This is a genomic window from Amycolatopsis thermalba (genome assembly GCF_023376025.1).
In the GTDB taxonomy this organism is placed as follows: Bacteria; Actinomycetota; Actinomycetes; order Mycobacteriales; family Pseudonocardiaceae; genus Amycolatopsis_E; species Amycolatopsis_E thermalba.
Map to the genome: position 1 here is coordinate 7129710 of NZ_CP091196.1, position 115343 is coordinate 7245052.

General features: G+C 71.1%; 104 protein-coding genes, 2 tRNA genes, 3 pseudogenes and 1 riboswitch (2 of these 110 cut by a window edge). Of the genes and pseudogenes, 41 read left to right on the forward strand and 68 right to left on the reverse strand.

The annotated features are described in order from the left end of the window. The 4 genes from L1857_RS34550 to L1857_RS34565 form a co-directional block, all read right to left on the reverse strand. Positions 1–22: the beginning of a hypothetical protein gene (locus tag L1857_RS34550; RefSeq protein ID WP_162831062.1), read on the reverse strand. It extends 338 nt beyond the left edge of the window; 22 of the gene's 360 nt are visible here — the first part of the coding sequence; its start codon is at positions 20–22; its stop codon lies beyond the left edge, outside the window. A 441-nt stretch (positions 23–463) separates the two neighbouring features. Next, positions 464–1090 carry a hypothetical protein gene (locus tag L1857_RS34555; protein WP_162831063.1) on the reverse strand — a complete coding sequence of 209 codons (627 nt, stop codon included), beginning with the start codon at positions 1088–1090 and terminating at the stop codon, positions 464–466. Positions 1091–1704: 614 nt separating this feature from the next. Next, positions 1705–2949 (reverse strand): AAA family ATPase, encoded by a 1245-nt coding sequence (locus L1857_RS34560; protein WP_116110905.1) that lies wholly within the window; start codon positions 2947–2949, stop codon positions 1705–1707. Then, positions 2946–3356 (reverse strand): hypothetical protein, encoded by a 411-nt coding sequence (locus L1857_RS34565; RefSeq protein ID WP_162831064.1) that lies wholly within the window; start codon positions 3354–3356, stop codon positions 2946–2948. The genes L1857_RS34560 and L1857_RS34565 overlap by 4 nt, the downstream gene beginning before the upstream one ends. A 132-nt stretch (positions 3357–3488) precedes the next feature. Between L1857_RS34565 and L1857_RS34570 the strand changes: the two genes are divergently transcribed. Together L1857_RS34570 and L1857_RS34575 are read left to right on the forward strand one after the other, a co-directional pair. Next, a complete protein-coding gene (locus L1857_RS34570) occupies positions 3489–3935 on the forward strand; it encodes a helix-turn-helix domain-containing protein (RefSeq protein WP_162831065.1) in 447 nt (148 codons plus the stop codon). A 258-nt stretch (positions 3936–4193) separates the two neighbouring features. Next, on the forward strand, positions 4194–5522 hold the full coding sequence (locus tag L1857_RS34575) for a site-specific integrase (RefSeq protein WP_162831066.1): 1329 nt from the start codon (positions 4194–4196) through the stop codon (positions 5520–5522). 99 nt (positions 5523–5621) lie between these two features. On the opposite strand, the gene L1857_RS34580 is transcribed toward L1857_RS34575, so the two are convergent. Next, positions 5622–5697: transfer RNA gene (locus tag L1857_RS34580), tRNA-Thr, on the reverse strand. Positions 5698–5849: 152 nt separating this feature from the next. Between L1857_RS34580 and L1857_RS34585 the strand changes: the two genes are divergently transcribed. The 3 genes from L1857_RS34585 (at position 5850) to otsB (ending at position 11474) form a co-directional block, all read left to right on the forward strand. Beyond that, a complete protein-coding gene (locus tag L1857_RS34585) occupies positions 5850–7370 on the forward strand; it encodes a threonine/serine exporter family protein (RefSeq protein WP_094005687.1) in 1521 nt (506 codons plus the stop codon). A gap of 82 nt (positions 7371–7452) precedes the next feature. Beyond that, positions 7453–8895, forward strand: coding sequence for an alpha,alpha-trehalose-phosphate synthase (UDP-forming) (locus L1857_RS34590; protein WP_017985373.1), 1443 nt, complete (start codon positions 7453–7455; stop codon positions 8893–8895). A 47-nt stretch (positions 8896–8942) separates the two neighbouring features. Then, positions 8943–11474: a trehalose-phosphatase gene (gene otsB, locus L1857_RS34595; protein ID WP_162831067.1), complete on the forward strand. Its 2532-nt coding sequence runs from the start codon at positions 8943–8945 to the stop codon at positions 11472–11474. Positions 11475–12197: 723 nt separating this feature from the next. Here the strand turns inward: otsB and radA are convergent. Next, complete coding sequence (gene radA, locus L1857_RS34600) at positions 12198–13556, reverse strand: DNA repair protein RadA (protein ID WP_249467306.1); 1359 nt, start codon at positions 13554–13556, stop codon at positions 12198–12200. Positions 13557–13589: 33 nt separating this feature from the next. Next, positions 13590–14246 carry a copper chaperone PCu(A)C domain-containing protein gene (locus L1857_RS34605; RefSeq protein WP_240323206.1) on the reverse strand — a complete coding sequence of 219 codons (657 nt, stop codon included), beginning with the start codon at positions 14244–14246 and terminating at the stop codon, positions 13590–13592. Between the two features lie 325 nt (positions 14247–14571). Here L1857_RS34605 and L1857_RS34610 point away from each other — a divergent pair, with 325 nt between their 5' ends. The 8 genes from L1857_RS34610 to L1857_RS34645 all read left to right on the forward strand — a co-directional run bounded on the left by L1857_RS34610 (position 14572) and on the right by L1857_RS34645 (position 22153). Then, on the forward strand, positions 14572–15063 hold the full coding sequence (locus L1857_RS34610) for a CarD family transcriptional regulator (protein ID WP_020417039.1): 492 nt from the start codon (positions 14572–14574) through the stop codon (positions 15061–15063). A gap of 99 nt (positions 15064–15162) precedes the next feature. Continuing rightward, positions 15163–15798: an IspD/TarI family cytidylyltransferase gene (locus L1857_RS34615; RefSeq protein WP_116110910.1), complete on the forward strand. Its 636-nt coding sequence runs from the start codon at positions 15163–15165 to the stop codon at positions 15796–15798. After that, positions 15795–16262: a 2-C-methyl-D-erythritol 2,4-cyclodiphosphate synthase gene (ispF, locus tag L1857_RS34620; RefSeq protein ID WP_249467308.1), complete on the forward strand. Its 468-nt coding sequence runs from the start codon at positions 15795–15797 to the stop codon at positions 16260–16262. The genes L1857_RS34615 and ispF overlap by 4 nt, the downstream gene beginning before the upstream one ends. 41 nt (positions 16263–16303) lie before the next feature. Beyond that, positions 16304–16990, forward strand: coding sequence for an HAD family hydrolase (locus L1857_RS34625; protein WP_116110912.1), 687 nt, complete (start codon positions 16304–16306; stop codon positions 16988–16990). A 31-nt stretch (positions 16991–17021) separates the two neighbouring features. Then, the gene (gene cysS / locus L1857_RS34630; protein WP_116110913.1) at positions 17022–18413 is read left to right on the forward strand and encodes a cysteine--tRNA ligase; all 1392 of its coding nucleotides are present in this window, start codon (positions 17022–17024) and stop codon (positions 18411–18413) included. After that, complete coding sequence (gene rlmB, locus L1857_RS34635; protein ID WP_094005679.1) at positions 18414–19370, forward strand: 23S rRNA (guanosine(2251)-2'-O)-methyltransferase RlmB; 957 nt, start codon at positions 18414–18416, stop codon at positions 19368–19370. It abuts the gene before it with no gap. A gap of 395 nt (positions 19371–19765) precedes the next feature. After that, positions 19766–21199, forward strand: a complete 1434-nt coding sequence (locus L1857_RS34640) for an MBOAT family O-acyltransferase (RefSeq protein ID WP_094005678.1) — start codon at positions 19766–19768, stop codon at positions 21197–21199. 174 nt (positions 21200–21373) lie between these two features. Further along, positions 21374–22153 carry a transposase family protein gene (locus tag L1857_RS34645; protein ID WP_249467543.1) on the forward strand — a complete coding sequence of 260 codons (780 nt, stop codon included), beginning with the start codon at positions 21374–21376 and terminating at the stop codon, positions 22151–22153. A gap of 128 nt (positions 22154–22281) precedes the next feature. Here L1857_RS34645 and L1857_RS34650 read toward each other — a convergent pair whose 3' ends face one another. From L1857_RS34650 to L1857_RS34680, 7 genes are read right to left on the reverse strand one after another with little or no spacing between them, the layout of a single operon-like run. Further along, positions 22282–22773 carry a GNAT family N-acetyltransferase gene (locus L1857_RS34650; RefSeq protein WP_162831011.1) on the reverse strand — a complete coding sequence of 164 codons (492 nt, stop codon included), beginning with the start codon at positions 22771–22773 and terminating at the stop codon, positions 22282–22284. 36 nt (positions 22774–22809) lie between these two features. Next, positions 22810–23460, reverse strand: a complete 651-nt coding sequence (locus L1857_RS34655) for a class II aldolase/adducin family protein (RefSeq protein WP_094005668.1) — start codon at positions 23458–23460, stop codon at positions 22810–22812. Continuing rightward, on the reverse strand, positions 23457–24905 hold the full coding sequence (locus L1857_RS34660) for an FGGY-family carbohydrate kinase (RefSeq protein WP_116110238.1): 1449 nt from the start codon (positions 24903–24905) through the stop codon (positions 23457–23459). Before L1857_RS34660 ends, L1857_RS34655 begins: the two co-directional genes overlap by 4 nt. Continuing rightward, the gene (locus tag L1857_RS34665; RefSeq protein WP_116110237.1) at positions 24902–25933 is read right to left on the reverse strand and encodes a 2-hydroxyacid dehydrogenase; all 1032 of its coding nucleotides are present in this window, start codon (positions 25931–25933) and stop codon (positions 24902–24904) included. Before L1857_RS34665 ends, L1857_RS34660 begins: the two co-directional genes overlap by 4 nt. Before the next feature lie 29 nt (positions 25934–25962). After that, positions 25963–26427: a ribose-5-phosphate isomerase gene (locus L1857_RS34670; protein WP_116110236.1), complete on the reverse strand. Its 465-nt coding sequence runs from the start codon at positions 26425–26427 to the stop codon at positions 25963–25965. Then, complete coding sequence (gene dhaL / locus L1857_RS34675) at positions 26427–28115, reverse strand: dihydroxyacetone kinase subunit DhaL (RefSeq protein ID WP_094005664.1); 1689 nt, start codon at positions 28113–28115, stop codon at positions 26427–26429. Before dhaL ends, L1857_RS34670 begins: the two co-directional genes overlap by 1 nt. Continuing rightward, a complete protein-coding gene (locus L1857_RS34680; RefSeq protein WP_094005663.1) occupies positions 28112–28789 on the reverse strand; it encodes an HAD family hydrolase in 678 nt (225 codons plus the stop codon). Before L1857_RS34680 ends, dhaL begins: the two co-directional genes overlap by 4 nt. A gap of 68 nt (positions 28790–28857) precedes the next feature. Here L1857_RS34680 and L1857_RS34685 point away from each other — a divergent pair, with 68 nt between their 5' ends. From L1857_RS34685 to L1857_RS34700, 4 genes are all read left to right on the forward strand, one after another. Continuing rightward, positions 28858–29463 (forward strand): histidine phosphatase family protein, encoded by a 606-nt coding sequence (locus tag L1857_RS34685; RefSeq protein WP_094005662.1) that lies wholly within the window; start codon positions 28858–28860, stop codon positions 29461–29463. Positions 29464–29472: 9 nt separating this feature from the next. Beyond that, on the forward strand, positions 29473–30261 hold the full coding sequence (locus L1857_RS34690; protein ID WP_094005661.1) for a DeoR/GlpR family DNA-binding transcription regulator: 789 nt from the start codon (positions 29473–29475) through the stop codon (positions 30259–30261). 72 nt (positions 30262–30333) lie between these two features. Then, positions 30334–31665: an MFS transporter gene (locus L1857_RS34695; RefSeq protein WP_198958234.1), complete on the forward strand. Its 1332-nt coding sequence runs from the start codon at positions 30334–30336 to the stop codon at positions 31663–31665. Next, on the forward strand, positions 31662–33050 hold the full coding sequence (locus L1857_RS34700; protein WP_116110233.1) for an FGGY-family carbohydrate kinase: 1389 nt from the start codon (positions 31662–31664) through the stop codon (positions 33048–33050). The genes L1857_RS34695 and L1857_RS34700 overlap by 4 nt, the downstream gene beginning before the upstream one ends. Positions 33051–33737: 687 nt before the next feature. On the opposite strand, the gene L1857_RS34705 is transcribed toward L1857_RS34700, so the two are convergent. Next, positions 33738–34796, reverse strand: a complete 1059-nt coding sequence (locus tag L1857_RS34705) for a coiled-coil domain-containing protein (RefSeq protein WP_233157281.1) — start codon at positions 34794–34796, stop codon at positions 33738–33740. A 135-nt stretch (positions 34797–34931) separates the two neighbouring features. Here L1857_RS34705 and L1857_RS34710 point away from each other — a divergent pair, with 135 nt between their 5' ends. From L1857_RS34710 to L1857_RS34720, 3 genes are read left to right on the forward strand one after another with little or no spacing between them, the layout of a single operon-like run. Then, positions 34932–36164, forward strand: coding sequence for a DUF445 domain-containing protein (locus L1857_RS34710; RefSeq protein ID WP_094005658.1), 1233 nt, complete (start codon positions 34932–34934; stop codon positions 36162–36164). Between the two features lie 33 nt (positions 36165–36197). Next, entirely contained in the window at positions 36198–37421 is a 1224-nt protein-coding gene (locus L1857_RS34715) for a DUF445 family protein (protein WP_094005657.1), read from the forward strand. Positions 37422–37442: 21 nt separating this feature from the next. Then, entirely contained in the window at positions 37443–38756 is a 1314-nt protein-coding gene (locus L1857_RS34720; protein WP_205413205.1) for an alginate O-acetyltransferase AlgX-related protein, read from the forward strand. Here L1857_RS34720 and L1857_RS34725 read toward each other — a convergent pair. From L1857_RS34725 to L1857_RS34735, 3 genes are read right to left on the reverse strand one after another with little or no spacing between them, the layout of a single operon-like run. Beyond that, positions 38713–39594, reverse strand: a complete 882-nt coding sequence (locus L1857_RS34725) for a metal ABC transporter permease (protein WP_094005655.1) — start codon at positions 39592–39594, stop codon at positions 38713–38715. The genes L1857_RS34720 and L1857_RS34725 overlap by 44 nt on opposite strands. Positions 39595–39616: 22 nt before the next feature. Next, positions 39617–40411, reverse strand: coding sequence for a metal ABC transporter ATP-binding protein (locus L1857_RS34730; RefSeq protein WP_094005654.1), 795 nt, complete (start codon positions 40409–40411; stop codon positions 39617–39619). Beyond that, positions 40408–41313 (reverse strand): metal ABC transporter solute-binding protein, Zn/Mn family, encoded by a 906-nt coding sequence (locus L1857_RS34735; RefSeq protein WP_116110229.1) that lies wholly within the window; start codon positions 41311–41313, stop codon positions 40408–40410. Before L1857_RS34735 ends, L1857_RS34730 begins: the two co-directional genes overlap by 4 nt. A gap of 196 nt (positions 41314–41509) precedes the next feature. On the opposite strand from L1857_RS34735, the gene L1857_RS34740 reads away from it, so the two are divergent. The 3 genes from L1857_RS34740 to L1857_RS34750 all read left to right on the forward strand — a co-directional run bounded on the left by L1857_RS34740 (position 41510) and on the right by L1857_RS34750 (position 44062). Next, on the forward strand, positions 41510–42610 hold the full coding sequence (locus L1857_RS34740; protein WP_094005652.1) for a LacI family DNA-binding transcriptional regulator: 1101 nt from the start codon (positions 41510–41512) through the stop codon (positions 42608–42610). 68 nt (positions 42611–42678) lie between these two features. Then, positions 42679–43167 carry a beta-class carbonic anhydrase gene (locus tag L1857_RS34745; protein ID WP_094005651.1) on the forward strand — a complete coding sequence of 163 codons (489 nt, stop codon included), beginning with the start codon at positions 42679–42681 and terminating at the stop codon, positions 43165–43167. A 16-nt stretch (positions 43168–43183) separates the two neighbouring features. After that, positions 43184–44062 (forward strand): HhH-GPD family protein, encoded by an 879-nt coding sequence (locus L1857_RS34750; protein WP_116110227.1) that lies wholly within the window; start codon positions 43184–43186, stop codon positions 44060–44062. Position 44063: 1 nt separating this feature from the next. Here the strand turns inward: L1857_RS34750 and L1857_RS34755 are convergent, their stop codons facing one another. Further along, positions 44064–45110: an aldo/keto reductase gene (locus tag L1857_RS34755; protein ID WP_116110226.1), complete on the reverse strand. Its 1047-nt coding sequence runs from the start codon at positions 45108–45110 to the stop codon at positions 44064–44066. 117 nt (positions 45111–45227) lie between these two features. On the opposite strand from L1857_RS34755, the gene L1857_RS34760 reads away from it, so the two are divergent. Beyond that, on the forward strand, positions 45228–46061 hold the full coding sequence (locus L1857_RS34760; RefSeq protein ID WP_116110225.1) for a helix-turn-helix transcriptional regulator: 834 nt from the start codon (positions 45228–45230) through the stop codon (positions 46059–46061). A 7-nt stretch (positions 46062–46068) separates the two neighbouring features. On the opposite strand, the gene L1857_RS34765 is transcribed toward L1857_RS34760, so the two are convergent. After that, the gene (locus L1857_RS34765; RefSeq protein WP_116110224.1) at positions 46069–46827 is read right to left on the reverse strand and encodes an alpha/beta fold hydrolase; all 759 of its coding nucleotides are present in this window, start codon (positions 46825–46827) and stop codon (positions 46069–46071) included. A 4-nt stretch (positions 46828–46831) separates the two neighbouring features. After that, a complete protein-coding gene (locus tag L1857_RS34770) occupies positions 46832–48235 on the reverse strand; it encodes an AAA family ATPase (RefSeq protein ID WP_249467311.1) in 1404 nt (467 codons plus the stop codon). Between the two features lie 41 nt (positions 48236–48276). Between L1857_RS34770 and L1857_RS34775 the strand changes: the two genes are divergently transcribed. From L1857_RS34775 to L1857_RS34785, 3 genes are read left to right on the forward strand one after another with little or no spacing between them, the layout of a single operon-like run. Beyond that, a complete protein-coding gene (locus L1857_RS34775) occupies positions 48277–48573 on the forward strand; it encodes an antibiotic biosynthesis monooxygenase family protein (RefSeq protein ID WP_020417072.1) in 297 nt (98 codons plus the stop codon). Then, positions 48573–49382 (forward strand): SIR2 family NAD-dependent protein deacylase, encoded by an 810-nt coding sequence (locus tag L1857_RS34780; RefSeq protein WP_094005646.1) that lies wholly within the window; start codon positions 48573–48575, stop codon positions 49380–49382. The genes L1857_RS34775 and L1857_RS34780 overlap by 1 nt, the downstream gene beginning before the upstream one ends. A gap of 47 nt (positions 49383–49429) precedes the next feature. Beyond that, on the forward strand, positions 49430–50617 hold the full coding sequence (locus L1857_RS34785) for an FAD-dependent monooxygenase (RefSeq protein WP_116110222.1): 1188 nt from the start codon (positions 49430–49432) through the stop codon (positions 50615–50617). A 170-nt stretch (positions 50618–50787) separates the two neighbouring features. Here L1857_RS34785 and L1857_RS34790 read toward each other — a convergent pair whose 3' ends face one another. Continuing rightward, complete coding sequence (locus tag L1857_RS34790) at positions 50788–51621, reverse strand: SDR family NAD(P)-dependent oxidoreductase (protein ID WP_116110221.1); 834 nt, start codon at positions 51619–51621, stop codon at positions 50788–50790. Between the two features lie 86 nt (positions 51622–51707). On the opposite strand from L1857_RS34790, the gene L1857_RS34795 reads away from it, so the two are divergent. Continuing rightward, positions 51708–52574, forward strand: a complete 867-nt coding sequence (locus L1857_RS34795; protein ID WP_094005643.1) for a LysR family transcriptional regulator — start codon at positions 51708–51710, stop codon at positions 52572–52574. On the opposite strand, the gene L1857_RS34800 is transcribed toward L1857_RS34795, so the two are convergent. Beyond that, a complete protein-coding gene (locus L1857_RS34800) occupies positions 52561–53478 on the reverse strand; it encodes an endonuclease/exonuclease/phosphatase family protein (protein ID WP_249467313.1) in 918 nt (305 codons plus the stop codon). The two genes, L1857_RS34795 and L1857_RS34800, sit on opposite strands and share 14 nt — an antisense overlap. 104 nt (positions 53479–53582) lie before the next feature. On the opposite strand from L1857_RS34800, the gene L1857_RS34805 reads away from it, so the two are divergent. Continuing rightward, a complete protein-coding gene (locus L1857_RS34805) occupies positions 53583–54548 on the forward strand; it encodes an ATP-binding cassette domain-containing protein (protein WP_249467315.1) in 966 nt (321 codons plus the stop codon). Then, positions 54545–55339 carry an ABC transporter permease gene (locus L1857_RS34810; RefSeq protein WP_094005640.1) on the forward strand — a complete coding sequence of 265 codons (795 nt, stop codon included), beginning with the start codon at positions 54545–54547 and terminating at the stop codon, positions 55337–55339. The genes L1857_RS34805 and L1857_RS34810 overlap by 4 nt, the downstream gene beginning before the upstream one ends. 40 nt (positions 55340–55379) lie before the next feature. Here the strand turns inward: L1857_RS34810 and L1857_RS35870 are convergent. The 3 genes and pseudogenes from L1857_RS35870 to L1857_RS34825 form a co-directional block, all read right to left on the reverse strand. Next, positions 55380–58486, reverse strand: a pseudogene (locus L1857_RS35870) (AfsR/SARP family transcriptional regulator). Positions 58487–58504: 18 nt separating this feature from the next. Beyond that, a complete protein-coding gene (locus L1857_RS34820) occupies positions 58505–60289 on the reverse strand; it encodes an Hsp70 family protein (RefSeq protein ID WP_116110218.1) in 1785 nt (594 codons plus the stop codon). 100 nt (positions 60290–60389) lie between these two features. Beyond that, positions 60390–62942, reverse strand: a complete 2553-nt coding sequence (locus L1857_RS34825) for an ATP-dependent Clp protease ATP-binding subunit (protein ID WP_094005637.1) — start codon at positions 62940–62942, stop codon at positions 60390–60392. Between the two features lie 377 nt (positions 62943–63319). Here L1857_RS34825 and L1857_RS34830 point away from each other — a divergent pair, with 377 nt between their 5' ends. Next, entirely contained in the window at positions 63320–64057 is a 738-nt protein-coding gene (locus L1857_RS34830) for a (2Fe-2S)-binding protein (protein ID WP_094005636.1), read from the forward strand. A gap of 26 nt (positions 64058–64083) precedes the next feature. Here L1857_RS34830 and L1857_RS34835 read toward each other — a convergent pair whose 3' ends face one another. The 3 genes from L1857_RS34835 to lysS all read right to left on the reverse strand — a co-directional run bounded on the left by L1857_RS34835 (position 64084) and on the right by lysS (position 66844). Next, positions 64084–64674 (reverse strand): TIGR03086 family metal-binding protein, encoded by a 591-nt coding sequence (locus L1857_RS34835; protein WP_240323128.1) that lies wholly within the window; start codon positions 64672–64674, stop codon positions 64084–64086. Between the two features lie 161 nt (positions 64675–64835). Further along, positions 64836–65189 (reverse strand): histone-like nucleoid-structuring protein Lsr2, encoded by a 354-nt coding sequence (locus tag L1857_RS34840; protein WP_017985420.1) that lies wholly within the window; start codon positions 65187–65189, stop codon positions 64836–64838. Positions 65190–65332: 143 nt separating this feature from the next. Next, entirely contained in the window at positions 65333–66844 is a 1512-nt protein-coding gene (gene lysS, locus L1857_RS34845; RefSeq protein WP_094005634.1) for a lysine--tRNA ligase, read from the reverse strand. A 250-nt stretch (positions 66845–67094) separates the two neighbouring features. Between lysS and L1857_RS35635 the strand changes: the two are divergent. Both L1857_RS35635 and L1857_RS34855 read left to right on the forward strand, forming a co-directional pair. Next, a pseudogene (locus L1857_RS35635) lies at positions 67095–67160 on the forward strand (hypothetical protein); the annotation flags it as partial. A 71-nt stretch (positions 67161–67231) separates the two neighbouring features. Next, positions 67232–67534: a hypothetical protein gene (locus L1857_RS34855; RefSeq protein ID WP_240323127.1), complete on the forward strand. Its 303-nt coding sequence runs from the start codon at positions 67232–67234 to the stop codon at positions 67532–67534. Here the strand turns inward: L1857_RS34855 and L1857_RS34860 are convergent. The 7 genes from L1857_RS34860 to L1857_RS34890 all read right to left on the reverse strand — a co-directional run bounded on the left by L1857_RS34860 (position 67531) and on the right by L1857_RS34890 (position 74359). Further along, on the reverse strand, positions 67531–68316 hold the full coding sequence (locus L1857_RS34860; RefSeq protein ID WP_094005633.1) for a type III pantothenate kinase: 786 nt from the start codon (positions 68314–68316) through the stop codon (positions 67531–67533). The two genes, L1857_RS34855 and L1857_RS34860, sit on opposite strands and share 4 nt — an antisense overlap. A gap of 5 nt (positions 68317–68321) precedes the next feature. Further along, entirely contained in the window at positions 68322–68819 is a 498-nt protein-coding gene (gene panD / locus L1857_RS34865) for an aspartate 1-decarboxylase (protein ID WP_094005632.1), read from the reverse strand. Positions 68820–68821: 2 nt separating this feature from the next. Next, complete coding sequence (gene panC / locus L1857_RS34870) at positions 68822–69706, reverse strand: pantoate--beta-alanine ligase (protein ID WP_094005631.1); 885 nt, start codon at positions 69704–69706, stop codon at positions 68822–68824. After that, complete coding sequence (locus L1857_RS34875; RefSeq protein WP_429728466.1) at positions 69703–70647, reverse strand: Rossmann-like and DUF2520 domain-containing protein; 945 nt, start codon at positions 70645–70647, stop codon at positions 69703–69705. The genes panC and L1857_RS34875 overlap by 4 nt, the downstream gene beginning before the upstream one ends. Positions 70648–70742: 95 nt before the next feature. Next, complete coding sequence (locus L1857_RS34880) at positions 70743–71849, reverse strand: PrsW family intramembrane metalloprotease (protein ID WP_094005629.1); 1107 nt, start codon at positions 71847–71849, stop codon at positions 70743–70745. A gap of 386 nt (positions 71850–72235) precedes the next feature. After that, positions 72236–73828 carry a DUF6779 domain-containing protein gene (locus L1857_RS34885; protein ID WP_116110215.1) on the reverse strand — a complete coding sequence of 531 codons (1593 nt, stop codon included), beginning with the start codon at positions 73826–73828 and terminating at the stop codon, positions 72236–72238. 69 nt (positions 73829–73897) lie between these two features. Next, on the reverse strand, positions 73898–74359 hold the full coding sequence (locus L1857_RS34890) for a DUF3180 domain-containing protein (RefSeq protein ID WP_094005627.1): 462 nt from the start codon (positions 74357–74359) through the stop codon (positions 73898–73900). Between the two features lie 61 nt (positions 74360–74420). Between L1857_RS34890 and L1857_RS34895 the strand changes: the two genes are divergently transcribed. Beyond that, the gene (locus L1857_RS34895) at positions 74421–75350 is read left to right on the forward strand and encodes a helix-turn-helix domain-containing protein (protein WP_116110214.1); all 930 of its coding nucleotides are present in this window, start codon (positions 74421–74423) and stop codon (positions 75348–75350) included. Positions 75351–75357: 7 nt separating this feature from the next. Here L1857_RS34895 and folK read toward each other — a convergent pair whose 3' ends face one another. The 13 genes from folK to dacB form a co-directional block, all read right to left on the reverse strand. Next, positions 75358–75846 carry a 2-amino-4-hydroxy-6-hydroxymethyldihydropteridine diphosphokinase gene (folK, locus tag L1857_RS34900; protein WP_094005625.1) on the reverse strand — a complete coding sequence of 163 codons (489 nt, stop codon included), beginning with the start codon at positions 75844–75846 and terminating at the stop codon, positions 75358–75360. Beyond that, positions 75843–76205 carry a dihydroneopterin aldolase gene (gene folB, locus L1857_RS34905; RefSeq protein ID WP_116110243.1) on the reverse strand — a complete coding sequence of 121 codons (363 nt, stop codon included), beginning with the start codon at positions 76203–76205 and terminating at the stop codon, positions 75843–75845. The genes folK and folB overlap by 4 nt, the downstream gene beginning before the upstream one ends. Further along, positions 76198–77031, reverse strand: coding sequence for a dihydropteroate synthase (gene folP, locus L1857_RS34910; RefSeq protein ID WP_116110213.1), 834 nt, complete (start codon positions 77029–77031; stop codon positions 76198–76200). The genes folB and folP overlap by 8 nt, the downstream gene beginning before the upstream one ends. Beyond that, positions 77028–77630 (reverse strand): GTP cyclohydrolase I FolE, encoded by a 603-nt coding sequence (folE, locus tag L1857_RS34915; RefSeq protein ID WP_198958236.1) that lies wholly within the window; start codon positions 77628–77630, stop codon positions 77028–77030. Before folE ends, folP begins: the two co-directional genes overlap by 4 nt. Then, positions 77620–79974 carry an ATP-dependent zinc metalloprotease FtsH gene (ftsH, locus tag L1857_RS34920; RefSeq protein ID WP_094005623.1) on the reverse strand — a complete coding sequence of 785 codons (2355 nt, stop codon included), beginning with the start codon at positions 79972–79974 and terminating at the stop codon, positions 77620–77622. Before ftsH ends, folE begins: the two co-directional genes overlap by 11 nt. Before the next feature lie 199 nt (positions 79975–80173). Continuing rightward, positions 80174–80977 (reverse strand): ESX secretion-associated protein EspG, encoded by an 804-nt coding sequence (locus L1857_RS34925; RefSeq protein ID WP_094005622.1) that lies wholly within the window; start codon positions 80975–80977, stop codon positions 80174–80176. 79 nt (positions 80978–81056) lie between these two features. After that, the gene (locus tag L1857_RS34930; RefSeq protein ID WP_094005621.1) at positions 81057–81857 is read right to left on the reverse strand and encodes an ESX secretion-associated protein EspG; all 801 of its coding nucleotides are present in this window, start codon (positions 81855–81857) and stop codon (positions 81057–81059) included. A gap of 37 nt (positions 81858–81894) precedes the next feature. Further along, positions 81895–83220: a hypothetical protein gene (locus L1857_RS34935; protein WP_094005620.1), complete on the reverse strand. Its 1326-nt coding sequence runs from the start codon at positions 83218–83220 to the stop codon at positions 81895–81897. Between the two features lie 19 nt (positions 83221–83239). Next, entirely contained in the window at positions 83240–83608 is a 369-nt protein-coding gene (locus L1857_RS34940; RefSeq protein ID WP_020422650.1) for a hypothetical protein, read from the reverse strand. A gap of 136 nt (positions 83609–83744) precedes the next feature. After that, positions 83745–84299: a hypoxanthine phosphoribosyltransferase gene (gene hpt, locus L1857_RS34945; protein WP_094005619.1), complete on the reverse strand. Its 555-nt coding sequence runs from the start codon at positions 84297–84299 to the stop codon at positions 83745–83747. Between the two features lie 3 nt (positions 84300–84302). Next, positions 84303–85262: a tRNA lysidine(34) synthetase TilS gene (gene tilS / locus L1857_RS34950; RefSeq protein ID WP_094005618.1), complete on the reverse strand. Its 960-nt coding sequence runs from the start codon at positions 85260–85262 to the stop codon at positions 84303–84305. Beyond that, on the reverse strand, positions 85259–86311 hold the full coding sequence (locus L1857_RS34955) for a zinc-dependent metalloprotease (RefSeq protein ID WP_094005673.1): 1053 nt from the start codon (positions 86309–86311) through the stop codon (positions 85259–85261). Before L1857_RS34955 ends, tilS begins: the two co-directional genes overlap by 4 nt. Positions 86312–86333: 22 nt before the next feature. Continuing rightward, entirely contained in the window at positions 86334–88304 is a 1971-nt protein-coding gene (gene dacB / locus L1857_RS34960; RefSeq protein ID WP_116110210.1) for a D-alanyl-D-alanine carboxypeptidase/D-alanyl-D-alanine endopeptidase, read from the reverse strand. Positions 88305–88470: 166 nt separating this feature from the next. Here dacB and L1857_RS34965 point away from each other — a divergent pair, with 166 nt between their 5' ends. Then, positions 88471–88989, forward strand: coding sequence for an inorganic diphosphatase (locus L1857_RS34965; RefSeq protein ID WP_094005616.1), 519 nt, complete (start codon positions 88471–88473; stop codon positions 88987–88989). Positions 88990–89050: 61 nt separating this feature from the next. On the opposite strand, the gene L1857_RS34970 is transcribed toward L1857_RS34965, so the two are convergent. Then, entirely contained in the window at positions 89051–90319 is a 1269-nt protein-coding gene (locus tag L1857_RS34970; protein WP_094005615.1) for a serine hydroxymethyltransferase, read from the reverse strand. Between the two features lie 17 nt (positions 90320–90336). Next, positions 90337–90422, reverse strand: a riboswitch (ZMP/ZTP riboswitch). A 362-nt stretch (positions 90423–90784) separates the two neighbouring features. Further along, a pseudogene (locus tag L1857_RS35875) lies at positions 90785–91027 on the reverse strand (SDR family NAD(P)-dependent oxidoreductase); the annotation flags it as partial. Between the two features lie 330 nt (positions 91028–91357). On the opposite strand from L1857_RS35875, the gene L1857_RS34980 reads away from it, so the two are divergent. After that, positions 91358–91558, forward strand: coding sequence for a hypothetical protein (locus L1857_RS34980; protein ID WP_205413204.1), 201 nt, complete (start codon positions 91358–91360; stop codon positions 91556–91558). A 41-nt stretch (positions 91559–91599) separates the two neighbouring features. Here L1857_RS34980 and L1857_RS34985 read toward each other — a convergent pair whose 3' ends face one another. Together L1857_RS34985 and L1857_RS34990 are read right to left on the reverse strand one after the other, a co-directional pair. Then, a complete protein-coding gene (locus tag L1857_RS34985) occupies positions 91600–92121 on the reverse strand; it encodes a gamma carbonic anhydrase family protein (RefSeq protein ID WP_094005614.1) in 522 nt (173 codons plus the stop codon). A gap of 10 nt (positions 92122–92131) precedes the next feature. Then, positions 92132–92713 (reverse strand): TetR/AcrR family transcriptional regulator, encoded by a 582-nt coding sequence (locus tag L1857_RS34990; RefSeq protein WP_116110208.1) that lies wholly within the window; start codon positions 92711–92713, stop codon positions 92132–92134. A gap of 117 nt (positions 92714–92830) precedes the next feature. Between L1857_RS34990 and L1857_RS34995 the strand changes: the two genes are divergently transcribed. After that, positions 92831–93520 (forward strand): Pr6Pr family membrane protein, encoded by a 690-nt coding sequence (locus L1857_RS34995; protein WP_094005612.1) that lies wholly within the window; start codon positions 92831–92833, stop codon positions 93518–93520. Here L1857_RS34995 and L1857_RS35000 read toward each other — a convergent pair. After that, positions 93437–94222: a class I SAM-dependent methyltransferase gene (locus L1857_RS35000; protein WP_116110207.1), complete on the reverse strand. Its 786-nt coding sequence runs from the start codon at positions 94220–94222 to the stop codon at positions 93437–93439. The genes L1857_RS34995 and L1857_RS35000 overlap by 84 nt on opposite strands. 68 nt (positions 94223–94290) lie before the next feature. Continuing rightward, positions 94291–94364, reverse strand: a tRNA-Thr gene (locus L1857_RS35005). A gap of 113 nt (positions 94365–94477) precedes the next feature. Here L1857_RS35005 and L1857_RS35010 point away from each other — a divergent pair. Then, complete coding sequence (locus L1857_RS35010; RefSeq protein ID WP_249467323.1) at positions 94478–96121, forward strand: hypothetical protein; 1644 nt, start codon at positions 94478–94480, stop codon at positions 96119–96121. A gap of 51 nt (positions 96122–96172) precedes the next feature. Here L1857_RS35010 and L1857_RS35015 read toward each other — a convergent pair whose 3' ends face one another. The 5 genes from L1857_RS35015 to topA all read right to left on the reverse strand — a co-directional run bounded on the left by L1857_RS35015 (position 96173) and on the right by topA (position 103846). Beyond that, entirely contained in the window at positions 96173–97381 is a 1209-nt protein-coding gene (locus L1857_RS35015; RefSeq protein ID WP_094005609.1) for a DNA polymerase III subunit delta', read from the reverse strand. Continuing rightward, a complete protein-coding gene (locus tag L1857_RS35020) occupies positions 97378–99477 on the reverse strand; it encodes a bifunctional MFS transporter/dTMP kinase (protein WP_116110205.1) in 2100 nt (699 codons plus the stop codon). Before L1857_RS35020 ends, L1857_RS35015 begins: the two co-directional genes overlap by 4 nt. A gap of 146 nt (positions 99478–99623) precedes the next feature. After that, on the reverse strand, positions 99624–100127 hold the full coding sequence (locus L1857_RS35025) for a hypothetical protein (RefSeq protein WP_249467326.1): 504 nt from the start codon (positions 100125–100127) through the stop codon (positions 99624–99626). Positions 100128–100234: 107 nt separating this feature from the next. Further along, the gene (locus L1857_RS35030) at positions 100235–101029 is read right to left on the reverse strand and encodes a hypothetical protein (protein ID WP_094005606.1); all 795 of its coding nucleotides are present in this window, start codon (positions 101027–101029) and stop codon (positions 100235–100237) included. 54 nt (positions 101030–101083) lie between these two features. Next, on the reverse strand, positions 101084–103846 hold the full coding sequence (topA, locus tag L1857_RS35035; RefSeq protein WP_094005605.1) for a type I DNA topoisomerase: 2763 nt from the start codon (positions 103844–103846) through the stop codon (positions 101084–101086). A gap of 230 nt (positions 103847–104076) precedes the next feature. Here topA and L1857_RS35040 point away from each other — a divergent pair, with 230 nt between their 5' ends. Beyond that, on the forward strand, positions 104077–104925 hold the full coding sequence (locus tag L1857_RS35040) for a trypsin-like serine peptidase (RefSeq protein ID WP_094005604.1): 849 nt from the start codon (positions 104077–104079) through the stop codon (positions 104923–104925). On the opposite strand, the gene L1857_RS35045 is transcribed toward L1857_RS35040, so the two are convergent. Continuing rightward, positions 104926–105513, reverse strand: a complete 588-nt coding sequence (locus L1857_RS35045; protein ID WP_116110201.1) for a hypothetical protein — start codon at positions 105511–105513, stop codon at positions 104926–104928. A gap of 126 nt (positions 105514–105639) precedes the next feature. On the opposite strand from L1857_RS35045, the gene L1857_RS35050 reads away from it, so the two are divergent. Then, a complete protein-coding gene (locus L1857_RS35050; protein WP_094005602.1) occupies positions 105640–106401 on the forward strand; it encodes a MerR family transcriptional regulator in 762 nt (253 codons plus the stop codon). A gap of 90 nt (positions 106402–106491) precedes the next feature. On the opposite strand, the gene L1857_RS35055 is transcribed toward L1857_RS35050, so the two are convergent. Both L1857_RS35055 and L1857_RS35060 read right to left on the reverse strand, forming a co-directional pair. Beyond that, the gene (locus L1857_RS35055; RefSeq protein WP_240323123.1) at positions 106492–107010 is read right to left on the reverse strand and encodes a hypothetical protein; all 519 of its coding nucleotides are present in this window, start codon (positions 107008–107010) and stop codon (positions 106492–106494) included. A 211-nt stretch (positions 107011–107221) separates the two neighbouring features. Continuing rightward, a complete protein-coding gene (locus L1857_RS35060; RefSeq protein ID WP_116110199.1) occupies positions 107222–109516 on the reverse strand; it encodes a sodium-translocating pyrophosphatase in 2295 nt (764 codons plus the stop codon). Between the two features lie 244 nt (positions 109517–109760). On the opposite strand from L1857_RS35060, the gene L1857_RS35065 reads away from it, so the two are divergent. Next, positions 109761–112508: a DEAD/DEAH box helicase gene (locus L1857_RS35065; protein WP_429728469.1), complete on the forward strand. Its 2748-nt coding sequence runs from the start codon at positions 109761–109763 to the stop codon at positions 112506–112508. On the opposite strand, the gene L1857_RS35070 is transcribed toward L1857_RS35065, so the two are convergent. From L1857_RS35070 to L1857_RS35090, 5 genes are all read right to left on the reverse strand, one after another. Further along, positions 112490–113116, reverse strand: coding sequence for a bifunctional DNA primase/polymerase (locus tag L1857_RS35070; RefSeq protein WP_094005598.1), 627 nt, complete (start codon positions 113114–113116; stop codon positions 112490–112492). The genes L1857_RS35065 and L1857_RS35070 overlap by 19 nt on opposite strands. Positions 113117–113695: 579 nt before the next feature. Continuing rightward, positions 113696–114058, reverse strand: coding sequence for an Rv3654c family TadE-like protein (locus tag L1857_RS35075; RefSeq protein WP_240323122.1), 363 nt, complete (start codon positions 114056–114058; stop codon positions 113696–113698). Positions 114059–114167: 109 nt separating this feature from the next. Next, on the reverse strand, positions 114168–114539 hold the full coding sequence (locus tag L1857_RS35080) for a TadE family type IV pilus minor pilin (RefSeq protein ID WP_116110198.1): 372 nt from the start codon (positions 114537–114539) through the stop codon (positions 114168–114170). Further along, positions 114539–114862, reverse strand: a complete 324-nt coding sequence (locus L1857_RS35880; protein ID WP_420836360.1) for a DUF4244 domain-containing protein — start codon at positions 114860–114862, stop codon at positions 114539–114541. The genes L1857_RS35080 and L1857_RS35880 overlap by 1 nt, the downstream gene beginning before the upstream one ends. Continuing rightward, positions 114805–115343: the 3' portion of a type II secretion system F family protein gene (locus L1857_RS35090; RefSeq protein WP_116110197.1), read on the reverse strand. The gene runs 43 nt beyond the window's last position; only the last 539 of its 582 coding nucleotides appear in the window; its start codon lies off the right edge, out of view; it ends in the stop codon at positions 114805–114807. Before L1857_RS35090 ends, L1857_RS35880 begins: the two co-directional genes overlap by 58 nt.

Consider the following 115343-nt stretch of genomic DNA (forward strand, 5'->3'; position numbering starts at 1 on the left):
GCACCTTGCCGCGAGCGCCCATTGCCACACCTCCACAATGTCGATATCGGAATATTGACATCAAGGCACCGACATTGGCAAATTCTTGATCGAAATTGAGGGGTTTTGCGAGGACGTGGGCGCTTAATGCAGTGTCGCCATTGTTGAAGGTAACTCCCCTCCCGAAAGGGAACGAGTACCATTAGAACTTCGGGGACCTACTGGTGCCGGGTGGTTCGTCAGCATCATCGCGCGGGCGCTGAGCGTCGCTGTGACGTGCCTCAACGGTGTGGCGAGCATGAATACTCGTTGGGACGACGTTCAGGCCGCGGCGAGTATCTGAGGGCCGGATGCGCCGCCTTGCACCGTCACGATGTCGGCGACGTGAACGCGGTCGACGCTGCGTGGGTACACAGCCTGATCACACACCGCGTGACCTGCGAAAAGAAGTGCGTCATCTGTTGTGCAATCAGCCGATGTGCAACTAGCCGACTTCTTGCATCGGTCCTCCACACCGCGCGCAGTACAGCCAATCCGGTTCCCCGAACTGATGGCACTTGCCTGCACACTGGCGCTTGACGGGGCGTGCGCCGTCTGAGCCGTCGATCTCGGCCAGGAGGTTATGCAGGTCGGTCACGATGCGCTTGAGCTTGCGGTCGAGGCGATAACGGCCCCACAGGGCTCGCTCCGACCGGATGATGGCTTTCGACGAGCTGGCGCTGTGGGTTCGCGTCACGCTGCGACTCTCGGTCTTGCTGGTCGACAGACGCGGCCCTGATCCTCGGCCCACACCCACCAGCTCGTTGGGGTTACCGGGTCGTGCAGATCCGAGGTTGTGAGCGCCGAACTCGATCTCAAGGACTCGCGAGTACAGATCAACGAATCCGGACGGCAGAAAGCGGGCGACGATCTCAAGGTCCGAGGCGTCCGTGTCGGCCGCGAACAGTCTGGCTTGGTTGCGCGAACGCCCCGCGGCTTTGCCCCTCTGCCCGGGTGTGGATCGATCGGCCACGCTCATGAGGATGAGATCTCGCTCGTCTGGATCGGCCGGCCTGCAATGCGCGCAGTCTCTGACCAGCAGCTCAGTGCGCTCACAACGCTCGTCCGTCATTTCTTGATTTGTTCCGTCCGAGGCGCAGGCTCATCCTTCTTCGCCGGGTCCGTACGATAGATGTCCCGCAACGGGTTGGGCTCTGGGCTTGTCATCGCGAGGCTTCCTTCCGAGACGCGACCTGCGGACAGGTCTTATCGTGGATGACGCGCGTAACCTTCAACTCGGAATCCACGTCAAGCGCGGTCGTCCAGCAGTCGAGACATAGTTGCGAGGTTGGGACTTCGAATTTCTGGCCGGTTTTTGGGTCTTGGAACTTTTCCATGTCCCATAGGTCGAGTGACCCGACGTGGTAGATTCGCATGTGTCCTCCCAATTTGTCAGTCCGACGTTATCACTAATTTCCCACACCCCCGAAACCGAAGATGAGCGATGATCTGCGTCAGCAGCATTAGGAGCGACCAGACCACAACAGCGATTCCCATTATCTTCTCTCTTTGCTTTGGCGATACCCTGTCACATCGGCGATAGGTGATACCAGTACCAACGCGTGATACCCCTCCTAAAGGAGGGGGGTATCGTCGCGGTACTGGTACCACTCTTATCACCTGGACGATTCGATGCACCGGTACCAATACCAGTACCGATACCAGTACCAACATTTTGGTACCACCCTAGGTTTCAGTGGTACGCGCAGCTCGTAGTTCGTCCACCTTGGCAAGCACGGCCTTACGATTCCCTTTTACCTGATCATAAATCTTGTTCTTGCTCATGGCCGGGTCGCGGTCCAAGCACGCCTTAATGCCTTCAACATTCACGCCGCCCGTGGAGCCTCGTCGACGCGCACCGGGGTGACGACGCCCGGAGGGTGTGGAAGATGCGCCAGACGACGGCTGGGGCATGTCTAGGTACACGTCGAGGTCAGCGACCTGTCGTGTTTCGCCATCTGCACGCAGGATGCCGACAAGTTCGAGGTTTCCCTCGATATCGGGATAGCCTGCGTTCTGCATAGACTTCTTCTGAATCTGTCCTTCTTTGTCCCGCGCCAACCACACCAGGGATTTGCCCCGCCCACCAGGCGAGATTGGCACTTCCCGCTGAATCATGTACATGGCACCATTGGTCATGGCCCTTTTATGCTTGGCTCCCATCGGGTAACGGGTGATCGGACCAGGCGCGGTGTGGTCGATCACGAGAACTGCCGCGCCGAAGTCGATAATGGGTTGAAGTAGACGACGCTTGAAGGCGATCACGTCATTGGGATTCATGATGAGGTCAAGACCTTCGTTCACTGCAGCCTCAGTCGCCGTATCGACGATCACGAGAGCAGGGTCAATGCGCCCGATCACTTCTTCGAATCGGCTCCGCGACTCTTTATCACTAACCGACGTACCGGGCTTGACATAGTGGAAATACTTCAGGAGGGTTTCTTTATCAGCGCCCATATCGAGTAGGCGTCGAAGGATCGCCATCCGGGTGTGGTCGAAGTCGATATAAACGACCGGCCACCCATCTTCCATCGTCTGCAACGCGACCATCAGGGCGAACCATCCCTTGCCCGCCTCAGGTTCGCCAGCGACCCAGTTGATCCGACCTCGGTAAATCAGGCATTGCCCATCCTCACGGTAACCCATATCTGGCATGAGAGTGAGGTCATAACCTGCCTCGATATCAAGGAAGTCTTCCCACAGGCTTTGTGGGTACCATGAATTCGGTCCCTCATCTTTGTGGTCGAACCACTCGAAATCCTCGCCTTCGACAACGAGCTCGGATCGATTGTCGCGACCATCGTCGGTGCGTGCGATGGCGATTAGGTGCTCCTCAGGTCGCCGCTGCGCGAGTGCTGGGCGCTCGTCGCGTGATTCGTCGTCGGTGTCATATTCAGGCCCTAGAACGTCGCTCAGAGGCTGGATCGTCATGCCTGACGCTCCGCGATGATGTCGGCGCCGAGAACCCGACGACCACCACGCCTGTACATCTTGTCGGGGTCGATCTTGATCCGCTTGCCGCTCTTGGTCTTCACGTACACAGCGGGCGAGAAGTCGAGCGATCGCCTGACAGCAGGTGAGAAAGACGCCTCCCCGTTCAAGGTAGAAGCGTGTGTGTCGTGAGTGTGATCACGCTCGATACCGAGGAATCGGAGGATCGGTGCCGTCGGCACGCGATAGTGAGCGCCAATCTTACGCACTGGAACCGGGAATGTTCCCTCACGAGCCCACTGATAACCCTTGGTCGGGTCGATGTTCAGAGCGTTGCACGCCTGGCGAAAGTGGATCATCGCTGGCAACGCCAGCAGTTCTTCTTGCGTCATAGGCTTCTTAGCCATGTTTCCTCCTGTTTCCGCAGGTAGCCGCCCTGTCGAGCGTCGTTTTCATACGTTGTCATGCAGACATGACGTTGTCAATACGTAGCGTACGTGGTAAGTTGTGACGAGACACAACAGGTGAACGGGAGGCTCATGGAGATCGAAGCCGTGATAGGCGCGAACATCGCCGAGACACGAGAACAGCGCGGGGTCACCCAGGGTGAGCTGGGCAAACAGCTCGGGCACTACCTTGAGAAAGACTGGTCGCGACAGATGGTGTGGGCGGCCGAGCGAGGTAAGCGCGCCTTCACGGCCGTAGAACTCGTCGCGTTCGCGCACGTGCTCGGTGTTGGTGTGGATCAGCTACTTACACCCGGCGTCGAGGTCCGAGGCATCGACATGCCAAGTGGGGCAACGATTTCTCGGTCTGAGTTGTTCGAGGCGACGTTGCCGAGCGAGCCTGTGCGCGAGGTATTCCACGACATGCAACAGGCGTTAGCCGACCTGGTGGAAGGTCTCAGCAACGCCCAGGAACGCGCCGGATCCCTGAGTGTCCAGATCGACCAAGCACGACGACTAACAGGAAAGGAAGAGAAATGAAGAAGAAGCAATGCGCATGCTGCACAAGGCTTACCCCCGTCCACATGCTCAAAGAAGGGTTTTGCGGTTGGTGCCGATGCCGATCGATGTTCCCTCGCGTCAATGACGACACCGTGAAGAAGATCGTTGACTTGCTGGAGAAGCAAGCCGCATAAGCAGAAACCCAAGGCGATCGGCCCCGGAAACGGGGCCATTGCTATGTCTGGAGGAAGAATGGCTCAGGGAACGGTTTTCAAGCGATGCGGGTGCACCGAGGTCGTGAACGGCAAGCGCCGACAGCTCGGGCGATCGTGTCCGAAGCTCAAGCGGCCGGACGGCGCGTGGAACCCCCGTCACGGCACGTGGTACTTCGCGCTTCCGGTCGTGGGTGTGGGCGGCAAGCGTAGTCAGATGTTGCGCGGTGGGTTCGAGAGCCGCGACGACGCCCAGGACGCGATGGACGACGTCAAGGCGAAAGCGTCAAAGGGGATCATCGTCAACGACCGCCTGACTGTCGGCGAGTACCTGGACGGCTGGATCAAGGGCAAGACCGACATCAAGCGCAAGACGCGTGCTCTCTACCAAGGTCACATCGACCGCTACTGGACGCCACACCTCGGGCACCTCCGCCTCGGCGATCTTCGGGTGGCACACGTGTCCGCCGTGTTCGACGCGATCAACGAGCGCAACGAGCAGGTGCGAAAAGGACGCCTCAGGAACGTCAAGCACGTCTCTGCGGCGACGATGCAACGCATACGCGCGACGTTGCGCGTGGCGCTCTCAGACGCGCTCAGGGAGGGCCTCGTGTCGGTCAACGTCGCGTCGCTCGTCAAGCTGCCCAGCGGCAAGTCACCCAAGCCGATGGTGTGGACGGTCGAGCGTGAGAAGCGCTGGCGCGACGAGGTGGCCAAGCTGGTCGAGCAGGGCAAGTCGTACAAGCGCGCTCGTGACCTCGTGCCCCCGCCTCAGTCGGTAATGGTGTGGCGTCCTGATCAGCTCGGGGTGTTCCTCGACCACGTGCAGGACCACCGTCTCTTTGCGCTGTGGTTCCTCCTGTCGCATCGCGGTCTGCGTCGTGGGGAAGCCTGCGGGCTGGAATGGCTCGACTGCGCGATGGACGCCACACCCCCATCGGCCACCATCGAACGACAGCGCGTGGTCGTCGAAGGACGAGTAATAGAGGACACGCCGAAGTCCGAGGCCGGCGGCCGCGTCGTCCCGCTGGGCACTGACGGTGTGGAGGTGTTTCGTGCACACCGAGTCGCCCAAAAGAAAGAACGACTCGCGTGGGGTGAGGCATGGGTCGACTCGGGCAAGGTGTTCACGCAAGAGGACGGCTCACCCCTGCACCCGGACTGGGTGTCTGACGAGTTCGAACGACTGATCGAGGAATGCGACCTCCCGCCTGTACGCCTGCACGACCTCAGGCACGGGGCAGCGTCGATCATGCTCGCTGCCAAGGTCGAGATGAAAGTCGTTCAGGAGATCTTGGGTCACGCGAACCTGTCCACGACGGCCAACACGTACACGTCGGTCTATCCCGAGGTGGCCGCCGCAGCAGCCGACGCAGTGGCCGCGTTCGTCCCGCGCGCGAAGAAGACATCATGACAGGCACGCCGGTTATCACACCGTTGTCACACGCCTCTGCGGCGATCGTCCGCGTCGAGGGTGTGGAACGCATCACTGCACGTCGGCACGTGAACTTCGTGGAGCCGACTAGGGGGCTCGAACCCCTGACCTGCTGTTTACAAGACAGCTGCTCTACCAGCTGAGCTAAGTCGGCCTGATCGGGGTCATCCTAGCAACCGCTGCCGGGCCCTCCGGTTTCGTGGATGATCGGCGGAGTGGTGCACGCCACGGTTGCCCCTTTGCAACGACCGGCTTGATCCAGGCGATGGGCCTGCCGGGAGGCCAAATCAAGGAGGTGACGGCCGTATGAACAGCACCCAGCGCGTCCGGGGCCCGGTGACCCGCAGGCGCGGCTGGCACATCCTCGAAGCGCCGGAGGACCCCGGCGTCGAAAAGGCGAACCGGCGGCGCCGGGCGACCGAGCCTCGGCGCCGGGCCTGGCACATCCTGGAAGCGCCCACCGGAGAGCAGCCGGCGCCGGACGCGACCACCGAACTCGGTCCCGCCCTGCCGGACGAGGCGACGGTCAACTTCGTCCTCGACCTGGTCCTGCGCGTCGGCGAGGTGCAGATGGCCAGCGGCGCCGGCGCGTCCGACGTGACCGCGACCATCCTGTCCCTCACCTCCGCCTTCGGTCTCCCGCATTGCGAGGTGGACGTCATCTTCACGTCCATCACCGTCACCTGCCACCGCGGCACCGACGCGAACCCGATCACGGCCCTGCGCGTGGTCCGCTCGCGCAGCCTGGACTACACCCGCCTGTCCCAGACGGAGATGCTGGTCCAGCAGATCCTGCGCGGCCACCTCAGCGCGGAAGAGGCCTACACCGAGCTGCACAAGATCACCACCGCCCCGCACCCGTACCCGCGCTGGTTCGCCACGCTGGCCTGGGGCGGCATGGCCTTCTTCATCACCCTGCTGCTCAGCGGCACCCTCGACGTCGCGGTCGGCGCGCTGATCATCTCGGCCCTCATCGACCGGCTCGGCCGCCTCCTCAACCGCGTCGCGCTGCCGTTCTTCTTCCAGCAGGCCGTCGGCGGGCTGGTCGCGACCGGGCTGGCCACGGTCGCCGTGAACACCGATCTCGTGCCGTCGAGGTTCTCCACGCTGGTCGCCGCCGCGGCGATCACCGTGTTGCTGTCCGGTCTGTCCACGGTGTCCGCGGTGCAGGACGCCATCACCGGTTACAACGTGACCGCCGCGGGCCGCACGATGGAAACCGTCCTGATGTCCGCCGGCCTGATCACCGGTGTCGCGCTCGCGCTGAACATCGCCAAGGCGCTCGGCTTCACCCCGGCCGAACCGGTGCTGCCCGCCCAGACCGCGAACAGCCTGCTGGTCATCGTGCCCGCGGGCGCGGCCGCGGCGGCCTGCTTCGCGATCGCCAGCTACTCGACGCTGCGCTCGATGCTCGTCGCCGCCGCGGCGGGCGCGATCGGCGCGGGCGTGTACGGCGCGCTGGTGATCGTGGGCCAGTTCGACGTCATCACCTCCTCGGCCGTCGCGGCGGTCGTGATCGGCTTCTCGGGTGGCGTGCTGGCCCGCCGTCTGAAGGTGACGCCGCTGGTCGTGGCGGTGTCGGGAATCACCCCCCTGTTGCCGGGTCTGTCCACGTACCGTGGCCTTTATGAACTGGCCACCCAGAGCAACGGCAACCTCTCCACGCTGATCAAAGCCGCGGCGATCGGGCTTGCGCTGGCCGCCGGCGTGGTACTCGGCGAGTACCTCGCGCAGCCGGTCCGCACCGGTCTCGGCCGCCTCGAACGGAAGCTCGCGGGCCCCCGGATGGCGGGTCCGCTGCGGACGACCGAGCGCCGACTGGAGTAGCCGTCCATGAGCCACCGCGCGGTGGATCTTGGCTCGCCGTCGCGAGATAGTGTTCGAGGGGACGACAAGGGAGCATGGCCACGTGAGCGAACCAGGGATCGGCACGGCTTCGGCGGATTTCGTCGTGGTCGCCAACCGGCTGCCCGTCGACCTCGAACGGACGGCCGATGGCAACCAGCGCTGGACCGCGAGCCCGGGTGGCTTGGTGTCGGCGCTGGAGCCGTTCCTGCGTTCGCGCAAGGGCGCCTGGGTCGGCTGGCCGGGCGTGCCCGGTGTGGACGTCGACCCGTTCAGTGACGAGGGCATGGTCCTCTACCCCGTTTCGCTGTCCACCGAAGAGGTCCGCGACTACTACGAGGGCTTCTCCAACGCCACGCTGTGGCCGCTCTACCACGACGTCGTCGCGCCGCCGGTGTTCGACCGCGGCTGGTGGGAGAGCTACGTCCAGGTCAACCGCCGCTTCGCCGAGGCCAGCGCGCAGGTCTCCGCCGAGGGCGCCACGGTGTGGGTGCAGGACTACCAGCTGCAGCTGGTGCCGAGCATGCTCCGCGAGCTGCGCCCCGACCTGCGCATCGGCTTCTTCCTGCACATCCCGTTCCCGCCGGTCGAGTTGTTCATGCAGCTCCCGTGGCGCGCGGAGATCGTGCGCGGCCTGATCGGCGCCGACCTGGTCGGCTTCCACCGGCCGGGTGGCGCGCAGAACTTCCTGTGGCTGGCCCGCACGCTGCTCGGCCTCGAACCGAGCCGCGGCGCGGTCGGCGTGCGGTCCCGGCCGGGCATGATGCAGGTCGGCAACCGCACGGTCCGGGTCGGGGCGTTCCCGATCTCGATCGACGCCGCCGGCCTGGACACGCTCGCCCGTACCAAGGAGGTCGCGGAGCGGGCCGCCCAGATCCGCCGTGACCTGGGCAATCCGAAGACCGTCCTGCTCGGGGTCGACCGCCTGGACTACACCAAGGGCATCGACCTGCGCCTGCAGGCACTGCACGAACTGCTCCAGGAGGGCCGTGTCCAGCCCGAGGACGTCACCTTCGTCCAGCTGGCGACCCCGAGCCGGGAACGCGTCGAGCACTACCAGCGGATGCGCACCGAGATCGAGCAGATGGTGGGCCGGATCAACGGTGAGTTCGCCCGCGTCGGTCATCCGGTGGTGCACTACCTGCACCAGTCGGTGGACCGCAAGGAACTGGCCGCGTTCTACAGTGCGGCCGACGTCATGGTCGTCACCCCACTACGCGATGGGATGAATCTCGTCTGCAAGGAGTACGTCGCGTGCCGCCACGACCTCGGCGGCTCGCTCGTGCTGTCCGAGTTCGCTGGTGCCGCCGCCGAGCTGACCAGCGCGTTTCTCGTCAATCCACACGATCTTGACGGGGTGAAGAACGCGTTGGAGGCGGCCATTACGCTCGACCCTGCCGAGGGCAGACGCCGGATGCGCGCGTTGCGGCGTCAGGTCCTCACCCACGACGTCGACAGGTGGGCACGGTCGTTCCTCGAGGCACTCGGGTCCGAACCGGCCGCCTGAGTGTCCCACCTGCAGCAATACGCTTCTGAGCTCCTTAAGGAGGAGTGGTGACCGCCGAGTCCCTGCCCGCTGAGCTGCGCCGTGCGATCGTGCAGATCGCTCGCACGCCGCGTTTGCTGGTCGCTTGCGACTACGACGGGACCTTGGCTCCGATCGTGACCAACCCGGACGAGGCGCGCCCGCTGCCCGAGTCGGTGGGCGCGCTGCGCTCGCTGGCCGGGCTGCACGAGACGACCACCGCGGTCATCTCCGGCCGCGCGCTGCGCGACCTCGCCATCCTGTCGCGACTGCCGCACGAGGTGCACCTGGTCGGCAGCCACGGTTCCGAATTCGACATCGGCTTCGTGCACGAGCTCGACGCGCAGGCCCGTGACCTGCACCGGCGGGTCGAGCAGGAGCTGGAGCGCATCGCCGGTGGCGTGCCGGGCGTGTCGCTGGAGGTCAAGCCGGCCAGCATCGCCGTGCACGTCCGCCGCGCCGACCGCGAAGCCGCCCGCCGCGTCCTCGACGAGGTCCACAGTGGACCGTGCACGTGGGAGGGTGTGACGACCACCGACGGCAAGGAGGTCGTCGAACTGGCCGTCGTGCAGACCGACAAGGGCCGCGCGCTGGACACCCTGCGCCACCAGGTCGGCGCCACCGCGGCGATCTTCCTCGGTGACGACGTGACCGACGAGAAGGCGTTCGCGCGGCTGTCCGGTCCCGACGTGGGCGTCAAGGTCGGCGACGGTGAGACGCTGGCGGGCTACCGGGTGGCCAGCACCGACGACGTCGCCACGGTTCTCGCGTTCATGCTGGAGGAGCGCCGCAACTGGCTCTACGGCGAGCAGGCGCCGCCGATCGAGCGGCTGTCGATGCTGTCCAACGAGCGCGCGGTCGCCCTGGTGACCCCGGACGCCCGGCTGACCTGGATGTGCCACCCCGGCCCGGACGCGCCCGCGGTGTTCGCCGACCTGCTCGGCGGCGCCAGCGCCGGCCACTTCTCGATCAAGCCGCACCACAACGGCCTGCCGCTGGGCCAGCGGTACCTGCCGAACACGATGACGGTCGAGACCCGCTGGTCGCGGCTGCTGGTGACGGACTACCTGGAGCCGGAGGGCCCGCCGCACCGCACCGACCTGGTGCGCGTGATCTCCGGGACGGCCGCGGCGTCCGTGGTGTTCGCGCCGCGGCCGGAGTTCGGCGGCGTGCCGGTGCGACTGGTGCCGGACGCCGAGGGCCTGCGCGTGCTGGGCACGTCGGAGCCGTTCGTGCTCCGCTCGCCGGGCGTGGCGTGGGAGATCACCTCCGACGGCCTGCACGACACCGCCACGGCACTGGTCCAGCCCACCCAGGACGAGCCGGTCGTGCTCGAACTGCGTTGCGGCACCACGGATCTGTCCGCGCACGAGTTGTCCGAAGTGGAGCGGCGGGCGCGCGCCGGGGCGTACTGGAGCGACTGGGCGACCACGCTGAAGCTGCCGAACGTGGAGTCGGAGCTGGTCGCGCGTTCGGCGCTGACGCTGCGCGGGCTGTGCAACGCCGACACCGGCGCGGTGCTGGCGGCCGCCACGACGTCGCTGCCGGAGGAGATCGGCGGCGTGCGGAACTGGGACTACCGCTACTGCTGGATCCGGGACGCCGCGTTCACCGTGCGGGAGCTGGTCGGGCTGGGCTCGATGGCCGAGGCCGAGGGCTACCTGCGGTGGCTGCACGGCGTGCTGGCGACGCTGGCCGGCCCGGAGCGGCTGCACCCGCTGTACACGATCAACGGCACCCAGCTGGGCGCCGAGGCCGTGATCGACTCGCTGCCCGGGTACGCGGGTTCGCGCCCGGTGCGCGTCGGCAACCTGGCGAACCACCAGGTGCAGCTGGACGTGTTCGGACCGGTCGTCGAGCTGGTGGCCGAGCTGGCGCAGGTGCGTGGCGAGCTGCGGGACGAGGACTGGCAGCTGGTGCGCGCGATGGCCGAGGCCGTGACGCGGCGCTGGTCGGAGCCGGACCACGGCATCTGGGAAGAGCGGCACGTGCCGCGGCACCGGGTGTACTCGCGGGTCATGTGCTGGGTGACGGTGGACCGGGCCATCAAGCTCGGCGAGGTGTACGGGCGTGAGATCCCGGCCGGGTGGCACGACCTGCGCGAGGAGATCGCGAACGACGTGCTGACCCACGGCTGGAACGACGAGGTGCAGGCGTTCACCACGGCCTACGACGGGACGGACCTGGACGCGGCTTCGCTGTTCGTCGGGCTGGCCGGGCTGATCGACCCCTCCGACGAGCGGTTCCAGCACACGGTGACCGCGATCGAGGCCGAGCTGCGCAGCGGTTCCACGGTGTACCGCTACCGCCGCGACGACGGCCTGCCCGGCGGCGAGGGCGGGTTCCACCTGTGCGCCGCGTGGCTGATCGAGGCGTACCTGCTGACCGGCCGCCGCACCGAGGCGGAGGAGCTGTTCGAGCAGCTGGTCGACGCGGCCGGCCCGACGGGGCTGCTGCCGGAGCAGTACGACCCGGTGGCGGAGCGCTCGCTGGGCAACCACCCGCAGGCGTACTCGCACCTGGGCCTGATCCGCTGCGCGAAGCTGCTGTCGGGCGCGTAAGCACGGTTGGACGAAGGCCCCCTCCGGCTGCCGGAGGGGGCCTTCTCTCTTGCCAGGCGGAGCCGGACAGGCTCGGACTGGATGATTCATCCCGCCGCCCTGGCACGGCCCCGCGCCGGGTGCGACGAGCGGATTGCTCGCACGGCGGTCGCCAGCAGCCTGACTGCGACCGAGCCACGCACGATCCCGGCGCCGCCGCCCCGGTCCCCACCCCAGGCGCGGTCCACCGCGCGCCGGGCCACCACCACCGCAGCCTGAGTGCGACGGGACACGGGCGGCCCCGGCACCGCCGCTCCGATTCCCGCCCCAGGCGCACTGGGCCACCGCCACCGATTCGACCTGGCGGATGGTGCGGTCGCAGCTGCCGCGGAACAGGGCTTCAAGCCGGCCGGCTGGTGTATGCGGTGCCGGTGGTGGCCTGCTCCCGCGGTCCCAAGCAGGTCTGCAGCGCCTTCCGGTCGCCATTGTTGCGAGGAGTGCTGGCCATCGAGAGCCGCACCGCCTTGGCACGGCCCCGCGGCGTGAGCGACGAGCGGATTGCTCGCACGGCGGTCGCCAGCAGCCTGACCACGGCCGGGACACGGGCGATTCCGGGGCCGCCGCCAGGCTCCCGCCTCAGGCACGGTTCACCGCATGCATGGCCGCCGCTACAGCAGCCTCACTGCGACCGAGCCACGCGCGATTCCGGCGCCGCCGCCCCGTCGCCGCCGCCCGGCTCCCGCCTCAGGCGTGGTTCGCCGCGTGGAGGGCCGCCGCTACCGAGTCCACCTCCAGCACGCGGATGCCGTCCGGCAGCTTCCCCGGGTCGGGCGGCACCAGGGCGTGCGTGAACCCCAGCCGCGCGGCCTCCGCCAGCCGGCGGCCGGCTCCGGAGACCCGCCGGATCTCCCCCGCCAGCCCGACCTCGCCGACGACCACCAGCCGCGGCGACAGCGCCACATCACGCACCGAGGACCACAACGCCAGGATCACCGCGAGGTCCACCGCCGGCTCGGTCACCTTCATGCCGCCGACCGTCGCCGAGTAGACGTCCCGGTCGCCCAGCCGGATCCCGCCGCGCTTCTCCAGCACGGCGAGGATCATCGCCACCCGCGCCGAGTCCAGCCCGCTCACGGCCCGCCTGGGCTGCGGCGCCCCCGCACTCGACACGAGCGCCTGCACCTCGCACAGCAGCGGCCGCTTGCCCTCGACCGTGACCGTCACCGCGGTGCCCGGCACCGCGTCCTCCCGCCGGTTCAGGAACAGCCCCGACGGGTCCGGCACCCCGGCGATGCCGTCCTCACGCAGCTCGAAGCAGCCGATCTCGTCCGCGGGCCCGAACCGGTTCTTCACCCCGCGCACCATCCGCAGCGTCGAATGCCGGTCGCCCTCGAAGTGCAGCACCACGTCGACCAGGTGCTCCAGCACGCGCGGCCCGGCCACCGAGCCGTCCTTCGTGACGTGCCCCACGAGCACGACCGGCAGCCCGCGCTCCTTCGCCAGCGCCACCAGACCGGCGGTGACCGCACGGACCTGCGTCACACCGCCCGGCGCGCCCTCCACCTGCGGCGAGGCCATCGTCTGCACCGAGTCGACGATCAGCACACCCGGTTTGACGGCGTCGACGTGCCCGAGGATGGCCGAGAGATCGCTTTCCGCGGCCAGGAACACGCGCTCGTGCAGGTTCTTCGTCCGCTCGGCCCGCAGTCGGACCTGCCCCGCGGACTCCTCACCGGTGACGTACAGCGCGGGACCGGACCCGCCGCGGGCCCACTGGTAGGCCACCTCGAGCAGCAGGGTCGACTTGCCGACACCGGGTTCACCCGCCAGCAGCACGACCGCCCCCGGCACGAGCCCACCACCGAGCACGCGATCCAGCTCACCCACACCCGTGGTGCGGGCGCGGGCGGCCTCGATGTCGACCTGGCCGATCGGCCGGGCCGGGGCACTGGGCGCACCGGCGGCCACGCGGGCGATGGCCGGGCGCGCGTCCCCGCGCTCCTCGATCGTGCCCCAGGCCTGGCATTCCGGGCAGCGGCCGACCCACTTGGCGGCCTCGTACCCGCACTCACCGCAGCGGTAGCTCGTGCCCTTCTTGACCATGGTCGGTCACGCTAGCGGGCACCACCGACAGTTCTAGTGACCGCCGGCCTCGTGCGAGGCGCTGGGCTGGCAGCTCAGCTCGACCGTGGGCGCGTGGATCGGCAGCTGCACGGTCACCGGGCCGGCGTCGCGGAAGGTGAAGGTCACCGGGACGGTCTGCCCGGGCCACACGACCTGCTTGATGCCCTGCAGCACGATCTCGGCGTGACCGACGCGGGTCGGCTGGCCGGTGGGGCCCGCCGACGGCGAGGCCGAGGCCGGCGACGTGGGCGAACCCGACGTCGGCGAAGTCGGCGAGGCGGAGCTGGGCTGCTGCACGGACTCGCCCTCGGTGGCCGGGCCGACCAGCAGCTTGCTGCCCGCCACGACGGCCTTCTGGCCCTCGATGGTGGCGCTCGCGGCGTTCGCGCTGCTCACGCTGACCAGCTCGTCGTCGGCGGTGCCGTCGTTGGCGATCACCAGCGTCAGCGGGGCGCTCGACCCGCTCGCGTACGCCTGCTGGCAGTCGTTGCGGTTGACCAGGCCGGCGTCGCGCAGGACGAGCTTGCCCGCCTGCGCCATGGCGCCGTTGACCGCGGGCAGCATGGTGTTGGTCTGGGTGATCTGCCCGGCCCCGCACCCGGCGAGAGCCAGGGCGGCACCCACGGCGACCACGCTCGCGCCGACCACACGACGTTTCTGCAGCCTCACGGTCTCAGTCCCTCCTAGAAGCTATACCGGCCCGATCCTATCTGCGCCGCGAAGCGGCTCCGTTGAGGGTGGTGGTGGGCTGGCGGGAGGGACCTGGCCATGGCCGGAATGCTCGCCACCGAGGGCGCGCGGAGGGGACCATAAACCGTCCACAGTGGATCAATTCGGCAATGTCGACAGGGTTCCCCACCACCTGCATGAGCATGCACTTTATCGGTTTGTCAACCCCCCGGATGGCCCCTGACCTGCGACGACGATCTCGGCCCGCTAGGTGACCCCCCTCGCCGCGTGCTAAGATGGACCCAGCGAAAGGGGCAGAGGACACATGGTTTTCAAGGTCGGAGAGACCGTCGTCTACCCGCACCACGGTGCCGCACTCATCGAAGCGATCGAGACCCGCGTGATCAAGGGCGAGGAGAAGCAGTACCTCGTCCTCAAAGTCGCGCAAGGGGACCTCACGGTTCGCGTGCCCGCTGACAACGCCGAGATCGTCGGTGTGCGGGACGTCGTGGGCCAGGATGGCCTGAACCGGGTCTTCGACGTGCTGCGAGCGCCGCACACCGAGGAGCCCACGAACTGGTCTCGTCGGTACAAGGCCAACCTGGAGAAGCTCGCCTCGGGCGATGTGAACAAGGTGGCCGAAGTGGTGCGCGACCTCTGGCGGCGCGAGAAGGACCGCGGCCTGTCCGCCGGCGAGAAGCGGATGCTGGCCAAGGCCCGGCAGATACTGGTCAGCGAGCTGGCCCTGGCCGAGGGCACCGACGAGGGCAAGGCGGAGACGCTGCTCGACGAGGTCCTGGAAACAGCGGCCGTCTAGAACGCACAGGCTGACCTCGCGAGATGAGCAGGCAAGCGTGCTCATCCGTTACGTGTGCCTGATGAGACACAGCTCGTCCCGCGAAGTGAGACCCCGGCGATGAAGGTCGCGACAGTCCTCATCGCCGACCCCGAGGGGCCGGATCCGTGCGCCCTCGTGCGCGGTGCGCCGGTGTTGCGGCACGCCGTGCGCGGCCTGCTGGAGTCCGGATGTGCGGACCGCCTGGTCGTGGCGGTCCCCGAACCCGTGCTCGGGGAATGTGAAGTGATCATACGGGCCGTACCCGGCGCCGGTTCCCGGTGCCGGGTACTGGTCTGTGGTCCTGATCGCGCCGAAACCGTCCGGGCGGCTCTCGAGGCCGCCGGGGATTCCGACGTCGTCCTGGTGCACGACGTCGCGCGTCCGTTCGTGCCGCCCGCCACCGTCCGCGCGGTGGCCGAGGCCGTGTTCGCCGGGGCAGAGGCGATCATCCCGGTCCTACCCGTCACCGACACCGTCAAACACGTCTCCGGTGACCTCGTCGACGGCACCTCGGACCGGGACCGGCTGCGCGTCGTGCAGACCCCCGTCGGCTACCGGCCCGACGTGCTCGGCAAGCTCTGCGCGCGCGGCGCGGACCCGCTGTCGGACCTGCCCGGTAGCGTGCGGACGGTGGCCGGGCACCCCACCGCGCTCCGGCTCACCACGGCCTTCGACGTGGCCGTCGCGGAAGCACTACTCGAGGAGCAGGGTTGAGGGTCGGGACCGGGGTCGACGTCCATCCGATCGAAGCGGGCCGCGAGTGCTGGATCGCCGGGCTGCGCTGGGACGGCGTCGACGGCTGCGCCGGGCACTCCGACGGCGACGTGGCCGCCCACGCGCTGTGTGACGCGATGCTGTCCGCGGCCGGGCTCGGCGATCTGGGCGCGGTGTTCGGCACCAGCGACCCGCGCTGGGCGGGCGCGCACGGCGCCGAGTTCGTGGCCGAGGCGCGGCGGCTGGTCGAGGCCAGGGGCTGGCGGCTGGGCAACGCGTCGGTGCAGGTCATCGGCAACGCGCCGCGCATCGGCACCCGCCGCGAGGAGGCCCAGGAGGTGCTGAGCAAGGCCGCGGGCGGCGCGGTCAGTGTCAGCGGCACCACCACCGACGGGCTCGGGCTGACCGGCCGCGGCGAGGGCATCGCGGCGGTCGCCACCGCGCTGCTGCTGCCGGCCGACTAAGTCACACGGATCGGGGCGCCCGCGCCGGTAGCCTGTGGTCTGTGACGATTCAGGCGGTGATGTTCGACTTCTCCGGCACCCTCTTCCGGCTCGAGCAGAACTCCAGCTGGCTCTCCGACCTCACCACCCCCGACGGCGCCCCGCTCGACGTCGAGGCGCAGACCGAGCTGATGCGCCGCATGACCGCCCCGACCGGGCAGGTCGTCGAGCTGTCCGAGGAGTACCAGTACGCGTGGGAGAACCGGGACCTCGACCCTGCCCTGCACCGCAAGATCTACCTCGAGGTGCTGCGCAAGTCCGGCGTCGGGAAGGCCGACCAGGCGGAGGCGCTGTACAACCGCCTGATCGATCCCGCGGAGTGGACGCCGTACCCGGACACCGAGGCGGCGCTGAAGGACACCGCGGCCAAGGGCGTCAAGGTCGGCGTGCTGAGCAACATCGCCTTCGACATCCGGCCCGCGTTCGCCATGCGCGGCTACGAGGACTTCGTCGACGAGTTCGTCCTCTCCTTCGAGGAGGGGTTCATCAAGCCGCAGCCCGAGATCTTCCGGCTGCTCGTCGACCGGCTCGGGGTCGCGCCGGAGCACACGCTGATGGTCGGCGACAGCGAGGAGGCCGACGGCGGGGCGAAGGTGCTCGGCTGCGCGTTCGCCCTCGTGGACCCGCTGCCGACCGCCGAGCGCCCGGACGGCCTGCTCACGGCCCTGCGCACGCACGGGGTGCTCTGAGCGACGCCGAGGTGACCCGTACCATTTCAGGGTGGCCCTACACCTATACGACACCGCGACCAGGAGCGTGCGGGAGTTCCACCCCGCCCGTAGCGGAACGGCGTCCATGTACGTGTGTGGGGCGACCGTGCAGGGCATCCCGCACATCGGGCACGTCCGCGGCGCCCTGAACTACGACGTCCTGCGCCGCTGGCTGATCCACAGTGGACTGGACGTGCTGTTCGTGCGCAACGTCACGGACATCGACGACAAGATCCTCACCAAGGCCGCCGACGCCGGACGGCCGTGGTGGGAGTGGGCCGCGACGCACGAACGGGCGTTCGAGGAGGCCTACACGGTCCTGGGCTGCCTGCCGCCGTCCATCGCACCGCGCGCCACCGGGCACGTCACGCAGATGGTGGAGCTGATGCAGCGCCTCATCGACGCCGGGCACGCCTACGCGGCCGGTGGCGACGTGTACTTCGCCGTGTCCACGTTCCCCGAGTACGGCGCGCTGTCCCGGCAGAAGCTGGACGAGGTGCAACAGGGCGAGACGCTGGCCGAGGGCAAGCGCGACCCGCGGGACTTCACGCTGTGGAAGAGCGCGAAGCCGGGTGAGCCGTCGTGGCCGACGCCGTGGGGCGACGGGCGGCCGGGCTGGCACCTGGAGTGCTCGGCGATGGCGACCACCTACCTCGGGTCCGAGTTCGACATCCACGGCGGCGGCGTCGACCTGGTGTTCCCGCACCACGAGAACGAGCGCGCCCAGTCGCAGGCGGCCGGTGACCCGTTCGCGCGGTTCTGGCTGCACAACGCGTGGGTGACGCTGTCCGGCGAGAAGATGTCGAAGTCGCTGGGCAACGTGGTCTCGATCGAGGCGATGCTGCAGAACTACCGGGCCGCCGAGCTGCGGTACTACCTGGTGCAGCCGCACTACCGGTCGACGATCGAGTACTCCGACGGCGCGCTGTCCGAGGCCGCGCAGGGCTACCGGCGGATCGAAGGGTTCCTGCGCCGCGCGGCGCAGCGGACGGGGCCGGTCGAGCCGGGTGAGCTGGCGCCCGAGTTCGTCACCGCGATGGACGACGATCTGTCCACGCCCGCGGCGGTCGCGGCCGTGCACAACCTGGTGCGCGAGGGTAACGCGGCGCTGGACTCGGGCGATGACGCCAAGGCGCGCGCGGCCGCCGGCTCGGTGCGCGCGATGATGGGTGTGCTCGGGCTGGACCCGCTGGCACCGGAATGGGCGGAGAGCTCGGCGGCGGAGACGCCGGCGAGGGCCGCACTGGCCGAGTTGGTCGAGGCGATGCTCGTGGAGCGCCAGGAGGCGCGCGCCACGCGTGACTTCGCCCGGGCCGACGCCGTGCGCGACCGCCTGCTCCAGGCGGGGATCACGGTCGAAGATACTCCCGATGGTCCGGTGTGGACCGTGAAAGAAGCTTAAATGGCAGGCAATTCCAAGCGCCGGGGTGCGGTTCGCAAGTCCGGCACCAAGAAGGGCGCGGTCGTCGGCTCCGGCGGTCAGCGTCGCCGTGGGCTCGAGGGCAAGGGCCCGACGCCGCGGGCGGAGATGCGTCCGGGGCACCCGGCGCAGAAGCGTGCGGCGGCGGCCGCGGCGCGGGCGGAGAAGAGCCGCGACCGTCGCGAAGGGCCGGAGATCATCGCGGGCCGCAACCCGGTGGTCGAGGCACTGCGGGCGGGCGTGCCGGGCACGACGCTGTTCGTGGCGCTGAACATCGACGCCGACGACCGGGTGACCGAGGCGGTGCGGCTGGCGGCGGACAAGGGCATCTCGATCCTGGAGATCCCGCGCGAGGAGCTGGACCGCAAGACCAACCGCGCGGTGCACCAGGGGCTCGGGCTGCAGGTGCCGCCGTTCGAGTACAGCCACCCGGACGACCTGCTGGCGATCGCGAAGAACTCGGGTGAGCCGCCGTTGCTGGTGGCGCTCGATGGTGTGACCGACCCGCGGAACCTGGGGGCGGTGGTGCGGTCGGCGGCGGCGTTCGGGGCGCACGGGGTGCTGCTGCCGCAGCGCCGCAGCGCGGGCATCACGGCCGTCGCGTGGCGGACGAGTGCCGGCACCGCGGCGAAGATGCCGATCGCGATCGCGACCAACCTGACGCGGCAGCTGAAGCTGTGGGCGGAGGAGGGGCTGATGATCGCGGGCCTGGACGCCGACGGCTCGGTGGGCATCGACGACCTGTCGCTGGCGACGGACCCGCTGGTGGTCGTGGTGGGCTCCGAGGGCCGCGGCCTGTCCCGCCTGGTACGAGAAACCTGCGACGAGACGGTGTCCATCCCGATGGCCGCCGGGGTGGAGTCGCTGAACGCCTCCGTCGCGGCCGCGGTGCTGCTGGCAGAGGTAGCAAGACGCCGCCGCGTGACGGGCCGCGTCTGAGCGGTGCCCGCCGCGGGCCGCAAGGCTGGCGGCGGTCGTCAAGCGCCGCCGCGTCACGGGCCACGCCTGACGCACGCCCCGTCCCCGGCCGCGGTGTCCCCGATCGCGGCCGCCACGTGGAGTGCCCCCGCGGCGGCCGCAAGGCTGGCGGCGGCACCGCTGAGCGGTGCCGCCGCAGCTGTCGCAGGGCCACCGATCCCCACCACCGTCGGTGGTTTCAGGGTGCGCCGTTGCCGGCGCAGCCGCGCCGTGTGCACGGCCCCGGCTGCCGCTCCTCGCCGTCGGAGGGGAACTTCACACGCCCCCTCGCGAAGCGGTGAGTTTCACTCCTTCGGGCCAACCTCGTCGGTTAAGGTCAGTGCGCTGATCCGGTTGCACAGGGGGACCCCAGGTCGATGTCGTTCGCTTCACCGCTGTTCCTCTGGTACTTCCTGCCGGCGACGCTGCTCGCCGTGCTGGTGCTGCCGAGGAGCTGGCGGAACGGCATCATCGCGGTCGCCAGCCTGATCTTCTACGCCAGCGGCGCGGGCGCGTTCACCCTCCTGCTGCTGGCCTGCATGGTGGTCAACTTCGCGGCGGGCACCGCCCTCGAACCGAACGCGTGGGAACCCCGCTCGAGCCGCAAACGCTTGCTGCTGATCGCGGTCATCTGCTTCGACGTCGGCATCCTGGTGGTCTGGAAGTACGCCGGGTTCGCCACGCAGCAGATCGACTACTTCACCCAGCTCTTCGGCGGTTCGTTCCCGGTGGCGCAGCTCGCGTTGCCGATCGGCATCTCGTTCTTCACGTTCCACCACATCTCCTACGTCGTCGACATCTACCGCGGGGAACGGCGGGCGCTGCGGAACCCGGTGTCGTTCGTGACCTACATCGCGATGTTCCCGCAGCTCGTCGCCGGGCCGATCGTGCGGTACCGGGAGATCGCGGACCAGCTGCCGCAGCAGCGGTCGCACCGGCTGGACGACATCGCCGCCGGCTTCCCGCGGTTCGCGCTCGGTCTGTGCAAGAAGGCGATCATCGCGGACTCGCTGAGCCCGATGGTCGAGGCGTGCTTCGCGACCTCCGCCGAGGACATGACGTTCGCGATCGCGTGGCTCGGCGCGGTCGGGTACACGCTGCAGCTGTACTTCGACTTCTCCGGCTACTCCGACATGGCGATCGGGCTGGGCCGGATGCTCGGGTTCCGGCTGCCGGAGAACTTCGCGCGGCCGTACTCGTCGGTGACGGTGACGGAGTTCTGGCGGCGCTGGCACATGTCGCTGAGCCGCTGGTTCCGCGACTACGTCTACATCCCGCTCGGCGGCAACCGCGCCGGCGCGGCGAAGACGTACCGGAACCTGTGCATCGTGTTCGTGCTGACGGGCTTCTGGCACGGCGCGAACTGGACGTTCGTGGTGTGGGGCTGCTACCACGGGCTGCTGCTGATCATCGAGCGCCGGTTCGGCTGGGACCGGACGCCGCCGGCGGTGGCGGCGCGGGTCGGACGGCGGATCCTGACGCTGGTGCTCGTGGTGTTCGGGTGGGTGTTCTTCAAGTCCGCCGACATCGGGCACGCGTTCACCATGATCGGCCACATGCTGGTCCCCGATTTCGACGGCCTGACGGACGTCGTCGAGGCGGCGCTGACGAACCAGCGGGTGGTCATCCTGATCGCGGCGCTGGCGATCTTCGCGCTGCCGGCCCACCCGGTGACCGGCCCGCTGCTGGAGTCCGCCCGAACCCGCGGCGCCGTGGGGCTGCGCATCGGCGTGATGACGGTGGGCGCACTGTACGCGGCGATCCTGGTGGCGAACGGGACGTTCAGCCCGTTCCTGTACTACCAGTTCTGACTGGCGCGCACTTGCTCGAGAGCGCTCCGGTACTCGTGCACGCCGAATCGGCCACGGCTTGACCAGTGCTGCTTCTCCGGGGCAACGCCACGTTGCCCAGTAACACCGGTGCTAAGGGATGTCTCGTAACCCGGTGCCGGGCTAGCTGATCCGGTAGTTGATCATGATGCTGTGGTGCGGGTGATCACAGCGTCGCGGCCGGAGTGGATTGGCCCGTTCACCGGGCTGGAGCCGGCCCAGTTCCGCACGCTCGTGCGGCTGGTCTCCAAGCGAGGCGGGGACGGAATCGCGGACGGCCGACCAGGCCGACAGTGGGCGTTGCCGCTGGCCGACCGCGTTCTGCTGGTGGCGACCTACTGGCGGACGAACCTGACGATGCGCCAGATCGGGCCGCTGTTCGGCGTGTCGCATTCCGCGGCTCATCGGGTGATCGACACGGTCGGACCGCTGCTGGCGCTGGCCCCGGTCCGCAAACGCCGGATCGATGCGGTCGCGATCGTGGACGGCACCCTCGTCCCGACCCGCGATCACCGGCTGGCCACGCCGTCGAAGAACTACCGGTACTCCACCAACGTGCAGGTCGCGATCGACCCCGAGACCCGGCTGGTGATCGCCACCGGCGACCCGCAACCAGGCAGCCGCAACGACTGCACTGCCTACCGCGACTCCGGCATCGCCGAGCAACTCGCCGACCGGCCGATCATTGCCGATGGCGGCTACCAAGGAAACCCCGAGGTCGTCATGCCCTACCGCAAACCCCGCGACGGCAGCGACCTCCCGCACTGGAAGGAACATCTCAACACCGTCCACCGCAAGGTCCGCGCCCGCGTCGAACATGTCCTTTCCCGGATAAAGAACTTCAAAATCCTGCGAGACTACCGCCGCGCCGCAAGCACGCTCGCCGACACCGTCTCCGGAATCGCGAACCTCCACAACATCATCCTCACAGCCTGACCCAACCACTAGCCCCACCAACCACAACACCAGTTACGAGACAGCCCTTAGGGGATGCCGTGCCCGAGCGGATCATGTTCGTGCAGCTGAAGACCGGCTTCCACACCCCTGCCGGGGCAGGAAGACGGTTAACGCTGTCCGCGTGTGGTGCGGAACGTGCGGAATCCCCGGCGGTGGTAGTTCGGCAGGGCGTGTGGGTGGTCCAGGTCCGAGGTGTGCAGCCAGACGCGGCGGACGTCCGGGCCGCACTGCCACGCCTGCTCGATCGCCAGGGTCAGCGCGTACCCGCCGATGCCCTTGCCCACGTACTCCGGCACCAGGCCGAACGTGGTGATCTCGACTTCGCCGTCGCCGTGGGATTGGTAGTCCGCCAGGCCGGCGACTTCGCTCAGGTAGCGGATCAGCACGCACTGCCGTCCCTCGCGGGCCAGGTACGACGCCCAGTCGTCGTCGGACCAGCGGGAGCTGGGCCAGTTGTACGGCTTCCCGATCCGCACGGTCGTCGGGCGGACCAGCGGGGAGTCGGCGGGCACGTGCTCGGCCGACAACCCCGGCACGGGCGGCGCCGGGCGCAGGTCGGCGGGGCTGGACATCTCGAGATGGGTGACGATTTCCTCCACCGGCCCAGAATGCCGTCCGCGCCCGCGTCGCGCGAGCTATTTCTGCCCGTACCCCCGCAACTTCTCGACCACGTGGGCGATCTCCTCGGACGGCAACAACCGCGGGCTGCCGGCCGAACGAGCCAGCAGCCACACCTGACACAGCCACTCCAGCTGCTCGGCACGGCTGTAGGCAGCCGCCAGACCGTCACCGTAGGTGATCGTGCCGTGGTTGCCCAGCAGACAGCCCCGGCGGCCTTCCAAGGCGGCGAGCATCGACTCCGCCAGCTCCTCCGTGCCGTACGTCGCGTACCGGGCGACCCGCGCGGACGGGCCGATCGCCGCCAGCATGTAGTGCACCGCGGGCACCTCGTCGACCAAAGTGGACACCGCGGTCGCGTGCACCGAGTGCGTGTGCACGATCCCGGTGATCGGCGCGCCGTCCGGATCGGTCGCCTTCGTGTACACCGACAGGTGCATCGGCATCTCGCTGGTGGGCCGCAGCTTGCCCTCCACAATGGCCCCGTCGAGCGACACCACCGGGATGTCCTCCGGTGTCAGCACGCCGTAGTCCACCCCGGTGGGCGTCATCGCGATCAGCTCGCCCGAGCGGGCGGAGATGTTGCCCGAGGTGCCCACCACGAGCCCGTCGGCGGTCAACCGCCGCGCGTACTCGCACACCGCTCGCCGTTCGTCGGCCAGGATCACAGTCGCCACAACCCTCGCGCGGCGGTCAGCGACGCCTGGTAGTCCGCGTAACCGCCCTGGTAGAACTCGACATTTTCGGGCACCGGCGACACGGTCCGCGAGCTGCTCGCCCACAGCTCCGCGTCGTACGGCTGGTTCAGCGCCTCGGCCGCGACCAGGACGGCACCCCGCGCCCCGACGCCCGGATCGCTCGGGATCACGATCGGGCGGCCGAGCACGTCGGCGAAGATCTGCGTCCACTCGGCGGAGCGCACCCCGCCGCCGCACGCGTACAACCGGCCGGACAGCCCGGCGGCTTCGAAGCAGTGCCGCGCCGCGTACGCGATCGACTCGCACAACGCGCGCACCATGTCCGCCCGCCCGTGCTCCAGGCTCAGCCCGGCGAACTGCGCCCGCGCGGACGCGTCGACGAACGGCGCCCGCTCACCGGACGCGGACAGGAACGGCAGCGCCCGCACCCCGGCGGCACCGGGCGGGCTCTGCGCAAGCAGCGACCCGATCTGGGTGACCTCGATGCCCAGCAGACGGCAGATCCAGTCGATGCTCGCGGTGCCCACCATCGCCGGCATCGCGTGCAGGTATTCGCCGGGCGTGGGCGTGGACAGGAACATCCCGGCCGGCTCGCCCTCGCCGTCGAACTCGGCGTTGTCGGTGAGCACCTGGCAGGCCAGGGTGGTGCCGGCGGTGAGGATGCCGTCACCCGGCGCCCGCACACCCGCGCCGATCGCGCTGGCCGGCAGGTCGAACGGGCCGGCGGTGACCGGCAGCCCCTCGGGCAGCCCGAGGAGTTCGGCGCCACGGCGGTTCAGCGAGAACACGGCCTTCGGCGGCGCCGGTTCGGCCAGCAGGTTCCGCCGGTGGGACAGCCCCACGGCGGCGATGGCGCCCTCGTCGTAGCGGCGGGTCTTCGGGTCGAGGAACGGCAGGGACGCGTCGGACACGTCGACCGTGATCTCACCGGTCAGCCGCTGCACGACGGCGTCCACGCAGTACCCGGCCACCGCGGCCCGGTCCAGCACCTCGGGCTCGTGGGTGTCCAGATAGGACAGGATGGCGGCTGCGCAGCCGGGGAACATGCCCGAGCCGGTGCGCCGGAACACCTCCCGGGAAACGCCGTCGGCCTGCCACTTCGCGAGCAGCGCGTTGGCCCGGCCGTCGAGCCACGAGATGGCCGGGCGCACCGCGTTGCCGTCCTCGTCACGAAGCCACACGCCATCACCCTGGCCGGTCAGCGCGAGCGCGGTGACCGGGGCGTCCAGCTTCGCCGCGACCTCGCGCACGACGGTCGCGACCGTGCCGACGACCTGGTCGAGGTCCTGCTCGACCCGGCCGCCGGACAGGTGGTGCACCTCGGACGGCGTGCAGGCCTGGTGCAGCGACACCCCGGCCTCGTCGAAGACGACGGCCTTCGTCAGTGAAGTACCGATGTCGACGCCGATGATCATCGGAGCACATCCGGGTTGGCGACGTTGGCCAGCTTCTCCCCACGGGCGTAGCGGCCCACCTCGGCGGCGACGATCCGCGCGGCTCGCTCCGCGGTCTGGCGGCTGGCACCCGCCAGGTGCGGCGTCGCGATGACGTTCGGCGCGTCACGCAGGGCCCAGTCCGCGGGCGGCGGTTCGACGGCGTAGACGTCCAGCGCCAGGGCACCCAGCCGGCCGGACTTCAGCAGGCCGGGCAGCGGCGCGTAGTCCAGCAGCCCGCCGCGGGCGGAGTTGACCAGCACCGCGCCTTCGGGCAGCAGGGCCAGGCGCTCGGCGTTGATCAGGTGGCGGGTCTCGTCGGTCAGCCGGGCGTGCAGGCTGACCACCGCGCTGCGCCGCAGCAGGTCGTCCAGCTCGACCAGCTCGGCCCCGTCCGCGGCGATCTGCTCCGGCTTGGCGTAGGGGTCGGCGACCAGCACCTTCGAGCCGAACGCGACCAGCACCTTGGCCACCCGCGAGCCGATGGCGCCGTAGCCGACCAGGCCGACCGTGGTGCCCTCCAGCTCGAGGCCGGCGTTCGGGTAGGCGTAGTAGTCGCCGCGCCAGGTGCCGCCGAGCAGCTCGGCCGACGAGGTCGAGATGCGGCGCATGGCGGCGAGGATCATGCCGATCGCGAACTCGGCCGCGGCCGTCGCGTTGCGGCCCGGCGCGTACGTGACGGCGACGCCGGCCTCGGTCGCGGCGGCGAGGTCGACGTTCACCGGCCCGCCCCGGCACACCGACACCAGCTTCAGCTCGGGCGCGGCGGCGAACACCTTCTTCGTGAACGGCGCCATCTGGGTGACCGCGACCTCGGCCCCCGCCAGCGCCTCGATGACCTGCTCCTCGGTGCCACTCGCCTCGTGCACCCCGCCGACCGGCCCGAACGGCTCGACCGGCCAGGGCAGCGACAGCTCGCTGAACTCGACCTCGGTGGCCAGCTCGACCCGGACCGCGTCGGCCAGCAGGTTGTTGCCGACGAACTCGTCTCCCGCGCAGAGAACGCGCACTTCTGGCTCCTCCTTGAACCCGCCGGGCCTCAGCTGGCCGCGTGGACCTGTTCGTATTCGGTGATGTGCGCGACCTTGGCCGCGCTGGGCGAACCCGGGTCGAACGTGTAGCCCAGCCACTCCGTGACGATCTTCTTCGCCAGCTCGGCTCCGATGACCCGGGCACCGAAGGTGATGATCTGGCAGTTGTTCGACTTCACGGACCGCTCGGCCGAGTATGAATCGTGGGCGACCGTGGCGCGCACCCCCGGCACCTTGTTGGCCGAGATCGCCACGCCGATGCCGGTTCCGCAGACCAGGACACCCCGGTCGGCCTCGCCGTTCGCGATCTTCTCCGCGGCCGCCAGGCCGAAGATCGGGTAGGCGCGGTCGTCGTCCGGGCTGTCCACGCCCAGGTCGATCACCTCGGTGACCCGCTCGTCCTTCCGCAGCAGGTCCCGCACCTCGTTCTTCAGCAGCACGCCGGCGTTGTCCGCGGCCACCACGACCCGCATCAGTTCCCCTCCTTGCTCAGAGCTTCCCCGATCGCCGTGACGATCAGGGCGAACGAGGTCGCGCCGGGGTCGGCGTGCCCCTTGCTGCGCTGCGCCAGCCGGGCCGCGCGCCCCTTGGCGGGCACCAGGTTCGCGGTCTCCTCGGCGGCGAGCGTGGCCGCCTGCGCGGCCTTGCGCCACGCGTCCGGCAGCGCGGCACCGGCTTCGGCCTGCTTGCGCAGCGCCTGCCGGAACGGTTCGATCGCGTCGAGCATGGTCTTCTCGCCCAGCTCGGCCTTGCCCAGCTCGGTGAACGCCCGCACCGCGCCGTCCACGGCATCGGCGACCACCGCCGTCGTGATCTCGTCCACCCGCAGCCCGGCGCCGGTCTCGGCGAGCAGCACGCCGTACAGCGCACCGGAAGCCCCGCCGGCGGCGTCGGCGAGCGCGGTCCCGGCGGCCAGCAGCGTGTCGGCCACCGACGACCCGGCGGCCGCGCGCGCGGCCGAGACGGCGGCCCGCATCCCGCGGGTCATGCCCAGGCCGTGGTCACCGTCCGCCGCGACCGCGTCCAGACGGCCCAGCTCCGGCTCGTTCTCCTCGATGCTGCGCATGGCCGCGGTCAGCAGGCGGTCGACGACCTCGACGCCCGCGCCCTCCGGCCGGTCCAGTTGCTTGTCCACGGTGGACGACAGCTCGACCGGCTCCAGGATCGCGCCGCCGCTGCGGTAGCCCGGGGTGTCGCACGGCGCGCCGTACAGCTCGGCCAGCTCGTCGTCCAGCACCAGCACCGACAACGAGACGCCGGCCATGTCCAGCGACGTGACGAACTCGCCGACCTCGGTGTGCACCGGGGTCAGCCCGGCGGCGGTGAGACGCTCGTGGATCCGGGTGTAGGTCACGAACATCTCTTCGTACTTGGTCCGGCCCAGGCCGTTCACCAGCACCGCGACCCGGCCGTCGCCCCGCGGCAGCTCGGGCAGCAGGCCGTCGACCAGCTCGTCGGCCAGCTCCGCCGCGCCGAGACGGCCCACGGTCCGCACCCCCGGCTCGCCGTGGATGCCCAGCCCCAGCTCCATCTCGGACTCGCCGACGGTGAACAGCGGCTGATCGGCCCCCGGCAGCGTGCAGCCGCCGAACGCCACGCCGAACGTGCGGGTGTTCGCGTTGGCCTTGACCGCCGCCGCGTACACCGCGTCCAGGTCGTCCCCGCGCTCGGCCGCGGCACCCGCGACCTTGAAGACGATGAAGTCGCCGGCCACCCCGCGGCGCTTCTCCGGCGCGTCGGCCGGGCCGCTGGCGATGTCGTCGGTGATCAGGATGGTGCGGCTCTCGATGCCCTCCGCGGCCAGCCGGCGCGCGGCGAGGCCGAAGTGCAGGACGTCACCGGCGTAGTTGCCGTAGGCGAACAGCACCCCCGCGCCCCCCTCGGCGGCGCGGGCGGTGCGGTAGACCTGCTCGGCGCTCGGGCTGGTGAACACGTCACCGACCACCGCCGCGTCGGCCAGGCCGGGCCCGACGAGCCCGGCGAACGCCGGGTAGTGGCCGCAGCCGCCGCCGATGATCACGGCGACCTTGCCCTGGCGGGGCACGTTCCGGCCGAGCACGCCGTAGGCGTCCGGCACCTTGCGCACCTCGCGGCCGTAGGCGGTGACGAAGCCGTCCAGCCAGTCCCGCTTGAACGTCTCGGCTGTTCCCAGCGTGGTCATGAGCGCACCAGCTCTCCGGTGAGGTAGGCGAGCAGCAGCTTCCGGACGTCGTGGTTGGACTCGGCGATCCGCGCGGCCAGCTCCAGCGCGTCCGGCTTGGGCGGGTAGGTCGGGTTGGGCAGGGCGATGACGGTGAGCCCGGCGGCCGCGGCGGCGCGGATGCCGTTGCTGGAGTCCTCGACCCCCAGGCACTCCTCGCCGCGGAAGCCGAGCCGGGACGCGGCCTCGGCGTAGACGTCCGGGCTGGGCTTGCCGCGCGGCACCTCGGCACTGGACACCGTCGCCGAGAACTCGCCGGTCAGCCCGTGCGTCTCCAGCACCGCGTCGATGACCCGGCGGGCGGCGGAGGACGCGAGCGCGACCGGAACCCGGGCGGCCACATCGCGCACCATCGCGTCGGCGCCGTCGAGCAGCGGGGCCTCGCCGTTCGCGATCGACCGGATCATCCCGTCGACCACGGCCTTCTCGACCTGCTCCGGGCTCTCCGGGGTCCCGCTGCGCTCCGCCAGGTACGCGGCCCACTCGGGCGCGCTCATGCCCTGGACCGTGGCGGTGTCGGCGGCCGTCCACTCGACACCGTGGGCGGCCGCGTAGGCGACCCAGTTCTCCTCCCAGAGGTGTTCACTCTCGACCAGGACACCGTCGAGGTCGAACACCACCGCGGCGAAACCCATGCAACAACCCCTTTCACGCCGTTGGTGTTAAATTAACACCGCTGCCGAGATTTGTCACGGGAGGTCTGATGGGAACCCGGTTGCTGCTGGTCCGCCACGGCGAGACCGAATGGCACGCGGAGAACCGCTACGCGGGCACCAGCGAGGTGGGCCTCACCGAGCGCGGGAGGCGCCAGGCCGAGCGGCTCGCCGCACACCTGGCGGCGGCGGAAGAGCAGGTCACCGCCCTCTACCGCTCGCCGCAGGGCCGGGCGCGGGTGACCGCGGAGCCGTCCGCGCGGGCGCTCGGACTCGAGCCGGTCGTGGTCGAGGAGCTGCGCGAGGTGCACTTCGGGATCGCCGAGGGCCGGGTGCTGTCCGAGCTGGACCCGCAGGTCGTGGCCGCGTTCCGGGCCGATCCGGTGGCCGGCGCGTTCCCCGGGGCCGAGCCCACGGCCGACGCCGCACGCCGCGGGGCGGCGGCTCTGCGGGCCATCGCCGCGCGGGAGGACGGCGGCCGCGTGCTGGTCGTCGCGCACAACACCCTGATCAGGGTCACCCTGTGCGAGCTGCTCGGCATCCCGGTCCGCGACTACCGCCGGGTGTTCCCGCGACTGGAGAACGCGGCGATCACCGAGATCGGGATCGACGGCGACGCGACGAGCCTGCGGCGCTTCAACCTGCCCACGTCCTAGCCTGGTCGCGTGGAAGACAAGTCCAGCGGGAGCGCCCGCTCTCGTAACATCCGGCAGCAGCGCATCACCGACTACGTCGTGAAGAAGGGCCAGGCCTCCGCCGCGGAGCTGGCCGAGCTGACCGGCGTGAGCGTGATGACGGTGCACCGCGACCTGGACGAACTGGCCCGGCGCGGTCTGCTGCGCAAGTACCGCGGTGGGGTCTCGGCCCAGCCCTCGACGGTCTTCGAGAGCAACACCGAGTACCGGCTCAACGCCCACGTCGAGGCCAAGGCGGCGATCGCCAGGGAGGCGCTGTCCCTGGTCGAGCCCGGCATGTCGATCCTGCTCGACGACTCCACCACCGCGCTCGCGCTGGCCAGGCTGCTGCACCAGGTCACCCCGCTCACCGTGGCGACGAACTACCTGCGCATCATCGAGGTGCTCAAGCACATCGACGACCTGCGCCTGATCGGCCTCGGCGGCGACTACTCCGCCACCCACGACTCGTTCCTCGGCATGCCCTGCCTGGAGGCCGTCGAGCGGCTTACGGTGGACGCGACGTTCGTGTCGACCTCGGCGATGAACTCGGAGATGACCTTCCACCAGGAGCCCGAGATCGTCATGGTCAAGCGGGCGATGCTGGCCAGCGCCGAGATCCGGGTGCTGCTCATGGACTCCAGCAAGATGCCGCGCACCGCGCTGCACCGGCTGGCCGAGATCGAGGACTTCCACCACCTCGTGGTCGACTCCGGGGTCTCCGGCTACCTGCTGAACGAGCTACAGGACCAGACGAACGTGGCCGTCGCCGAGGTCTGATCGCATCACACCCTTGCGTGTTAATTTCACGTGCTCCATGATAACTTGAGTTCGAGACTCATGGAGGGCGTGATGACGCAGACGGCAACATCGAGGTTGTCCCAGCCGGACAGGGGGTTCCGGGGGCTTCTCACCAGGTGGGGGCTGCCGGCCCCGCTGTTCCTCGGCTATGTCGGCCTGTTGCTGTTCATGGTCGGCGACGGCGTGGAGTCCGGGTTCATCGCCCCGTTCATGGCCGACCACGGCGCCGGCACCGAAATTCACGCGTCCTATGTGATCACCGCATACGGCGTGGCCGTGATGCTCGCGTCCTGGCTGTCCGGCGCGTTGTCGGAGCTGTGGGGACCGCGCCGGGTCATGTGGATCGGCCTGGCGATCTGGCTCGTGTTCGACGTGCTGTTCCTCGCCGTGGCGGTGCCGAGCGAGAACTACCCGCTGATGCTGATCACCTACGGCATCCGCGGCTTCGGCTACCCGATGTTCGCGTTCGGGTTCCTGGTGTGGATCACCGCGGTCGCGCCGGTCGCCCGGCTCGGCGCCGCGGTCGGCTGGTTCTACTTCGCGTTCACCGGCGGCCTGCCCACGCTCGGCTCGCTGGTCGCGAGCTTCACCAACCCGGTGCTCGGCCACTACGGCACGCTGTGGCTGTCCGTCGGCATCCTCGCCGCCGGTGGCTTGCTGTGCGTCCTCGGCGTGCGCGAGCGGACCGGTTTCACGCGGCTCGCCCCGGAGGGCGTCAAGCCCGTGCAGAGCCTGGTGTCCAGCGTGTCGATCGCGTGGAAGAACCCGCGGGTGGGCGTCGGCATGATCGTGCGGATCATCAACACCGCGCCGGAGTTCGGCATGCTGGTGTTCTTCCCGACGATCTTCGCCGACCAGATCGGGTTCGGCGAGGGCCGGTGGCTGCTGCTGGTGTCGGTCATCTACGGCACGAACATCTTCTTCAACCTGATCTTCGGCGTGGCCTCGGACAAGATCGGCTGGCAGCGGACCATCTTCTGGTTCGGCGCGATCGGCTGCGCGATCTCGATCCTGCTGCTGTACTTCGTTCCGACGGCCCTGGGCGCGGACTACTACTGGGTGGCCCTGCTGGTCGGCGCGCTCTACGGTGCGACGCTGGCCGGGTTCGTGCCGATCTCGGCGCTGCTGCCGTCGCTCGCGCCGGAGAACAAGGGTGGTGCGATGGCGTTGCTGAACCTCGGCGCCGGTGCCGCGGCGTTCGTCGGGCCCGCGATCGTGTCGCTGTTCCTCGGTCCGGCCGGCGCGGCGGGCGTGGTGATCATCTTCGCGGCGCTCTACATCGTGGCGGCGGTGCTGACCCGGTTCCTGAAGCTGCCGGAGACCACGCGGAAGGCGATCGACGAGGACGTCAGCCTGCAGGACGTGACGGTGGCTCGCCCGTGACGGTTGTCGGTGTCGATGTCGCGACCGCGGGGGTGCGTGCCTTCGCGGTCGGCGACGACGGTTCGGTGCGGGCAACGGCTTCGGCGCCGCTGCCCGCCCCGGTCCGGGACGAGTCCGGCCGCAGCGAACAGGACGCGCGGTCGTGGTGGCCCGCGGTCGAGGCGGTGCTGTGCCGGGTGACCGCAGAGGCCGGGCCGGTGCGGGCGGTCGCGGTGTCGGCCACGTCGGGCACGATCGTCGCGGTCGACGACCGGGGTGAGCCGCTCGGCCCGGCCCTGATGTACGACGACCGTCGCGGCGCGGACGACAACGCGAAGGCGGCGGCGGTGGGCGCGCAGCGGTGGCGCGAGCTGGGGATGAGCGTGTCCCCGACCGCGGCGCTGGGCCGGATCAACTGGTTGCGGCGTGCCTTTCCCGGCGCGGCCGGGGTCCGGCACACGCCGGATCTGATCGGTGAGAAGCTCCTCGGCCGCCCGGTGGCGACCGACTCCTCGCATGCCCTGAAGAGCGGGTACGACCCGTTGCGCGAGGAGTGGGCGGCCGAGGTGTTCGACTTCGGGGTGGACTGGCTCCCCGAGGTCGTGCGGCCGACGACCGTGCTGGGCGAGCTGCCTCGCGCGGTCGCCGGCCTGCCCCAGGGGTGCCTGGTGGTGGCCGGCATGACCGACGGTTGCGCCGGCCAGCTGGCGACGGGTGCGGTGACGCCGGGCCGTTTCGTGGGCATCCTGGGCACGACGTACGTGTTGAAGGGGGTCACCGAGCAGCTGGTGCGAGACCCCTCGGGCGCGATGTACAGCCACCGGCACCCGGACGGCTGGTGGCTGCCGGGCGGGGCGTCGAACACCGGCGGCGAGGCGGTGGCCGGCGTGCCCAACCTCGCTCACCTCGACGAAGCGGCGGCGCGACTGGGCCCGGCGCGCGTGGTGGCTTACCCGTTGAAGCGAGCCGGAGAGCGCTTCCCGTTCGTCACCCCGGACGCGCGGGGCTTCGTGCTGGGCGAGCCACGGGACGAGGTGGAACTGCACCGCGCGCGGCTGGAAGGCGTGGCGTTCGTCGAGCGGTTGGCGTTGGAGCGGTTGCGGGAGCTGGGGGTGCCGGTGAGCGGCCCCTTGGTCGCTGCCGGTGGGGGCAGCCGAAGTCCCTTGTGGACACGCATCCGGGCGACGGTCAACGGGATGGACTTGCGGATCTCCCCCCAGGCCGAGACGGGCTACGGGGCAGCAATGCTCGCGGCGGCCGCGGTACTGCCGGGAGGACTGACCGAGGCCGCGGAGATGATCAGCGGAGAGGAAACGCTGATCGAGCCAGACCCGGCGGAACGGGATGCGCTGGAAGAGAATTACGAGCGGTTCAAGGGGGAATTGCTTAGCAGAGGGTGGATTTGAGGTAGGGGAAGAGGGGCCGGCGGGGGAAGAAGCGCCGGCGGCGAAACAGGGGCTGACGGAGCAGCAGAGGTCGGCGAGGGAAGAGTTTTTAGCGAATGGGCCGACCAACCTGCACGACCGGCGGCCGGCAACGCAACAGCACCGACTACCCCAACCAGACCTCCCCCGCCCCCGATCCACAGCCGATCTTTGGTCGCCGACCAGGCGTGTCAAGGTACTCTTTCCCGCCTTGACACGCCTGCTCGGCGACCGAAACACAATCAGGCATCGGGGGCGGGGGTGGTCGTAAGGTGACCGTTCGGCGCCGTAGGCGCCCTGGTTTTACCGCCCGGAGGGCGGGCTCTTCGCCTGCCTAACGTCACCTCTAAAGATCAAAAGATGTCCTCGCCGGACGGGCAGGCTCCGGGATGACGGGGGACCGTTGTCGGCTCACCTTGGGCAGGTGGTCGCTGTGTGGTCATCCCGTCGCCTTCCGGTTTGTGTGTATCACTTTGAGCCAGGCCCGCAAGGTTGGGTACCCGGCCGCCGGAGAGAGCGTGGGTTGCGGGCCTGGCTCAAAGTGATCGTCACGTGTCAGGCGACGGGATGACCACCCAGCTCGGGTTTGTTCAAAAAGCCTGGCGCGCGCGCCGAAGAAAAAAAGCGCTGGCGCGCACAGCGCGCCAGCGCTTTCAGCTGAAAAAATCCTCAGGCGACGGGGGTGCGGTCGTCGGCTGGGACTAGGGTTTCCAGTGCTTCCTGCAGGGCCGAGTGGGTGGCCGTGAGGCGCTCGGTGACCTCGCGGCGGAACTCGAACGCCTCGGTGCGCGCCTGCTGCGCCTCGGACAGCTGGCGCTCCGCGTCGGCGACCAGGGTGCTCGCCCGGGTCTCCGCCTCGGACGTCTGCTTGGCCAGACGCGACTCCGTCTCGGCGGTGATCTTCGCCAGGCGGGTCTCCGTCTCCTCGGTGTCCTTGGCGATCTTCGCCTCGGTCTCGGCGACCAGCTTCGCCAGGCGCTCCTCGGTCTCCCGGGTGTCCTTCGCCAGTCGCTCCTCGACCTCCTTGGTCTTCTGGGCCAGCGCGGTCTCGACCTCTTCGGTCTTGCGCGCGAGCGCCGTCTCGACCTCGTCGGTCTTGCGGGCCAGCGCCTCGGCGGTCTCCCGCTCGGCCTTGGCACGCGCGTCGGCGGCTTCGGCGTCCAGGCGGGCCCGCTCCTCGGCGGCCTCCTCGTTCAGGCGCGCGATCTCGGCGCGGCCCTGCTCCATGAGGTTCTCGTGCTCGGTGGTGAGCGCGGTGTGCCGCTCCTGGAACTCCAGCTCGAGGTCGTCGCGCCGCTTGGCCAGCTCGGCCTCGCGCTCGGCGACCATCTTGTCGGCCGCCTTGCGGGTGTCCAGGTCGTACTTGTCGGCCGCGGCGCGGATGTCGTCGGCTTGCGCTTCGGCGCGGTTCTTGAGCTCGGCGATCTCCTCTTCGGCGAGCGTCATCATCGTGCGCACGCGCTCGGTCATCGTGGCGGCGCTCGACGGGTCGCTCGCCATCCGCGACAGCGCCTGCTTGGCCTCGCTCAGCTCCTGCTGGGCGTAGGACAGGGCACGGGTCAGCTCGGCGACCGAGGACAGGGCCTCGTCACGGGAGACGGACGTCTCCTTCAGCTCGGCGGTCAGCTGGGCGAACTTCTCGTCCACCGGCGGCCGGTCGTAGCCGCGGAACACGAGCGGGAACAGGGGATTACCAGCGATGGGATCTTGGGACTCGGCAGGAGGCATGCGGGCACCTTAGTGCTATTGGACCTGGGTTTCCATACTTTCGGGTGACACATTATCGAAGATCAACTGAATCCGGTCCGCGCCTCCCCCGGAACGGCTGGGATACGGTTCGGCGGGAGTCGCGAGGAGGGGCCGGTGCAACTGCAGGAGATCGTGGCCGACCTGGCCGAACACTGGCCGCTCTACGTGTCGATGCCGTTCATCGCGGCGCTCATCGGCTACGTGACCAAGCGCGTCGCGATCGAGATGATGTTCCGGCCGATCGAGTTCGTCGGGATCAAACCGTTCCTCGGGTGGCAGGGCGTCCTGCCGGCCAACGCCGAACGCATGGCGGCCACCGCCACCGACATGCTCACCAGCAACCTCGTCGACCCGAAGGAGATCTTCGCCCGGCTCGACCCCGACCAGCTCGCCAAGGAAATCGAGCAGCCCCTCCTGCAGGTGGTCGAGGAGATCACCGAGGAGGTCATGGAGCAGTACCAGCCGCGGCTGTGGGAGGCCCTGCCCACCGGCGCCAAGGAACTGCTGCTGCGCCGCGTCCAGGCCGAGGCGCCCAAGGTGATCGCGAAGATCATGCGGGAGCTGTCGGACAACATCGAGGACGTTCTCGACCTCAAGAACATGGTCATCACCAACCTGGTGCGTGACAAGAGCCTGCTCAACCGTCTCATCCGGGACATCTCCCGCCCCGAGATGCGGTTCATCGCGAACTCCGGCCTGGTGTTCGGCTTCGCCCTCGGGTGCGTCCAGCTCGTCGTCTGGGCGCTGACCAAGTCGCCGATCGTGATGCCGCTGTTCGGCCTCGGCATCGGCTGGTTCACCGACTGGCTCGCCCTCAAGATGATCTTCCTGCCGCGCGAGCCGCGCGAGTTCTTCGGCCTCTACACCTGGCAGGGCGTGTTCCAGAAACGCCGCGACCAGGTGGCCGCCGACTACGGCGACATGATCGCCCGCGAGATCATCACCATCCCGAACCTCCTGGAGGCCATCCTCAAGGGCCCGAAGGCCGACCGGCTGTTCCACCTGATCGGCCGCGAGGTGCAGCGGACCATCGACGCGCAGGCCGGCGTCGTGAAACCGCTCGTCGCGGCCGCGGTGGGCACCCGCAAGTGGCAGGAGATGAAGCAGGCCGCCGCGCTCAAGGCCGCCGAGCGGGTGCCGGACACCATCCGGTACGCCGAGGAGTACGCGGTCAACGCCCTGGACGTGCGGAACACGATCGTCGACCGGATGCGCCAGCTGTCCCCGATGGAGTTCGAGGAGCTGCTGCGGCCCGCGTTCCGGCAGGACGAGTGGAAGCTGATCGCCGTGGGTGCGATCATCGGCGGGCTCGTGGGCGAGCTTCAGGCGATCCTGCTCCTCCACTAATCTCGCGGCCAGGATTTCCGAGGGGGTGGCCGGATGGACGCGGTGCTGGCCGACTTCGCGCAGCACTGGCCGCTCTACACCGCGATCCCGTTCATCGCCGCCCTCATCGGTTACGTCACCAAGCGCGTGGCCATCGAGATGATGTTCCGCCCGCTGGACTTCGTCGGCATCCGCCCGATCTTCGGCTGGCAGGGCGTGGTGCCCAAGCACGGCGGCCGGATGGCGGCGATCGCCACCGACCTGCTCACCAAGAACCTGATCGACCTGGGCGAGGTGATCGGCCGGATCCAGCCCGACCGGCTGGTGCGGGAGATCGAACAGCCGCTGCTGCGCGCGATCGACGCCCTGGCCCGCGACGTGCTCGCCCGGCACCACCCGCGGCTGTGGGAGTCGCTGCCGCCGATGGCGCAGGACCTGATCGTCAAGCAGCTGCAGGCCGGCTCGCCGAAGCTGGTGCGGGAGCTGCTGGAGGAGATCCGCACCAACCTCGACGGCGTGCTCGACGTCAAGCACATGACGGTCGAACGGCTCACCCGCGACCGCGCCCTGCTGGTGCGGCTCATCCGGGAGACGTCCCGGCCGGAAATGGCGTTCATCGCCCGCTGCGGCATCTACTTCGGGTTCGTCCTGGGCGTCGTGCAGGCGGTGGTGTGGGCGCTGACGAAGAACCCGTGGGTGCTGCCCGCCTTCGGCGGGGCCATCGGGCTGTTCACCGACTGGCTCGCCATCAAGATGATCTTCCTGCCGCGCCGCCCGGTGAAGATCGGGCCGATCACGCTGCAGGGCAAGTTCCAGCGCCGCAAGGCCGAGGTGGCCCGCCAGTACGGCGAGATCATCGCCCGCGAGGTGCTGACCGTCCCCAACCTCCTCGACGAGCTGCTCACCGGCCCGCGCGCCGACCGGCTCGCCGCGCTCGTGCGGCGCGTGGTGGCACGGGCCGTCGACGAGCAGGTCGGCCTGATCCGGCCGCTGGTGTCCGCGACCGTCGGCGGGGAGCGGCTGCGTGAGATGACCGAGACCGCGGCCGCCGGGGCGCTCGCGCAGATGCCGTACCTGCTGCGCAGCGCCGAGCCGTACCTGGTGGAGGCGATGGACCTGGCGAACCTGGTCGAACGGCGGATGCTCGCGCTCACGCCCGAGGACTACGAGAACCTGCTGCGCCCGGCGTTCCGCCAGGAGGAGTGGAAGCTGATCGCGGTCGGCGGTGTGATCGGGTTCGTGGTCGGCGAGTTGCAGGTTCTGCTGATGCTGCACTAGGTGAACCGTTACCGTGGCCGCGTGGCGCACGAACCGCAGCAGCTCCCCGCGGTGCACGAGGCGTGGCTGCCCCGCGAGCACTCCCTGCACCGGCCCCGGCACGGCGGCCGGCAGCTCACCGCGTTGATCAGCGCGATCGTGTTCTTCACGACCCCGGCGCTGCTGTGGGTGTTCGGCGCCCGCCCCGCCGAGATCGAGAACCGGCACCTGGCGAGCTTCCCCAGCATCGGCGACGGCTGGGCGTTCTTCACCAGCCTGCCCGGCTGGGCCACCGACCAGCTCACCTTCCGCGGCGCCGCGATCGACGCCGCGGACTGGGTCAGCCGCACCTTCTTCGGCGAGACCCCGCCACGCGACCAGGCGGGCACCACCGAAACCGGTCCCCTGCCCGGCAGCCCGCCGCCGACGCAGACGCAGGGCGAGGCCGACCAGCCCACCACCTCGGGCCCGCTCGACCAGGCCGGCTACCGGCAGGTGATCGAGGGCCGCAACGGCTGGCTGTACTTCGGCTACGACGCCGAGGCCAAGTGCTCCCCGGTCCGGATGCTGTCCGACACGCTGGAGCGGATGGGCCGGCTGCGCACGATGATCGAGGCGTCCGGCCGCAAGTTCGTGTGGGTCGTGGCGCCGGACAAATCCACCATGGTCCCGGAGAACCTGCCGTCCAGCTACCCGGGCCGGGAGTGCCACCGGGCCGCGGAGGCGCCCACCTGGCAGCAGATCGACGCGGCCGGCGCCGTGGACCTGCGGCCGGCGCTGACGGCGGAGGCGCGGCGCGTCAACCGGCCGGTCTACCCGTCCAACGACACGCACTGGACCGACGAGGGCTCACTGGCGATGACCCGCGCGGTCGCCGAGGCCGTGCAGCCCGGCATCACCGCGACCTGGCAGAGCAAGCAGATCGGCACCTACACCGTGGCCGCGGACCTGCCGCCGCTGCTGGGCAAGAAGGCCGACAAGACGAACGTGCTCTACGACCTGCGCCCGGACGGCATCGTCGACCGGGCCGGGCAGACCATCACCGACATCGAGACACCGTCCTACCGGTTCGCCTCACCGATGTCCTCGACGGTGAACCAGAAGACCCTGTTCTACGGCGACTCGTTCACCAAGGCGTCCTCGCGGTACCTGGCGGCCGGGTTCGCGAACCTGACGATGCTCGCCTACTTCACCCCGAAGACGAGCCGGGACCAGGCGATCGGGATGTTCGTCAACTCGGACGTGATCGTGCTGGAGACCGTGGAGCGCAACGTCTCCAGCGGTCAGCTGCCGTTCCTGACCGACGAGTTCCTCACGGCGCTGCAGGCGCAACTGCAGCAGCATCCGATTCGGTGACGCGGGCGGCCCGGTCGCGCAGGTAGGCGATCAGGCGGCAGACCAGGTAGATCGTGAACGCGATCGCGGTGACGAACGCGCTCACCGGCGCGCCCGGCGCGAGCGACAGGACGATGCCGCCCAGCGCGGCCGTCTCGGCGAACACGACGGCCAGCACGGTCGCCTTCCACGGGCTCGCGGTGAGCCGCACGGCCGCGGCGGCCGGGGTGACCATCATGGCGACCACCAGCAGCGCGCCGACGATCTGCACGCCGAGCGCCGTCGCGACGCCGACCAGCACGGCGAACACGACGGACAGCGTCCGCGCCGGCACCCCGCGCGCGGCCGCGACGTGCGGGTCGACGCTGGCGAACAGCAGCGGCCGGTAGATCGCCGCGAGGATCAGCAGCACCGCGACTGCAGCGATGACCAGCACGATCAGGTTGGTCGTCTCGATCGACACGATCTGACCGACCAGGATGCCGAACTTGTTGGCCGCGCGGCCCGGGTAGAACCACAGGAACAGCACGCCGAGACCGAGCCCGAAGGACAGGATCGCGCCGATCACCGAGTCGCGATCGGACTCCCGCCCGCCGAGCAGGCCGAGCAGCAGCGCGGCGATCACCGCGCCGGCCAGCGACCCGAACTCGACGCCGACGCCGAGCAGCAGCGCACCGGCCGCGCCGGTGAAGGCCAGTTCGGCGGTGCCGTGCACGGCGAAGGACATCCGCCGGGTCACGATCAGCGGGCCCAGCACTCCGGCGACGAGCCCGAGCACGGCCGCGGCGAGCAGGGCGGTCTGCACGAACGGCAGCCCGAGCAGCTGCGCCGTCAGACCGAAGTCGAAGAGCTTGTCCATGTTCAGCGGGAACCTTCGGTGCTCACGAAACGCGCTCGTCCAGGTGGTGGGGTTCGTCCTCGCAGACCGCGCTGCGGGCACCGGCGACGTGGATCTGGCCGCCGACGCGGACGACCTCCACGCGCGCCCGGTACAGCTCGGACAGCGTCTCGGAGGTCATCACGACCTCCGGCGGGCCGATCCGGAACCGGCCGTCGACCAGGTACAGCACGCGGTCCACGTACGGCAGGATCGGGTTGATCTCGTGGGTCACGAACAGCACCGCGGTACCGGCTTCGCGGCGGCGGGCGTCGATCAGCTCGCTCACCGCGCGCTGGTGCGCGAGGTCCAGCGACAGCAGCGGCTCGTCGCACAGCAGCACGTCCGGCTCGCCGACCAGCGCCTGCGCCACGCGCAGCCGCTGCTGCTCACCGCCGGAGAGCTTGCCGACCGGCTGCTTCGCGTAGGACTGCGCGCCGACCGCCGCGACGGCGGCGGACACCCGCCGCCGTCGCTCGGCCAGTCCACGCAGCCCGGTGCCCCAGCGGTGCCCGTCGAGCCCCAGCCCGACGAGGTCGACCCCGCGCAGCGTCAGCGCCTCGGCCATCGCCCTCTGCTGCGGGACGTACCCGACCGGGTGATCGCTGTTGATGCGCACGCTGCCACGCGAGAGGTGCTGCAGACCGAGCAGCACCTTCAGCAGGCTGGTCTTGCCCGACCCGTTCGGCCCCAGCACGGCGACGAACTCGCCGGGCTCGACCGCGAGGTCCAGACCGGACCACAGCGTGCGCGAACCGAACGCGAGGGTCGCGCCGGAGATCTCGACAGCAGGGCTCAAGAGTTCAGTGCCTTCGCCAGGTCGTCGACTTCGCTGGTCATCCAGGCAATGTAGTCCGTCGTCCCGGCGGGCAGCGTCTCGGTCACGCCCACCACGGGGATGCCGGCGCGGGTCGCCTCGCCGACGACCTGCTCGGTGACCGGGGTGACCGTCTGCTCGTTGTTGATCAGGGCCTTGACCTGCTTGCCGGTGATCAGCGAGTTGAACTCGGCCAGCGCGGCCGGCGGCACGTCGGTCTCCTCCTCGATGGCCTCGGAGAACTCCGCCGGGGTGGCGTCGGTGACCTTGGCGGCCTCGATCAGGTAGTGCGCGACCGGCTCGGTGACCAGGACCTTGGTGTCCGGGTGGGCGGTGCCGATCTGCTCGGCCTTGGTGGTGAGCTGGTCGAGCTGGGACTTGAAGTTCGTGGCGTTGGTGGTGAAGGTCTGCGCGGCGTCCGGCTTGATCTGGCCGAGCTGCGCGGCGACCTGGTCGGCGACCTTGGCGACGGTGGCGAAGCTGTACCAGACGTGCTCGTTCTCGTCGCCGGTCGCGCCGATCTCGTAGGCGTTGAGCTTGCGGGCGTTCGCGGCCTGGTCGGCGAGCTTGCCGAAGAAGTCGTCGTAGCCGCCGCCGTTGGCCAGGGTCAGCTGCGCGTTCTGCGCGGCGATGGCGTCCTCGGGGGTGGTCTCGTAGGAGTGCGGGTCGGCGCTCGGGTCGTCGATGATCGAGGTGACCGCGACCTGGTCGCCGCCGACCGCGGACAGCACGCTGCCCCAGACGTTCGTCGAGGCGACCACGTTGATCTTGCCGCCGGAGCCGCCGGTGTCGTCGCTGCCAGTGTTACCCCCACCACAGGCGGTGAGGCCGAGGACGAGGGCCGTCGCGGCGGACGCGAGACCGATCAGGCGGGGGAAACTCATCGCGAGCACTCCTGAAGTACGAGGTGGGAAGCACCGACAGCGCTATTGGAAACGGTTTTCGGGTTCACCTTACCTGAACGGGTGACGATCTCACCGGCTCGGTTACCGCCGCTTGAACGTGACGTTGCGCAGTGGCGCACGCCGCACGGACGGCGTTCGACTTCACGACTCCGTTCTGAACCGTTACGGTTCCCTCATGGGGCGTCCTATGCGCATGAGGCGACAGGCGACGTTGGCGTCGCTCGCCGCGGAGCTCGGCGTGTCTCGGACCACCGTGTCCAACGCCTACAACCGCCCGGACCAGCTGTCACCCGAACTGCGCAAGCGCGTGCTGGAAACCGCCCGCCGCCTCGGATACCCCGGCCCCGACCCGGTGGCGCGGTCGCTGCGCACCCGCAAGGCCGGTGCCGTCGGCCTGCTGCTCACCGAGAACCTGTCCTACGCCTTCCGCGACCCGGCCGCGATCGGCGTGCTGGAGGGGCTCGCGCTGGCGTGCGAGGACGCCGGCGTCGGGCTGCACCTCGTGCCGGCCAGCCCCGGGCGCGACGACGTGGCCGCCGTGCACCGCGCCGGTGTGGACGGTTTCGTCGTGTACTCGGTGCCGGACGACGACCCGCACCTGGGCGCCGTGCTGGCCCGCCCGGTGCCGACGGTGATCATCGACCAGCCGCGCATCGAGGGCGTCGACCGGGTCGGCCCCGACGACACGACGGCCGTCACCGCGCTCGCCGAGCACATCATCCAGCTCGGGCACCGGCAGATCGGCGTGCTGTGCATGCGGCTGGCGCGCGACCGCAACGACGGGTTCGCCTACCTGGACCGGCAGCAGAGCGCGCACTTCCACGTGCAGCGCGCCCGGCTGGAGGCGCTGGCGAAGGCGTTCGCGAAGGTCGGTGTCGACTGGTCGGCCGTGCCGGTGGTGGAGCGGTTCGAGCACACCGTGGACGACGGCGCCGCCGCGGCCCGCCACCTGCTCGACGCGCATCCCCAGGTGACCGCCCTGATCTGCACCTCGGACATCCTCGCGCTCGGCGCGCTGGCCGAGGCGAACCGCCGCGGCCTGCGGGTGCCCGCGGACCTGACGGTGACCGGGTTCGACGGCATCGCGGAGGCGGAGCGCGCCGGCCTGACCACCGTGCACCAGCCGGTGCTGGAGAAGGGCCGCGCGGCGGGCAAGCTGCTGCTGTCCTCCGGGGACCACGTCAAGCCGCGGATCATCACGCTCAACACGCAGCTGCGGATCGGCACGACGTCCGCGCCGCCGCGCACGATGGAGCAGCACTGGTTCGGGCCGTGATCTCTCTCATTGCGGGGTCTTGATGAGTCCGGTGGAATGAAATCCGGACAATCTCCCGGGAGGCATTCTTGACCGCGATCGACACCCTGCTCCAGCGCAACCAGGACCACCCCGAGACCGTGGGCGACCGCTCCAACGCGCGGCCCGGTCTGAAGGTGGCGATCCTGACCTGCATGGACGCCCGCATCCGCGTCGGCGACGTGTTCGGGCTCGGCGAGGGCGAGGTGCACGTCCTGCGCAACGCCGGTGGCGTGGTCACCGACGACGTGATCCGCTCGCTCGCGCTGTCGCAGCGCAAGCTGGGCACCGAAGAGGTGCTGATCATGCAGCACACCGGCTGCGGCGTCTCGTCGGTCACCGAGGACGACTTCAAGGACGAGCTGGAGTCGGAGTGCGGGGTGCGGCCGACGTGGTCGGTCGAGGCGTTCCGCGACGTCGAGGACAGCGTGCGCCGGTCGGTGCGGCGCGTGAAGCGCAGCCCGTACCTGCCGCACGTGGACAAGGTGCGCGGGTTCGTCTACGACGTGACCACCGGCAAGATCTCCGAGGTGGAGTGACCCTTACGCTGGTTCGGTGCCCATCGACTCCGAACTGCTGATCGACTGGTTCGACTCGTGCGCCCGGGACCTGCCGTGGCGGCGGCCGGAGTGCACCGCGTGGGGTGTGCTGGTCAGCGAGATCATGCTGCAGCAGACGCCGGTCGCACGGGTCGAGCCGATCTGGCACGAGTGGCTGGCGCGGTGGCCGGTGCCGTCGGCGCTGGCGGCGGCGAGCCAGGGCGAGGTGCTGCGGGCGTGGGGCAAGCTCGGCTACCCGAGGCGGGCGCTGCGCCTGCACGCGGCGGCCACGGCGATCGCCACCGAGCACGGGGACGTGGTGCCGTCCGATGTGGACACACTGTTGTCGTTGCCCGGCATCGGGGCGTACACGGCGCGGGCGGTGGCGGCGTTCGCGTACGGCAAGCGGGCGCCGGTGGTGGACACGAACGTGCGGCGCGTGGTGGCGCGGGCGGTGCACGGCGCCGGTGGCGCGGGCCCGCCGTCGAACACCCGCGACATGGCCGACGTCGAGGTGCTGCTGCCGCGCGACGAGGCCCGAGCAGCGCGGTTCTCGGCGGCCCTGATGGAGCTGGGCGCGGTGGTGTGCACGGCCCGTTCGCCGCGCTGCGCGGACTGCCCGGTGTACGACGACTGCGCCTGGCAGAAGGCCGGCCGCCCGGCGTACCAGGGTCCCGCCAAGGCGACGCAGAAGTACGCCGGGACGGACCGCCACGTGCGCGGCCTGCTGCTGGACGTCCTGCGGGGCACGCCGGAGCCGGTGTGGAAGGCGAGCCTGGACGTGGTCTGGCCGGACACCGGCCAGCGGGACCGCTGCCTGGATTCGCTGCTGGTGGACGGTTTGGTGGAGCAGACGGCGGACGGCCGGTTCGCGCTCCCGGGCGAACATCGGTAGCTCAGCGGCGGTTGTCGATCTTCAGACCGCCCGTGGTGACCGCGCGGATGTGGTCACTGGCGAGCAGGGCGTGCGGGTAGCCGGGGTCGATCGCGCTGACCTCGTCGAGCCGGGCCAGCTGGGCGGGGCTGAAGGCGACCGCCAGGGCGCCGAGGTTGTCCTCCAGCTGGGCGGTGGTGCGAGCGCCGATGATCGGCGCCGTGATACCCGGGGTCCGCAGGGTCCAGGCGAGCGCGACCTGGGCGGGAGTGCACCCCAGCTCCGCGGCGACCTCCTGCACGACGTCGGCGATGGCGAGGTTGCGCTCGGTGACCAGGCCCAGATCGGCGTTGAAGCTCCGGCGGGTGCTCTCCCCGGCACCGTCGTCGCGGCGGTACTTGCCGGTCAGCACCCCACCCGCCAGCGGCGAGTACGGAATCACGCCCAAGCCCAGCTCACGTGCCATCGGGATCAAGTCGCGTTCCCCGGTGCGCTGCGCCAGGTTGTACTCGATCTGCAGCGCGACGAGCGGCGACCAGCCACGCAGGTCGGCGATCGCCTGCATGCGCGACACCTGCCACGCCGGGACGTTGGACATCGCCACGTGCAGGACCTTGCCCTGCCGGACCAGATCGTCCATGGCGCGCAGGATCTCCTCCACCGGAGTCGTGTCGTCCCACACGTGCAGGTAGAGCAGATCGAGGTAGTCCGTGTTCAGCCGTCGCAGACTGGCCGCCACCGACGTGAACATGCTCTTCCGGTGCGGGCCGCCGGAGTTCGGGTCGCCGGGACGGCGCAGCGTCGTGTACTTCGTCGCCAGCACGAGGCTTTCCCGGTTGCCCCGGGTGAATTCCCCCAGCAGGCGTTCGGAGCTGCCGTCGGTGTAGGTGTTGGCGGTGTCGATGAAGTTGCCACCGCGCTCGACGTAGGTGTCGAACAACTTGCGCGCGTCGTCCGGCTCCGCGCCCCAGCCCCACTCCGTGCCGAAGGTCGCGGTGCCCAGCGCCAGCGGCGAGACCCGCAGGCCGGAGCGGCCCAGCAGGCGGTAGGTGTCGAGGGTGAGCGGCATCGTGTCCTCCAGTGCTCGTGATCCGTTGCCGTGGACGAGTCTGTGGGCACGGCGGGCCGGGGGTAAGGGAACCGGTTTCCTGGGAACACCGGTCCTACCCGGGCTGTTGGACCGTCCGTGATCACTCGCGCCGTGGACCCCGCGCAGGAGCTGGCCGCGTTCCTGCGCAGCCGTCGCGAACGGCTGGAGCCGCGCGATTTCGGCCTGCCGCCGGGGCGGCGGGCCCGGCGGACCCCGGGGTTGCGCCGGGAAGAGGTCGCCGAGCTGGCGGGGATCAGCGTCGACTACATCGTGCGGCTGGAGCAGGCCCGTGGGCTGCGGCCATCGGCGGAGGTCGTGGACGCGCTGGCCCAGGCTCTGCGCCTGGCCCCCGACGAGCGCGCCTACCTGTTCGACCTGACCCGGCAGCGCCCCCGCGACACCGGCGAACCCGCCTCCGCCGCCGCGCCGCAGCTGGCCCGGCTGGTCGAGGACCTCGCCCCGCTGCCCGCGATGCTGATGAACCACCGCTACGACATCCTGGCCTGGAACGGCCTGATGGCGAAGCTCCTCCTCGATTTCGACACCCTTCCGCCGTCGCAGCGCAACGCGATGTGGTTGTGCCTGCTGCACCCGAAGACCCGTGAGCTCTACGTCGACCGCGAACGCGTCGTGCGGGAGGGGATCGCGCACCTGCGTGCCGCCTGGGCGGCGCATCCGGACGACCAGGCGTTGACGGACCTGATCACCGAATGCGTGAGGCGCGACGCGGACTTCGCACGGTGGTGGGCCGAACGGGACGTCAAGGTCGACGGCCGCGGCCAGAAGGTGGTGCGGCACCCCGAAGCCGGGGACATCGCCCTGCAGTTCGAAACGCTCACGCCACTTCGCGACGCGGCGCAGCTGCTGGTGATCTACCGTCCCGCGGACGACGAGAGCCGGGCGGCGCTGGAGCGCTTGTCCGCGCGGTGACGCGCGCCTACCGCCCCAGCACCTCGGACAGGAACGCCTCCACCGCGCCCCGGTAGATCTCCGGCTGCGAGTCGTGCACGACGTGTCCGGCTCCGGGGACCACCAGGTGCCGCCCCTGCTGGGCCCGCCGCGCCGTTTCCGCCTGCTGCCCGGCCGGCATCAACGTGTGCTCGGCCTCCACCACCAGCATGGGGCACTTCACGCCGTCCACGAGCGACCAGTACTCCCGCCGCCCCCACTCCGCGGCGATCTCGTACAGATCGTCCAGCTCGGCGATCAGGTGGTAGCCGTCGGCGCGTTCCTCCACGCATTCGGTGAAGTACTCGCCCGTCTCGCCGAAGAAGTCCCGCACGTGCGCGAGCGACTGGAACGGCACCGGCCACGACTCGAAGTACCCGCGCCACGTCTCGACCGTCTTGCCGCGCTGGTCCGGCGCCATGTCCTCGACCACCACGGCGTGCACCAGTTCCGGCTCGGCGGCGGCCAGCGCCCACGCGTGCAGGCCGCCCATGGAGTGCCCGATCACCACGGCCGGTCCGCCCAGCGACCGCACCACCTCTGCGGCGTCGGCGACGAACTGTTCGGTCGTCCACGGCCCGCCGCGCGGCCCGCGCCCGTGCCCGCGGGCGTCCAGGCCCACGACGTGCCCGTACCGGCGCAGCCACTGAGCCACCCGCCACCACGTGCGCGCCCGGCCCATCAGCCCGTGCAGCAACACGATCGGACGGCCCTCGCCACCGAAGTCCACGACGCTCACGGCGCCCATTGAATCAGCTGCCGAGCAGCGACCTGGTCAGCGAGTTCCGCGAATCCTGCATGGCCCGCAACGCCGTCGCGAGCGCTTTGTCGCCCACCCGCACCCGCTCGCCGTCCACCCCGTTGCGCATCTCGTGCAGCACCGCGCGGCGCAGCAACTCCTTCACGAACGACGCGGTCACGCCCTCGGTCTCGGCGATCACCGGCTCCAGGTCCGCCACCAGGTCCACCCCGCGGCCGTACAGCTCGAACAGCTTGCGCCGCCCCTCGGCGTCCGGCCGCGGGATCTCCACCGCCAGGTCGACCCGCCCCGGCCGGTCCCGCAACGCCGCCTCCAGCGCCGCCGGCCGGTTGGTCGTCAGCACGAACGTGACGTCCGCGTCCGCGCCGATCCCGTCCATCGCGTCCAGCAGGCTGAACAGCAGCACGCCGCCACCGCCCGGCATGGTGCGGTCCTCGGCGACCAGGTCCACGTCCTCGACCACCAGGATCGACGGCTGCAACCGCCGGGCCAGCTCGGCCGCCTTGCCGAGGAACCGCATGCCCGCGCCGGTCAGGATGATCACCGTGCTGCCGGACAGGCGGCTCAGCAGGTAGCGCACGGTGTGCGTCTTGCCGGTGCCAGGCGGCCCGTGCAGCAGCAGCCCCCGCTTGAGGTGCTGGCCCGCGGCGCGCAGCCGGTCGGCGTGCTCGGCGATGCCGACGATGTGCTCCTCGATCGAGGGCAGCACCCCCTCGGGCAGCACGACCTGCTCGGCGGTCAGGCTCGGGCGGGGCAGGAACGTCAGCAGCTCGTTGCCCCGGTACTCGCTGCTGCCGAAGGCGAGCACCTGGCCGCGCAGCACGTCGTGCTCACGGGCGAGCTGTTCGATCCGGTCGCGGACCGCCCCGGCCGCCGCGCGGTCACCGGCCAGCACCTCGACCTTGGACAGCGCGGACGGCCCGTGCTGCGGGTTCGGCCCGCGTAGCGCGACGACCACCGGCCCGCCGTCCGGGGCCGTCGTCAGGACCAGCCCGAACTGGACGACCTCCGCGGTCTCCTCCGGTCCGATCGCGACGGTCGCCATGTCGACCGCGCCCAGCTCGAACGCGCCGTGCCGCCGCGCGGACGACAGCATCCCGGTCAGTTCCTCGTGCAGCCGGTTCGCGCCGGTCACGCCGAACCACTCCGGCTCACCGCCGCGTTCGGCGAGGTAGGCCTCGACGCCGCGGTGCACGTTCACGTGCTCCCACGGCGAGAAGTCCTGGCCGACCAGCACGATCTGCCGGAACCCGACGCCGAGGTGCCCGGTGATCCGGCCGATGAGCTCCTCGGCCGGGTTGTCCTCCTCGACCACCAGCGCGGCCGTCTGGACGAGTTTCCGCAGGTCCCCGGCGAGCCCCCGGGCCAGCTTGCGATCTTCCCCTGTGATCCCCATTACGTCCCAGCATAGCCACGTGGGCTGGGTAGGCTGAGGCCATGGCAGTCGTGAAGATCAATGCGATCGAGGTCCCCGAGGGCGCGGGCCCCGAACTGGAGAAGCGGTTCGCGAACCGGGCCCACTCGGTCGACGGGCAGCCCGGGTTCCTCGGCTTCGAGCTGCTGCGCCCGGTCGCCGGCGAGAACCGCTACTTCGTCTACACGAAGTGGGAGTCCGAGGAGGCCTACCAGGCCTGGGCGAGCGGCCCGGCCAAGGAGGCGCACGCCGGCCAGAGCTCACGGCCGGTGGCCAGCGGGGCGAACCTGCTGGAGTTCGAGGTCGTCCCGCTCGACTGATGTCCGGCGACGGCCTTGCCGAGGCCGCCGAGATGCTCGCCGGCGCGTCCGCGCTCCTCGTGTGCGCGGGCGCCGGCATGGGCGTCGACTCCGGCCTCCCGGACTTCCGCGGCGACGAGGGGTTCTGGCGGGCCTATCCGCCGTACGCGCGGCTCGGGCTGAGCTTCGCCGAGATCGCCGACCCGCGTCACTTCGCCGAGGACCCCGAGCTGGCCTGGGGTTTCTACGGCCACCGGCTCGACCTGTACCGCCGGACCGAACCGCACGCCGGGTTCGGGTTGCTGCTGCGGCACGGCTCCCGGCTGCCCGGCGGCGTCGCGGTGTTCACGTCCAATGTGGACGGCCAGTTCCAGCGCGCCGGGTTCGGCCTGGTCGCCGAGGCGCACGGCTCGATCCACCACCTGCAGTGCACCGTTCCGTGCGGCCCGGACATCTGGCCCGCGGAGTTCTCCCCCGGCGTCGACGAATCCACCATGCGCGCCCGCCCGCCGCTGCCGTCCTGCCCGAACTGCGGTGGCCTGGCCCGGCCGAACATCCTGATGTTCGGCGACTTCGACTGGGTGTCCGCCCGCACGGACGCCCAGATGCGCGCGCTCGACGAGTGGCGGCGCGCGAACCGGGGCGCGGTCGTCGTCGAGCTGGGCGCCGGGCGCGCGGTGCCCACCGTGCGCCGCTACGCCGAGCTGGCCTCCGCCGTGACCGGCGCGCTGATCCGCATCAACCCGCGCGAACCCGAGGTCCGGCACGGGCGCGGGGTGTCGCTCCCCTATCCCGCGCTGACCGCGCTGACCGCGTTGCTCGGCGGCTGACAGCCGTTCGTCAGCGGCCGGTCAGTGGCGCCCGGCACGGTGACGGCATGACCAACACCAAGATCCTCATCTCCGGCGCCAGCATCGCCGGGCCCGCCCTCGCGCACTGGCTCACGCGCTACGGCTACACCGTGACCGTCGTGGAGCGGGCGCCCGCCCCACGGCCCGGCGGGCAGGCGGTCGACGTGCGCGGTCCGGCGCTGGACGTCGCCGAGCGCATGGGCATCCTGGACACCCTGCGCGCCCACGGCACCGGCATGCGTGGGATGTCGGTGGTGGACGCCGACGGCACCGAGATCTACCGCACCGAGGACCGCACGGTCAGCGGCGGCGACCTGGACAGCCCGGACGTCGAAATCCTGCGCGACGACCTCGCGCGGATCATCACCGAAGCCACGAGCGGCGAGGTCGAGTACCTGTTCGGCGACTCGATCGCCGCCCTGGAGCAGGACGCCGACGAGGTCCGCGTGGTGTTCGAGTCCGGCCTGGAGCGCACGTTCGACCTGGTGGTCGGCGCGGACGGCCTGCACTCGAACACCCGTCGCCTGGTCTTCGGTCCGACCGAGCGGTTCATCCGGGACCTGGGCATCAGCATGGCCGTGTGCACGGTGCCGAACTTCCTCGGCCTGGACCACTGGCAGGTCATGCACCAGATGCCGGGCGGCGGGATGCGCGGCGCGATGGTGATGAGCGCGCGGGGCAACACCGAGGCGCGGGCGTACCTGATGTTCGACACCCCGGAGCCGGTCGACTACGACCGCCGGGACGTCGAGGGCCAGAAGGAGATCGTGGCTCGTGCGCTGGCCGGGGACAGCTGGGAGATGCCGCGGCTGGTGGAGTACGCGCGGGCCGCCGCGGACTTCCACCTCGACTCCGCGGCGCAGATCCACCTGGACTCGTGGTCGCGCGGCCGGGTCGTCCTGCTCGGCGACGCGGGTTACTGCGGTTCGCCGATGTCCGGTCAGGGCAGCAGCATGGCGCTGATCGGGGCGTACGTGCTGGCCGGCGAGCTGGCCGCGGCCGGCGGCGACCACCGGGCGGCGTTCGCGGCGTATGAGAAGGAGCTGCGGGACTACACCCGGGCGAACCAGGAGATGGCGGTCGTCAACCTGCGGGAGCGGCGGGCCCAGGCGGGTCAGGCCGAGGACGCGAGCGCGGCGGCCGAGATCCTGGTCGAAACCGGGGTGGACGAGTTCACGCAGGTCGTGGCGTCGTACTCGGTCAAGGACTACTGACCGGACCACTCGATCCGGTGAACATGAGGGTTCCACGCGTCCCGTGGGGCCCGTCGGCCCCTCTAACCAGACGGCTGCGGCCGCACGGGCGCCACCGTGCTCCTCGCAGTCGTCCGGCATACCGGATCCGGCCGTCACGCCCCCCGAACGGCCGGATCCGGTACGCGCCGCTACTGCGTCAGGACGCGCTCGGTCAGGTCACGGGCGGCCGCCACCAGATCGTCGGTGAGGGCCCCGGTCAGCTCCTCCGACGGCTTGCCCTCCGCGTCGAGCACGGTCCCGCTCGGCAGGGACGGATCGGTCGCCGCGCACACGATCGACCGAGCGGCCTCCGCGACCGGGCGCCGCACCGCCTCCTGGATCTGCGCCCACTGCGGGCGCAGGGCAGGCGGCAGGATCTCCGGGGTCATCTCGGCGGCGTTCGGCGTCGCCGCCGGGCCCGGGTCGGCCGCGCGGACCGAGATCCCACTGCCGCGCAGCCGCTGCGCCAGTTCCCGGTTGTAGGCCAGGTGCGCGAGCTTCGCCCGCCCGGACACCGCCATGCCGTAGTACTCGCTGGGCTCGACCTCCGCGTATGACGGGGTCCCGGCGAGCAGCGCGGCCTGGATCGACGACGAGGTCACGTCGACGATCCGGCTGGGGGCGCCGGCTCGGAGTGAGTCCAGCAGCGCTTCGGTCAGCACCAGCGGCGAGAGGTGGTTCACCGCGAAGCTGGCTTCGAGGCCGTCGGCCGTCTCCCAGCGCTTCGACCACATACCGCCCACGTTGTTCACCAGCAGCTGCCACGGTCCCGCCGCGGCGAGCAACTCACCGAGCGCGCGCACCTCCGCCAGCACCGAGAGGTCGGCCTGGACGAACCGGCCGCCGATGGTCCGCGCCGCCGCCTCGCCGTGTTCCGGGTCCCGTCCGATGATCGTCACGTCGTGGTCCCGCCGCGCGAGTTGCCGCGCCACCTCGAAGCCGAGTCCCCGGGTGCCCGCCGTCACGATTGCCTTCTGTGTCATGCCGTTCAGCTCAGCCGACTGGCGGGAATCCGTCCAAAGCCCCGCGAACATGGGTCCATGCCGGGCCGGCATGGCAGCCTGTCGGAGTGGATCTGAAGCACCTGCGGTATTTCCTCGCCGTCGCCACCGAGGGCACCTTCACCGCGGCCGCGCAGCGTCTCGGCATGACGCAGCCGGCGCTGTCGCGCGCGATCCGGGCCCTCGAAGACGGGGTCGGGACCGCGCTGTTCGCCCGCGGGCACCGGGGCGCGGAGCTGACCGCCGCCGGGCGGATGCTCGCCGAGGACGCCCGCGGTATCGACGAGTACGCCCGCGCGGCGATCGCCCGGGTGGCGCGGTTCGGGCAGGACGGACCGCGGCTGCGGGTGACCGCGCGGGCCTGTGACGTGGCCACGCTCCAGGGACTCGTCGACTCCTACAACGAGCAGTACGAACCGCACGCCGTCGCGACCGTGGCCGACTGGCAGGTCCAGGCGGACGAGCTGCGCACCGGGGCGGCCGACGTGGGTTTGCTGCGCGTCCCGTTCGAGAGCCGGGGCCTGGACAGCGATCCGGTGCGGATCGACGAGCGGGTCGCCCTGCTGCCGCGGTCGCACCCGCTCGCCGGCCGGGAGTCGGTCGACCGGGCCGAACTGGCGGGCGAGGCGTTCCCGCGGTGGGTCGGCATGCCAGCCGCGGAGACGGCGTACTGGACCGGCACCGACCGGGTCGCGTACGAGTGGCGGCCCGGCCCGTTGGTGCGCAACGGCGCCGAGTACGCGAGCGCGGTCCGGCTCGGTCAGGCGGTCGGGTTCGTGCCCCGGACGCTGCTGCCGGAGCTGCCGCTCACGGGCATCAGCGTGGTGCCGGTCAGCGGGTTGTCACCCAGCGAGCTGCACGTCGTGTGGGCGGCCACCGCGACGTCCCCGGACGTGGCGCGGTTCGTCCGGCACGCGCAGCTCACGGGAGTGTGATCGACGCGAACACGGCCTTGTGGTCGGAGTTCGGCATCGGGAACACGCGGTAGGCGGTGACCGCGGCCCGCTGGTCGACCAGCACGTGGTCGATCGTGACCGGCGGTGGGAACAGTTTCGACGGCCAGGTCGACGTGAAGCCCTCACCCATCGCGTCGCCCGCGTCCGTGTAGCCCGTCGCGATCAGGTCCCGCAGCGTCCCGTGGTCGAGCGTGGCGTTGAAATCGCCCGCGAGGATGCGCACCGGGCCGTCCGGATCGGGGTGCGGCAGTCCCGCGATCTCCGACTTCCACGCCCCCGCGTCGGCGACCGGCGCCGTCGGGTGCACCGCCACGACCTCGACCGACACCCCGCCGCCGAGGTCCACGCGCGCGCTCGGCTGCGCGAAGATCGACGGCCCGGCCAGCGACAACTGCGTGACCGGATACCGGGACAACAACCCTGACCCGGCACCGCGCCGCGCCGGCTCCAGCACCCGGTACGGCAGCAGCTCGAACAGCCCGGCCGCCTCCAGCGCCGTCACCCCCTGTGGCGTCAGCTCCAGCAGGTTCAGCACGTCGACCTGGTTCTCCCGCACCAGCCGCACGAGGGTTTGCGGATCGGCCTCGCCGTAGTACATGTTCGACGACATCACGTGCAGCGTCCGCCCGTGCACCTGCGGCTGGGCCGAGGAAAACGCGCGCGGCACCACCACGCCGCCCAGCCCCAGGGCGAGCACCAGCACGACCCCGCCGATCCACCAGTGCCGGAGCGCGAGGGTGAGCGCCGCGAGCACCAGGCCGCACACGATCCAGTACGGCGTCAGCGCGATCAGCGACGCGGTCAGCCGCCCGCCGTCGACGCCGAACAGGCGCATCACCGCGAACACCACGAAGACCGCGGCGAGGACGGCGAAGAACACCATGCGCCCAGTCTTCCTGTCACGCCTCGGCGGCGGCTGACAGCCGGCTGTGCGCGCGCTGTCAGGTTCCCCCGGAAGAGTCGGTTCCGACACAGGAGGAGGATGTCATGACCTTGGCGATCCAGGCTGAGGGCCTGGTGAAACGGTTCGGGAACACCACCGCGCTGAACGGGGTCGACCTGGAGGTGCCGACCGGCAAGGTGGTCGGCGTGCTCGGCCCGAACGGGGCAGGCAAGACCACCACGGTGCGGATCCTGGCGACGCTGCTGCGGCCGGACGCCGGTCATGCGACCGTCGGCGGCTACGACGTCGTGCGCGACGCGGTGCGGGTGCGCGGGTTGATCGGCCTGACCGGGCAGTACGCGTCGGTGGACGAGGACCTGTCCGGCACCGAGAACCTGGTGCTGCTGGGCCGGTTGCTCGGGCTCGGCCGGGCCGATGCGAAGGCGCGCGCGGCGGAGTTGCTGGAGCAGTTCGAGCTGACCGACGCCGCCGCCCGCGCGGCGAAAACGTACTCGGGCGGTATGCGGCGGCGGCTGGACCTGGCCGCGAGCCTGGTCGGCCGCCCGAAGCTGCTCTACCTCGACGAGCCGACCACCGGGCTGGACCCGCACGCGCGCAACGAGGTGTGGCAGGTGGTGCGGCGGCTCGTCGACGACGGCGCGACCGTGCTGCTGACCACGCAGTACCTGGACGAGGCCGACCAGCTCGCGGACACGATCACGGTGATCGACCACGGGCGGGTGGTCGCGGAGGGCCGCCCGGACGAGCTGAAGCGCCGCGTGGGCGGGCAGACCGTGCAGGTGCGGCCGAGCTCGCGGAGCGATTTCGACGCCGTGGCGAGGATCCTGACCGATCTGACCGGGTTCGAACCGGCGCGCGACACCGATGTCGGCTTGCTGACCGCACCGGTGGGCGATCCGGTCCTGATGTCCACTTTGGTCCGCAAACTGGACGAAGCCGGCATCACCGCCGACGAACTCGCGCTGCGCCTGCCCAGCCTCGACGAGGTCTTCCTGGCGCTGACCGGGAAGCCCGCCGAAGAACCGGCCCGTGAAGGGAGCCTGGTGTGACCACGCTCGACCTGCCCCGGCGCATCAGCCCGGGCAAAGCCCTGCAGGACGGGTTCACCCTGGCCTGGCGGGGCGTGCTGAAGATCCGCAAGAACCCGGAGCAGCTCGCCGACGTGACGCTGCAACCGATCCTGTTCCTGCTCATGTTCGGCTACCTGTTCGGCGGCGCGATCGCCGGCAGCACGAGCGCCTACCTGCAGATCCTGGTGCCCGGCCTGATGGTGCAGAACACGGTGTTCGCGAGCATGGCGACCGGGACGTCGCTCAACACCGACGTCACCAAGGGCGTGTTCGACCGGTTCCGCGCCATGCCGATCGCCCGGTCCGCGCCGCTGATCGGCGCGGTGGTGTCGGACGTCGTGCGGTACGCGGTGGCGCTCGCGGTGCTGCTGGTCGCCGGCACGATCATGGGATACCGGCTGCACACCGATCCGGGTTCGCTGGTGGTGGCCGTCGCGTTGCTGCTGCTGGCCGGGTTGTGCTTCTGCTGGATCGCGGTGTTCGTCGGGATGCTGATGCGCAGCCCGGGGGCCGTGCAGGGCGTGATGGTCGCGATCATGATGCCGATCACCTTCGGCAGCAACGTGTTCGTCCCGTCCGACACCATGCCCGGCTGGCTGCGCGCGTGGTCGGACATCAGCCCGGTGAGCCTGCTGACCGAAACGATGCGCAGCCTGCTGAACGGCGGCCCGGTCACCGGTCCGCTGCTGGGCGCGCTGGCCTGGATGGCGGGGATCGTCGCGGTGTTCTTCCCGCTGGCGATGCGCGCCTACCGCCGCCGGGTCGTCTGATCCGCACGGGTCTCCGCCGACGGGCGCCGGCGGAGACCCGTCACCCGGCCCGCTCGGCGACCGCGGCCCCGATCGCGGCCATCGCCTGCGCGCTGGTGAGCCGCGCGCCCCGCTGGTAGGCCTCGTCGTACGCGTCCGCGCCGAGCTTCTCGCGCAAGTCGGCGATCACCGCGCGCAGCTCCGGGTCGCCGGAGTCGAAGACGCCGCGGATGGCCTCGCTCAGGCCGAGCGCCCACGCGGCCCGCTCGGCGTCGCCCTCCGCGTGGTACACCCGGGCGATCACGGCGGTCGTCTTCGCCACGTCCGGCAGGTCCTTGCGTTCGCTCGCCGAGCGCAGCGGATTCGCCAGCAGCGGCCACGCCTCCGCGGCCCGCCCCTCGGTGACGAGCAGCGAAGCCCCGGTGATCGCGACCAGCTCCGCCGCCATGTCGATCGGGAACGGGACGCGTGCCGCGTTCGCGGCCAGCCACGCGTGCTCGGCGCGCGCCACGTCCAGCTCACCGCACCGCCGGGCCAGTTCGAACTTCCGCAGCGCCACCATCGCCCGGCGGTCGACCTTGTCCGTCACCAGCCGCTCGGCCTCGGCGACGTCGTGCCAGGCCGCCTCGGCGTCCCCGGCCCGGAACTTCTCCTCCGCCAGCCGGGCCAGCTGCTGCACCACGTCGTCGGCCGAGGACAGCTCCCGCGCCATCCGCAGGCCCTCCGCGAACCCGGCGATGGCCGCGGAGTGGTTACCGCGCAGCGAGTGCGCCTCCGCCTGCATCGCGACCGTCATCGAGGTGCCCCAGCGGTCCCCGCACTCGCGGAACCCGGCCAGCCCCCGGTCCCGGGCGCGCCCGCTGCGGTCCAGATCGCCGTCCTGGTCGGCCATGAAACTCTCGGCCCAGCTCGCGCACGCGATCGCCCAGGGGTCCGAGCCGGCCAGCACGCGGCGCACCTCGCGTTCGGCGAGATCCCGGTGCCCGCCCAGGAAACAGGTCATCGGCAGGGCCAGCGCCAGCATCGGGTACCGCCGCACCGCGCCGGTGCGCAGGCACTCGTCGGCCAGCTCCGGCAGGTCGTCCCGGCGCACGATCGGCTGGCTCGTCATGAGCGCGTGCATCACGGTGAGGCACACGTGAGCGTGGTCCGGCAGGCCGTCGTGACGCAGCACCTCCCCCAGCAGCGGCACCGGTTCCGCGTGGAACCCGCGGATCACCCAGTACCAGAGCGTCGCGAGGACCAGTCGTGCGGCGGTGCCCGCGTCCTCGTCGTCGAGAGCGCGGCGCACCGCGGCCACGATGTTGTCGTGCTCGGCGCCGAAGGTCTCGATCGCGCGGACCTGCTCGTGACCCCGCAGCTTCGGTTCGTTCCCCTCGGCCAGATCGGCGAAGAACCCGGTGAACCGCCGCACCACGTCGTCCCGTTCGCCGGACTCGGCGAGCCGCTCGGCGCCGTAGGCGCGGATCGTCTCCAGCATCCGGTAGCGCGGCTCCGCACCCGTCGAGACCGCGTCCACATGGACTTCTCGACGAGTGAGCCGAGCACGTACAGCACGTCCTCGGCAGGCAGCAGCTCGTCGGCGCAGACGGCTTCGGCCGCGGCCACGGTGGCGCCACCGGCGAACACCGACAGCCGCCGGGCCAGGATCCGCTCCGGCTTCTCCAGCAGGTCCCAGCTCCACTCGACGACGGCCCGCAGCGTGCGCTGCCGCGGCATCGCGGTGCGGCTGCCGGAACTCAGGAGCCGGAAGCGGTCGTCCAGCCGCCGCGCGATCTGGTCCGCCGTCATCGACCGCAGCCGCGCCGCGGCCAGTTCCAGCGCGAGCGGCATCCCGTCCAGGCTCCGGCAGATCTCCGCCACGGCGTCCGAAGTGGACTCGTCGAGCACGAACCCCGGCCGCACCGCGACCGCCCGTTCGGTGAACAACCGCACCGCCTCGGCGACCGCCAGCGGCCCGACCTGGCACAGCGCCTCACCGGTGATGGCGAGCGGCTCCCGGCTGGTGGCCAGGATCCGCAGCCCGGGCACCCGGGCCAGCAGCTGGAAGGCCACGTCGGCCACGGTGTCGACCACGTGCTCGCAGTTGTCCAGCACCAGCACCGCGTCACCACCGTCGAGCAGCGCCACGATCTGCGACATCGCGTCCACCGGCAGCTTCGGCGCGCTGGTCGTCCGCAGGTCCAGCGGGCCCAGCGCGCCCAGGATCGCGCCGGGCACGTCGTCCGCGTCGCGCACACCCGCGAGCGCGACGAACCACGCGCGCGCCGGGTGGCGTTCCGCCGCTTCGGTCGCCAGCCGGGTCTTGCCCGCCCCACCGGGGCCGACGAGTGTGACCAACCGCGACGCCGACAACGCCCGGGCGACCTGGCCGAGTTCCCGCTCGCGGCCGACGAAACTGGTCAGCCGCACCGGCAGCGCAGGCTCGGCGCGCGGCGGCGCGACCTCGCCGCGCAGGACCTTCAGGTGCGCGTCGCGGAGTTCGGCCGACGGGTCGACGCCCAGCTCCTCGGCCAGCGTGGCGCGGATCCGCTCGAACACGGCGAGGGCGTCGGCCTGGCGGCCGCTCGCGGCCAGCGCCCGCATCCGCAACGACGCCAGCCGTTCCCGCAGCGGGTGCGCCTGCCCGGCGGCGTCCAGGTCCGCCAGCACCTCGGCGTGCCGCCCGAGCGCCAGCTCGGCCTCGAAGCGGTCCTCCACGGCGGCGATCCGCAGGTCGTTGAGCCGCGCGACCGGGGCCTGCGCGAACGGCGCGTCGAGCACGTCGGCCAGCGCGCCGCCGCGCCACAACGCGAGCGCTTCGCCGAGGTCCGCGGCGGCCTCGCCGGGGCGTCCGGCGGCGAGTTCCCGCCGTCCGCGGGCGGCCAGCTCCTCGAACCGCTGGGCGTCCACGTCGGCGTCGAGGGTGTAGCCGCCGGAACCGGAGGTGATGGCGCCCGCGCGGCCCAGCGCCCGCCGCAGCCGGGACACCAGCGACTGCAGGGCGTTCGCCGCGTCCGCGGGCGGGTCGGCGCCCCACAGGCCGTCGATCAGCGCGTCGGTGCCGACCGCGCGGCCGGGGTCGAGCGCCAGGCGGGCCAGGAGCATGCGCAGGCGCGGGCCGCCGATGTCGATCGGCGTGCCGTCGTCCGCCTGGGCCCGGACCGGGCCGAGCAGTGCCACCCGCACGGCTACCACTGTTCCAGATCAGGCGCCGGGCTTGAGGCTCTGCTCGAAGTAGTCGACCATCTCCTGCGGTGTCGGGCCGCTCCCGCCGAAGTCGATCCACACCAGCAGGCCGCAGATCTCGGCGTCGTCCGCGCCGAACAGCATGATGCCCATCCCGATCGCCGTGCCCGCCAGGTACCGGCCGCTCAGCCCGGCACCGCTCCAGGTGCCGTCGAGGGTGCCGTCCGAACCGTCCATCTGGGACTCGACGCCCGGTTTCAACTCGTCGAACGACATGCCCTCGTAGTAGATGACGGACCGGCCGCTGGTGGTCGAATCGCTGGGCAGCTTGCAGGTCACCACGTTCTCGGCGCCGGCCTCCTCGATCGGCGCACCGGCCCCGCCGCTTTCGCAGGTCCCGGCGTCCGGCACGGTGCCGGCGAGCCGGCGCAGGCAGGACGTGAAGCCCTCGGCGTCCGGCTCGCCACCGGGCGAGCAGGTCGCGGCGACCTGCCTGGTCGAGACCTGGGCGGCGTTCCCGCTGGTTCCGACCGGATCGCCGGAGCCACCGCGGGTGACCGCCAGGAGGGTGATCACCAGCGCGGCGACCAGCACGCCGACGCCGGCGCCGATGAGCAGCGGCGTGCGCACGCCCGTGGGCTTCGGCCGGGGCGGCGGTGGCTGCCAGGCGGCGGGTGGGGTGGCCGGCGCCATCGCCGGGAGCGTGCGGCCGTCGATCGCGGGCGGCGTCGGCGGCGGGCCGGCCGGGACGTGGTGCAGTCCGAACGCGACCGCGGTCTCCGGCTGGTCCTGGGTGGTCGGCAGGACGCCGAGCTGTTCGGCGAGCAGTGTCGCGACCAGCGGCATCCGGCTCGGCCCGCCGACCAGGTAGACGCCGGTGAGCTGCCGCGGGGTGTGCCCGGCGTCGCGGATGGTCGCGGCGAGCATCTCGGCGCTGCGCAGCAGGTTCGGCCGGACGAGCGCCTCCAGCTCGGCGCGGGTGACCAGGACGTCGTCGAACGGTTCGGGCATCGGCACTTCGGTGTGCGCGTGGCGGGACAGGGTCTCCTTGGCCTCGCGCACGTCCTGCAGGAGGGCGCGGCGGGTGCGCCGGTCGGCGAGGCTCCCCGGCCGCAGCATGCGCTGCCACTGGGCCGGGTCGGTGTGGGAGACCTGGCGGCCGACGTGTTCGAGGAGGGCCTGATCGATGTCGAGGCTGCCCAGGTCCGGCAGGCCGTTGTCGGCCAGCACGGTGAAGCCGCGGTCGGTGACGCCGATGACGGCGCAGTCGAACGTGCCGGCGCCGAGGTCGTAGACGGCCAGGGTGCTGCCGGGCGCGAGGGCGCGGCCGAGGGAGGCGTAGTGCGCGGCGGCGGCGACCGGTTCCGGGATGAGGACCGGGTCGGCGCCGAGACCGGCCTTGATCGCGGCCTGGCGGAGGAGCTGCTGGCGGGTGGCGCCCCAGCGGGCCGGGTGGGAGAGGCGGACCTGGTCGAGCGGCTGCCCGGCGAGCTGGCGGTGGGCCTCCTCCGCGACGCGACGCAGGACCGCGGCGAGAGCGTCGGTCACCTCGACGACGGTGTCGCCGAGCAGGAGGGTCGCGTCGTCGATGCGGCGCTTGGGATTGGGCTCGAACCGGGCCGGATCCAGGCGCGCCCGGCGCTCCGCGTCCTGCCCGACGACCAGCGTGCCGTCCTCGCCCGCGAAGATCGCGGACGACATGGTCACCGACCCGTCGATCTCGATGACCCGCGGCCCGCGCCCGAACGCGGACAGGACGGCCACCGTGCTCGACGTACCCAGGTCGATCGACAGGACGTTCATGAGCCTCCCCTCGGCCCGATCACACTATCGGGGCGCCCGGGACGCGAAGTGCCCCCAGGGAACCAGTCCCTGGGGGCACTCGCTTCGGCGGCCTAGAAGATCAGCGCTCGCCCTCGGCGTCGTCCTCGTGGGTACCCGCGCCGATGCTCACCGGCGGGGCGTCGGGGACGTCGGACGGCTTCGGCTCGCCGCGGAAGACGAAGCGCGCCTCGTCGTCGCGGTCCTCCGGGTTGCCGCTCCAGCCCTCGACGTCGACGATCACGATCTGACCAGCCTCGACCTCGCCGAACAGGATCTTCTCGGACAGCTGGTCCTCGATCTCCCGCTGGATGGTCCGGCGCAGCGGACGGGCACCGAGCACCGGGTCGAAGCCGCGCTTGGCCAGCAGCGCCTTCGCCTTGTCGGTCAGCTCGAGAGCCATGTCCTTGGCCTTCAGCTGCTTCTCCACCCGCGTCGCCATCAGGTCGACCATCTGGATGATCTGCTCCTGGGTGAGCTGGTGGAACACGATGATGTCGTCGATCCGGTTGAGGAACTCGGGCCGGAAGTGCTTCTTCATCTCCTCGTTGACCTTCTGCTTCATCTTCTCGTAACGCGATCCCTCGTCGTTACCCGAAGAGAAGCCGAGGCTGACGGTCTTAGAGATGTCCGACGTGCCCAGGTTCGAGGTGAAGATCAGCACCGTGTTCTTGAAGTCGACCGTGCGGCCCTGACCGTCGGTGAGCCGGCCGTCCTCCAGCACCTGCAGGAGGGTGTTGTAGATCTCCTGGTGGGCCTTCTCGATCTCGTCGAACAGGACCACGGAGAACGGCTTCCGGCGGACCTTCTCGGTCAGCTGGCCACCCTCCTCGTAGCCGACGTACCCCGGAGGGGCACCGAACAGCCGCGAGGCGGTGTAGCGGTCGTGGAACTCGCCCATGTCGATCTGGATGAGCGCGTCGTCCTCGCCGAACAGGAACTCCGCCAGCGCCTTGGACAGCTCGGTCTTACCGACACCGGACGGGCCGGCGAAGATGAACGAGCCGGACGGGCGCTTCGGGTCCTTCAGGCCGGCCCGGGTGCGGCGGATCGCCTGGGAGACGGCCTTGACGGCGTCCTCCTGGCCGATGATCCGCTTGTGCAGCTCGTCCTCCATGCGGAGCAGACGCGTGGTCTCCTCCTCGGTGAGCTTGAACACCGGGATGCCGGTCCAGTTGGCCAGGACCTCGGCGATCTGCTCGTCGTCGACCTCGGCGACGACGTCCAGGTCACCGTCCTTCCACTGCTTCTCCCGCTCGGACTTCTGCGCGAGCAGGTTCTTCTCCTCGTCACGCAGCCGGGCGGCGCGCTCGAAGTCCTGCGCGTCGATCGCGGACTCCTTGTCGCGGCGCACCTTGGCGATCTTCTCGTCGAACTCGCGCAGGTCCGGCGGAGCCGTCATGCGGCGGATGCGCATGCGGGCACCGGCCTCGTCGATCAGGTCGATCGCCTTGTCCGGCAGGAACCGGTCGTTGATGTACCGGTCGGCCAGGGTGGCCGCGGCGACCAGCGCGGAGTCGGTGATCGACACGCGGTGGTGCGCCTCGTAGCGGTCCCGCAGGCCCTTGAGGATCTCGATGGTGTGCTCGAGCGACGGCTCGCCCACCTGGATCGGCTGGAAGCGGCGCTCCAGCGCGGCGTCCTTCTCGATGTACTTGCGGTACTCCTCGAGCGTGGTCGCGCCGATGGTCTGCAGCTCGCCGCGGGCCAGCATCGGCTTGAGGATCGACGCGGCGTCGATCGCGCCCTCGGCGGCACCCGCGCCGACGAGCGTGTGCAGCTCGTCGATGAACAGGATGATGTCGCCGCGGGTCTTGATTTCCTTGAGCACCTTCTTCAGGCGCTCTTCGAAGTCACCGCGGTACCGGGAGCCGGCGACCAGGGAGCCCAGGTCCAGCGTGTAGAGCTGCTTGTCCTTCAGCGTCTCGGGCACCTCGCCCTTGACGATGTTCTGGGCCAGGCCCTCGACGACGGCGGTCTTGCCGACGCCGGGCTCGCCGATCAGCACCGGGTTGTTCTTGGTGCGGCGGGACAGCACCTGCATGACCCGCTCGATCTCCTTGCCGCGCCCGATGACCGGGTCCAGCTTGCCCTCACGCGCGGACTGGGTGAGGTTGCGGCCGAACTGGTCGAGCACCAGCGAGGAGGACGGGGTGCCCTCGCCGCGGCCGGAACCGGCCTCGGCCGGCTCCTTGCCCTGGTAACCGGACAGCAGCTGCAGCACCTGCTGGCGCACCCGGTTCAGGTCCGCGCCCAGCTTGACGAGGACCTGAGCGGCCACGCCTTCGCCTTCGCGGATCAGGCCGAGCAGGATGTGCTCGGTGCCGATGTAGTTGTGGCCGAGCTGCAGCGCCTCGCGCAGCGACAGCTCGAGCACCTTCTTGGCACGCGGGGTGAACGGGATGTGCCCGCTCGGCGCCTGCTGACCCTGGCCGATGATCTCCTCGACCTGCTGGCGGACGCCTTCCAGCGCGATACCCAACGATTCGAGCGCCTTGGCGGCGACACCCTCACCCTCGTGGATCAGGCCCAGGAGGATGTGCTCGGTGCCGATGTAGTTGTGGTTGAGCATCCGGGCCTCTTCCTGGGCCAGGACGACCACCCGCCTCGCGCGGTCGGTGAACCTCTCGAACATTCCCACTCCCTCGACTGCTGCGCCGGCGGTGAGCATCCATCACTTCGCGATGGATTCAGCACCGTGAGTCCACTGTAGTAGCCATGCGGTCCCACCGGACTACCACTGGGGCGGATTAGGTCACAGCTGATGTAGATGCCGGGAACTCCCGGCGACTGAGTCTGCGCTGGTAGCTGACGTAAGGGTCAACGCGGGACTTCTCCCGGCGATTCCGCAAGCCCCGGTTTGTCCGCTCACCGCGAACACCCCCGTTGCGGGGACGGGACTGGCGCTCGCGCCCGGAATGAGTAAGGTAAGGCGAACCTAACCACCCGGACGGAGCAGGGAGGTCCGCCATCGACACCGCGCTGGGCGCTCTCGACGCGTCCGTCACGAGGGTGGCCGCCCTGCAGGACCGCATGGAAGTGCGCACCGGCCTGCCCGCCACGGGCTCCTGGCAGCGCTGCAGCGACCTGCTGGCCGACCCCGCGCGGTTCGACGTGTGGCGCAAGCTCCTGGGCGAATGGCTGCGGGCGAACTTCGGCGAGGCGCCCGATCGGACGACCGCGGGTTTCGTCATGTCGTGGTACCTGCACGTGCCGGCGTTCACCGGTGCGTTGCTGCTCCATCACGAACGGCGAGTACCCATGCTGCGACCGGGTGAACTCGCCTTCCGCCTGTGCGCCGACCGCCCGCACCCCGAAGGTGTGGCGGTGCTGGGGGACGAGTTCTACTGCCTGCCCGGCGACCCGGCGGCGGGCAGCCCCGAGGCGACGGTGGTCGCGGACGAGAAGGCGCTGGCCGCGGTGCTGCGCGCCCGGTACACGGCGCACGCGGCGCAGTTCGTGCGGGCCTACGCCCCGCTGAGCAGGCTGGGGCGGCGGATGCTGTGGGCCGCGGCGACGGATGCCCTGGACAGCACGCTGTGGTGGGCCGGGCTGTACGCCGGGAACGAGGAGGCGGGCGTCGCGGACGCGCACCTCGTGCTCGACGAGCACTACCCGCCGCTGACGGCGTCGACCCGGCTGAAGCAGACGGCGGACGGGTGGGCCCGGCGGCGGGAGAGCTGCTGTTTTTCGTACCTGCTGCCGGAACAGCCCCTCTGCGAGGGCTGCCCACGCACCTGCCGCCGGTGACTTTCACCACACCCTGATCGCCGCGGCTACCGCTGAGGTTCGCGCCACCCCGGATCGCGGCCCGTCAGGGCCAGCAGCCGGTCCAGCGTCGGCGCGTCCGCGGCGCACGGCACCTCCGGTCCGAAGACCTTCATCTCCCGCGCCTGCTCGGCCGTCGCCTGCGCGGAGGTGAACAGCGCCTCCGCCGTCGCCGGGTCCACGGTCAGCGGGTGGCCCGTTGCGCGGGCGAGGTCCCATCCGTGCACCACCCATTCGGTGAGCACCATTTCGGCGATCATCGGCGCCGGCATCTCCGAACCGCCGAACTTCGTGGTGCCCTCCAGCGCCCCCGGCCGTCCACAGGCATCCACAATTCCATCCACAAGCGTGCACAGCTCGCTCAGCCAGTCACCCTGCGTGAGATCGGTGTCTCGCTCCCCGGCGGCGACCGTGGGCGCCGGTTCGCGCCGCAGCGCCGCCGCCATCCACGGCCCCCAATAGAGCAGGTGGTTGAGCAGGCCCCGCACGTCGTATTCGGCGCACGGCGTCCGGTTGTCCAGTTGTCCGGGTTCGATGGCGCGCAGCAGCGCGGTGAACTCGCGCGCGGCCCGCTCCAGCATCGGTCGAAGGTCTGTCATGCCTCCATTCAGCCGAATGGCGGCGCCGCCGTCTTGAACAAAAGCGACAGCCGCTCGCGAATGACCGGGCGGACAGAACCGTGTTCAACCTGTCGCGCAATGAAAAAAGCCGCCGGGAATCCCCGGCGGCCCTTCCACGCCCCTCTTTACCCGAACTGTGCTCAGTTCTTCTTGTGGTAGGCCTCCACGACCTCGGACGGGATACGCCCGCGGTCGGAAACCTGGTACCCGTTCTTGCGCGCCCAGGCCCGGATGGCCTGGTTCTGCTCGCGGTCGACCGAGGCGGAACGGCCCGCCACCTTGCCCGCCGGCTGGCGACCCGCCGTGCCCCGCTTGCGGCCACCGGCACGCCGCGCGTGCTCGACGTACTGGGCCAGCGCGTCACGGAGTTCCTCGGCGTTTTCCGCCGACAGGTCGATCTGGTACGAGATGCCGTCCAGTCCGAACTCGACGGTCTCGTCCGCCTCCGAGCCGTCGATGTCGTCGATGAGCGACACCAGCACCTTCTGTGCCATGTGTTTCCTCCTGTTTTAGGCCAGCCACGAATGATCGGGCAGGGGCAGGCGCCCTGACCAGAAGCCATTGACTAGGACATTAATACCCGGAATCAGGGCCGCACGCAAATCACGTTACCGATACCGTGACCAGTTCCTGCCTGCTATTCGGGGCGCACCAGGGGGAAGAGGATGGTCTCGCGGATGCCCAGGCCGGTCAGGGCCATCAGCAAGCGATCGATGCCCATTCCCACGCCACCACTCGGTGGCATTCCGTACTCGAGCGCGCGCAGGAAATCCTCATCGAGGCGCATCGCTTCGCTATCGCCTGCCGCGGCCTGCCGGGCCTGATCCAGCAATCTTTCCCGCTCGATCACCGGGTCGACCAGCTCGGAGTATCCGGTGGCCAGCTCGAATCCGCGGACGTAGAGGTCCCACTTCTCGGCCACGCCGGGCTTGGTCCGGTGCTGGCGGGTGAGCGGCGAGGTCTCGATCGGGAAATCCCGCACGAAAGTCGGCTCGTGCAGGTGGTCGCCGACGAGGTGCTCCCACAGTTCCTCGACCAGCTTGCCGTGGCCGAGTTTCGGGTCGACCTCCAGCCCGCGCGCCGAGGCGAACCCCCGCAGCTTCTCGACCGACGTTTCCGGCGTCACTTCTTCGCCCAGCGCGTCCGACAACGAGTCGTACATGCTCAGCGAGGTCCATTCACCGGACAGGTCGTACGGCGTGCCGTCGGCGAGCGTGACCTCCAGGCCACCGAAAACGGCCTGCGCGGCTTCCTGGATCAGCTCGCGCGTCATCGCCGCGTTGGTGTCGTAGGTGGCGTAGGCCTCGTAGTACTCCAGCATGGCGAATTCCGGCGAATGCGAGGAGTCGCTGCCCTCGTTGCGGAAGTTGCGGTTGATCTCGAAGACCTTCTCGATCCCGCCGACCACGCACCGCTTGAGGAACAGCTCCGGGGCGATCCGCAGATACAGATCGATGTCGAACGCGTTCGAATGGGTGACGAACGGCCGGGCCGACGCACCACCGTGGAGCGTCTGCAGCATCGGCGTTTCCACCTCGGTGAAACCGCGGCGGTGGAACGAATCCCGCAGCGAGCGGACCACCGACGCCCGCGTCCGCACCACGTCGCGCGCCTGCGGGCGCAGGATCAGGTCGACGTAACGCTGGCGGACGCGCGTCTCCTCGGCCAGCTCCTTGTGCGCGACCGGCAGCGGGCGCAGCGACTTCGCGGCCATGCGCCATTCGTCGGCCATGATCGACAGCTCGCCGCGCTTGGAGGTGATGACCTCACCGTGGACGTACACGTGGTCACCGAGGTCGACGTCGGACTTCCAGGCGGCCAGCGCCTCTGCACCGACGTTCGCGAGGCTGATCATCGCCTGCAGTTCCGTGCCGTCGCCCTCGCGCAGCGTCGCGAAGCACAGCTTCCCCCCGATGCGCGAGAACATGACGCGACCGGTCACGCCGACGACGTCGCCGGTGGCCGTGTCGGCGGGCAGGTCCGGGTGGGCCGCACGCACCTCGGCGAGCGTGTGGGTGCGCGGCACTTCCACCGGGTACGGCTCCACGCCCTCCGCGAGCAGCCGGTCGCGCTTGGCCCGACGGACCCGCATTTGCTCGGGCAGGTCGTCAGCGGGCACCGGGCGCTCCGGGGAGGGGGAATCCGTCATGCGGACAGGGTATTCAAGGCCGTTCCGACTAGGCCAACCGGATTACCTGTATCGACCTGCGGATGTTCACCGATGGCATCGCGCGAGTGAGCGAAGCCACCTCATCGGCGGAGCGTGAGCTCTGGAACAGCTTCGCGGAGCCGGTCTGCAGATCGATCACCTCGGCAGCTTGAAAGCGGCGCATCCGGTGCGCAGCGCGTCGAGCAGGTAAGCCGGGCAGTGTTCGGCATACGCGCCCGCACACCCTCCGATGAGCGGAGTGCCGGTGCCGGCCGGCCAGGCGTTCCACTGGTTCGACGTCGACGCCGCGCTCACCGAGATCGCCCGCGTGCTGCGCCCGGGCGGCGTGGTGGCCGGGCTGTGGAACGGCAACGACGATTCCGTGCCGTGGGTCGCCGAAATGGCGCGCGTCGCCGGTTTCGTCCGGCGCCCGGTGGGTGGCCGATCTGGGGCGACCACCCGGCGTTCGGTCCGTTCGAGGAGACGACTTTCCGGCACGCGCACCGCCGCACGCCCGAAAGCCTGGTCGAAACGATCTCCACGCATTCCCGCCTCATCGTCGCCGAGGCCGGCGAGCGCGCGCGGACGCGGGAGCAGCTGCTGGAATTCCTCCGCACCCACCCGGACACCGCCGGGGGCGAATTCGACCTGCCGCTGGTGACGACCGTGCTGCGCGCGGTCCGCCGCTAACGCGCCTGGCGTTCGAAGGCCAGGCGCAGGCCCAGCAGCGTCAGGTCGGGCACGTGCTCGGTGATCGTCTCCGACTCGCCGATCACCAGCGGCGCCAGGCCGCCGGTGGCGAGCACCGTGACCGGCTCGTGCGTGCGCGCGGTCAGCTCCCGCACGATCCGCCGCACCAGGCCGTCGACCTGACCGGCGAACCCGAACACGATGCCGGACTGCAGGCACTCCACGGTATTCTTGCCGATCACCGACCGCGGCCGGACCAGCTCGACCTTGCGCAGCGCCGCCGCGCGCGAGGCCAGCGCGTCGACCGAGATCTCGATGCCCGGCGCGAACGCGCCGCCGAGGAACTCGCCCTTCGCGGAGATGACGTCGACGTTGGTCGAGGTGCCGAAGTCCACGACCACGCACGCCGTGCGGTACAGGTGGTGCGCGGCCAGCGTGTTCACCAGCCGGTCCGCGCCCACCTCGCGCGGGTTGTCGACCAGCAGCGGGACGCCGGTGCGCACGCCGGGCTCGACGACGACCTTCGGCACCCGCGCGTAGTAGCGCGCGAGCATGACCCGCATCTCACGCAGCACCGCGGGCACGGTCGACAGCGCGCTGATCCCGGTGATCGCGTCGGCGTGCTCGCCGAGCAGGCCGCGCATGGTCAGCGCCAGCTCGTCGGCGGTCATCTGCGCGTCGGTCCGCATCCGCCAGTCGCCGACGAGCTTGGCCGCGTCCCCCCGGCCCTCGTACAGGCCGAGCACGATGTTCGTGTTGCCGACGTCGATCGTCAGGAGCACCTGCGTCAGCTCTCGGCGTGCAGCAGTGCGTCCAGGCGCGCCGCGTCGACGGTCTCGGCGACCGGGAACGGGTTCTCCCGGTCCGGCGACGCGATCGGGATGCTGCCGCTCACCAGACCCGACCCGGCCGGCGCGTGGCCGGGGTCGCTGCCGGCGTGCTTGATCCGGTTCTCGTCGTCGACGAACACGATCCGCGGCTGGTAGGTGGCCGCTTCGGCGTTGTCCATCTGCCCGTAGGAGATCAGGATGACCAGGTCGCCCGGGTGCACCAGGTGCGCGGCCGCGCCGTTGATCCCGATCACGCCGCTGTCCCGCTCGCCGGGGATGACGTAGGTCTCCAGCCGCGCGCCGTTCGTGACGTCCACAATGGACACCTGCTCGCCGGGCAGCAGGTCGGCCGCCTCCATCAGCGTCTCGTCGATCGTGACCGACCCGACGTAGTGCAGGTTGGCCTGGGTGACCGTCGCGCGATGGATCTTCGACTTCAGCATCGTGCGGTACATGGTTATCTCTCTTCCTCCGACGCGCCCAGCACCACCGGGACGTTGTCGATCAGCCGGGTCCGCCCCACGCGGGCGGCGATCAGCAACCGTGCTTCCCCATCGACGGGTGCGGGACCGAGATCGGTTCCCCGCAATTCGAGGTAATCGACGTCGACCTCGGGACGAGCGGCCAGCGTCTCGCGCGCCGCCGCGAGGACCGCCTCCGCGCCGTTCGGACCGGCGTGCCCGCCCGCCGCCAGCGCCGCGGACAGCACCACCGCCGATTCCCGCTGTTCCGGCGTGAGGTAGACGTTGCGCGAGGACAGCGCCAGTCCGTCGGCCTCCCGGACCGTCGGCACCCCGATCACGCGGACGTCCAGGTTCAGGTCGCGCACCATCCGCTTGATCAGGACCAGCTGCTGGTAGTCCTTCTCCCCGAAGAACGCGTAGTCGGGCGTGACGATGTGGAACAGCTTCGCCACCACCGTCAGCACGCCGGCGAAGTGGCCGGGGCGGTGCGCGCCCTCCAGCTCGTCGCCGAGCGGGCCGGGGTGCAGGGTCACCGCGTGGCCCTCGGCGTAGAGGTCGCCGACCTTGGGCACGAACGCGATCTCGACGCCGTCCTCGGCGAGGATCTCCAGGTCCCGCTCCAGCGGCCGCGGGTAGGCGTCGAAGTCCTCGCCCTCACCGAACTGCAGCGGGTTCACGAAGATCGAGACGGCGACGACGGTGTTCGGCAGCCGCTTGGCGCGGCGGATCAGCTCGCGGTGGCCGGCGTGCAGCGCGCCCATGGTCGGCACCAGCGCGACCTTGCGGCCCACCGAGCGCAGCGCCGCGGTGACCCGGTGGACGTCGCCGGGCGTCTGGTAGGTGTTCAGCTGCCCGCGGCTGAATTTCGGTGTGGTCACGGGTGTTCCGGCCTTTCGAGGAGTTCGGTGATCTCGGCGGCGGCACCGGCGTCGAGCAGGCCGGCCGCTTCGGCTCGCTGCGCGGTGCGCCGGGCGAGCGAGGTGTAGGCGGGCACGATCGCGGGCTCGGTGGCTTCGAGCACGCCGAGGTGCTTGCGCAGCGTACCGGTGTCGCCGCGGGCGACCGGACCGGTCAGCGCCCGGTCACCGTGCCGCAGCGCGTTGTCCAGCGCCGCCGACAACAGCGGGCCCAGCATGCGCTCGGCGTTGCCGATTCCCGCGCCGCGCAACAGGTCCGCGCAGTCCTCGACGAGCGTGATCAGGTGGTTGGCGCCGTGCGCGAGCGCCGCGTGGTACAGCGCACGGGCGGCTTCCGGCACGCGCACCGGTTCCGCGCCCATCTCGACGGTCAGCGCCTCCCCGACGCTCCACGCGGCCTCGTCGCCGGCCGCGGCGGTGACGCCGACGCTGCACGCGGTCAGCCGGTCCAGGTCCTCGGAGCGGCCGGTGAAGGTCATGACCGGGTGCAGGGCCAGCGGCAGCGCACCGGCTTCGGCGGCCGGGGCCAGCACGTCGAGGCCGTGCGCGCCGGAGGTGTGGATGACGATCTGGCCGGGACGCCAGGACCCGGTGGCGGCCAGGCCGCGGACCAGGCCGGCGAGTTCGTCGTCGGGCACGGCCAGCAGCACGAGGTCGGCGGCCGCGGCGACCTCGTCCGGCGGTTTCAGCGGGACACCGGGCAGCATGCGCTCGGCGCGGGCCTGGGAGGCGGCGGAAATACCGGACGCGGCGACCACGGCGTGCCCGGACCGGGCCAGCGCGGCGCCGACGACGCTGCCCACGCGGCCGGCGGAGATCACCCCGACGCCGAGCCTGGCGGGACGACTCACGGCGTGCCCCTGTGGACGCTCATGGCAGCAGAACTCCTCGGCTCGTTCCAGTCCCGCTCCTGGCGCGGGTACCGGACGACGGGGCGAGGGTAGCTCGCGGAAACGCCCCGGGTCGGCGGCAGGTGACCAGCTTCACCCGACCCGGTTTACCCGGTATGACTGCCTTCACCCGCCAGCCGGACCGCGTCGGCGCGGGACGAGCACAGCGCGGCGAGCAGTTCCCGCTTGCGCTTCTCGTGGTCCGGGGTCGCCCGGCGGCGGCGCAGGAACGCGAGTTCGGTCACGCTGGCCTGGTAGCGGGCGACGGCCTTCGCCGCGTCCCGCCCGGACTGCCGGCGGGCCTGGCGGCGCCACTCGCGGCGGCCGGCGAGCGTGGACAGCAGCTCGACCTCCGACGGCGCGATCAGCCGCGCCTGGACCATGGCGGGCAGGGCGGCGGTGACGATGCGTTGCTCGCGGCGGCGCTGCAGGAGGACGAGCATCACGACCGCGACGAACATCGGCACCATGATCAGGAAGTAGACGTTGAGGAACGTCTGGGCGCCGCCGAGGACGGCCGCGCCGTTCCACAGGGCGTGCAGCAGGACGGCGGCGAGGTAGGCGCCGAGCGGGGCGAGGACCTTGACGGTGCGGTTGTCGGCGCGGGCAGCGTAACCGAGGCCGATGCCGGTGATGGCGGCGAACAGCGGGTGCGTGAACGGTGACATCACGCCGCGCAGCACGAACGCGGCGATCACGCCGGTGCTGGTGGCGTCGCCGAAGCCGTAGTCGGCGAAGGCGCGGCCGAAGTAGTAGATGTTCTCGGTGAACGCGAAGCCTGCGGCGGTGAAGCCCGCGTAGACGACACCGTCGATGATCCCGTCGAACTCGTCGGCGCGGCGGAGGAGGATCGCGAGCACGAACGAGGCCTTCGCGGCCTCCTCGACGAGCGGGGCGGACAGGAGCGCGGACAGCTTGCTGCCGCTGCCCTCGCCGAGGAGCAGGTCGCCCACGGTTTCGGCGGTGTTGTTGATCAGCAGGGCGGTGATCGCGGCGACGCAGGCACCCCAGCAGAAGGCGACGAGGAGGAGCTTCGCGGGCTCCGGCTCCCAGCGGTCGGCCCACAGGATGGTCGCCACGACGACCGCGACGGGAACGAGCGCCGCGGCGACGCCGATGGCCACCGCGACGGGCCCGATCTGCACGGTGACCAGGCCGAGGACGGTCAGCCCGCACACGGCCAGGACGACGAGGCCGAGCACGGGCAGGAGCACGGTGAGCCTGCGAGGGGGTGCCGTCACAGCCCGGCACTTTACGGTGACGGGTTCAGCGGGCGGGCCCCACCTCGCCCCCGCTCCGGTGGGCTGTTGGCCGGCACGGTGGCCGAGGCATCAACCCACTGCCCTGCGGCCGGTGCTGGTCCCCCGGGAGCCACGACCGCGACAACGGTGTGGCGGCCTCGCGCGCCGGAATCTCCCTGCCCTGGTGACTACCGCGTCAGTCCTCGGCGCGGCGGGCATCCCCGTTGCCCGCCAGCAGTTCGCTCACCGAACGACCCGCCTGCCCCGGTGACTACCGCGTCAGTCCTCGGCGCGGCGGGGCATCCCCGTTACCCGCCAGCAGCTCGCTCACCGAACGACCCGCCCCGCTGGCTCCCGCGTCAGTCCTCGGCGCGGCGGCGTCGTCGTGGGGTCGCCGATTTGCCGTTGGCTGCCAGCAGTTCGCTCACGGAGCGGCCCGCCGAGTGGGATCCGGTGTCCTCCTCCACGGCGGCGCGGCGGCCGCGAGGGGCCTCCGGCTCGGGCTTCGCGCGGCGGCCGGTGCTCGCGCTGGTCCGTGGCTCGTCATCGGGGCGGTGGCGGCGGCCGGTGGCCTCGGCCGCGCCGGTCGCCTCGGCCGAGCGGCGCCCGGAGATCGCGGCGGCGGACCGGTACCCACTCGAATCAGCCGACCGACGGCCGGTGACCGCGGCACCCGCGGCCGAGCGCCCACCCGTCGGCTCGTCGTCCCCAGTCACCGCGGCACCCGCCGAGCGGCGGCCCCCGGGTGTCTCGGCTGCCGACAGCCTCGGTAGCGCTTCATCGGCATCCGGCGCACGCCGGCCCGGCGCCTCCTCGGCTTCCGGCATCGGCGCGCCCGCCTCGTCCGCCGCGCGGCGACGACGGCCGGCAGGCGCTTCGTCCTCCTCCGCGCGGCGGCGACGGCCCCCCGGCCTGCCCTGCTGCGCCAGCCGCCGGACCTCGACCGGCAACGTCTCGTTGACCACCGGATGGTCCTCCGGCACCGCGGCCACCGGCTCCGCACGCGGCGGCTCGGGCTGCACCGGTCGCGTCACGCGCGTCGGGAACGCGGCGGACAGGTCCGTCGCGGAGCGTTCGGCGCGCGGCGTCCGGTCCGCGTCGACGGCCTTCGCCACCTGCGTCGGTTGCTCGGCCCGCGGCGGCTCACGCTTGACGGGCGCCGTCGCGTTGGCCGGGCGCACCCGCTCGGGACGGCTGGGCGCGGGACGGCTCGGTTCGACCGGGCGGGCCTGCGGCTTCTTCGCCGCCGGCTGGACCCGCGTGCGCTCCGGGTCCACCGGCTCGGCGCCCGCGACCCGGCGGACGGGCAGGTCCATCGACACCTCGGGCCGCCGCGGCTCCGGCGCGCTCGGGCGGCCACCGGAACGCACCGGCTCCTTCTCCCGCACCCGCTCGATGAACTCGGTCGGCCGGTCGGTGATCTCCCGCTTCTTCGCGGCGGTGAGCTGCGGGGGCTGGCTCGTGCCGGACTCGACGACCCGCTGCTCCTCGCGCAGCGCCCGCATCCGGGTCGCCTGCGCGGTCAGCGCGACGCGCTCCAGCAGCACCTCGCCACCGAAGAGGCTCTGCAGGTTGTCCCGCAGCGACGCGATTTCCGAGCGCAGCGCGTCCAGTTCGCTGCGGGACTCGGACTCGATCCGTTGCCGCGTCTCGGCTTCGACCTCCAGCTCGAACTCGCGCCGCGCGGCGATCTCCCGTTCGAGCTCCAGCTCGTAGACCTCCTGCGCCTGCGCGACGGCCTCCTCTGTGGTCGTCGCCTGGCGGCGGTAGCGCACGGCGAGGAAGGCGCCGATCAGCGCCGCCCACAACGCGGCGACGATGCCCAGCCGCACGTAGCGGATGTCGTCGGCCAGTACCAGCGGAATCGTGGCGCCGACCGCGAGGACGAGGCCGATGAGAAACCACGGCCTGTCCACGACGCGGCCGCGCGTCTCGTCACCCTCGCCAGTCATGACCAACACCGTACCCGCTAGTTATGCGTCTGAGACCTAGTTGGTACTTCGAGCGGTCGGTTCCCCGCGTTAACCGGTCGGGTGATGATCGGGATCACTTTCGTCGTCCTCGGGGGTGCGGCAGCAGTGCTCCAGCCACAGCGCCGCGGCGATCAACATCGCCGCGCACACCGCCCCGATCGCGACGCTGCGGAGGTCGCTCGACGCCGCGGCCAGCTCCGACGCCCGCGGGATCAGCGCGCCGGCGATCCCGGCCCACGCGCCGAGCATGATCGCGCCGAGGAGCGAGGAGGCCTTCGCGAGCGCGACCGTGCGCGCCGCCGAGACCGCGTTGACGAGCCGGCCGGACCGGACCCGGGACCGCATCGTGAACGCCAGTGCGACTTCGATCACCGCGAGCAGGAACAGCGTGATGCCGACCGGGCGCGGCACGCGGGGCAGGTCCCCGTAGGCGAACCGGAACAGCAGGTACGCCACGACGAGCCCGATCAGCCCGGCGATCACCAGTTCACGGGGCCGGGTGAAGTGCATACCGCCACGGTACCCAGGTGATCGTGGCACAGTTGACTCTCCACTGGCCGGAGGGTTGAGCATGGGACGCGCGGACGGGACGTTCACCATCGGCGAGCTGAGCCGGCGGACCGGGTTGCCGGTCAAGACCATCCGGTTCTACGCCGACGAGGGGCTGCTCCCGCCCGCCGACCGCACGAGTTCCGGCTACCGGCTCTACGACGTCACGGCCATGGCCCGGCTCGAACTGATCAAGACGTTGCGCGAGCTCGGTCTGGGGCTGGTCGACGTGTCGGCGGTGCTGGCGCGGGAGACGAGCGTCCCCCGGCTGGCCCGGCGGCACATCGACGCGCTCGACGAGCAGATCCGCAGGCTGCGGCTGCGGCGCGCGGTCCTGCGTGCGGTCGTGAAACGCGAATCCGAGCTGGCGGAAGTGAAGCTGATGACCAGGCTGGCGACGATGTCCGACGAGGAGCGGGCCCGTCTGCTCGACGAGTTCTGGCAGGAGGTGACCGAGGGCCTGCCCGTCGACGCCGAGTTCTACGAGCGGATGCGGGCGGCGAAGCCCGAACTGCCCGACGATCCGTCGCCCGAGCAGCTGGAGGCGTGGATCGAGTTCGCCGAGCTGATCCAGGATCCGCGGTTCCGCGCGGTGACCCGGCGGATGAGCGAACGGCACGCCGACGACCTCCGGGCCGGCGAGGCGACCGTACCGGCGCAGGCGGAGTGGATCGAGTGGAGCGAGCGGGCACACCAGGCGCTAAAGGCCGGGCTGTCGCCGGACTCGGCGGAGGGCCGCGCGCTGGCCGACGACATCGCCCGGGTGTGGGCGCCGGAGGGGCAGGATCCGGATGATCCCGCGTTCCGGAATTCGGTGGCGGACCGGATCGCCGTCGGGACCGATCACCGGGCCGAGCGGTACTGGCAGTTGATGGCGATCATGAACGGCTGGCCGGAGGTGCCGACGCGGGTCCCCGCCGTGGAGTGGCTGACGGCGGCGCTCCGCGCCTGACCCGGGGTCAGCGGGGGAAGGGGTACAGGCGGTTCACCGAGGCACGGTCCGAATCGGGGCGAGCCCGCAACAGCTCGGCGATCGGGCCGTGGCCCGGCAGCACCGCGTCGGGATCGATCTCCAGCCACGGGATCAGCACGCTGGCGCGCTCGGGGGTGCCCGGGTGCGGCAGCAGCAGCTCCGGATCGTCCGAGCGCACTCCGTCCACCGTCACCACGTCCACGTCCAGCGTGCGCGGGCCCCACCGGAGCTCGCGCACGCGGCCGGCCCGGCGTTCCAGCTCCTGGCCCGCCCGCAGCCAGGCCCACTCGTCCCGCGCCGGATCGTCCACAATGCACACGGCGTTCAGAAAGTCCGGCTGGTCCTCGACGCCCCACGGCGCCGTTTCGTACACACTGGACACCGCGACCACCGCGGAGCCCAGGGAGTCCACCACGGACTTCAGGTACGCCAACCGGTCGCCCAGGTTGGAGCCCAGCGACAGGACCGCCCTCACGCGCGCTCCCGGTGCACGGTCACGGCGACGTCGGCGAAGGTCAACGGAATCGGCGCGGACGGCTTGTGCACGGTCACCTCGACCGCGGACAACCGCGCATCCTCGAGCACCTCGTCGGCGATCCGGCCCGCGACGCTCTCGATCAGGTCGTACGGCTCGCCGCCGACGATGTCGGCCGCCAGTTGCGCCAGCTCGCCGTAGTGCAGGGTCTGCGTCAGATCGTCCGATGCGGCGGCGGGCGCGAGGTCCAGCCACGCCACGATGTCGACGACGAACTCCTGCCCGTCCCGCTTCTCGTGCTCGAACACCCCGTGCCGCCCGAACACGCGCAGCCCGGTGAGCGTGATCCGGTCAGGCACGCCCACGCCTCCACGCCGCGGCGACCGCGACGGCGTCCAGCGACGAACCCACGTTGTGCACCCGCACGCCCCACGCCCCCTTGACCGCGGCGATCGCGGACACCGCCGCCGTCGCGTCCTCCCGGCCGTCCGGCGGGCGCGGCGAGCCGTCGGCGTCCGCCAGCAGGCTGCCCAGGAACCGCTTGCGCGAAGCCCCGACCAGCACCGGGAACCCCATGTCGAGGAACGCTTCGAGCCCGTTCAGCAGCGCCCAGTCGTGCTCGGCGCGCTTCGCGAACCCCAGGCCCGGGTCGATGACGATCTTCTCCGGCGCGACGCCGGCGGCCAGCGCCGCGTCGATCCGCCCCCGCAGCTCGCGCTGAACGTCCGCGACCACGTCGTCGTACTTCGCGAGCGCGTTCATGTCCTTGCTGTGCCCGCGCCAGTGCATCAGCACCCACGGCGCCTGGCTGGTCGCGGCCACTTTCGCCATGTCCGGATCGGCCAGGCCACCGGACACGTCGTTGATGATCTCCGCCCCCGCGTCGAGCGCCGCTTCGGCGACCGCCGCACGCGTGGTGTCCACCGAGAGCCGCAGGCCGTCGGCCGCCAGCGTGCGCACGACGGGCAGCATGCGGGCGATCTCGGTCTCCGCGTCCACCCGCGACGAGCCGGGACGCGTGGACTCGCCGCCGACGTCGATGATGTCCGCGCCGCGCTTCCACATCTCGTGCGCGTGGGCCAGCGCCGCGTCCAGGTCGAGGTACCGGCCGCCGTCGGAGAACGAGTCCGGCGTGACGTTCAGGACGCCCATCACCAGACAGCGGTCCGGCACCCCGGTGGTCATCGACGGCCCTTGATCAGTTCCAGTGCCTCCGCCCGGGAGGTCGCCGACGTCTGCAGCATGCCGCGCACCGCCGACGTGGTGGTGCGCGCGCCCGGCTTGCGGATGCCGCGCATCGACATGCACAGGTGCTCGGCTTCGACCACGACGATCACGCCGCGCGGCTCCAGCTTGCGCACCAGCGCGTCGGCGATCTGCGAGGTCAGCCGCTCCTGCACCTGCGGGCGCTTGGCGTAGAGGTCGACCAGCCGGGCCAGCTTCGACAGGCCGGTGACCTTGCCGTGGCTGTTCGGGATGTAGCCGACGTGGGCGACGCCGTGGAAGGGCACCAGGTGGTGCTCGCACGTGCTGTACATCGGGATGTCGGTGACCAGCACCATCTCTTCGTGCGACTCGTCGAAGGTGCGCGAAAGCACCTCCGCCGGGTCCGTGTACAGCCCGGCGAACATCTCCCGGTAGGCACGGGCCACCCGGGCCGGGGTGTCCCGAAGGCCCTCCCGGTCCGGGTTCTCGCCCACGGCTTCCAGCAGTTCACGCACCGCTTTCTCGGCGCGCGCCTGATCGAAGACCGGTCCTTCCTCGGGCGTCAGCTCACTGTCGATCTTGACCGTCCTGCTCGTCGGAATTCCGCCGGTGCTGGCCCTGGCCCTCCTCGGAGCCACCGAACCAGTCACCCTGCCGCGGCTGCTCGCTCTGGTTCGGGCGCCACGGCGTCTGGCCACCCGGCTGGGTCGCCGGGGTCCAGCCCGGAGGCGCACCGTAGTTCGGCGGGCCGGACTGGTTGCCCCCGTTGTAGGGCTGCGGCCACTGGCCGGTGCCGTTCGGCCCGTACGGGCGGCCGCCACCGTTGGGCGGCGGCGGGTAGTTCCCGCCCGAGGGGGGCGCGTACGGGTTCGACGGCGGTTCCGGCTGGCTGTACGGCGGGCCACCGGGCAGGTCGCTGCCGCCCGGCGCGGTGCCGACCGGGGTCGGCACCTGGCGCGGCGCCGGCTTCTTCTCCGGCGGAGGCCACGGCTCGCCGCGTTCCATCGCCAGCTCACCCGGGGTCTTGACCGGCGGCTTGTCCGACGGGGTGCGCTCACCGAATTCGTTGAACACGGTGATGTGCGGCCGCTTCTCCACGGTGGCGAAGATCCGCTCGAGGTCCTTGCGGGTCAGCGTCTCCTTCTCCAGGAGCTCCACCACGAGTTCGTCGAGCACGTCGCGGTAGGTGTTGAGCACCTCCCACGCCTCGGTGTGCGCGGTCTCGATGAGCTTGCGGACCTCTTCGTCGATCTCGTGCGCGACCTCGAGCGAGTAGTCCGCCTGGCGCCCGGCGGAGCGGCCCAGGAACGGGTCGCCCTGGTCCTGGCCGTACTTCACGGCACCCAGGCGGGCGCTCATGCCGTACTCCATGACCATCGCCTTGGCGATCTTGGTCGCCTGCTCGATGTCGGAGGACGCACCGGTGGTCGGCTCGTGGAACACCAGCTCCTCGGCCGTGCGGCCACCCATCGCGAACACCAGCCGGGCGATCATCTCGGAGCGGGTCATCAGCTGCTTGTCGTCCTCGGGGACGACCAGCGCGTGCCCACCGGTCCGGCCGCGCGGCAGGATGGTCAGCTTGTAGACCGGCTCCAGGTCCGGCATCGCCCACGCGGCCAGCGCGTGCCCGCCCTCGTGGTAGGCGGTGATCTTCTTCTCCTGCTCGGAGATGATCCGGCTCTTGCGGGCCGGGCCGCCGATGACCCGGTCGACCGACTCCTCCAGCGCGGCGTCGGTGATCACGTGCCCGTTCTGGCGGGCGGTGAGCAGCGCGGCCTCGTTGATGACGTTGGCCAGGTCGGCACCGGACATGCCCACGGTGCGCTTGGCCAGCGCGTTCAGGTCGACGCCCTGGGCCAGCGGCTTGCCCTTCGAGTGCACCTCGAGGATGGCGCGGCGGCCGGCCAGGTCCGGCGCGGACACCGGGATCTGCCGGTCGAAGCGGCCCGGGCGCAGCAGCGCGGGGTCCAGGATGTCCGGGCGGTTGGTGGCGGCGATCAGGATGATGCCGCCGCGCGAGTCGAAGCCGTCCATCTCGACGAGCAGCTGGTTCAGCGTCTGCTCGCGCTCGTCGTGACCGCCGCCGAGGCCGGCGCCGCGCTGGCGGCCGACCGCGTCGATCTCGTCGACGAAGATGATGCACGGGGCGTTCTGCTTGGCCTGCTCGAACAGGTCGCGGACCCGGGAGGCGCCGACACCGACGAACATCTCGACGAAGTCCGAACCGGAGATCGTGTAGAACGGCACGCCGGCCTCACCGGCGACGGCTCGCGCGAGCAGCGTCTTACCGGTGCCGGGCGGGCCGTAGAGCAGCACGCCCTTCGGGATCTTCGCGCCCAGCGCCTGGTAGCGGGCCGGGTTCTGCAGGAAGTCCTTGATCTCGTAGAGCTCTTCGACCGCCTCGTCGGCACCTGCCACGTCGGCGAACGTCGTCTTCGGCATGTCCTTGTTCAGCTGCTTGGCCTTGGACTTGCCGAAGTTGAGGACGCGGTTGCCGCCGCCCTGGGCGTTGTTCATCATCCACATCAGCAGCAGGAGCAGCAGGCCGAGCGGGATGATGTAGTACAGGATCTGCGTGAAGAAGCCCTGTTGCGTGACCGTGGTGTTGAACTTGACGTTCTGCTTGTCGATCAACAGGTCGTAGATCGGTCGCGCCCCTTGGGACGGGAACGAGGTGATGATCTGGTCGACCTGCTGGCCGTCGACGTCGATCTTGTTCGTGAGCGACAGCTTGAGCTGCTGCTCCTTGTCCTCCAGGTTGGCTTCCTTCACGTTGTTGCCGTTGATCTGGGCAATCGCCTGTGAAGTGGGGACCTGGGTATAACCACGGTCGCTGTCGAAAAGGGTGTTGACCGCGAGGAAGATCAACACAACCGCGACGATCCACAGCAGCGGGTTCCTGAGCAGGCGCTTCCGGTCCATATGCCTCGGCCGTTCGGCCTCGACCCTCCCTGGCTAGGCGGTAGATGTCACATCCGCCGTCACGGTGTAGACAACAACTTGCGGTGTGCGAGGAACACCCCGTCCATCCAGGGTACAGTCCGGCCGACATGGGCACCTGCACGAGTCTCAAGCAGGTCAACGGCCGGTGTCGCGTTCGGGTTCCCCGGGGCGGTCCGGGTCAGTAGCCCGGGTCGGATGTGACGCTCGCCACCATCTCGCCGAGCCTGGTCCGCAGCGTTTTCGCGTCCGCCGAGGACACCGTCACCCACTCGCGCCCGTCGGCGCCCGGCCGGGACAGGCTCAGGTACCGGCCGGTGGCCGTGTCGAACCAGCCCAGCACGGGTGACCTGCGACGACCGCTCACCTCGGAGCGGCTGTTCGCGGCGAGCTGACCGCCGCGCAGCCGGGGCTGGCCGGCGAGCCGGGCGTAGGCCTCGCGCGGGTCCGACGAGCCCTCGGACAGCGACCGGCGCCGTGGTTTCGCGTCGCCGCCGACCGGGACCGCCGCCCGGGCCGGCTGGATCCGCAGTGCCTCGTCGACCGGAAGTGTGATGGAAGCCTCGGTGCCGCGCGTGCCCGGTGGCAGCAGGTCGACGACCGTCGAGGCCAGCCCCTCGGGGAAGGCGGGCCGGATCCAGATGCCGTCGGCGTCCTGGATCGCCACCACGCCCAGCGTGCCGTCGGTGGCCGCGAGGATCGAAACGGGCGGCACCTGGAAGTCCGGGATGTGCACGGCGTCGATGCTGGTGGTCGGCTGCGAGAGCACCCGGAACCAGTCCTCGACCCGCGGTTCCAGGCGGCCGTAGTGGTCGCGCAGGCCGCGGGCCTTCAACTCCTCGTGGGCCTGCTGGCGGAGCTTCGCGCGCTCGTCCATGGTCGCGCCGTGCGAGCGGACCTGCAGCGGGTAGGGCAGCTCGCCGATGCCGACCGCCTCCCAGAGGAAGTCGAAGGTCATCGGGGTGAAGAACTCGGGGCGGTTCACCAGGCGCTCTCCAGGGTCGAGATCTCACCGGACGCGACGGCCAGCCACCCACGCCCGAACCCAGCCAGCGCGAAGCGGTTCACCACGCACCTCCCGGCGTCAGGGTCTCACCGGCGGCGCGGGCCAGCATCTCGCCGAGGCGGTGCCTCAGGGTCGGTGCGTCGGCGGGGGCGATGGTGATCCAGTCGCGTCCGTCGTGGCCTCGGCTGGCCTGCGTGAAGTAGCGGCCGCTGTCGGTGTCGAACCAGCTCAGCACCGGTGGCCTGGTCTTCGCGCCGCTGCGGCTGCGGGCGTTGGCGCCGATCTGCCCGCCACGCAGGCGCGGCTGGGCCTGCAGCCGGGCCAGCGCCTTGCGATCGTCGTCGGCGCCGGTGCGGTCGCCGCCCGCGGTGCGGCGCTGCAGGAAGTCGGCCCCGGTGGCCGTCATCAGCTGCTCGAGCGGCACGGTGATCGACTTCTCGGTGCCCCGCGGCGCGGCGGGCAGCAGCGACACGATGGCGCTCGCGAGACCGTCCGCAGGCATCGGCTGGAAGTGGAAGCCCCGGTCGTCGTGCACCGCGAGCACACCGCGCCCGGCGAGCGCCGCCGCCACGGCGAGCAGCGGACGCGCGTCGGGCGCGGTGATGTGCACGCTGTCCAGGCTGGTCTCCGACCCCGACAGCACCTCGAAGAACTCCTCGACGTGCGGCGCGGGCCGGCCCCGGCCGTCGGCCGCGCCGCGCGCGGCCAGCCGGTCCAGGGTCTGCCGCCGCAGCTGGGCGCGCTCGTCCATCGTCGCGCCGTGCGAGCGCACCTCCAGCGGGTACGGCAGTTCACCTGCTCCGAAAGACTCCCACAGGAAGTCCAGTTCCAGCGGAGTGAGCAGCTCCGCTCGCACCATCAAGTCCCTCTTTCCGGGTTCGCGCGGTTGCGCCGGATCAGCGGTCGTCCTCGTCGTTCCAGGCCCCGATGACCGGCGGCGCGGTCGCCACGTTGGCGCCGAACGCCTCGTCCGGGTCGGCCTCGACGAGGAAGGAAGCCCTGGTGTGCTCCTCGTCCTCCGCACCCTGCGCGCCGCCGGCCCCCATGCCGCCGCCCATGCCCGAGGCGGGCGGCGGGGTGCCCGCCCCGCCGATGGTGCCACTGGTGCTCATCAGGCTCTGCTGGGCCTGCTGCTGCGCGGCGCCGTGGGCCTGCTGCGACTGGTCGGAACTGGCCGCCGTCTCGTCGCCGGCCGGGCGCTCCTTGGCGCCGGACTTGCTGCCCCGGCCGAGCGCGGCCTTGCCGCCCACCGCGGCCAGACCCGCGGCGCCCAGGCCGACCGCCGCACCCAGCGCCGCCGAACCGCCGCCGCCGGACGAGGTCGGCGCCGCGGCCTGACCGGCACCGGAGACCGCGCCGGGCGCCTGCGCCGGAGGCGCGGGGACACCGTGCGGCCCCGGGGCGCCACCGGGCTGCCCACCGGCGGCGAAGGCACCCGTGCCGCCGCCCGGGAGCCCGGCGGTGACACCGCCGACCGGGCCGATCCCGACCGAACCGAGACCGCCCGGCACCGCGCCGGAACCGGCGCCGACGGACTGCGCCGAGGTGCTGCCGAAGCGGCCGTCCGCGGGCAGGCCGAGCGACTCCGGGCCGAAGCTCGGGGTCGCGCTGTCGACCTCGGACATCGCCTGGGTGTAGGCGTTGAAGTACTGGACCTGCTGCGCGTGCACGGCGCGGGCCTCGTCGGCCTGCACCTTCATGTCGGCGACCATCGCGGCCGGGCCGCCGGCGAGCATCGCCGCCGTCTGCTTGGCCGGGTCGAACTCCTTCGGCGCCGGCATCTTCTTGACCTCGGCGGCCGCGGCGGCCTGCTGCGCCATGCGGTGGGACATGGTGTGCGCCGCGTCGCCGGCCTGCTTGCTGGAGTTCGCGATGCCGACCAGCGCGCCCTGCGCGGAGCCGGCGCCCTGGCCGATCCACGCGTTGCCCAGCTCGGTGATCGCGTTGTACAGGTCGTCGGCCGCCTGGTGCAGGCTCTCGCCGTGCGACTGCCACTGCCGCCCGGTGGCCTCGGCCGTGGCCGGGTCGTTGTTCTGGGTGGCGCCGAGGTAGAGCTGGTTGCTCTCCTGCGAGGCCCAGTTCGGCGGGCTGCCGATGGCGCGGTCGCCGCCGTAGGTGAACCCGCCCGCGCTGTTGCGCGCCTGCTGCACCAGCGCGGCGGACTCGCCGTTGTCGCCCAGCTGGACGGCCTCGCCTCTGGGCTCGCTGCTCGGAGAAGTCATCGTCATCGTCCCCCCGGATTCAGACCTGACGCCCGGACGCCAGCGCGTCCTCGGCGGCCTGCTCGATCTTGTCGTAGTGGCTCATCGCCGCGACGATGGCGTCCTCGGCCTGCTGGTACTGGTTGTAGAGGTTGCGCAGCGCGGTCGCGTACGACTCGCCGCCCCCGTCGGCGCGCTGCACGAACTTCGCGGCGATGGCGTTGCCCACCGGGTTGTTGCCCAGCTTCGGCGGTTCGGCCAGTGCCCCGGCGTTGCGCAGCAGGTTCTCCACCTGGTCCTTGCCGAGGCGGATCTTCTTCAGAACCGCCTGCGCGGCATCCGGGTCGACCCCCAGCTGGCCGTTGACAGCGGCGTTCCGGAACGCCGCGGCGTCCGCGTAGCTCCCCATCAGTTCTCCCTACCCCACGTCCGTACCGCATCGCGGCGCGTCACCCTCGTTCGCACAGGTTAACGCACCGCACCGACACTTATGACGCGTTCCGGCACGTTCGGGTTCACGATTTTCCGGTGCTCACGCACCGTGTTCAGGCGCCGTACACCTTCGGATCGAGCGTGCCGATGTAGGGCAGGTCGCGGTAGCGCTCCGCGTAGTCCAGGCCGTAGCCGACGACGAACTCGTTCGGGATGTCGAACCCGACGTAGCGCACCGGCACGTCCACCTTGACCGCCTCCGGCTTGCGCAGCAGCGTGACGACCTCCAGCGACGCCGGGTTGCGGCTCGCCAGGTTCTTCAGCAGCCAGGACAGGGTCAGTCCGGAGTCGACGATGTCCTCGACGATCAGCACGTGCCGTCCGGTGATGTCCCGGTCGAGGTCCTTGAGGATCCGCACCACGCCCGAGGACGACGTGGACGAACCGTACGAGGAGACGGCCATGAACTCCAGCTGCGCCGGCATCGGCAGCGCGCGGGCGAAGTCGGTCATGAACATGACGGCGCCCTTGAGCACGCCCACCAGCAGCAGGTCGCCGGCAGACGTCTCGCGCTCGTAGTCGGCGGCGATCTGCTTGGCGAGCTCGGTGATCTTGTCGTTGATCTGCTGCTCGGTGATGAGGACGGAGGCGATCTCGCCTTCGTACACGGGTCAGTCCCCTCTTGTTTCCGGTGGATTCATGGCAAGCCTGCCATGCGTCCGGGTCACCACCAAGCCGCCGGGTAGCCAAACGCCGCCCTGACCACGCCAGTCGCCGACCAGCGCGTCGACGGACCGCAGGTGGGCGTCGGTGAGGCCGCGCGCGCCGTGCGCGACGAGCCAGTTCCGCAGGATCCTCCGCCGGAGGGATGCCGGCAGCGGCGAAAGGGCCGGGATGTCCGGTTTCCCGTGCCGCGCCAGGAAGTCCGCGGCGAGCGCGTCCAGCGCCTCGGAATCCTCCCTGAGCTGGGCGGCCGTGCGGGCGAGCGCGGCCGCGACCCCGCCGTGGAGGACGTCTTCCAGCAGTGGCAGCACTTCCGTGCGCAGGCGCACCCGGGTGTAGCGCGGATCGCTGTTGTGCGGGTCCTCCCACGGGGTCAGGCCGAGCGCGTGGCACGCCTGCCGGGTCGTCGCGCGGGGCACGTCGAGAAGTGGCCTACCCCACGGGAGATCCACAGCACGCATCCCGGCGATGGACCGCGGACCGGAGCCGCGGGCGAGTCCGAGGAGGACGGTCTCGGCCTGGTCGTCACGCGTGTGCCCGAGGAGGACGATCCCGCGCTGGTGCTCGCGAAGTGCCGCATACCGGGCGTTCCGGGCCGCCGCCTCGGGTCCGCCGGCACCGGTCACGTCGACGGTCAGGACCTCGGCGGAGTCCACGCCGAGCTTGCGCGCGACCCCGGCCGCTTCCGCGGCCACGCGTGCCGAGTCCGCCTGCAGCCCGTGGTCCACGACCAGCGCGCGCACCGGCAACCCGAGCGCTCGCCCGGTGAACACGGCGGCCTCGGTGAGCGCCAGGGAATCGGCCCCGCCGGACAACGCGACGTCGATCGCGGGCACGCCGGGGCACTCGGCCAGGAGGTTCCGCACCGCGCGGCGCACCGCGGCGACCGCGGGGTGCGGGCCGGTCACGGGTGGACGCGCCGCACCCACGCCTCGGGATCGGCGATCTCGGCCCGGGTCGGCAGCGTGTTCGGCGAGGTCCAGACGGCGTTGAACCCGGCCATCCCGACCCGGTCGACCACGTGCCGGGTGAAGGCCGCGCCCTGCGCGTACTGGCGGATCTTGGCGTCCACCCCGAGCAGCGCGCGCAGCAGGCGGTCCAGCAGGCCGCCGCCCTTGCGCCGCTCGGTGAACCGCGCGCGGATGGTCTCGACGCTGGGCACCACGCTCGGCCCCACCGCGTCCATCACGTAGTCCGCGTGCCCTTCGAGGAGGGTGGACAGCGCCAGCAGGCGGTCGAACACCTCGCGCTGCTCCGGCGACCGCAGCAGCTGACCGACCGCGACCAGCCCGTCGGCCTTGGCGCGCCGGGCCTCGCGCAGCGCCTCCGGCAGCCGGCCGAGCAGGTCGGTCATCCCGTCGTTGTCGCTGGTGAGGCCGCCGACCAGGCGCTCGACCTCGTCGGCGAAGTAGTCGCGCAGCCAGTCCACGGCGGTGAACTGCAACCGGTGGGTGCTCTCGTGCAGGCACACCCACAGCCGGAAGTCGCGGCCCGGCACCTGCAGCGCCTGCTGGGCGGTGACCACGTTCGGCGCCACCAGCAGCAGCCGCCCGCCGCCGTCCGGCCCGCCGAACGGGTCGTACTGGCCCAGCACGCGGGAGGCCAGGAAGGCCAGCACCACGCCGGTCTGCACGCCGGCGCCACCGGCCAGGACGGGCCCGAGCGGGCCGGCCGGGTTGGGCGGCAGTGCCTTCGCGGTGAGCGCGTCCAGCCCGGCGGCGGCCGAGCGCACCCAGCCGGGCCGGTCCACCACGTCACCGGGGAGCAGCGGCAGCCCGGCTCCCAGGCCGGTCAGGTCGCGGACGTGGGCCTCGGCGTCGACCGTCAGCTCACGCAACTCGGTCACGGCCAGGCCGGCCTCCTCACGGGAGACCACCGGCCCGCCGCGGGCGAGGAACGCGCCCGTGGCGGCGGCCAGCGACCAGTCCACGACCGGCCGGGACGCGACCTCGCTCATCGTGTTCACACCTTTCCGGAAGCTATCGGCAGCCACAGCCCCGCAGCGAGGCCGCGACGACGTCCAGTGCCGCCCGCGCGGGATCCTGGTCGGGGCCGTCGGACATCAACGCGAACACCAGGACCCGGCCGTCCTCGTCCAGCACTATCCCTGCCAACGTGTGGACCCCGGACAGAGTGCCCGTCTTGGCGCGGACCCATCCCTTGCCGGACCGCGAGTTCGCGGCGTTGTAGCGGTCGGCGAGGGTGCCGCTGCCGCCGGCGACCGGCAGCCCGGCCAGCATCGGGCGCAGCTTCGCGGTGCGCGGGTCCTTGCCGTCCGGTTCGGCGGCGACCGCCAGGACCTGCGCGAGCAGCTTCGCCGGGACGCTGTTCTGCGGGGACAGGCCGCTGTTGTCGCTCAGCTCGACCTGCGACACGTCGAACCCGTTCTGGGACAGCACGGACAGCGTCGCCTGCGCGGCGCCGGCGAACGACGCCTCGGTGCCGGTCGCGATCGCCGTCATCCGGCCGATGGCGTCGGCGAGGGTGTTGTCCGAGGCCTCCAGCGCGTGCGCGATCAGCTCGCTCAGCGGTGCCGACTTCACCTCGCCGAGCACCTTCGCGTCCTGGGGCGCCTTCGCCTGCCCGGCCGCGCTGGCGCCGAGGCGCTGGGCGAACGTCTGCAGCACGGTGTTCGCCGGCTGGGCGACGCGCATCGAGTGGTCGTTGGTCGGGTCGGTGAGACCGCCGTCGAGCATCACCGGCGTCATCGCGGCCGTGTAGATCGGCGCGTCGTCGGGCGCCCAACCGGGCGCGGTCAGCGGGCCGGACCAGATCGAGGTGTCGATCTGCACCTTCTCGATCGCGCCGCCGCTGGCCTGCTTGACCTGCGTGACGAGGTCGTCGAGGTGGGCGGCACCGGAGTACACCGACTGCTGCCCGGCCGGCAGCGAGGACAGCGTGATGTCCCCGCCCGCGACGATCACCGCGGTGTCCGGCGAGGCGCCCTGGACGACCTTGGTGCTCAGCTGGGTGCCCGGGTCCATCGCGAGCAGCGCGGCGGAGGTGGTCAGCAGCTTGGTGGTCGACGCCGGGGTGCGGAACTGGCCGGAGTTGCGGTCCCACAGCAGTTCGCCGGTTTGGGGGTCGATCACGGCACCGGTGAGCGTGCCCAGCGCGGAGGTCGCGGCGGGGCCGGCCAGCGCCGCGGACACGCCGGCCGACGTCGGTTGCGGGGCCGACTCGCTGGGCGCCTTGAGCGAGAGGGCCACCGGGACCGGCTCCGGGGTGTCGCCCTTGGGCAGGTTCGGCGCCCACGGCAGGCCGAGGCGGTTGGAGACGTAGGGCGTGGCGAGCGCGGCGCCCACCGCGATGACCAGGAGCAGCGCGAGGGCACTGGTGATCAGCACGCGCTTGCGGCGGCGCTTCGGCTTCGCCGCGGGCTCGGCGGGCGGCTTCTCCTCGCCGGTGGTCGCCTCGGCGGGGTGGATTTCGCCGCTGGGCTCGATGCGCATCGGCTGCATGAGCGGAGCAGCGGCGGGCGGCACCGGCTGCGGGCCCTGCGGACGCTCGGCATTCGGCGCGGCAGGTTGCCCCAGCTGCGACTGCTCGCCCTGCGGGCGGTCAGGGTGCGGCGCGGGCTGCGGGGCCTCGGGATTCGGCGCGGGCTGTGGCCGGGGCCGCTCCGGCGGCGCGCCCTGCTCCGGCCGGCCGGGGCTCTGCTCGCCCCGCGCGGCGGGCTGCGGCCCGGGTCCCGGCTGCTGCGGCTGCGCCGGTCGCGGCTCGGGCTTCGGGAGCTGGTGCGGCTCGGTCTCCTGCTCCTGCCGCAGGTCGATCACCTGCGTGCGCTCCGCGTCCGGCTTGGGCGCCGGCACGAACAGCGTCGGCGACTCGGGCAGCGAGGCCTCGCCGGGCACCGGCAGCTGGGCCGTGGCACCACCGTCAGCGGGCTTCTCCTCGGCGGAGACGTCCGCATCTTCGGACGGCCACTCGGGCTGGTCGTTGCTCGGCACGCACCCCTCCTCCTCACCGGCGACACGCCGCCGGGCAAACTCACTGTTGTCAAGACGACATCAGTGCGACTTCCCAACGGCGCGTGGTCCACACTAGTGACGACAAGTTAGCGAAACCGTAAGCCGCCGGTACCGGCGGGAAAAAGACGAGGTCAGCGAGGACGCCGTGGAGTTCGACGCCACGATCGAAATCCCCAAGGGGGAGCGCAACAAGTACGAGGTGGACCACAAGACGGGCCGCATCCGCCTGGACCGGACCCTGTTCACGGCCACCCAGTACCCGGCCGACTACGGCTTCATCGACGACACCCTTGGGCAGGACGGCGACCCGCTCGACGTGCTGGTGCTCGTCCAGGAGCCGACGTTCCCGGGCTGCCTGATCCGCTGCCGCGCGATCGGCATGTTCCGGATGACCGACGAGAAGGGCCCGGACGACAAGGTCCTCGCGGTGCCGTCGGACGACCCGCGGCTGGAGCACCTGCGTGACATCCACCACCTGAACGAGTTCCACAAGCTGGAGATCGAGCACTTCTTCCAGGTCTACAAGGACCTGGAGCCGGCCAAGAGCGTCGAGGGCTCGCAGTGGGTGGGCCGCACGGAGGCGGAGGCCGAGATCAAGCGCTCCTACCAGCGTGAGATCGACCGGCTCGCGAAGGAGGCCGCCGAGGGCGGCGAGCACCACTGAGTGCCGGTCAACGCGAAACGCCCCTTCCCCGCGCGGGGGAAGGGGCGTTCGTCGTTGCTGATCAGGCCCGGTAGCCGGGGATGGGGTAGGCGGCGAGCAGGTCGCGCACCTCACCGGCGATCTTGGTGATCGCGGCCTCGTCGTTCGCGGCGGCCGCGGTGATCGTGCGGTCGATCCACTCGGCGATCTGCGGCTGGTGCTCCGGCGTGAGGCCGCGGGTGGTGATGGCCGCGGTGCCCAGCCGGATGCCGGACGGGTCGAACGGCTTGCGCGGGTCGAACGGCACCGTGTTGTAGTTCAGCTCGATGCCGGCGCGGTCCAGCGCCTGCGCGGCCGGCTTGCCGCCGATCTGCTTGCTGGTCAGGTCGACCAGCAGCAGGTGGTTGTCGGTGCCGCCGGACACCAGGTCGAAGCCGCGCTCGATCAGCGCCTCGGCGAGCGCCTTGGCGTTGGCGACGATGGCGTGGGCGTAGTCGCGGAACTCCGGCTTGGACGCCTCGCCCAGCGCGACGGCGATCGCGGCGGTGGTGTGGTTGTGCGGGCCGCCCTGCAGGCCGGGGAACACGGCCTTGTCGATGGCCTTCGCGTGGTCGGCGTCGGTCATGATCATCGCGCCGCGCGGGCCGCGCAGGGTCTTGTGCGTGGTGGTGGTGATGACCTGCGCGTGGCCGACCGGCGACGGGTGCGCGCCACCGGCGACCAGGCCGGCGATGTGCGCGATGTCGGCCACCAGCACGGCGCCGACCTCCTTCGCGATCTCCGCGAAGGCCGGGAAGTCGATGGTGCGCGGGATCGCGGTGCCGCCCGCGAAGATCAGCTTCGGCCGGTGCTCCAGCGCCAGCTCGCGGACCTGGTCGAGGTCGACGCGGCCGGTCTCCTTGCGCACGCCGTAGCGGACCGGGTTGAACCACTTGCCGGTGGCCGAGACCGACCAGCCGTGCGTGAGGTGGCCGCCGTCGGGCAGCGCCATGCCCATCACGGTGTCGCCGGGGCTGGCGAAGGCCAGGTAGGCGGCCAGGTTCGCGGGCGAGCCCGAGTACGGCTGCACGTTCGCGTGGTCGACGCCGAACAGCGCCTTGGCGCGCTCGATCGCGACCTGCTCGACCTGGTCGATGAACTGCTGGCCCTCGTAGTAGCGCTTGCCGGCGTAGCCCTCGGAGTACTTGTTGGTGAGGACGGAGCCGGTGGCCTCGAGGACCGCCTCGGACACGTAGTTCTCCGAGGCGATGAGGCGGATCTTCTCCGCCTGGCGGCGCGCCTCGTCCTCGACGAGACCGGCGATCTGCGGGTCGGCCGCGGTGAGCGTGGGGATGGCTGGCTGGTGCGTCATCTTCCTACTCCTGACACTGGCCACACCCAGGCGCGCGGTGCCGGCCTCGTCGGTCGCTTCCCGGTGGTGCTCCACCTCTACGGCGCCAGTCGCAAATTGCTGTGCGCCCAGCTTAGTACTCACGTCGCCGGTCTCGCCCACGACCAGCCGCGCGCAGCTCACAGGCCGGAGCCGCCGGTCGCGTCGATCACCTTGCCGGTCACCCAGCGCGCGTCGTCGAGGCGAGGAAGGCCACGACGTCGGCCACGTCGTCCGGCCGGCCGACGCGGCCCAGCGCGGCCAGGGAAGCCGCGTGGGCTTCGGCCTCCGGGTTGCCCCGCGCCACCCCGCGTTGACGTCGGTGTCGATGATCCCGGGCGCGACCGAGTTCGCCGTGATGCCCCGGCTGCCCAGCTCCTTGGCGAGGTGGGCCGCGCCGCTGGAGATGTTGATGCTCCGGCCGGCGTCGCGCAGCCGCTTCACTCCCTCCTGCACGATGAAGAACGGCGCTCGCACGTTCACGGCGAAGACCTCGTCGAAACCGTCCTCGGTCAGTGTCGCCAGGTCCGCACTGCGTCCGATACCGGCGTTGTTGACGATGATGTCGACGACCGGCTCGGGTGCGTGGCGGTGGATCTGGGCGTCGAATCCCGACCACAGGGCGGCGGCGTCGCCGCGACGGCCCAGCTGCGCCTGGAGGGCGAAGGCCCGGCCGCCGCCCGTTCGGATGCGCTCCTATGAAGGCGTTTCCATCGGCGATCCGACCGAGGCGATGGGCATCCGCTCAGGGAGCCTGTACGCCGGCTTCGGGGACAAGAAGTCCCTGTTCGAGGAGGTCGTGGAGGCCTACGGCCGGTCACCGGTCGGCGGCTTCGCGGGTGCGGCGCTTCGCGAGGAGCCGACCGCATAAGGGGCGTTCGCGCGCATCCTGCGCGAGGCCGCGGTCATCTACCCGGACCCCGCGCACCCGGCCGGCTGCCTGGCCATGAGCGCGGGGACCAACGTCACTTCGGAGGACACCGAAGTGCGCGCGTTCCCCGCGATCCGCGCAACCGGAACGTGGACGGGTTCGAGGCCCGGCTGCGGGAGGCGCAGCGGGCGGGGGAACTGCCAGCCCAGGCCAGCCCCCGGGCCCTGGCCGAGTACTTCACCACCGTCCTCCAGGGACTGTCGCAACGAGCCCAGGACGGCGCCACCGCCCCCCAGCTGGCCGCGGTGGCCGAACTGGCGCTGGCTGCCTGGCCGGCAGCGCAACGCTGATCAGTCCGCCCACTCCGGCCGGCGAGATCGCAGCCGGAGCACTAGTCGACGGGTGCGACACCGTCCGCGTGCCGCCGGGCCAGCTGCTGGTAGATGGCCGCGTTGTGGTCGACCCAGCCCCGCGCGGAGTCGGTCAGCGGCACGAACTTCTTGGCCGGGCTGCCCATCGCGATGACCTCCGGCGGCACCTGCGTGCCCGGGGTGACCGTGGAACCGGCGGCGATCAGCGCCCGTTCGCCGATCACCGACTGGTCGAGCACGGTGGAGCCGTTGCCGATCAGCGCCTGCTCGCCGACCGTGCAGTCGTGCACCAGGCACATGTGACCGACCGTGACGTTGCGGCCGATCTCGCACACCCCGGTGTTGACGTGGACCACGGAGTTGTCCTGGATGTTGGCGCCCTCGCGCACGATGATCTTGCCGAAGTCGGCCCGGAGCACCGCGCCGTACCAGATCGACACGTCCTTTTCGATGACGATGTCGCCGATCAGGGTCGCGGTGGGCGCGATCCAGGCGTCCGGGTGGACGGTGGGGCTCACGCCCTCGAAGGAGAACAGAGGCATACCCGGAACCTTAGGCCAGACAGAGCGACTCGATCTCCTCACGGAGGGTGGCGAACGGACGACGCCGGACACGCTGCTGCACCACCGCGCCGAGCAGGTAGGACATCAGGGCCCGGGCCCGCGCCCGCGGGTCGATGACACCGACTCCGGCGAGCAGCTCGGTGAGCAGCTCGGTGACCGACCGCAGCATCGCCTCGATCGCCTCCGGGTGGTCGGCGCGGCTGACCGCGATCCAGTACTCGAACCACAGGAACGCCGACTCGGTCTCCTTGGCGAAGCTGTCGAGGTAGGACTCGAGGACGGCCCACAGCTTCTCCCGCGGATCGGCGTGCCGGCCGGCGACCTCGCGCAGCTCGTCCAGGAAGGCGGTCACGTGCGCGGCCATCGCCCGGTCGACGAGCACGTCGATGTCGGTGAAGTAGTAGTGGATGGCGCTCTTGGTGAGCGGGCTCGCGTCGGCGATCGCCCGTGCCGTGCACCCGGCCAGTCCGTCCCGCGCGAGCACCCGCCGCGCCGCTTCGACGATCTGCTCCTGCTTGGCGAGCTGGTTCGGGGAGAGCCGCTCGCGCTGCCCCGGCGGGGTGACGGCCACTGCGATGTCCTCCTGACTCGGATGAGGACGGTCAGCCTACCTGTCAGGACCGGTGTCCCAAACGCCCCCCGGCGTGGCTCGGGTGCGGGCGGTGGCCGGGGCGTTTACCGTCCCGGGATGAGGATCGCCCGTGTCTGGTTCGGACTGCACGCCCTGGTGGTGCTGGCTGGCGTGGTCATGCAGCTGTTCGTCACCTCGGGCGTGATGGGCGGGCGCTACGAGTCGGCCGCCGCCCGCATGGCGAACGTGTTCGCCTACTTCACCATCCAGTCCAACCTGATCGTGGGATTCACCGGCCTGCTGCTGGCGATCCGTCCACATCGGACGTCCACGGTGTTCCGGACCCTGCGGCTGGACGGGGTGCTCGCGATCGCGGTCACCGGCATCGTGTTCCACCTGGTGCTGGCCGGGCTGCAGGACCTCACCGGGTGGGCGTGGGTCGCGAACCTGTTGCTGCACACCGTGTCCCCGCTGCTGGGCGTGCTCGGCTGGTTGCTGTTCGGGCCGCGCGGCGCGGTCACCTCGCGGATCATCGGCTGGTCGGCGGTCTACCCGCTCGCGTGGGTGGCGTTCACGCTCGTCCGGGGCGCGATCGACGGCTTCTACCCGTACCCGTTCATCGACGTGACCGCGCTCGGGTACCCGCGGGTGGCGGTGAACTGCCTGGTGATCGCGGTGCTGTTCGTCGCGCTGGCGTTCGGCGCGATGCTGCTCGACCGGCTGCTAGGGCGCGGCCTCGACGACGCGGACGAGCCCGGTGGACGCCGGGAGGTGCAGCACCGCCCGGCCGAACCCAGCCGTGAGTAGCGCTTCGCGGGCCGCGGTCTCATCGGCGAAGTGCAGGTGCACGCGGCCCCGCACGAACGCCGAGAGCGCCTGGACGAACGCCCGCACCGCGAAGTCGGCGGTCGCCAGGTGCAGGTCGGACAGGTACCGGCCGCGCTCGAACCGCCGTAGCGCCCGCGCGAAGCGCGACCACATGGCCCGCACGGTCGCCTCGTCGAAGTAGTTGACCAGCCCCTCGGTGACGATCACCAGCCCGCGCGCCGGGTCGAGGCCGGCCACCAGCCGGTCCAGGGCCGTCTCGTCGAGGACGTCCAGTTCGGCCACGCGATGCCCGGGCCCGGCGGGACTCGCGCGGCGCAGGGTGCGGCGTTTGCGCTCGGCCATGCCCGGCAGATCCGCCTCGACGTAGGTCAGGGCGGGGTGGCGCCGGGTGAAGCGCCAGCCGCCGGCGGACAATCCGGCCGCGACCTCGACGACCTGCGTGATCCCGTGCCGCTCGATGGCGTCGGTGAGCAGGTCGTCGATCAGGCGGTGCCGGGCCAGCAGGAAGCCCTCCAGGGTCGGCCCGCCGACCGCGCCGCTGACCGCCATGAGCGGCCGCAGGAGCCGGTGCAGCACGCGGCCCTCGCCGGTCGCGAAGGCGGGATCGGAGAGCCCGTGCCGCACCCACACGTAACCGGTGTAGTGGGCGGTCGGACTGATCGTCTCGGAGCGGCGGGCCATGGCCGGAGAGCCTAGGCCGGAAACGACATCGGGGGCCCTCCGAGTGGAGAGCCCCCGACCGTTGCCGGAGCCGCCTAGGGGAATCGAACCCCTGACCTGCTCATTACGAGTGAGCCGCTCTGGCCGACTGAGCTAAGGCGGCAACACGAACTAGTGTAGCGACCCCTTTCGCGTCACTTCAGCACCCCCCGCGTCGTTAGGCTGTGCGACGCCGATCACACGGGATCGGCCCGTCGTACTGGGAGGACCTTCCACATGCGTCGACGCATGCCTCGCGCGCTGGCGCTGCCGGTCGCCGCGGCCGTGCTCGTCCTGTCGGCCACGCCCGCCGTGGCGCAGAGCACGATCCCCACCACCCCGACCCCGCAGCCGGCCAACCCGGGGCAGCCGCCGTTCATCGGCCAGGAGGGCCCGCAGCCGCTCGGCCACGCCGTCGCCGACGCGGCCGCCGCGCTCGGGGTGCTGCGCCTGCTGCCGAACTCGGTCCCGACCAGCACGATCCTGCCCGGCTTCAGCGATCAGCTGCCGAAGCAGTCCGCGCTCGAGGCCGGGATGGGCCTGTCCAGCGCGCAGGCGAACTCCGAGGCGCTGCTCAGCTACGAGAAGGCGATCGCCCAGTCGTCCCCGTTCGGGCTCGCGGTGGGCGGCAACGCGCCGCAGGCGCCGGGCAGCCTCGTGCAGACCGCGCTGCCGGACAACGAGCAGCCGCTCACCGGCGGGCTCAACGCGTCGGAGAACCCGCTGCTCAACGTGGGTCTGCTGAACGGCAAGGTGCACGCGCGTTACAGCCCGACGCTCGGCCCGTGCGTCGGCACGATCGCCGACGCCAGCACCTCCGTCGCGAGCCTGTCGCTGCTCAACGTCATCCCGTCGCTGCCGAACCTGCCGATCGACGGCCTGGACCTGCAGAACGTGCAGCTGGCCGACGGCTTCGACCCGGCCAAGGGCCTGCAGACCCTCGGCGGCCTGCTCAGCGGCGGCGCCGAGACCAGGTCCGACGGCACGAACGCCGTGCTCAGCCTGCCCAACACGCTGTCCTCGCGGTCGGTGGTGCAGCTGGTCGACATCCCGGGGTCGCCGAACAAGGCGGTCCAGTCGATCTCGACGTTGCAGGCCGCCGACATCGAGATCCTCAAGGGCACCCCGCTGGAGCTGACGCTGAAGGTCGTCAGCCAGCCGACCCTCAAGGTCACCTCGACCGGTGACGAGAAGACCTCGAAGGTCGAGTACACGGCGCCGGTGATCACGATCGAGCGGCAGGGCAAGGTGCTCTACACGCTCGACGCGACCAACCCGACGAAGGACATCCCGATCGGGCTGCCGCTGTCCGGCCTGTCCCAGCAGTTCGGCCCGCTGCAGGACCTGCCGGTGGTCGGTGGCCTGGTCGCGACCGCGCAGAAGGGCCTGCAGCCGGTGTCGGACACCGCGGGCAAGGTGCTCGACCTCGGCGTCCTGCGACTGAGCATCGCCGAGCTGACCCAGAAGGGCCAGAACCTCACCGAGCCGTTCCAGGGCTACCAGCTGGGCGCCTCCGCCCGGATGCTCGACCTGAAGATCCTGCCGACGACCGGGCTGAAGGACCTGCTCCCGGCCGGCAGCGACTCGCTGCCGTCGTCGCTGGCGCAGATCTCCCTTGGCGAGCAGATCGGGCGGGCGTACGCGCCCGAGGGCGGTGTCGTCTGCGGGAGCACCACGACGCCCCCGCCGCCGGCGGGCAATGCGGCTCCCCCGGGTGTGCCGCAGAAGCTCGCCTACACGGCCGGCGCCTACTCGGCGGTGCCGATGTTCTGGACCGGCACCGCGATGCTGCTGCTCGGGGTCGTGCTCGTGGCGGCGTTCCCGGCCCGCAAGCGGATGAAGACCGTTCCGGTGAAGCCGTCGCCGCGCCCGCGGGACTGACGTCTCGGCGATGACAAGGGGCGGTGCCGGGGAACCGGTACCGCCCTTTTTTCAGCCGTGGCGCAGGGCCGTGAGCATCGCTTCCACGGCGATCCGCGGCTTGACGTTCCACAGGATCGCTTCGCGGCAGGCCAGCACGGCTTCCAGGCGCTTCAACGTGGATTCGGCCGTCCACTGGCGGGCGGCCTGTTCGATGTCCTGGGCGTGGTCCGGGTGGTTGTACCGGGCGTCCGCGCCGCTGATCGCCACGAGCACGTCCCGGTAGAAGCCGGCCAGGTCGACCAGCGCCAGGTCCAGCGTGTCGCGCTGGGTGCGGGTCGCGCGCGACTTCTGGCGCTTTTCCAGCTGCTTGACCGCCGCTTCGGCGGCCCGCTTGGCACCGGCGACGCCCTTGCCGGTCGCGTCGCCGCCCATCGCGTTGCGCAGCTCGGCCTTCTCGGCCTCGTCGCGGACCTTGCTCTCCTCCGTCGCGTCCGCTTCGGCCGCGGCGATCAGGTCGTCGGCGCACCGGAACACGTCACCGGGCCGGGACAGGCCCAGCGGAATCCGCAGCACCGCGGCCCGGCGCTGGCGGGCGTTGTCGTCCGTGGCCAGGCGGCGGGCCCGGCCGACGTGACCACCGCACACCGAGGCCGCCCATTCGGCCAGCTCCGGGTCGACGCCGTCCCGGTCGGCCAGCACCCGGGCGATCGCCTCCGCGGCCGGCGTCCGCAGCGTCACCAGACGGCACCGCGAGCGGATGGTGACCGAGATGTCCTCGGGGTGGTCCGAGGGCGCGCACAGCAGGAACACCGTCCGCTCCGGCGGCTCCTCGACCGCCTTGAGCAGGGCGTTCGACGCGCCCTCGGTCAACCGGTCGGCGTCCTCGATGATCACGACCTGCCACTGGCCCGTGGTCGGGCGCCGTGCGGCGGCCTGGACGAGCGCGCGCATCTCGGCGACCGAGATCGACAGCCCCTCCGGGATGACCAGCCGCACGTCGGCGTGGGTGCCGTGCATCGCGGTGCGGCAGCCGGGACACTGGCCGCAGCCGGTGCCGGTGATGCACTGCAGGGCCGCCGCGAACGCGCGCGCGGCCACCGACCGGCCCGACCCCGGTGGACCGGTGAGCAGCCAGGCGTGCGTCATCGCCCCCGCCGGAGCGGGTTCCCCGGCCACGATCTGCGCGGCCGCGCGCGCGGCGGAGGACAACACGTCGACGGCGTGGTCCTGGCCGACCAGCTGGGCCCACACCCCGGCCGGCGCGACGACAGCGGTCACCTGTCCTCACCCTCGGCCAGCGGCGCCAGTCCGAGCTTGCGCTGGGCGAGCACGGCCGCGACGGCGGTGCGCACCCGGTCGCCGACCTCGTCCGCGGGCCCGTCGGCGTCCACCACGACGTAGTGATCGGGGTCGGCGGCGGCCATCTCGCTGAGCAGGTTCTGCACGCGCCACTGGTCCTCGACCGAGATCGGCCCGGGCGCGTTCGCGCCGGGGTCGGCGTCCAGCAGCACGGTCACGTCGGGCCGCAGGCGGCCGGTGGCCCAGTCGGCCAGGCCTTCGAGTTCCTTCGCGTCCAGCCCGGCGACGGCGGACAGGTGCGCCAGCGGCGAGTCGACGAAGCGTTCCATCACCACGATCGAACCGCCGTCCAGCGCGGGGTTGACGTTGCGCTCCACGAGGTCGGCGCGCACCGCGGCGGCCGCGAGCGCCTGCGCCCGCGCCCCGGACAGCGAAGCGTTGCCGATGATCGTGGCCAGGCGCTCGTCGTCCAGCGCCGGATCCGCGGCCAGCACCACCGGGCGCGGGCTGACCGACCGCAGCCACTCGGCGAGTTTCGAAGCCTGCACCGCGGTGTCCGCGGCGGTCGTGCCCTCCAGCGCGATGAGCAGCCCGTTCACCCGGCGCGGGCGGCGCCGGATGGCGTTGCGCAGGTCGGCCATGATCGGTTCGGACCGGCGCGAGTCCATCTGCCGGTAGGCGACGATGCCGACGATCGCGGCGAGCGCGCCGCCGCCGAGCATCACCGGGCGGGTGCCGTCGATGATGATCGGGTTGCCCCACACCGTGATCGTCCGCGCATTGGTCAGGCCGATCAACAGCGGCACCACCGCGACCGACCCGAACACGATGATCTTCATCATCGACTGGTAGATCGCGTTGATCCGGCCGCGGATCGCGTCGTCCACCTGGGAACCGATGATCGTGACACCGGTCAGGAACGCCGCCCCGGCACACGCGCCGACGAGCGACACCGCGAGGAGCGACACGGTCAGGTGCGGGGACAGCGCCACCAGGATCAGCGCCAGGCCGGCGAGCACGATCGAGATGCCGAAGAGCCGGTCGTGCGGCAGCCGCCGGGCCAGCTTGGGCGTCCCGCCCATCCCGGTGGCCAGCCCGATGAAGACGGCCACGACCAGCAGGCCCCACGTGGAGTCGCCGGCGTTCAGGCTCGTCGAGTACGTCTTGGCCGACCCGACCACCGCGCCACCCGCGGCGAACGCGCCCGCGGCGCCGATGAGCAGGCCGCGCACGAGCGGGGTGCTCCGCACGTACTTGCCGGCGTCCCTGACCAGCTCGCCCAGGCCGGGCTTGTCCGCCTCCTTGACCGGCTTCGCGGCCTTCTCGGCCTGCTCGTGCGAGACCCCGGCCATCCGCGGCTTGCGGACCGACAGCTCCGGGATGCGGGTCAGCACCAGGATCGCGCTGGCCAGGTACAGCAGCGCGATGAGCACGACGATGACCTTGGCGACGCCCAGTTCGCCGAAGAACCCGGACGGCAGGCCCACCGACGCCGCGATCCGCGTCACCACGGCGTAAAGAGCGCCCGCGGTGACCGTGGCGAGCCCGTAGGTCATCACCAGGCCGAGCTGGTTGGCCGTCTCCACCTGGTCCGGGCGCTTGAGCAGGTTCGGGACCGCCGCCTCCTTGGACGGGATCCACATCATCGCGCTCGCGCTGGCCAGGAAGTTCGCGACGTAGAGCCACCAGGACGTGCCGACGAGCGCCACCGACAGCAGGAAACCGCAGCGGAAGATGTCCGCGACGAACATGACCTTGCGCCGGTCGAAGCGGTCGGCGAGCAGGCCGCCCAGCGGGGCGAAGATCAGGCCGGGCAGCAGCGCGGAGAGCAGGACGCCGGTGAAGGCGAAGTTCTGCGCGGTGTAGTTCGGGGTCAGCTGAGTCGCGAGGCTGGTCAGGCCGAGGATGGTCAGCCAGTCGGCGACGCTGCAGAGGTAGGTGACCCCCCACAGCCGCCGGAACGGCCGGATCGCCAGCACCCGACGGGCCCGGTGGATCGTCGAGGCGTCACGCCCTGCCGGCGCCTCACCTCCTGCGCCGGGTTCCACGTGCACGACCTCGCTGATCGGACCCACCCCACTTACTCCCGTGGCGCTGGAGAACCCCTGGCGCAGCAAACCGGTGTCCCCCAACCGTGGGGCCAGGGTAGCTCTGACGGTCTGAGAGCGCCCGTCCTGGTGGGCGATAGGTGTCCGGAATAGGTGGATCGTCCCGTCGTGGGCTAGTCGAAGATGCCGCTGAGCGTGTCGATCAGACTCGACAGGAACTGGATCGCGAGCACGCCGAACACGACCATCAGCAGGATCGCGACCAGGAACGCCGTGGACCCGCTGGACGGCTTCGCCCGGCGGACCGAGCCGCCCTGGCCCGGCCGCGGCAGGCGGAACGACGGCCGCGACCACGAGGCGAGCTTCTTGCGCCCGGTCCAGGTGCGCTGCCGGGGCAGGATGCCCAGCGGCGGCGCGGGCGGCACCGCCTGGGCGGGAGCCGCGGGTGGCGTGTCGTCCACCGGCACCTCGGGCGGCGCGGCCGGCTTGTCCGACATCGCCTCGATCATCTCGCGGACCTTCTCCGGGTCCGGCTCGACCGGCTTGGCCACCTTCAACGGCTGGTAGCCCTCGGCGTCGTTGACCGACCCCGAGACGGCGTCGCTGAACGTCAGCGGCGGCAGGCCGGACTGCGTGCCGTCCCCGTCGAAGCGCCCGTCGTCCTTCGCCGGACTCATGGTGACCACTCCCGTGCGTTCGGAAACACCTCGTCCCAGCGTAGTGGGCTTTTCGCGGCTCGCACGCGCCCATCCGGGCAACCCCTCGATCACTCTGCGCAACCGGATCAGGCACAGGTCATCGCCGCCTCGACCGCGTCGGTCATCCACTGCGCCAGCCGGTCGCGGTCGGACGGAACCAGGAACAGCTGCGTGCCCTCCCCCGGCTCGGTGACCGTGGCCAGCACGTGCCTGCCCAGATCGTTGTCCACCACGACGTAACCCAGCCGCGGGAACTGCGCGCAGCGGCGGTCGAACGCCATCAGGTCGACCAGGGTGGTGCCGGTGCGCGGCCGCCGCAGGAACTGCCGCACGCGCTCCGCCTGCGCGGCGTCCCGGCCGGTCAGCTCACCGGCGGGACCGGCCTGCAGCATCACCGACTCGAACCGGCCCCGGCGCTGCTCGGGCACGAACCCGACCACCTGGTCGAACAGGGTGCGCAGCTCGCGGAAGCCCCACCCGCCGACCTGCGTGGTGTCCGGACGCCAGCTCCACAGCACCCCGGCCGCCGTGTCGGCGTAGACCCGCACGTCCAGCGGCCCGTCCAGCCCGCTGTGCACGCCGGTGAGCACCATCCGGATCGGGCCGCGCAGCATCAGCGCGAACGCCCGCATCGCGTCGTCGGTCAGGTCGCCGCCCTCGACGAACGGCGAGTCCCGCAGCTGCGCCATCCACGCGTTGTGCTCCTCGACCTCGGCCACCAGGTCGGCCGGATCGGCCGAGCGACTGAGCGGGTACCGGATCCGCTCGACGTCGTCGTCCGTCGCGAACGGCGCGTACAGGTCCCAGGTGCTGGCCCGCTCCGGCACGGTGTCCAGCACCGGCCGGGCGGCCTCGGTCAGCAGTTCGTCGATCGTCGTCACGGGGGCAGTGTGCCCCCGGGGTACGACAGTTTTGCTCGAACTGCTGTTCGAGGCCTACTTCTTGGCGGCCGCCTTCTTCGCCGGGGCCTTGCGCGCCGGCGCCTTCTTCTTCGGTGCCGGACCCTTCGCCCGCTTCTCGGCGAGCAGCTCGGACGCCCGCTCCGGGGTCAGCCCCTCGATGCTGTCGCCCTTGCGCAGGGTCGCGTTGTACTCCCCGTCGGTCACGTACGGCCCGAACCGGCCGTCCTTGACCACCATCGGCTTCTTGGACACCGGGTCCTCGCCCAGCTCCTTCAGCGGCGGCTTCGCGGCCCCGCGTCGGCCGCGCTGCTTCGGCTCGGCGTAGATCTTCAGCGCCTCGTCCAGCGTGATCGAGAAGATCTGGTCCTCGCTGGACAGCGACCGCGAGTCGGTGCCCTTCTTCAGGTACGGCCCGTAGCGCCCGTTCTGCGCGGTGATCTCCTCACCCGACTCCGGGTCCTTGCCCACCACGCGCGGCAGCGACAGCAGCTTGAGCGCGTCCTCCAGCGTCACCGTCTCGATCGACATCGACTGGAACAGCGAACCGGTGCGCGGCTTCGGCTTCTTCGCCTTGCTCTTCTTGGCGCCCTCGGCTTCCTCGGGCTCCTCGAGCACCTCGGTGACGTACGGTCCGAACCGGCCCTCCTTGGCCACGATCCGGTGGTTCGTGACCGGGTCGACGCCCAGCTCACGGCCCTCCTGCGGTGTCGCGAACAGCCGCTCCGCGATCTCCACGGTCAGCTCGTCCGGCGGCAGGTCCTCGGGCAGGTTCGCGCGCTGCGGCTTGCCGTCCACCTCGCGCTCCAGGTACGGGCCGTAGCGGCCGACCCGCACGTGCACCGTGCGGCCGTCGTTGTCCTCGAACATCGGGATGGAGTTGATCTCGCGCGGGTCGATGTCCTCGACGCCGCCGCTGACCAGCTTCTTCAGCCCGCCCAGGCGGCCCACCGAGCCGTCCACGCCCTGCTCGCCGCCGAAGTAGAACCGCGACAGCCAGCGGGTGCGCTGCTCGTTCCCGGCCGCGATGCGGTCGAGCTCGTCCTCCATGGCCGCGGTGAAGTCGTAGTCGACCAGCCGCTCGAAGTGCCGTTCCAGCAGCCCCACCACGGCGAAGGCGACCCACGACGGGACCAGCGCGGAGCCCTTCTTCCAGACGTAGCCGCGGTCCTGGATGGTCTTGATGATCGACGCGTACGTCGACGGGCGGCCGATGCCCAGTTCCTCCAGCTTGCTGACCAGGCTGGGCTCGTTGTAGCGGGCCGGCGGCGTGGTCGCGTGGCCGTCCGGGGACAGCTCGGTCGCGGTCAGCGCCTGGTCCTTGACCAGCTGCGGCAGGCGGCTCTGCTTGTCGTCGGCCTCGGCGCCGGAGTCGGCGTCCACCGCCTCGACGTAGGCCTTGAGGAAGCCGGCGAAGGTGATGGTGCGGCCGGACGAGGCGAACACGCACTCCTCGCCGGTGCTCGCGGTGCCGGTGATGCGCACCGACATGGTGGTGCCCTTGGCGTCGGCCATCTGCGAGGCGATCGTGCGCTGCCAGATCAGCTCGTACAGCCGGAACTCGTCGGCCTGCAGCTCGCCCGCGACCTGGCCCGGCGTCCGGAACACCTCACCGGCGGGCCGGATCGCCTCGTGGGCCTCCTGCGCGTTCTTGACCTTGCGGGTGTACTGCCGCGGCGTCGGCGAGACGTAGTCCTTGCCGTACAGCTCGGTCGCCTGGCTGCGGGCCGCGGCGAGCGCCGACTCCGACAGCGTCGTGGAGTCGGTACGCATGTAGGTGATGTACCCGTTCTGGTACAGCCGCTGCGCGATCTGCATCGTCGTCTCGGCGTTGAAGCGCAGCTTGCGGCCGGCCTCCTGCTGCAGCGTGGAGGTCATGAACGGCGCGTACGGCCGCCGCGTGTACGGCTTCTCCTCGACGCTGGTGACCTTGAAGTCGCGCTGCTGCAGACCCTGGGCCAGCGCCCGCGCCGCCGCTTCCTCGAGCACCCGGACGTCCTGGGAGTTCGCCTTGAGCTGCCCGGAGGCGTCGAAGTCCTTGCCGGTGGCCAGGCGCGCGCCGTCGACCGACACCAGCCGCGCCGGGAACTGGCGCGGGGTCGCGTCCTCGCCGGCGTCCATCGTGGCGGAGATGTCCCAGTACGAGGCCGAGGTGAACTTGATGCGCTCCCGCTCGCGCTCGACGACCAGCCGCGTCGCCACCGACTGCACCCGGCCCGCCGACAGCCGCGGCATGACCTTCTTCCACAGCACCGGCGATACCTCGTAGCCGTAGAGCCGGTCCAGGATGCGGCGGGTCTCCTGCGCGTCGACGAGGTCGCCGTCCAGCTCGCGGGTGTCCTCGGCGGCCGCGCGGACGGCCTGCTCGGTCACCTCGTGGAAGACCATCCGGCGCACCGGGACCTTCGGCTTGAGGGTCTCCAGCAGGTGCCAGGCGATGGCCTCGCCCTCGCGGTCGGGGTCGGTGGCGAGGAACAGCTCGTCGACGTCCTTGAGCAGGCTCTTCAGCTCGGTGACCTTGGACTTCTTGTCCGCGGAGACGACGTAGAGCGGCTCGAAGTCGTGGTCGACGTCCACGCCGAGCTTCGCCCACGGTTCGCCCTTGTACTTGGCCGGGACGTCGTCGGCCTTCGACGGCAGGTCCCGGATGTGCCCGACCGAGGACTCCACGACGTAGCCCGGACCGAGGTAGGACGCGATCTTGCGGGCCTTGGCGGGCGACTCGACGATCACCAACCGTCGACGACCGGCGCCGTTCGCCCCGGCGTCGTTCTTCTTCGTCTTCGTCGATCCAGCCACGCTGTCCGCTCTCCTGCTCCGTCCCGCCGCCAAAGCAGCGGCGCCTGTTCAACCAGCAAGTGTGCACGTTGCCTGCCGGTAATGTCCCCCGAGGTGACGTAACACGCCGTCGCGCTTCCCAGCCGGGATGGGCGTCGGCGTGCGTCATCTCCCCCTTTCCACACCTAGCACGTGATGCCGGACACACGCTGCGCGGGGCTTCTGAGTAGCCGTTCCGCTACGCTCCGCCTATGTTCCGCCGCCTGCTCACCGTTCTGGCCGTCCTGCTGACCGCTCCCGCACTGGCCGGGGTCAGCGCCGCGTCCGCCGCTCCCGCCGACGACTACAGCGGGATCGTCAAGCTCAGCAACTGCTCCGGGTCACTCGTCCGGCTGCCCCAGTCCGGTGAGTTCGACCGGGCGCTCGTCCTCACCAACGGCCACTGCCTGGAGTCGGGCATGCCGGAGGCGGGCGAGGTCCTGGTCAACCAGCCGGTCAACCGCAAGATGGTGCTGCTCGGCGCCGACGGCCGCGAGCTGGGCCGGATCCGCGCCACGAAGCTCGTCTACGCCACGATGACCGACACCGACGTCGCGCTGTACGCCCTCGACTCGTCCTACCGGGAGATCGCCCGCGAGCTCGGCGGCCACCCGTTGACGCTCGCGGCCTCGCCGGCCGACGTGGGCACGCCGGTCAGCGTCGTCTCCGGTTTCTTCACCCGCACGTGGAACTGCTCGATCGAGCGGGTGGTGTACTCGGTGCGCGAGGCGGAGTGGACCTGGAAGGACTCGATCCGGTACGCCCCCGGCTGCGACACCATCCACGGCACCTCCGGCTCGCCGATCGTCGACCAGGGCAGCCGGCAGATCGTCGGCGTCAACAACACGGGCAACGACGACGGCGGGGTCTGCACGTTCAACAACCCGTGCGAGGTCGACGAGAACGGCGTGGTGTTCGCGCGGCGCGGCCTCACCTACGGCCAGCAGACCTACCGGATCCCGGCCTGCTTCGCGAAGAACAACCAGCTCAACCTGACGCGGGACGGCTGCATGCTGCCCAAGCCGGCCGCGCTGCCCGTTCCGGTGCCCATCCCCGCCTGATCAGACCGCCTGCCGGGCCGGTGCGTGCCGCGGCCACACCGGCTCGGCGCCCGGCGGGGGCATGCCGATCAGCTCGGCCAGCGTCGCGAGCCTGCGGCGGCCGGTGACCCGGACCGCCGGCCCACCGCCCTTCGGCCCGATCAGCTGCGCCGGCAGGCCGACCTGCCGGAACGCCTCGGCGAGCGGTTCGTGCGTGTCCGGCGCCCGTTCGTCGACGGCCAGCAGGTACCCCTGGACGCCGGGCCGTCCGGCCGCGAGCGCCCACAGCCGCAAGGCCGCACCGGTCAGCCGGAACCGTCCCGGCAGCGACTTCCCGTCGTCGTCCAGCCACGCCCTGGCCAGCCCGATCAGGTCGGACCGGAACGCGGTGCGGATCATCGGCCTGCCGTCCTCGGTGCGGCTCAGCTCGGCCGACACCCCGCGCCTGCCGAACTCGGCGGCCAGCACCCGCGCCCGCCACACCTCGTCCACCTCGACGGTGAGGCGGGCGGCCGTGCGCGCGAAGCCGGTGATCTGGCCCTGCCCGCACAGGACGCCGCTCAGGTCGGCGATGTCCGGGCCGCTCGCCTCCGCCGAGAAGAGCGACATCTGATCCACAGCGGACAGGGTAGAACACCCGTTCGATTTCCCGCGAGTCGTCGCGGAGAAAAAGTTCTTGAAGTTGACGCGGCGTCAACCTCTACCGTGGTTTTCACGGGCGAGAACGGAGACGAGATGGAGGAACCGCTGTCGATCGTCCAGGTGTCGAAGGCCTCCGGGGTGACCTCCCGGACCCTGCGGCACTACGACGACATCGGCCTGCTGCCACCGGCCTTCGCCGACACCAGTGGGAGGCGCTACTACCAGCGGGAACAGCTCATCCGGTTGCAGCAGATCCTGCTGCTGCGCGAGCTGGGCCTCGGCCTGGACACGATCGCGCGGATCCTCGACGGGTCCGTGTCCCGGGCGGAGGCGCTGCGGCTGCACCGGAGTTGGCTGCTGGCGGAGCGCGATCGGCTGGACCGGCTCGCCGACACCGTCGCCCGGACCATCGAAGAACTGGAAGGAGGGGAACACATGTCCGCCAAGGAACTGTTCGAGGGGTTTTCACCGCACTCGGAGAAGGCGAAGTGGCTGGCACAGGAAGCGGCCGAACGGTGGGGTGCGAACGCCCTGGCGTCGCACGAACGGAGCAAGCGCTGGTCGGACGAGAAGTGGGCCGAGGTCAAGCGGCAGGGCGGCGAGGCCGCCGAGCGTCTGGCCGAACTGGCCCGCGAGGGAGTGCCGGTCGACGACGAGCGCGTGCTCGACGCGGTCGCGGCGCACCGCGCCTGGCTGGAGAACTTCTGGACGCCGGACGCCGAGTCCTACACCGGCCTGGGCCGCCTGTACCGCGACGACGAGCGTTTCCGCAGCCAGTACGAGGCCATCCAGCCCGGATTCGCCGAGTACCTGAGCGACGCCATGGCCGCCTACGCCCGCGCTCGCATGAGCTAGCGGGTCGAGGCGGAGCCAGTCCGGCTGCCACCCCGCCGAGCGCGCCCCGCGCCCTGGCCCGGACCACCAACGGAGTTGCGCACTGCTCGTCTAGCGGGGCGTCGCGGTCACCTGCACGGTGAGCTGACGGCACACCGGGGCGTGCGCGACCGCGGTGGCCAGCTCGGGCACGGCGTCGAAGCGGTTCAGCAGGTCGAGGCGGGCCACCTCGTCCAGCGGGCCGTGCGCCTGCCCGAGCGTGGCCTCGTCGATGGCGCCCGGCTCGGTCGAATCGAGCCGCTGCCGGGCGGCGGAGGCGCGGTCCCGCACGCCCTGGAAGTCGGTCACGGCCTGGGCACGCACCTGGTCACCTCCGGGCACCGGGGACGGCGGCAGCTCGTTGAGCCCGTCCAGTGCCCGGTCCAGGCCGTTGATCACCGATCCGAGCAGCTCGCTCGACGTGCGCACGGCGCGCTGCGGGCTGCTCGGGTCCACGCTCGGCATGGTCACCAGCCCCTGGACCAGCGAGCCGACCGCGACGCAGTAGTCGTCGGCCCACCGCGCGGCGGCGTCCTGCAGCTGGACCTCCTCCCGCGACAGGCCGGGCCCACCGGGCTCGACGTTTCTCACGGGTTGCTGGCCGCATCCGGAAAGGCCCACGCAGAGCCCGGTCAGTACCACCAGGAACACGGACTTCCCGGGCCGCACCCACACACCTCCAGCTGCCGACGCGAAGCTCTTTCCCGACCGTACCGAGACGATTGCGGATCGCAACCGCCGGGCATGGAAAAGGCCGGGCCCGTCACGCTGCGTGCGCGACGAGCCCGGCCTTCGCGGGAAATCAGGCGGTCTTCGCCGGGGTGGCGTCCTCGCTCGGCGTCTCGGTCATGACACTCGCGCGGCGCTTCGACACCACGATCGCGGCGACGATGATCGCCACCGCCACCAGCGAGATCGCGATCCGCACACCGGCGGAGGCGTCCGGCCCGATCGAGAACTGCACGACGGCGGGCGCGATCAGCACCGAGACCAGGTTCATCACCTTGATCAGCGGGTTGATCGCCGGGCCCGCGGTGTCCTTGAACGGGTCGCCGACGGTGTCGCCGATGACCGTCGCGGCGTGCGCCTCGGAGCCCTTGCCACCGTGGTGGCCGTCCTCGACCAGCTTCTTCGCGTTGTCCCAGGCGCCACCGGAGTTGGCCAGGAAGATCGCCATCAGGGTGCCGGTCGCGATCGCACCGGCCAGGTAGCCGGCCAGTGCGCCGGTGCCGAGGCCGAAGCCGACGGCGATCGGGGCGAACACCGCGAGCAGACCCGGGGTGGCCAGCTCACGCAGCGAGTCGCGGGTGACGATGTCGACGACCTTGCCGTACTCGGGCCGCGTGGTGCCCTCCATGATCCCCGGGATGTCGCGGAACTGGCGGCGCACCTCGTACACCACCGCGCCCGCGGCGCGGGACACGGCGTTGACCGCGAGACCGGAGAACAGGAAGACCACCGCGGCGCCGATGATCACGCCGACCAGCGTGTTCGGGCTGACGATCGTGTCCACGAACGACTTCACGCCGGCAGCGGACTCGCCGATGTCGGCCAGCGCCTTGGAGATCGAGTCCTGGTAGGACCCGAACAGCGCGGTCGCGGCCAGCACGGCGGTCGCGATCGCGATGCCCTTGGTGATCGCCTTGGTGGTGTTGCCGACCGCGTCCAGCTCGGTCAGGATCTGCGCGGCGTCCTCGTCGACCTCGCCGGACATCTCCGCGATGCCCTGCGCGTTGTCCGAGACCGGGCCGAAGGTGTCCATCGCGACGATGACACCGACCGTGGTCAGCAGGCCGGTGCCGGCCAGCGCGACCGCGAACAACGCGATCGTGCCGCCCAGCAGGTAGGCGCCGAACACCGCCGCGCCGATCACCAGCGCGGTGTAGACGGCCGACTCGAAACCGACCGAGATGCCGGACAGGATCACCGTCGCCGCACCGGTGCGCGAGGTCTCCCCGACGTTCTTCACCGGGCCGTGCTCGGTGCCGGTGTAGTAGCCGGTGAGCTTGAGGATGACGCCGGCCAGCACGATGCCGATGACCACCGCGACGAACGCGATCAGCGCCGGGTTGCCGTCGATGCCGGCCTGGTCCGGGCCGAACTCGGCGAACGAGCCGGGCAGGTAGACGAACGCGGCGACCGCGCACAGCACGGCCGAGATGCCGGCCGAGATGTAGAACGAGCGGTTGATCGTGACCAGGCCGTTCTCACCGGAGCGGGCACGCGTGATGTAGACGCCGATAACCGCGGTGATGACACCGATGGCCGGCACGATCAGCGGGAACAGCAGACCGTCCACACCGAAGGCGGTGCTGCCCAGGATCAGCGCGGCGACCAGGGTCACCGCGTAGGACTCGAACAGGTCGGCGGCCATGCCGGCGCAGTCACCCACGTTGTCACCGACGTTGTCGGCGATGGTGGCCGCGTTGCGCGGGTCGTCCTCGGGGATGTTCTGCTCGACCTTGCCGACCAGGTCCGCGCCCACGTCGGCGGCCTTGGTGAAGATGCCGCCGCCGACACGCATGAACATCGCGATCAGCGCGGCGCCGAAGCCGAAGCCCTCGAGCACCTTCGGCGCCTGGCCGGTGTAGACGAGCACGACGACCGCGGCGCCGAACAGGCCGAGGCCGACGGTGAACATGCCGACCGCGCCGCCGGTGCGGAACGCGACGCGCATCGCCTTCTCCCGGCCGCCCGGCTCACGGGAGGCAGCGGCGACCCGCAGGTTGGCCCGCGTCGCCAGCCACATGCCGGTGTAGCCGATGAGGAACGAGAACACCGCGCCGACGAGGAAGAACAACGAGCGGCCGATGCGCTCGTTCCAGTCCTCCGCCGGGAGCGCGAGCAGCAGCAGGAACACCACGACCCCGAAGATCGAGAGGGTGTTGCGTTGCCGCTTCAGATACGCGGCCGCCCCTTCCTGCACGGCCTTGGCGATGTCCTGCATCTTCGTGGTGCCCTGGCCGGCGGCCAGCACCTCCTTGAGCAGGAACCAGCCGATGACCAGAGCGGCCAGGGCGATGACGGCGACCACGGCCGCGATGCCGTAGTCACCTCCGGAAAACTCGAGGCCCTCCGCGAGGGTCTGCCGGGACATCCGTCCTCCTGGAAACGTTCCTGTCGCCAGTGACAGCCCGCCTAGGGGAAGCCGTGCCGACGCTGGCATGGGATCTACACCACAAGTGGTGCCGGTTGCGGGGAGTGTATTGGTAATGGATCCGGCGCGGTCAGGGCGTCCCGTAACGATCACGCTCAGTGCATGTGAGCCTGCTCACGGTTCATGATCTTTTCACACGAGAACGGTTCTGTCGTACACGTGTGCGAAGCTGGGAAGCGTGGATGTGGTTGCGGGAACCGAGCGCGCGCGGCGGTTGCTGCACAGGGTCACCGCCGGGATCCGGGAGAACCCGGTGACCCACGTGGCCGATCTGCCGGCCCGCGAGGCGCGGCACACCGACTGGCCGTCGTGGGCGGATCCGCGCGTGGTGGATGCGCTGCGGTCGGGCGGGGTGGAGCGGCCGTGGGCGCACCAGACGGAGGCGGCGTCGCTGGCCTTCGCGGGGCGGCACGTCGTGGTGTCCACGGGCACGGCGTCGGGCAAGTCGCTGTGCTACCAGCTGCCGGTGCTGTCGACGCTGGCGTCCGACGACAAGGCGTGCGCGCTGTACCTGTCGCCGACGAAGGCGCTGGGCGCCGACCAGCTGCGGTCGGTGTCCGCTTTGGACATCCCGGGGGTGCGGGCGGCGTCCTACGACGGGGACACGCCGATGGCCGAGCGCGACTGGGTGCGGGCGCACGCGCGGTGGGTGTTCACGAATCCGGACATGCTGCACCGCGGAATCCTGGCCGCGCACTCGCGGTGGGCACGGCTGTTCCGGAAGCTGTCCTACGTCGTGATCGACGAGTGCCACAGCTACCGGGGCGTGTTCGGGTCGCACGTCGCGTTGTTGCTGCGGCGGCTGCAGCGGGTGGCGCGGCACTACGGGTCGTCGCCGGTGTTCATCCTCGCGTCGGCGACGACGGCGGAGCCGGGCGAGTTCGCATGCCGTCTGGTGGGCGCGGACTGCGTGCCGGTGGTCGAGGACGCGTCGCCGCGCGGGGCGCGGACAGTGGCGCTGTGGGAGCCGCCGCTGATGGAGGACCACCGGGGTGAGAACGGGGCGCCGGTGCGCCGGTCGGCCGGGGCGGAGGCGAGCCGGATCCTGGCGGAGCTGGTCATCGAGGGCGCGCGGACGCTGGCGTTCGTGCGGTCGCGGCGGGGTGCGGAGCTGACGGCGCTGGGCGCCCGGCGGTTGTTGTCCGAAGTGGACGGTGAGTTGCCTCGTCAGGTGGCGGCGTACCGGGCCGGGTTCCTGCCGGAGGAGCGGCGGGCGCTGGAGCGGGCGTTGTTGTCGGGCGAGCTCAAGGGCGTGGCGACGACGAACGCGCTCGAGCTGGGTGTGGACATCGCGGGGCTGGACGCGGTGGTGCTGGCGGGGTATCCGGGCACGCTGGCGTCGTTCTGGCAGCAGGCGGGCCGGGCCGGCCGGTCGGGTGACGACGCGCTGGTGGTGTTCGTGGCCCGGGACGATCCGCTGGACACGTACCTGGTGCACCACCCGGAGGCGGTGCTGGAGCGGCCGGTGGAGACGGCGGTGCTGGACCCGTCGAACCCGTACGTGCTGGCGCCGCAGCTGGCGTGCGCGGCGGCGGAGTTGCCGTTGACCACTGGCGAGCTGGAGACGTTCGGCGGCGCGGCGGCGCGGGAGGTGCTGGACCGCCTGGTGGCGGACAGGTTGCTGCGGCGCCGGCCCAGCGGCTGGTACTGGACGTCGCGGGACCGCCCCCACTACGAGGTGGACATTCGCGGTTCGGGCGGCGAGCAGATCGCGGTGGTCGAGGCGGACACGTCGAGGCTGCTGGGAACGGTCGACCCGGGCTCGGCCTGCACGACGGTGCACCCGGGGGCCGTGTACCTGCACCAGGGTTCGTCGTACGTGGTGGACGAGCTGGACCTGGAGGCGGGCATCGCGCTGGTGCACGCGGAGGACCCGGAGTGGACGACGTCCGCCCGGGAGGTCGCGGACATCGCCGTGCTGAACACCCAGGAGCGCCTGGACTACGGCGGCGTGACGGTGTGCCTGGGCGAGGTCGCGGTGACTTCCCAGGTGGTGGGCTACCTACGACGCCGCCCGTCGGGGGAGGTGCTGGACCAGGTGGCGCTGGACCTACCGGCACAAACGCTGGAGACGCGGGCCGTCTGGTACACGATCAGCCCAGAGCTACTGGAAGCCGCCGCGCCCTCGGAAATCGCCGAAGCGCAGGAGGACACCAGCGCCCCGGAAGCCAACGGGACGCGGGAAGGCCCCAACTCTCAAGAAGCCGCCTCCGAAATTGCCGACGCGCGGGAGGTCACCAGCGCCAGCGCGGCGCGGAAATTCTCCAACGCCCGCCTCGTCGCCGGTGCGCGGGAAGCCGCCGCGCCGCCCGTGGCTGCCGGAGCGCAGGAGGTCGCCGTGCCGGAGGAGGCCGCCGTGCCGGAGGAGGCCGCCGGGGTGAGAGAAGTCGCCATCACCCGCGTAGTCACCGGAGCGCAGGAGGCTGTGCCATCGAAGTTCACCGTGCCGCCGGAGGCCGCCGGGGCGCGGGAGGTCGGCGGGGCGCGGGAGGTCGGCGGGGCGCCGGGGGGCGCCGGTCTGGATCCGGCGCGCATCCCCGGCGCCCTGCACGCCGCCGAGCACGCGGCGATCGGCCTGCTACCGCTGTTCGCTACGTGCGACCGGTGGGACATCGGCGGCGTCTCAACCGCGTTGCACGCTGACACCGGGGAGGCGACGGTGTTCGTGCACGACGGCCATCCCGGAGGCGCGGGATTCGCCGATCGCGGTTTCGCTGCTGTTGTCCCCTGGCTGGCCGCTACGCGGGAGGCCATCATCTCCTGCGAGTGCCCGGCGGGATGCCCGTCCTGTGTGCAGTCACCGAAGTGCGGGAACGGTAACGACCCACTGGACAAGGCGGGGGCGGTGGCCGTGCTGGAAACCGTGCTCGGGGCGGTGAGTCGTCACAGTGCCCGGCACGACCACGGGGTGGCTCAGGCTGCGGCGAACTGACCGGCGCCGACGAGGGCGGTCCGGTCGGAACCCCGCTGGTCGAGAGCGCGGGCGAGCACGGAGTGCACGGCCTTGGCGGACGGCAGCCGCCAGCCCCACACGTCCGGCTTGACCCGCCAGTGCACGACACCGTGCTGGAACGGCGTGGGCGGGAGCGGAATCCAGCTGCCCTGGCCGTGCCAGCGGACCTCGCCGTCGGTGGCGAGCTCCTCCGGAATGCGGTCGGCGACCGTGGTCAGGAACAGCCAGCGACCGTCGGGCGTCGCGACGATCGGCGCGGGGTGGCCGGTGGCACGGAGCAGCCGGGCGGCGCGCTTGCCCAGTTCATCCGGGACCTCGACGGCGTCCAGCACGGTGCCGGTCGCGACGAGCAGGCTGTACGGCTGACCGGTCCACCAGCCGGCCACCTCGTTGGGGTGGGCGCCGAGCCGGTCGGCCCAGTCCTCGTGGACGGGCACCGGGCCGGTCCAGGAGCCCTCGGCGTCCGCCTGCGCCGGAAAGGTGCCGGGCAGCACCGGCCACCCGTGCCAGGCGAGACCGATGGCCTCCGCACGTAGCTCGATGCGGAAGGCGCCCCGCCAGCTGTCCGACCAATCCGTGTCCAACATTTCCGTCCACAACTCCTTGCTCGTTCCACCGCTCCGGGTGGCTGTCTGATGTCCAATAAACGGCAAGTTGCAAAGTGCCGGAACCCGCCGCGCGACAACCGGCCGCTCCGAGGCGACGAGCGTCGAGCACCTGCTCGGCCCGGCCGAACGCCGCTCGGCCGGTGCGGCCGGACGACGAGCGGCCGGCCGCACTGATCGTCAATCGTGATCTCCAGCACACGTTTCTCCTGCGTACCAACGGTTTCCGGCCCGGGGTCACCGCTCGCCCCGACCACGCCCCGTGACCGCTCGGCGCGCGAGGGCGACCGCCCAACCTCCGACGGTGCACCTACCGTTCGGCGCGGAACCGACCGTTCGTCGCAGCGACGCCCACCAAGCCCCCTGCGACGTCCGGCACGAACCGGCCCTTCCGGACCGGGCATGAAGTCACCACGCGGCCCCGCTGGGCCAGCCGGCGGAGGTGATCACGGGTCCGCCCGTCAATGCCGGCCCATGAGCCGCCGCCGTCCAGGCTTGCGCCGCCTGCCCGCCAGGGGCCGAGCACCGGCCCGGCCAGCCGTGTTCCGCAGGAGCCCGACCTCAGGGACCGGCACGGGCCCGCCCCACGGCCGAGCCGAGCCCGGTGTCGACAACCACCTCGACGAGGGCGTCCCACCCCTCGAAGCGGCAACTCACCACCCGAGCCCCCATCCGCTCGGCGACCCAGCGGGCCCGCCCACAGGCGAGGTCGGTCCCGTGCCCGACCTGCCCGGCGGCCGCGAGGGCAGCGAGGTCCGCCGCCCCACCAGCCCGATGCCGGGCAATCGCAGCCGAACCGAGCCCCCACAGCAACCCCGCGACGACCACCAGCGCGGCGATGGCGCAGGCGGCCCAGACGGTCGCCGCGCCCCGGTCGTTCCGTAGCCGGGGTGCGTGGGCCGCGTGTGCCTGCCCAGGCGGCACCCGTACCTCCCTCGGGCAGGGCCATCCGGAAGGCCGGTCCGGGGCAGCACCTCCGCCCCGACTGGTCGTTCTCGTTCGAGGGGTGACCATGCTCGCCGGGTGGATCAGGTCAGGGAGGCGCATCGGCGGCTCCCGGTTCGAGGACGGCGAACGCATTGGCTGTCAGGTGGAGGCCGGGGAGGGGCCCGCCCGCCGGTGCGGCCCGGACTTCCACCGTGATGCTGTCGCCCTCCGTCTTCACCGAGAGCGATGCGCCGGGTGGGGCGATCTGCTCGACCGCCTGCGCGGCCAGCTGCGGTTCGCCCCGGGCGAGGAGGCGTGCGGCCTCCCGGGCGGCATCGGTGCAGCGGAGCTGGTTTGCGATGGCCGTGAAGCCTGCGAGCACCAGTCCGACCACCACGGCCAGGGCGCACAGTGCGATCGCCGCTTCGACGGTCACCGCACCTCGGTCCCCCGGACCGGCTCGGGGACGGGTGGTCATCAGAACTCCGCCGTCAGCGCTTGCTCGACCAATCCCGTCAACGCCGCGACCACCGAGTCGCCGGTGACCACGGAATACAACAACGCACCGAAAGCCGCGGCCGCGATCGTGCCGATCGCGTACTCAGCGGTGCTCATACCGCCGTCATCGGTCACGATCGGGCGGAACCAGCGGCGCCACCACCGAGGGCGAGCCGGGGCGGCGTGGCGGCCGGTGGGCTTGGAGCGGAACAACACGAGAATTCTCCTTTGTCTGTCGTGGACGGTCAGAACACGTTGAGGCGTCCGGCCAGGCCGAGAACCACGGGGACGACCCCGAGGCACACGAAGGCCGGGAGAAAGCAGAGCCCCAGCGGGCCGGCGATCAGCACGCCCGCACGCTGCGCCCGCGCCTCGGCCCGGCCGCCGAGGGAGGCACGGATTCCCCGGGCGAGGCCGGTGGCTGCGTCGGCGAGGGTGGTTCCGCTGCGCGCGGTCCGCTTGGCCGCGCGAGCGAACTCAGCGGTGCCCGGGCAGTCGAGTGCGGGCGCCCACGCCTCGGTCGCGTCGGCGCCGAGTTCGAGCAGACCGGCTGTGGCACGGAGGGCATCTGCTTCCGGACCTGTCACGTCGTCGGTAACGGCGCGCAGTGCGGCAGGCACGGGTTGCCCGGACCGCAGGCACGCGGCGAGCAGGTCCCACGTCGCGGCGAGGTCGAGAGGATCACTCCTCGGCCGGCGCGTGCGGATCCGGGCAGGCGCGCGCGGCGACGGGAAGAGGTGGGCCAGCCGCAGACCGGGGACTGGCCTCCCCGGCAGGGTCAGCA

Bases quoted from the DNA above. Each gene is read 5' to 3' on its own strand.
- L1857_RS34555 (WP_162831063.1), bottom strand. From the start codon at position 1,090: ATGACGGACGAGCGTTGTGAGCGCACTGAGCTGCTGGTCAGAGACTGC.
- L1857_RS34560 (WP_116110905.1), bottom strand. From the start codon at position 2,949: ATGACGATCCAGCCTCTGAGCGACGTTCTAGGGCCTGAATATGACACC.
- L1857_RS34565 (WP_162831064.1), bottom strand. From the start codon at position 3,356: ATGGCTAAGAAGCCTATGACGCAAGAAGAACTGCTGGCGTTGCCAGCG.
- L1857_RS34570 (WP_162831065.1), top strand. From the start codon at position 3,489: ATGGAGATCGAAGCCGTGATAGGCGCGAACATCGCCGAGACACGAGAA.
- L1857_RS34585 (WP_094005687.1), top strand. From the start codon at position 5,850: ATGAACAGCACCCAGCGCGTCCGGGGCCCGGTGACCCGCAGGCGCGGC.
- radA (WP_249467306.1), bottom strand. From the start codon at position 13,556: ATGGTCAAGAAGGGCACGAGCTACCGCTGCGGTGAGTGCGGGTACGAG.
- L1857_RS34610 (WP_020417039.1), top strand. From the start codon at position 14,572: ATGGTTTTCAAGGTCGGAGAGACCGTCGTCTACCCGCACCACGGTGCC.
- L1857_RS34615 (WP_116110910.1), top strand. From the start codon at position 15,163: ATGAAGGTCGCGACAGTCCTCATCGCCGACCCCGAGGGGCCGGATCCG.
- rlmB (WP_094005679.1), top strand. From the start codon at position 18,414: ATGGCAGGCAATTCCAAGCGCCGGGGTGCGGTTCGCAAGTCCGGCACC.
- L1857_RS34640 (WP_094005678.1), top strand. From the start codon at position 19,766: ATGTCGTTCGCTTCACCGCTGTTCCTCTGGTACTTCCTGCCGGCGACG.
- L1857_RS34660 (WP_116110238.1), bottom strand. From the start codon at position 24,905: ATGATCATCGGCGTCGACATCGGTACTTCACTGACGAAGGCCGTCGTC.
- L1857_RS34670 (WP_116110236.1), bottom strand. From the start codon at position 26,427: ATGCGGGTCGTGGTGGCCGCGGACAACGCCGGCGTGCTGCTGAAGAAC.
- dhaL (WP_094005664.1), bottom strand. From the start codon at position 28,115: ATGACCACGCTGGGAACAGCCGAGACGTTCAAGCGGGACTGGCTGGAC.
- L1857_RS34680 (WP_094005663.1), bottom strand. From the start codon at position 28,789: ATGGGTTTCGCCGCGGTGGTGTTCGACCTCGACGGTGTCCTGGTCGAG.
- L1857_RS34685 (WP_094005662.1), top strand. From the start codon at position 28,858: ATGGGAACCCGGTTGCTGCTGGTCCGCCACGGCGAGACCGAATGGCAC.
- L1857_RS34695 (WP_198958234.1), top strand. From the start codon at position 30,334: ATGACGCAGACGGCAACATCGAGGTTGTCCCAGCCGGACAGGGGGTTC.
- L1857_RS34705 (WP_233157281.1), bottom strand. From the start codon at position 34,796: ATGCCTCCTGCCGAGTCCCAAGATCCCATCGCTGGTAATCCCCTGTTC.
- L1857_RS34715 (WP_094005657.1), top strand. From the start codon at position 36,198: ATGGACGCGGTGCTGGCCGACTTCGCGCAGCACTGGCCGCTCTACACC.
- L1857_RS34725 (WP_094005655.1), bottom strand. From the start codon at position 39,594: ATGGACAAGCTCTTCGACTTCGGTCTGACGGCGCAGCTGCTCGGGCTG.
- L1857_RS34735 (WP_116110229.1), bottom strand. From the start codon at position 41,313: ATGAGTTTCCCCCGCCTGATCGGTCTCGCGTCCGCCGCGACGGCCCTC.
- L1857_RS34740 (WP_094005652.1), top strand. From the start codon at position 41,510: ATGGGGCGTCCTATGCGCATGAGGCGACAGGCGACGTTGGCGTCGCTC.
- L1857_RS34755 (WP_116110226.1), bottom strand. From the start codon at position 45,110: ATGCCGCTCACCCTCGACACCTACCGCCTGCTGGGCCGCTCCGGCCTG.
- L1857_RS34765 (WP_116110224.1), bottom strand. From the start codon at position 46,827: ATGGGCGCCGTGAGCGTCGTGGACTTCGGTGGCGAGGGCCGTCCGATC.
- L1857_RS34770 (WP_249467311.1), bottom strand. From the start codon at position 48,235: ATGGGGATCACAGGGGAAGATCGCAAGCTGGCCCGGGGGCTCGCCGGG.
- L1857_RS34775 (WP_020417072.1), top strand. From the start codon at position 48,277: ATGGCAGTCGTGAAGATCAATGCGATCGAGGTCCCCGAGGGCGCGGGC.
- L1857_RS34780 (WP_094005646.1), top strand. From the start codon at position 48,573: ATGTCCGGCGACGGCCTTGCCGAGGCCGCCGAGATGCTCGCCGGCGCG.
- L1857_RS34785 (WP_116110222.1), top strand. From the start codon at position 49,430: ATGACCAACACCAAGATCCTCATCTCCGGCGCCAGCATCGCCGGGCCC.
- L1857_RS34790 (WP_116110221.1), bottom strand. From the start codon at position 51,621: ATGACACAGAAGGCAATCGTGACGGCGGGCACCCGGGGACTCGGCTTC.
- L1857_RS34800 (WP_249467313.1), bottom strand. From the start codon at position 53,478: ATGGTGTTCTTCGCCGTCCTCGCCGCGGTCTTCGTGGTGTTCGCGGTG.
- L1857_RS34805 (WP_249467315.1), top strand. From the start codon at position 53,583: ATGACCTTGGCGATCCAGGCTGAGGGCCTGGTGAAACGGTTCGGGAAC.
- L1857_RS34820 (WP_116110218.1), bottom strand. From the start codon at position 60,289: ATGAACGTCCTGTCGATCGACCTGGGTACGTCGAGCACGGTGGCCGTC.
- L1857_RS34825 (WP_094005637.1), bottom strand. From the start codon at position 62,942: ATGTTCGAGAGGTTCACCGACCGCGCGAGGCGGGTGGTCGTCCTGGCC.
- L1857_RS34835 (WP_240323128.1), bottom strand. From the start codon at position 64,674: ATGACAGACCTTCGACCGATGCTGGAGCGGGCCGCGCGCGAGTTCACC.
- L1857_RS34840 (WP_017985420.1), bottom strand. From the start codon at position 65,189: ATGGCACAGAAGGTGCTGGTGTCGCTCATCGACGACATCGACGGCTCG.
- lysS (WP_094005634.1), bottom strand. From the start codon at position 66,844: ATGACGGATTCCCCCTCCCCGGAGCGCCCGGTGCCCGCTGACGACCTG.
- panD (WP_094005632.1), bottom strand. From the start codon at position 68,819: ATGTACCGCACGATGCTGAAGTCGAAGATCCATCGCGCGACGGTCACC.
- L1857_RS34885 (WP_116110215.1), bottom strand. From the start codon at position 73,828: ATGACTGGCGAGGGTGACGAGACGCGCGGCCGCGTCGTGGACAGGCCG.
- L1857_RS34890 (WP_094005627.1), bottom strand. From the start codon at position 74,359: ATGCACTTCACCCGGCCCCGTGAACTGGTGATCGCCGGGCTGATCGGG.
- L1857_RS34895 (WP_116110214.1), top strand. From the start codon at position 74,421: ATGGGACGCGCGGACGGGACGTTCACCATCGGCGAGCTGAGCCGGCGG.
- folP (WP_116110213.1), bottom strand. From the start codon at position 77,031: ATGACCACCGGGGTGCCGGACCGCTGTCTGGTGATGGGCGTCCTGAAC.
- ftsH (WP_094005623.1), bottom strand. From the start codon at position 79,974: ATGGACCGGAAGCGCCTGCTCAGGAACCCGCTGCTGTGGATCGTCGCG.
- L1857_RS34930 (WP_094005621.1), bottom strand. From the start codon at position 81,857: ATGGTGCGAGCGGAGCTGCTCACTCCGCTGGAACTGGACTTCCTGTGG.
- L1857_RS34935 (WP_094005620.1), bottom strand. From the start codon at position 83,220: ATGACTTCTCCGAGCAGCGAGCCCAGAGGCGAGGCCGTCCAGCTGGGC.
- L1857_RS34940 (WP_020422650.1), bottom strand. From the start codon at position 83,608: ATGGGGAGCTACGCGGACGCCGCGGCGTTCCGGAACGCCGCTGTCAAC.
- L1857_RS34955 (WP_094005673.1), bottom strand. From the start codon at position 86,311: ATGAGCGAGGTCGCGTCCCGGCCGGTCGTGGACTGGTCGCTGGCCGCC.
- L1857_RS34970 (WP_094005615.1), bottom strand. From the start codon at position 90,319: ATGACGCACCAGCCAGCCATCCCCACGCTCACCGCGGCCGACCCGCAG.
- L1857_RS34985 (WP_094005614.1), bottom strand. From the start codon at position 92,121: ATGCCTCTGTTCTCCTTCGAGGGCGTGAGCCCCACCGTCCACCCGGAC.
- L1857_RS34995 (WP_094005612.1), top strand. From the start codon at position 92,831: ATGAGGATCGCCCGTGTCTGGTTCGGACTGCACGCCCTGGTGGTGCTG.
- L1857_RS35000 (WP_116110207.1), bottom strand. From the start codon at position 94,222: ATGGCCCGCCGCTCCGAGACGATCAGTCCGACCGCCCACTACACCGGT.
- L1857_RS35010 (WP_249467323.1), top strand. From the start codon at position 94,478: ATGCGTCGACGCATGCCTCGCGCGCTGGCGCTGCCGGTCGCCGCGGCC.
- L1857_RS35025 (WP_249467326.1), bottom strand. From the start codon at position 100,127: ATGAGTCCGGCGAAGGACGACGGGCGCTTCGACGGGGACGGCACGCAG.
- L1857_RS35040 (WP_094005604.1), top strand. From the start codon at position 104,077: ATGTTCCGCCGCCTGCTCACCGTTCTGGCCGTCCTGCTGACCGCTCCC.
- L1857_RS35045 (WP_116110201.1), bottom strand. From the start codon at position 105,513: ATGTCGCTCTTCTCGGCGGAGGCGAGCGGCCCGGACATCGCCGACCTG.
- L1857_RS35050 (WP_094005602.1), top strand. From the start codon at position 105,640: ATGGAGGAACCGCTGTCGATCGTCCAGGTGTCGAAGGCCTCCGGGGTG.
- L1857_RS35060 (WP_116110199.1), bottom strand. From the start codon at position 109,516: ATGTCCCGGCAGACCCTCGCGGAGGGCCTCGAGTTTTCCGGAGGTGAC.
- L1857_RS35070 (WP_094005598.1), bottom strand. From the start codon at position 113,116: ATGTTGGACACGGATTGGTCGGACAGCTGGCGGGGCGCCTTCCGCATC.
- L1857_RS35080 (WP_116110198.1), bottom strand. From the start codon at position 114,539: ATGACCACCCGTCCCCGAGCCGGTCCGGGGGACCGAGGTGCGGTGACC.